The organism is Halobellus litoreus (assembly GCF_024464595.1).
GTDB lineage: Archaea > Halobacteriota > Halobacteria > Halobacteriales > Haloferacaceae > Haloquadratum > Haloquadratum litoreum.
In genome coordinates, this window is record NZ_JANHAW010000002.1 from 1,177,169 (window position 1) to 1,291,146 (window position 113,978).

105 protein-coding genes and 1 tRNA gene (1 of these 106 cut by a window edge) are annotated in these 113,978 nt (G+C 67.0%); 59 read left to right on the forward strand and 47 right to left on the reverse strand.

The genetic code is table 11. The annotated features are described in order from the left end of the window. Positions 1-309 carry the 5' end (the start) of an aldo/keto reductase gene (locus NO360_RS13450; RefSeq protein WP_256308538.1) on the reverse strand. Its footprint begins 666 nt before the window's first position, so the window shows 309 of its 975 coding nt (coding positions 1-309); it begins with the start codon at positions 307-309; its stop codon lies off the left edge, out of view. A 233-nt stretch (positions 310-542) separates the two neighbouring features. On the opposite strand from NO360_RS13450, the gene NO360_RS13455 reads away from it, so the two are divergent. Next, positions 543-1,487: an NAD-dependent epimerase/dehydratase family protein gene (locus NO360_RS13455; protein WP_256308315.1), complete on the forward strand. Its 945-nt coding sequence runs from the start codon at positions 543-545 to the stop codon at positions 1,485-1,487. Positions 1,488-1,567: 80 nt separating this feature from the next. Next, a complete protein-coding gene (locus NO360_RS13460; protein ID WP_256308316.1) occupies positions 1,568-1,996 on the forward strand; it encodes a CopG family ribbon-helix-helix protein in 429 nt (142 codons plus the stop codon). A gap of 12 nt (positions 1,997-2,008) precedes the next feature. On the opposite strand, the gene NO360_RS13465 is transcribed toward NO360_RS13460, so the two are convergent. Both NO360_RS13465 and NO360_RS13470 read right to left on the reverse strand, forming a co-directional pair. Continuing rightward, complete coding sequence (locus NO360_RS13465; protein ID WP_256308317.1) at positions 2,009-2,506, reverse strand: DUF7575 domain-containing protein; 498 nt, start codon at positions 2,504-2,506, stop codon at positions 2,009-2,011. Positions 2,507-2,974: 468 nt separating this feature from the next. Further along, a complete protein-coding gene (locus NO360_RS13470) occupies positions 2,975-3,598 on the reverse strand; it encodes a metal-dependent hydrolase (RefSeq protein WP_256308318.1) in 624 nt (207 codons plus the stop codon). Between the two features lie 170 nt (positions 3,599-3,768). Between NO360_RS13470 and NO360_RS13475 the strand changes: the two genes are divergently transcribed. The 5 genes from NO360_RS13475 to NO360_RS13495 all read left to right on the forward strand — a co-directional run bounded on the left by NO360_RS13475 (position 3,769) and on the right by NO360_RS13495 (position 9,234). Beyond that, positions 3,769-4,383, forward strand: a complete 615-nt coding sequence (locus NO360_RS13475) for a DUF2238 domain-containing protein (RefSeq protein WP_256308319.1) — start codon at positions 3,769-3,771, stop codon at positions 4,381-4,383. A gap of 176 nt (positions 4,384-4,559) precedes the next feature. Beyond that, positions 4,560-4,988 carry an NUDIX domain-containing protein gene (locus NO360_RS13480; protein WP_256308320.1) on the forward strand — a complete coding sequence of 143 codons (429 nt, stop codon included), beginning with the start codon at positions 4,560-4,562 and terminating at the stop codon, positions 4,986-4,988. Positions 4,989-5,062: 74 nt separating this feature from the next. Then, positions 5,063-7,447: a DNA mismatch repair endonuclease MutL gene (gene mutL / locus NO360_RS13485; RefSeq protein WP_256308539.1), complete on the forward strand. Its 2,385-nt coding sequence runs from the start codon at positions 5,063-5,065 to the stop codon at positions 7,445-7,447. A 124-nt stretch (positions 7,448-7,571) separates the two neighbouring features. Further along, a complete protein-coding gene (kdgK1, locus tag NO360_RS13490) occupies positions 7,572-8,531 on the forward strand; it encodes a bifunctional 2-dehydro-3-deoxygluconokinase/2-dehydro-3-deoxygalactonokinase (RefSeq protein ID WP_256308321.1) in 960 nt (319 codons plus the stop codon). A gap of 13 nt (positions 8,532-8,544) precedes the next feature. Continuing rightward, the gene (locus NO360_RS13495; protein WP_256308322.1) at positions 8,545-9,234 is read left to right on the forward strand and encodes a DUF6663 family protein; all 690 of its coding nucleotides are present in this window, start codon (positions 8,545-8,547) and stop codon (positions 9,232-9,234) included. Between the two features lie 138 nt (positions 9,235-9,372). Here the strand turns inward: NO360_RS13495 and NO360_RS13500 are convergent. Together NO360_RS13500 and NO360_RS13505 are read right to left on the reverse strand one after the other, a co-directional pair. Next, positions 9,373-9,444, reverse strand: a tRNA-Thr gene (locus NO360_RS13500). A 79-nt stretch (positions 9,445-9,523) separates the two neighbouring features. After that, positions 9,524-10,219, reverse strand: coding sequence for a DUF7114 family protein (locus NO360_RS13505; RefSeq protein WP_256308323.1), 696 nt, complete (start codon positions 10,217-10,219; stop codon positions 9,524-9,526). Between the two features lie 139 nt (positions 10,220-10,358). Here NO360_RS13505 and NO360_RS13510 point away from each other — a divergent pair, with 139 nt between their 5' ends. Next, positions 10,359-11,057, forward strand: a complete 699-nt coding sequence (locus NO360_RS13510) for a riboflavin synthase (RefSeq protein WP_256308324.1) — start codon at positions 10,359-10,361, stop codon at positions 11,055-11,057. 25 nt (positions 11,058-11,082) lie between these two features. Here the strand turns inward: NO360_RS13510 and NO360_RS13515 are convergent, their stop codons facing one another. Beyond that, positions 11,083-12,087, reverse strand: coding sequence for a PrsW family intramembrane metalloprotease (locus tag NO360_RS13515; protein WP_256308325.1), 1,005 nt, complete (start codon positions 12,085-12,087; stop codon positions 11,083-11,085). Between the two features lie 210 nt (positions 12,088-12,297). Here NO360_RS13515 and NO360_RS13520 point away from each other — a divergent pair, with 210 nt between their 5' ends. The 14 genes from NO360_RS13520 (at position 12,298) to NO360_RS13585 (ending at position 26,578) form a co-directional block, all read left to right on the forward strand. After that, complete coding sequence (locus tag NO360_RS13520) at positions 12,298-12,669, forward strand: DUF7532 family protein (protein ID WP_256308326.1); 372 nt, start codon at positions 12,298-12,300, stop codon at positions 12,667-12,669. Beyond that, positions 12,669-14,255: a ribonuclease FAU-1 family protein gene (locus NO360_RS13525; RefSeq protein WP_256308327.1), complete on the forward strand. Its 1,587-nt coding sequence runs from the start codon at positions 12,669-12,671 to the stop codon at positions 14,253-14,255. Before NO360_RS13520 ends, NO360_RS13525 begins: the two co-directional genes overlap by 1 nt. 199 nt (positions 14,256-14,454) lie before the next feature. Then, on the forward strand, positions 14,455-15,684 hold the full coding sequence (locus tag NO360_RS13530) for a translation initiation factor IF-2 subunit gamma (protein ID WP_256308328.1): 1,230 nt from the start codon (positions 14,455-14,457) through the stop codon (positions 15,682-15,684). Positions 15,685-15,781: 97 nt separating this feature from the next. Beyond that, positions 15,782-16,165, forward strand: coding sequence for a type II toxin-antitoxin system VapC family toxin (locus tag NO360_RS13535; RefSeq protein WP_256308329.1), 384 nt, complete (start codon positions 15,782-15,784; stop codon positions 16,163-16,165). 3 nt (positions 16,166-16,168) lie between these two features. After that, the gene (locus tag NO360_RS13540; protein ID WP_103992872.1) at positions 16,169-16,747 is read left to right on the forward strand and encodes a DNA-directed RNA polymerase; all 579 of its coding nucleotides are present in this window, start codon (positions 16,169-16,171) and stop codon (positions 16,745-16,747) included. Beyond that, positions 16,748-16,945: a transcription elongation factor subunit Spt4 gene (spt4, locus tag NO360_RS13545; protein ID WP_256308330.1), complete on the forward strand. Its 198-nt coding sequence runs from the start codon at positions 16,748-16,750 to the stop codon at positions 16,943-16,945. It abuts the gene before it with no gap. 5 nt (positions 16,946-16,950) lie between these two features. Further along, positions 16,951-17,499 (forward strand): GTP-dependent dephospho-CoA kinase family protein, encoded by a 549-nt coding sequence (locus NO360_RS13550; RefSeq protein ID WP_256308331.1) that lies wholly within the window; start codon positions 16,951-16,953, stop codon positions 17,497-17,499. Positions 17,500-17,585: 86 nt separating this feature from the next. After that, entirely contained in the window at positions 17,586-17,900 is a 315-nt protein-coding gene (locus NO360_RS13555) for a 30S ribosomal protein S24e (RefSeq protein WP_256308332.1), read from the forward strand. A 33-nt stretch (positions 17,901-17,933) separates the two neighbouring features. Next, complete coding sequence (locus NO360_RS13560; RefSeq protein ID WP_256308333.1) at positions 17,934-19,535, forward strand: bifunctional N(6)-L-threonylcarbamoyladenine synthase/serine/threonine protein kinase; 1,602 nt, start codon at positions 17,934-17,936, stop codon at positions 19,533-19,535. Positions 19,536-19,810: 275 nt separating this feature from the next. After that, positions 19,811-20,095 carry a DUF5808 domain-containing protein gene (locus tag NO360_RS13565; RefSeq protein ID WP_256308334.1) on the forward strand — a complete coding sequence of 95 codons (285 nt, stop codon included), beginning with the start codon at positions 19,811-19,813 and terminating at the stop codon, positions 20,093-20,095. A 141-nt stretch (positions 20,096-20,236) separates the two neighbouring features. Continuing rightward, a complete protein-coding gene (locus NO360_RS13570; RefSeq protein WP_256308335.1) occupies positions 20,237-20,884 on the forward strand; it encodes a non-canonical purine NTP pyrophosphatase in 648 nt (215 codons plus the stop codon). Between the two features lie 198 nt (positions 20,885-21,082). Beyond that, positions 21,083-22,780, forward strand: a complete 1,698-nt coding sequence (locus NO360_RS13575; RefSeq protein ID WP_256308336.1) for a methyl-accepting chemotaxis protein — start codon at positions 21,083-21,085, stop codon at positions 22,778-22,780. Positions 22,781-22,864: 84 nt separating this feature from the next. Continuing rightward, complete coding sequence (locus NO360_RS13580) at positions 22,865-24,724, forward strand: PINc/VapC family ATPase (protein ID WP_256308337.1); 1,860 nt, start codon at positions 22,865-22,867, stop codon at positions 24,722-24,724. Positions 24,725-24,880: 156 nt separating this feature from the next. Next, positions 24,881-26,578, forward strand: coding sequence for a PAS domain-containing protein (locus tag NO360_RS13585; protein ID WP_256308338.1), 1,698 nt, complete (start codon positions 24,881-24,883; stop codon positions 26,576-26,578). A 157-nt stretch (positions 26,579-26,735) separates the two neighbouring features. Here the strand turns inward: NO360_RS13585 and NO360_RS19095 are convergent, their stop codons facing one another. Beyond that, positions 26,736-27,218 (reverse strand): DUF7344 domain-containing protein, encoded by a 483-nt coding sequence (locus NO360_RS19095; protein ID WP_425601427.1) that lies wholly within the window; start codon positions 27,216-27,218, stop codon positions 26,736-26,738. Between the two features lie 220 nt (positions 27,219-27,438). On the opposite strand from NO360_RS19095, the gene hisE reads away from it, so the two are divergent. Further along, on the forward strand, positions 27,439-27,741 hold the full coding sequence (gene hisE, locus NO360_RS13595) for a phosphoribosyl-ATP diphosphatase (protein ID WP_256308340.1): 303 nt from the start codon (positions 27,439-27,441) through the stop codon (positions 27,739-27,741). A 144-nt stretch (positions 27,742-27,885) separates the two neighbouring features. Here hisE and NO360_RS13600 read toward each other — a convergent pair whose 3' ends face one another. From NO360_RS13600 to NO360_RS13625, 6 genes are all read right to left on the reverse strand, one after another. Next, positions 27,886-28,539, reverse strand: a complete 654-nt coding sequence (locus NO360_RS13600; RefSeq protein ID WP_256308341.1) for a potassium channel family protein — start codon at positions 28,537-28,539, stop codon at positions 27,886-27,888. 2 nt (positions 28,540-28,541) lie between these two features. Next, on the reverse strand, positions 28,542-29,990 hold the full coding sequence (locus NO360_RS13605; RefSeq protein WP_256308342.1) for an APC family permease: 1,449 nt from the start codon (positions 29,988-29,990) through the stop codon (positions 28,542-28,544). Positions 29,991-30,239: 249 nt separating this feature from the next. Beyond that, entirely contained in the window at positions 30,240-30,908 is a 669-nt protein-coding gene (gene npdG, locus NO360_RS13610) for an NADPH-dependent F420 reductase (RefSeq protein ID WP_256308343.1), read from the reverse strand. A gap of 97 nt (positions 30,909-31,005) precedes the next feature. Next, positions 31,006-31,218, reverse strand: coding sequence for a hypothetical protein (locus NO360_RS13615; RefSeq protein WP_256308344.1), 213 nt, complete (start codon positions 31,216-31,218; stop codon positions 31,006-31,008). A gap of 43 nt (positions 31,219-31,261) precedes the next feature. After that, positions 31,262-31,645: a hypothetical protein gene (locus NO360_RS13620; RefSeq protein ID WP_256308345.1), complete on the reverse strand. Its 384-nt coding sequence runs from the start codon at positions 31,643-31,645 to the stop codon at positions 31,262-31,264. 6 nt (positions 31,646-31,651) lie between these two features. Further along, positions 31,652-32,521: a TIGR01548 family HAD-type hydrolase gene (locus NO360_RS13625; protein WP_256308346.1), complete on the reverse strand. Its 870-nt coding sequence runs from the start codon at positions 32,519-32,521 to the stop codon at positions 31,652-31,654. Between the two features lie 151 nt (positions 32,522-32,672). Between NO360_RS13625 and leuS the strand changes: the two genes are divergently transcribed. Next, on the forward strand, positions 32,673-35,585 hold the full coding sequence (gene leuS, locus NO360_RS13630; RefSeq protein ID WP_256308347.1) for a leucine--tRNA ligase: 2,913 nt from the start codon (positions 32,673-32,675) through the stop codon (positions 35,583-35,585). Between the two features lie 48 nt (positions 35,586-35,633). On the opposite strand, the gene NO360_RS13635 is transcribed toward leuS, so the two are convergent. Beyond that, positions 35,634-36,047, reverse strand: a complete 414-nt coding sequence (locus tag NO360_RS13635) for a Rieske (2Fe-2S) protein (RefSeq protein WP_256308348.1) — start codon at positions 36,045-36,047, stop codon at positions 35,634-35,636. A gap of 145 nt (positions 36,048-36,192) precedes the next feature. Between NO360_RS13635 and NO360_RS13640 the strand changes: the two genes are divergently transcribed. Continuing rightward, positions 36,193-36,486: a MarR family transcriptional regulator gene (locus NO360_RS13640; protein ID WP_103992892.1), complete on the forward strand. Its 294-nt coding sequence runs from the start codon at positions 36,193-36,195 to the stop codon at positions 36,484-36,486. Between the two features lie 152 nt (positions 36,487-36,638). Then, entirely contained in the window at positions 36,639-37,451 is an 813-nt protein-coding gene (ubaA, locus tag NO360_RS13645) for an SAMP-activating enzyme E1 (protein WP_256308349.1), read from the forward strand. A 36-nt stretch (positions 37,452-37,487) separates the two neighbouring features. Here ubaA and NO360_RS13650 read toward each other — a convergent pair whose 3' ends face one another. After that, a complete protein-coding gene (locus tag NO360_RS13650; RefSeq protein WP_256308350.1) occupies positions 37,488-38,168 on the reverse strand; it encodes a helix-turn-helix domain-containing protein in 681 nt (226 codons plus the stop codon). An 86-nt stretch (positions 38,169-38,254) separates the two neighbouring features. Between NO360_RS13650 and NO360_RS13655 the strand changes: the two genes are divergently transcribed. The 3 genes from NO360_RS13655 to NO360_RS13665 all read left to right on the forward strand — a co-directional run bounded on the left by NO360_RS13655 (position 38,255) and on the right by NO360_RS13665 (position 43,938). After that, complete coding sequence (locus NO360_RS13655) at positions 38,255-39,928, forward strand: NADH-quinone oxidoreductase subunit D (protein ID WP_256308351.1); 1,674 nt, start codon at positions 38,255-38,257, stop codon at positions 39,926-39,928. 400 nt (positions 39,929-40,328) lie between these two features. Further along, positions 40,329-43,166, forward strand: a complete 2,838-nt coding sequence (gene mutS, locus NO360_RS13660) for a DNA mismatch repair protein MutS (RefSeq protein ID WP_256308352.1) — start codon at positions 40,329-40,331, stop codon at positions 43,164-43,166. 109 nt (positions 43,167-43,275) lie between these two features. Continuing rightward, a complete protein-coding gene (locus tag NO360_RS13665) occupies positions 43,276-43,938 on the forward strand; it encodes a potassium channel family protein (protein WP_256308353.1) in 663 nt (220 codons plus the stop codon). A 366-nt stretch (positions 43,939-44,304) separates the two neighbouring features. Here the strand turns inward: NO360_RS13665 and NO360_RS13670 are convergent, their stop codons facing one another. The 3 genes from NO360_RS13670 to NO360_RS13680 are packed head-to-tail and all read right to left on the reverse strand — an operon-like array spanning position 44,305 to position 46,514. After that, positions 44,305-44,727, reverse strand: a complete 423-nt coding sequence (locus NO360_RS13670) for a DUF6691 family protein (RefSeq protein WP_256308354.1) — start codon at positions 44,725-44,727, stop codon at positions 44,305-44,307. Beyond that, entirely contained in the window at positions 44,724-45,281 is a 558-nt protein-coding gene (locus NO360_RS13675; RefSeq protein WP_345780200.1) for a YeeE/YedE family protein, read from the reverse strand. The genes NO360_RS13670 and NO360_RS13675 overlap by 4 nt, the downstream gene beginning before the upstream one ends. Before the next feature lie 39 nt (positions 45,282-45,320). After that, the gene (locus NO360_RS13680; protein ID WP_256308355.1) at positions 45,321-46,514 is read right to left on the reverse strand and encodes an MBL fold metallo-hydrolase; all 1,194 of its coding nucleotides are present in this window, start codon (positions 46,512-46,514) and stop codon (positions 45,321-45,323) included. A gap of 290 nt (positions 46,515-46,804) precedes the next feature. Here NO360_RS13680 and NO360_RS13685 point away from each other — a divergent pair, with 290 nt between their 5' ends. The 5 genes from NO360_RS13685 to NO360_RS13705 all read left to right on the forward strand — a co-directional run bounded on the left by NO360_RS13685 (position 46,805) and on the right by NO360_RS13705 (position 49,288). Further along, the gene (locus tag NO360_RS13685; protein ID WP_256308356.1) at positions 46,805-47,050 is read left to right on the forward strand and encodes a sulfurtransferase TusA family protein; all 246 of its coding nucleotides are present in this window, start codon (positions 46,805-46,807) and stop codon (positions 47,048-47,050) included. A gap of 5 nt (positions 47,051-47,055) precedes the next feature. Further along, on the forward strand, positions 47,056-47,439 hold the full coding sequence (locus NO360_RS13690) for a DsrE family protein (RefSeq protein WP_256308357.1): 384 nt from the start codon (positions 47,056-47,058) through the stop codon (positions 47,437-47,439). A gap of 2 nt (positions 47,440-47,441) precedes the next feature. Then, entirely contained in the window at positions 47,442-48,038 is a 597-nt protein-coding gene (locus NO360_RS13695; protein ID WP_256308358.1) for a DsrE/DsrF/DrsH-like family protein, read from the forward strand. Positions 48,039-48,148: 110 nt separating this feature from the next. Beyond that, positions 48,149-48,814, forward strand: a complete 666-nt coding sequence (locus NO360_RS19100; protein ID WP_256308359.1) for a DUF7384 family protein — start codon at positions 48,149-48,151, stop codon at positions 48,812-48,814. A gap of 93 nt (positions 48,815-48,907) precedes the next feature. Continuing rightward, positions 48,908-49,288, forward strand: coding sequence for a rhodanese-like domain-containing protein (locus NO360_RS13705; protein WP_256308360.1), 381 nt, complete (start codon positions 48,908-48,910; stop codon positions 49,286-49,288). Between the two features lie 296 nt (positions 49,289-49,584). On the opposite strand, the gene NO360_RS13710 is transcribed toward NO360_RS13705, so the two are convergent. After that, positions 49,585-50,175, reverse strand: a complete 591-nt coding sequence (locus tag NO360_RS13710) for a 50S ribosomal protein L15e (RefSeq protein ID WP_256308361.1) — start codon at positions 50,173-50,175, stop codon at positions 49,585-49,587. A 252-nt stretch (positions 50,176-50,427) separates the two neighbouring features. Between NO360_RS13710 and NO360_RS13715 the strand changes: the two genes are divergently transcribed. Further along, the gene (locus NO360_RS13715; RefSeq protein WP_256308362.1) at positions 50,428-50,742 is read left to right on the forward strand and encodes an EMC6-like membrane protein; all 315 of its coding nucleotides are present in this window, start codon (positions 50,428-50,430) and stop codon (positions 50,740-50,742) included. A 3-nt stretch (positions 50,743-50,745) separates the two neighbouring features. Further along, positions 50,746-52,575, forward strand: coding sequence for a ribosome biogenesis/translation initiation ATPase RLI (locus tag NO360_RS13720; protein WP_256308363.1), 1,830 nt, complete (start codon positions 50,746-50,748; stop codon positions 52,573-52,575). A gap of 37 nt (positions 52,576-52,612) precedes the next feature. Here the strand turns inward: NO360_RS13720 and rtcA are convergent, their stop codons facing one another. The 6 genes from rtcA to aceB form a co-directional block, all read right to left on the reverse strand. Beyond that, positions 52,613-53,749: an RNA 3'-terminal phosphate cyclase gene (gene rtcA, locus NO360_RS13725; protein WP_345780201.1), complete on the reverse strand. Its 1,137-nt coding sequence runs from the start codon at positions 53,747-53,749 to the stop codon at positions 52,613-52,615. Then, positions 53,746-54,192, reverse strand: coding sequence for a universal stress protein (locus NO360_RS13730; RefSeq protein ID WP_256308364.1), 447 nt, complete (start codon positions 54,190-54,192; stop codon positions 53,746-53,748). The genes rtcA and NO360_RS13730 overlap by 4 nt, the downstream gene beginning before the upstream one ends. A gap of 403 nt (positions 54,193-54,595) precedes the next feature. Then, positions 54,596-56,143 carry a class I adenylate-forming enzyme family protein gene (locus tag NO360_RS13735; protein WP_256308365.1) on the reverse strand — a complete coding sequence of 516 codons (1,548 nt, stop codon included), beginning with the start codon at positions 56,141-56,143 and terminating at the stop codon, positions 54,596-54,598. Between the two features lies 1 nt (position 56,144). After that, on the reverse strand, positions 56,145-57,239 hold the full coding sequence (locus NO360_RS13740; RefSeq protein WP_256308366.1) for an amidohydrolase family protein: 1,095 nt from the start codon (positions 57,237-57,239) through the stop codon (positions 56,145-56,147). A 252-nt stretch (positions 57,240-57,491) separates the two neighbouring features. Further along, positions 57,492-59,084 (reverse strand): GMC family oxidoreductase, encoded by a 1,593-nt coding sequence (locus NO360_RS13745; protein ID WP_256308367.1) that lies wholly within the window; start codon positions 59,082-59,084, stop codon positions 57,492-57,494. A gap of 131 nt (positions 59,085-59,215) precedes the next feature. Further along, positions 59,216-60,523, reverse strand: coding sequence for a malate synthase AceB (aceB, locus tag NO360_RS13750; protein ID WP_256308368.1), 1,308 nt, complete (start codon positions 60,521-60,523; stop codon positions 59,216-59,218). Between the two features lie 326 nt (positions 60,524-60,849). Between aceB and NO360_RS13755 the strand changes: the two genes are divergently transcribed. Beyond that, the gene (locus NO360_RS13755) at positions 60,850-61,614 is read left to right on the forward strand and encodes an IclR family transcriptional regulator (protein ID WP_256308369.1); all 765 of its coding nucleotides are present in this window, start codon (positions 60,850-60,852) and stop codon (positions 61,612-61,614) included. 343 nt (positions 61,615-61,957) lie between these two features. Here the strand turns inward: NO360_RS13755 and NO360_RS13760 are convergent, their stop codons facing one another. Together NO360_RS13760 and NO360_RS13765 are read right to left on the reverse strand one after the other, a co-directional pair. Beyond that, the gene (locus NO360_RS13760; protein WP_256308370.1) at positions 61,958-64,951 is read right to left on the reverse strand and encodes an FAD-binding and (Fe-S)-binding domain-containing protein; all 2,994 of its coding nucleotides are present in this window, start codon (positions 64,949-64,951) and stop codon (positions 61,958-61,960) included. Between the two features lie 205 nt (positions 64,952-65,156). Further along, complete coding sequence (locus NO360_RS13765) at positions 65,157-66,065, reverse strand: DMT family transporter (RefSeq protein ID WP_256308371.1); 909 nt, start codon at positions 66,063-66,065, stop codon at positions 65,157-65,159. 115 nt (positions 66,066-66,180) lie between these two features. Here NO360_RS13765 and NO360_RS13770 point away from each other — a divergent pair, with 115 nt between their 5' ends. Further along, a complete protein-coding gene (locus NO360_RS13770) occupies positions 66,181-67,323 on the forward strand; it encodes a pyridoxal-phosphate-dependent aminotransferase family protein (RefSeq protein WP_256308372.1) in 1,143 nt (380 codons plus the stop codon). A gap of 67 nt (positions 67,324-67,390) precedes the next feature. Here the strand turns inward: NO360_RS13770 and NO360_RS13775 are convergent, their stop codons facing one another. Continuing rightward, positions 67,391-69,115: a thiamine pyrophosphate-requiring protein gene (locus NO360_RS13775; protein WP_256308373.1), complete on the reverse strand. Its 1,725-nt coding sequence runs from the start codon at positions 69,113-69,115 to the stop codon at positions 67,391-67,393. Positions 69,116-69,259: 144 nt separating this feature from the next. After that, positions 69,260-70,228 carry a lactate/malate family dehydrogenase gene (locus tag NO360_RS13780; protein ID WP_256308374.1) on the reverse strand — a complete coding sequence of 323 codons (969 nt, stop codon included), beginning with the start codon at positions 70,226-70,228 and terminating at the stop codon, positions 69,260-69,262. A gap of 398 nt (positions 70,229-70,626) precedes the next feature. Here NO360_RS13780 and NO360_RS13785 point away from each other — a divergent pair, with 398 nt between their 5' ends. The 5 genes from NO360_RS13785 (at position 70,627) to NO360_RS13805 (ending at position 77,422) form a co-directional block, all read left to right on the forward strand. After that, positions 70,627-71,727 (forward strand): amidohydrolase family protein, encoded by a 1,101-nt coding sequence (locus NO360_RS13785; protein ID WP_256308375.1) that lies wholly within the window; start codon positions 70,627-70,629, stop codon positions 71,725-71,727. 10 nt (positions 71,728-71,737) lie between these two features. Beyond that, entirely contained in the window at positions 71,738-73,306 is a 1,569-nt protein-coding gene (locus NO360_RS13790; protein WP_256308376.1) for a class I adenylate-forming enzyme family protein, read from the forward strand. A gap of 144 nt (positions 73,307-73,450) precedes the next feature. After that, complete coding sequence (locus NO360_RS13795; protein ID WP_256308377.1) at positions 73,451-74,575, forward strand: TAXI family TRAP transporter solute-binding subunit; 1,125 nt, start codon at positions 73,451-73,453, stop codon at positions 74,573-74,575. Positions 74,576-74,602: 27 nt separating this feature from the next. After that, positions 74,603-76,639, forward strand: a complete 2,037-nt coding sequence (locus NO360_RS13800) for a TRAP transporter permease (protein ID WP_256308378.1) — start codon at positions 74,603-74,605, stop codon at positions 76,637-76,639. A 69-nt stretch (positions 76,640-76,708) separates the two neighbouring features. Further along, positions 76,709-77,422 carry a fumarylacetoacetate hydrolase family protein gene (locus NO360_RS13805; RefSeq protein ID WP_256308379.1) on the forward strand — a complete coding sequence of 238 codons (714 nt, stop codon included), beginning with the start codon at positions 76,709-76,711 and terminating at the stop codon, positions 77,420-77,422. An 85-nt stretch (positions 77,423-77,507) separates the two neighbouring features. Here NO360_RS13805 and NO360_RS13810 read toward each other — a convergent pair whose 3' ends face one another. Together NO360_RS13810 and NO360_RS13815 are read right to left on the reverse strand one after the other, a co-directional pair. Further along, complete coding sequence (locus tag NO360_RS13810) at positions 77,508-78,113, reverse strand: helix-turn-helix domain-containing protein (protein ID WP_256308380.1); 606 nt, start codon at positions 78,111-78,113, stop codon at positions 77,508-77,510. Positions 78,114-78,275: 162 nt separating this feature from the next. Then, on the reverse strand, positions 78,276-79,370 hold the full coding sequence (locus NO360_RS13815; protein ID WP_256308381.1) for an alcohol dehydrogenase catalytic domain-containing protein: 1,095 nt from the start codon (positions 79,368-79,370) through the stop codon (positions 78,276-78,278). A 246-nt stretch (positions 79,371-79,616) separates the two neighbouring features. Here NO360_RS13815 and NO360_RS13820 point away from each other — a divergent pair, with 246 nt between their 5' ends. The 4 genes from NO360_RS13820 (at position 79,617) to NO360_RS13835 (ending at position 83,653) form a co-directional block, all read left to right on the forward strand. After that, positions 79,617-81,014, forward strand: a complete 1,398-nt coding sequence (locus NO360_RS13820) for an aromatic ring-hydroxylating oxygenase subunit alpha (protein WP_256308382.1) — start codon at positions 79,617-79,619, stop codon at positions 81,012-81,014. After that, the gene (locus NO360_RS13825; RefSeq protein ID WP_256308383.1) at positions 81,014-81,547 is read left to right on the forward strand and encodes an aromatic-ring-hydroxylating dioxygenase subunit beta; all 534 of its coding nucleotides are present in this window, start codon (positions 81,014-81,016) and stop codon (positions 81,545-81,547) included. The genes NO360_RS13820 and NO360_RS13825 overlap by 1 nt, the downstream gene beginning before the upstream one ends. Further along, on the forward strand, positions 81,544-82,020 hold the full coding sequence (locus tag NO360_RS13830) for a hypothetical protein (RefSeq protein WP_256308384.1): 477 nt from the start codon (positions 81,544-81,546) through the stop codon (positions 82,018-82,020). Before NO360_RS13825 ends, NO360_RS13830 begins: the two co-directional genes overlap by 4 nt. Positions 82,021-82,150: 130 nt before the next feature. Then, positions 82,151-83,653 carry an aldehyde dehydrogenase family protein gene (locus NO360_RS13835; RefSeq protein ID WP_256308385.1) on the forward strand — a complete coding sequence of 501 codons (1,503 nt, stop codon included), beginning with the start codon at positions 82,151-82,153 and terminating at the stop codon, positions 83,651-83,653. A gap of 92 nt (positions 83,654-83,745) precedes the next feature. On the opposite strand, the gene NO360_RS13840 is transcribed toward NO360_RS13835, so the two are convergent. Further along, positions 83,746-84,450 (reverse strand): metallophosphoesterase family protein, encoded by a 705-nt coding sequence (locus tag NO360_RS13840; RefSeq protein ID WP_256308386.1) that lies wholly within the window; start codon positions 84,448-84,450, stop codon positions 83,746-83,748. A 166-nt stretch (positions 84,451-84,616) separates the two neighbouring features. Here NO360_RS13840 and NO360_RS13845 point away from each other — a divergent pair, with 166 nt between their 5' ends. Both NO360_RS13845 and NO360_RS13850 read left to right on the forward strand, forming a co-directional pair. Further along, complete coding sequence (locus NO360_RS13845; protein WP_256308387.1) at positions 84,617-86,527, forward strand: PEP-utilizing enzyme; 1,911 nt, start codon at positions 84,617-84,619, stop codon at positions 86,525-86,527. 33 nt (positions 86,528-86,560) lie between these two features. After that, positions 86,561-87,628, forward strand: a complete 1,068-nt coding sequence (locus tag NO360_RS13850) for a PEP/pyruvate-binding domain-containing protein (RefSeq protein WP_256308388.1) — start codon at positions 86,561-86,563, stop codon at positions 87,626-87,628. Between the two features lie 75 nt (positions 87,629-87,703). On the opposite strand, the gene NO360_RS13855 is transcribed toward NO360_RS13850, so the two are convergent. Then, positions 87,704-88,399, reverse strand: a complete 696-nt coding sequence (locus NO360_RS13855; protein ID WP_256308389.1) for an HAD family hydrolase — start codon at positions 88,397-88,399, stop codon at positions 87,704-87,706. A gap of 149 nt (positions 88,400-88,548) precedes the next feature. Between NO360_RS13855 and NO360_RS13860 the strand changes: the two genes are divergently transcribed. Next, the gene (locus NO360_RS13860; RefSeq protein WP_256308390.1) at positions 88,549-89,874 is read left to right on the forward strand and encodes a CoA-binding protein; all 1,326 of its coding nucleotides are present in this window, start codon (positions 88,549-88,551) and stop codon (positions 89,872-89,874) included. Between the two features lie 93 nt (positions 89,875-89,967). On the opposite strand, the gene NO360_RS13865 is transcribed toward NO360_RS13860, so the two are convergent. Further along, complete coding sequence (locus NO360_RS13865; RefSeq protein WP_256308391.1) at positions 89,968-91,314, reverse strand: nickel pincer cofactor-dependent isomerase, group 22; 1,347 nt, start codon at positions 91,312-91,314, stop codon at positions 89,968-89,970. A gap of 297 nt (positions 91,315-91,611) precedes the next feature. Further along, on the reverse strand, positions 91,612-92,133 hold the full coding sequence (locus NO360_RS13870) for an archaemetzincin family Zn-dependent metalloprotease (protein ID WP_256308392.1): 522 nt from the start codon (positions 92,131-92,133) through the stop codon (positions 91,612-91,614). Between the two features lie 39 nt (positions 92,134-92,172). Between NO360_RS13870 and NO360_RS13875 the strand changes: the two genes are divergently transcribed. After that, positions 92,173-92,607, forward strand: a complete 435-nt coding sequence (locus tag NO360_RS13875) for a UPF0146 family protein (RefSeq protein ID WP_256308393.1) — start codon at positions 92,173-92,175, stop codon at positions 92,605-92,607. A gap of 220 nt (positions 92,608-92,827) precedes the next feature. Here the strand turns inward: NO360_RS13875 and hsp14 are convergent, their stop codons facing one another. The 6 genes from hsp14 to NO360_RS13905 form a co-directional block, all read right to left on the reverse strand. Further along, entirely contained in the window at positions 92,828-93,268 is a 441-nt protein-coding gene (hsp14, locus tag NO360_RS13880; RefSeq protein ID WP_256308394.1) for an archaeal heat shock protein Hsp14, read from the reverse strand. 106 nt (positions 93,269-93,374) lie between these two features. After that, a complete protein-coding gene (gene pheA, locus NO360_RS13885) occupies positions 93,375-94,181 on the reverse strand; it encodes a prephenate dehydratase (protein WP_256308395.1) in 807 nt (268 codons plus the stop codon). Between the two features lie 86 nt (positions 94,182-94,267). Beyond that, on the reverse strand, positions 94,268-94,930 hold the full coding sequence (gene hisH / locus NO360_RS13890; RefSeq protein ID WP_256308396.1) for an imidazole glycerol phosphate synthase subunit HisH: 663 nt from the start codon (positions 94,928-94,930) through the stop codon (positions 94,268-94,270). A gap of 89 nt (positions 94,931-95,019) precedes the next feature. Further along, positions 95,020-95,607, reverse strand: coding sequence for a uracil-DNA glycosylase (locus NO360_RS13895; protein WP_256308541.1), 588 nt, complete (start codon positions 95,605-95,607; stop codon positions 95,020-95,022). Between the two features lie 75 nt (positions 95,608-95,682). Next, complete coding sequence (locus NO360_RS13900) at positions 95,683-96,315, reverse strand: endonuclease dU (RefSeq protein ID WP_256308397.1); 633 nt, start codon at positions 96,313-96,315, stop codon at positions 95,683-95,685. 39 nt (positions 96,316-96,354) lie between these two features. Further along, positions 96,355-96,534, reverse strand: a complete 180-nt coding sequence (locus tag NO360_RS13905) for a DUF5786 family protein (RefSeq protein ID WP_256308398.1) — start codon at positions 96,532-96,534, stop codon at positions 96,355-96,357. Positions 96,535-96,966: 432 nt separating this feature from the next. On the opposite strand from NO360_RS13905, the gene NO360_RS13910 reads away from it, so the two are divergent. Beyond that, a complete protein-coding gene (locus tag NO360_RS13910; RefSeq protein WP_256308399.1) occupies positions 96,967-97,599 on the forward strand; it encodes an MBL fold metallo-hydrolase in 633 nt (210 codons plus the stop codon). An 8-nt stretch (positions 97,600-97,607) separates the two neighbouring features. Here the strand turns inward: NO360_RS13910 and NO360_RS13915 are convergent, their stop codons facing one another. Next, positions 97,608-97,757: a 50S ribosomal protein L40e gene (locus tag NO360_RS13915; protein WP_103993122.1), complete on the reverse strand. Its 150-nt coding sequence runs from the start codon at positions 97,755-97,757 to the stop codon at positions 97,608-97,610. Between the two features lie 156 nt (positions 97,758-97,913). Further along, on the reverse strand, positions 97,914-98,207 hold the full coding sequence (trxA, locus tag NO360_RS13920; RefSeq protein ID WP_345780202.1) for a thioredoxin: 294 nt from the start codon (positions 98,205-98,207) through the stop codon (positions 97,914-97,916). Positions 98,208-98,364: 157 nt separating this feature from the next. Between trxA and NO360_RS13925 the strand changes: the two genes are divergently transcribed. The 4 genes from NO360_RS13925 (at position 98,365) to NO360_RS13940 (ending at position 101,496) form a co-directional block, all read left to right on the forward strand. Then, positions 98,365-98,529 carry a preprotein translocase subunit Sec61beta gene (locus NO360_RS13925; protein ID WP_256308400.1) on the forward strand — a complete coding sequence of 55 codons (165 nt, stop codon included), beginning with the start codon at positions 98,365-98,367 and terminating at the stop codon, positions 98,527-98,529. Positions 98,530-98,633: 104 nt separating this feature from the next. Next, positions 98,634-99,230, forward strand: a complete 597-nt coding sequence (gene pdxT, locus NO360_RS13930; RefSeq protein WP_256308401.1) for a pyridoxal 5'-phosphate synthase glutaminase subunit PdxT — start codon at positions 98,634-98,636, stop codon at positions 99,228-99,230. A gap of 77 nt (positions 99,231-99,307) precedes the next feature. After that, positions 99,308-100,483 carry a M20 family metallopeptidase gene (locus NO360_RS13935; protein WP_256308402.1) on the forward strand — a complete coding sequence of 392 codons (1,176 nt, stop codon included), beginning with the start codon at positions 99,308-99,310 and terminating at the stop codon, positions 100,481-100,483. A 224-nt stretch (positions 100,484-100,707) separates the two neighbouring features. Beyond that, positions 100,708-101,496, forward strand: coding sequence for a DUF4231 domain-containing protein (locus NO360_RS13940; protein WP_256308403.1), 789 nt, complete (start codon positions 100,708-100,710; stop codon positions 101,494-101,496). 2 nt (positions 101,497-101,498) lie between these two features. Here the strand turns inward: NO360_RS13940 and NO360_RS13945 are convergent, their stop codons facing one another. The 4 genes from NO360_RS13945 to NO360_RS13960 all read right to left on the reverse strand — a co-directional run bounded on the left by NO360_RS13945 (position 101,499) and on the right by NO360_RS13960 (position 105,349). Then, positions 101,499-102,317, reverse strand: coding sequence for an SAM-dependent methyltransferase (locus NO360_RS13945; RefSeq protein WP_256308542.1), 819 nt, complete (start codon positions 102,315-102,317; stop codon positions 101,499-101,501). A 66-nt stretch (positions 102,318-102,383) separates the two neighbouring features. Next, positions 102,384-102,563 (reverse strand): hypothetical protein, encoded by a 180-nt coding sequence (locus NO360_RS13950; protein WP_256308405.1) that lies wholly within the window; start codon positions 102,561-102,563, stop codon positions 102,384-102,386. Positions 102,564-102,822: 259 nt separating this feature from the next. Further along, positions 102,823-104,604 carry a DUF7282 domain-containing protein gene (locus NO360_RS13955; RefSeq protein WP_256308406.1) on the reverse strand — a complete coding sequence of 594 codons (1,782 nt, stop codon included), beginning with the start codon at positions 104,602-104,604 and terminating at the stop codon, positions 102,823-102,825. A gap of 127 nt (positions 104,605-104,731) precedes the next feature. Further along, positions 104,732-105,349, reverse strand: coding sequence for a TetR/AcrR family transcriptional regulator (locus tag NO360_RS13960; RefSeq protein WP_256308407.1), 618 nt, complete (start codon positions 105,347-105,349; stop codon positions 104,732-104,734). A 305-nt stretch (positions 105,350-105,654) separates the two neighbouring features. Between NO360_RS13960 and NO360_RS13965 the strand changes: the two genes are divergently transcribed. From NO360_RS13965 to NO360_RS13975, 3 genes are all read left to right on the forward strand, one after another. Then, positions 105,655-107,250, forward strand: coding sequence for a COG1361 S-layer family protein (locus NO360_RS13965; protein ID WP_256308408.1), 1,596 nt, complete (start codon positions 105,655-105,657; stop codon positions 107,248-107,250). 3 nt (positions 107,251-107,253) lie between these two features. Then, positions 107,254-109,806, forward strand: coding sequence for an efflux RND transporter permease subunit (locus NO360_RS13970; protein WP_256308409.1), 2,553 nt, complete (start codon positions 107,254-107,256; stop codon positions 109,804-109,806). A 479-nt stretch (positions 109,807-110,285) separates the two neighbouring features. Beyond that, positions 110,286-113,117, forward strand: a complete 2,832-nt coding sequence (locus tag NO360_RS13975; RefSeq protein ID WP_256308410.1) for a BGTF surface domain-containing protein — start codon at positions 110,286-110,288, stop codon at positions 113,115-113,117. The last annotated feature ends 861 nt before the right edge of the window (positions 113,118-113,978 follow it).

Consider the following 113,978-nt stretch of genomic DNA (forward strand, 5'->3'; position numbering starts at 1 on the left):
GACGTGCTTCCGCGAGAGTCCCGCGCCGTTCGGCCCCTCGTGCATCCGGTGGTACACCTTCGTCGCCACGACCAACTCCGACCGGTCGTACGACTCGATCGCCCGCCCGACAATCTCCTCGCTCTCGCCCCGCGAGTAGACGTTGGCTGTGTCCAGGAAGTTGATTCCCAGATCCAGCGCGCGGTCGATGATCTCGCGGGACTCCGCCTCGTCGTCGATCATCCACGGCTCCCCCGATCCGAAGTTCATACAGCCGAGCGCGAGGCGGGAAACTTCCAGTCCCGTCTCGCCGAGCGTCGTGTACTCCATTTCAGTCATCGTCTTCGATACCGGAGCGAGCGGCAAAAAACCACGCTGAGCAGTAGTCACACGGATCCGAGTACACGTTCGGCACGTCTCGGTCGCCCCCGGTGTCGAGTCGGGCGGAAATCGGCGGCGTTCGCGATAGCGGGAGTTGGAGTGTGACGACGGGACAGCTCACGCCGTCTGTCGGCCGTTCTCGACATCGCAACCTCTTTTTCGGCACATCGAGGATACTCCGTATGGACCTGACGGATCAGCGCGTCGTCGTGACGGGTGGAGCCGGCCTCATCGGATCACATCTCGCCGAACGGCTCCGCACCGAGAACGACGTCGTCGTCGCCGACGACCTCTCGAAGGGGACCAGAGACCGCGTCCCCGACGGCGTCGAGTTCGTCGAGGCCGACCTGACCGATCCGACGGACGTCGAGCGGGTCGTCACCGCCGACGTCGACGTCGTCTTCCACCTCGCGGCGTACACGGACACGAACTACGACCGGCCGCGGCAGCTGTTCGAGGAGAACTCCGAGATGACGTACAACCTCCTCGAACGGATGGACGACGTCGGCGTCGACAACGTCGTCTTCACCTCCTCGTCGACGGTGTACGGCGAGGCCCCGCGGCCGACGCCAGAGGACTACGCGCCGCTCGAACCGATCTCGATCTACGGCGCGTCGAAGCTCACCGACGAGGCGCTGCTGTCGACCTACGCCCACTCCTACGGGATGACAGTCTGGTGCTTCCGCTTCGCGAACATCGTCGGGCCTCGGCAACGGGGCAACGTCATCCCGGACTTCATCGAGAAACTGCTCGCAGACCCCGAGACGCTCGAAATCCTCGGTGACGGTCGACAGGAGAAGTCCTATCTCCACGTCACCGAGTGCGTCGACGCCATCTGTCACGTCGTCGAGCACGCCGACGACGAACTGAACACCTACAACCTGGGGACGCGGACGACCACGTCGGTCAACCGCATCGCCGACATCGTCGCCGACGAACTGGGGCTCGATCCCGAGTACACCTACACCGGCGGCGATCGCGGGTGGACCGGCGACGTCCCGAAGATGCGGCTCTCCATCGAGAAGCTCTCCGCGCTCGGGTGGGAGCCCACGCAGTCCAGCGACGAAGCCGTTCGCCGTGCGACGGCGGAGCTCGTCGCGGAACTCCGGTCGGCGCACGGCGAGTGACGTCGGGCGCGTCGCCGGTCCGCTCCGACTCGCGGGCGGTGTTGCGAAGGATTAACATCGAGAGGCGGCTGAGTTAATATATGACCGTCGTCAGCGTCTCGATGCCCGAAGCGTTGGTCGAACGAATCGACGCCTTCGCCGAGGAACACGGTTACACCGGCCGGAGCGAGGTCGTCCGCGAGGCCTCGCGGAACCTCCTCGGGGAGTTCGAGGACAAGCGACTGGAGGAACGGGAGCTTATGGCCGTCGTGACCGTCGTCTTCGACTACGAGACGACGAACGTCGAAGAGCGGATGATGAAGCTCCGCCACGAGTACGAGTCGCTCGTCGCCTCGAACTTCCACAGTCACGTCGGCGAGCACCGCTGTATGGAACTGTTCGTGCTCGAAGGTCGTCTCGAAGACATCTCGACGTTCGTCGGGAAGATCCGCGCGACGAAGGACACCCTCAGCGTCGACTACTCGGTGATGCCGGTCGACGAGTTCAGCGGCTTCGAGATGGGCGAGTGAGCGGCGCGTCCGTCACTCGTCCCGGTCGTTCTCGCCGTCCAACCGCGCGGTACACCACGGGCAGAAGTCGAGTTCCGGGTCCAGTTCTTTCCCGCAGTTCGGACAGCTCTCCGCGTCGGACTCTCCCGGTGACGCGGTCCCCATCGTCGCCGTCGCGGTGACGCCCGTACCGTAGTCGTCCCCGTCCTGGTTCACCGCCGTGCCCGCGTCGCGTGACGCCGCCGCTTCCCGTCGCGCCCGCTGCTGGCGACGACGCGCCAGGACGTACGCGTCGGCGATGCTCGCGACGCCGACGACGAAGACGGGCGCCAGGTCCGCCGGGTCGCTTCCTTCCCCCGAAAGTAACGCCTGGGCGGCCTCCGGCGGCACAAACAGGTACGACGCGACGACCGCCGCCACGAACCACGCGAGTCCGCGCCGCCAGCGCCGCAGATAAAAGTGGCCCAGTCCGGTGGCGAGCGTCCCGAGGAGTGCCGCGAGCCACGGCCGCTTCCCCCGCTTCCGGTCCATACGCCCACCTTCGGACGCCGCCGATTAGGTCTTGCGGGTTCGGCTGTCGCTCGTTCCGCGCACCCGACTCCTCCGAGGGTCTCTCAACGACACCCGCGGCGAGGGCGACGTGCCGCGGCGGACGTCGCCCTCGCCGTTCGCGCCTCAACGGACCTCGCGCATCGCGACTGAGAGTTAACGCGGCCGCTCGCAATTCACACAGACAGTACTCTCGACGCTCTCCTTCGGTACGACCGCGCCACAGCGCCGGCACCGGAACCGACTGTGCGTGTACTGCGTGTGTGATTCGACGGAGGCATTTTCAATATTCCCTGGCATAAGGTTCTATACCACAAGCTAATTTAAAAAATTTCTGGATGAAATGGTGTTTATATCAGCAGGTATTGGACGGGTAGGCAGCCTTCAGAGCGGTATCTGGGCGAGCGTAAAAGCGGCCGAGAGGACCGGCCCGCGCCGCGATCGCCGGCACTACCGGAAATCCTCGACGAACCGGGCCGGCAGCCGGTCGACGAGATGTCGGGGGAGCGCGTCGACGAGTTTCTGGGTGACGATCACCATCGGTTTGCGCACGAGGACGTACAGCGCGGAGACGGCGAGGGCAGCGAGGACGGCTGTTTCCGCGACCCCGTCGAGGACGTACACCGCGGGGGCCGCGAACGCGAGAGCCACGAGGAGGTCCTCTGGCGCGCCGTCGTAGCGGACCCACCGTCGGGGGCGGATCCATCGGCCGTGATAGTGGCTGTAGACCGCCCGTTCGGACGTCCCGAGCCACGGCTTCAACTCCAGGCCGCCGCCGAGGGCGTCCATCGCGGAGTGCAACGCGGCCGCCGCGAGGAAGAGCGCGGCGGCGACGGTAAGCGCCGTCGGGGCGACGACGGCCACGACGGCGACGAGGACGGCGGCGACGCTGAAGTACACCGGAAAGTGCAACGTCCGACGGTGGCCGGCGTAGAGGTCGAAGTCCGGGAAGAGCCCGCCGAGCGCGGCGGCTGCGACGGGTAACACGGACGTTCCCGCGACGCCCTCCGGAAAGAGGACGCCGACGAGTACGGCGAGCACGACGCCGGCCAGCGCGTGCGTAGTTGCCATCATCACCCGGTCGTACGCGAATGGACGGTATGACAGTTTCGTGTGTCACGGTATCACGACTGTTGAACGTCTAGTCGCTGCGAAGCACGTCGCCGAGGGAGGCGAGCGGCGCGAGCACGGCCGTCGCGGGCGACACTGCGCATTTTTTCCTCGTCGCCGAACTATCGCCCGGTATGTGGCGACCGGCTCGGTCGGTGAGTGCGCGGTCGATCGCCAGCGCGATGCGGATGAGCATCGCGGTCGTCCTCGGTTTCGGAATCGCGACGCTGAACGTGAGCGTCGTCGTCAACGCGGTGCTCGCACTCGGAGTCACGTACCTGCCCGCGGTACTGCGTCGAGACTGGGACCTCCGCCTCTCGCCGGAGTTGACCCTCGTCGTGACGCTCGCGGTGCTCCTGCACACGATCGGAATGGTCGGCCTCTACGAGCGCCTCTGGTGGTACGACCACCTGACGCACACCCTCTCGGCGATGATCGTCGCCGCCGTGGGCTACGCCGTCACGCGGGCGCTCGATCGCTACTCGGACGGTGTCTCGTTCCCACCGCGGTTCCTCTCGGTCTTTATTCTACTTTTCACGCTCGCGCTCGGCGTCCTCTGGGAGGTGATCGAGTTCCTGGCCCGGATCGCGGCGTCGGCCGTCGGCGTCGAGGCCGTACTCGTGCAGTACGGGCTCGAAGACACCGTCCTGGACCTCGTCTTCGATACGGTCGGCGCGGTCCTCGTCGCCCTGTTCGGCACCGAACGGCTCTCCGAGTTGGTGGATGCGGTGCACGATCGGCTCTCGTGACCGCCGATCCGCTCACCGTTGATCCGACCGTTGCGACCGGTAACGATTAGACCCTGACCGCCCCAGTTACGCGCAGACGAAATGAACCGGAACGAGCGTGTGCTCTGCTCTCGGAACGTCGATTCGGGCCCGTCGAACCCCCGTACTCCGCGGCCGTCCGCGCACGGGGCAGGACGATGACCGACGAGCACCTCCAAGCGACGATCAGCCTCCGCGGCGTGGTGTTCGCGCCCTGCGGGGACGTGCTCGTCGTCCGACGCGCCAGCGACGACGGCTGGGAACTCCCCGGCGGTCGTCTCGGACCACACGAGGACGCACCCGAAGGCGTCCGCCGCGAAATCGTCGAAGAGACCGGTATCGACGCCCGGATCGGCCGCCCCATCCACGCGGTGTCGTGGCGGAACGAGGGCGATTTCGGTCGCTTCGCGGTCTACTACTGGTGTGAGGCCCCCGGCGGACTCGACGTCCGAGCCGGCGACGATCCGGTCGCGCTCAGCCACGAGCACACCGACCACGCGTGGCTTTCCCCCGCCGCTGCGACTGACCGACTGAGCGACGTGCAGGAGCGAGCGGTCGAAGTCGCGACGGAGGTGTACGGGCCGTGAGCGGGGACGAGCGGTCCGGCGACGACCCGGACGACGCGTCTGCGGGGACGGACCGGCCGACCGCCGCGCCGACGATCCGCGAACTCGACGATCGGACGGTCCGGCAGATCGCGGCCGGCGAGGTGGTCGAACGCCCCGCCTCGGTCGTCAAGGAACTCGTCGAGAACAGCCTCGACGCCGACGCCGGCCGGATCTCCGTCGCCGTCGACGCCGGCGGGACCGAGGGCGTCCGGGTCCGGGACGACGGCGTCGGGATGGACCGCGAGTCGGTCCGACGCGCGGTCGAAGAGCACACCACGAGCAAGATCGATGGCATCGACGATCTGGAGGCCGGCGTCGGCACGCTCGGGTTCCGCGGCGAGGCGCTGCACACCATCGGTGCGGTCGCTCGGCTCGCGATCCGGACGAAACCGCGAGCGCGGCCGACCGACGACGCGAGTGACCGCTCCTCCGGCGGCCGCGACGCGTCCGGAACCGAACTCCGCGTCGAGGGCGGCGAGGTGACGGGCGTCGATCCGGCGGGCTGTCCCGTGGGGACCGTCGTCGAGGTGGAGGACCTCTTCTTCAACACGCCGGCGCGCAAGAAGTTCCTGAAGACGACCGCGACCGAGTTCGACCACGTCAACACGGTCGTCACGCACTACGCCCTCGCGAACCCCGACGTCGCCATCTCGCTGGAACACGACGGCCGCGAGGTGTTCGCCACCGAGGGCAGAGGGAGCCTCCGGTCGGCGGTGCTCTCGGTGTACGGTCGCGAGGTGGCCGAATCGATGATCGACGTCGGGTACGAGCCGTCGGTCGACGGTTCGGACTCGGACGCCGCGAGCGACGGGGGACCGATCGACCGCGTTCGCGGACTGGTCAGCCATCCCGAGACGACCCGCAGCACCCGCGAGTACCTCTCGACGTTCGTCAACGGGCGGTACGTCACCGACGCCGTCCTCCGGGAGGCGGTCCTCGAAGCCTACGACGGGCAGTTGGCGGGGGACCGCTACCCATTCGCGGTGCTGTTCGTCGACGTCCCCGCCGACACCGTCGACGTGAACGTCCACCCGCGCAAGATGGAGATCAGATTCGACGACGAATCGGGGGTTCGAGCGGCCGTCGCCGACGCCGTGCGGACCGCGCTGCTCGACGAGGGCCTGGTCAGATCGACCGCGCCGCGGGGTCGCTCAGCGCCCGAAGAGACGGAGATACGACCGGAATCGCCGGACGCGACGGTCAGCGGCGGTGCGGGACACGGGCCGCAACCGGGAGCCGCCGACCCCGACGGCGATACCACCGCCGATTCCGACGGCGAGGTCGCCTCGGAAACCGTCGCCGACTTCCGGGCGGAAGGATCTGACGTCGGCTCCCAGACCGGAGGATCCGATGCCGACGCGGAGCCCGGAAGCCACGAGCGCGAAACCGCGGCCGGCGTCGATCCGACCGACGACGATGCCTGGACGGTCGACGGACTCGGCGGCGAGGGCAGCGACCGGACGGCAGAGTCGACGCCGGAAGGGGTCGACCGCTCCGGCTTCGGATCCGGTTCCGACTCCGATCTGTCCCCGGGACTGGACGCGGATCGATCCGTCGGGACGGGATCCGGGCCGGACGACGCGGAAGCGGCGTCGTCGTCGACCGCCCGCGACGAGTCAGGGTCGCGGTCGTCGACGGGGCGGCAACAGCCCCCGACGCAGGACTCGAACGCCGGCGAGACGTCGAGTCCCAGCGAGCCAGACGCGAACGGCACGAGCGATCGAGGGCGACCGGGAGCGACGGAGACACAGCCTCGGGCGTCGGGGCCGACGGGCTTCGTCGGGCCGACCGTCCAGCGCGACCTGCAGGGCGACGCGGCGACGCTGGAACCGCGGTTCGGCTCGCTGCCGTCGATGCGGATTCTCGGACAGCTACACGACACCTACGTCGTCGCCGAGGCCGACTCGGGGATGATCCTCGTCGACCAGCACGCGGCCGACGAGCGGGTGAACTACGAACGGCTGCAGTCGGAACTCGACGGCGACGTGGTGACGCAGGCGCTCGCCGAGCCGGTCGAGATCGAACTCACCGCCCGCGAGGCGGCGCTGTTCGACGAGTACGCGGAAGCGCTCTCGGACCTCGGGTTCCGCTCGGAACGGGTCGGCGACCGGACCGTCGCGGTCGAGACGGTTCCGGCGGTCTTCGCCGAGACGCTGGAGCCGGAACTGGTCCGAGACGTTCTCTCGGCGTTCGTCGCCGAGGGCGGCGACGGCGACGAGACGGTCGAGGCGGTCGCCGACGACCTGCTCGCGGATCTGGCGTGCTACCCGTCGGTCACCGGGAACACCTCGCTCACCGAGGGGTCGGTCGTGGAACTCCTCGAAGCGCTCGACGACTGCGAGAACCCCTACTCGTGCCCGCACGGCCGGCCGGTGCTCATCCACGTCGACGGCGACGAGATCGGCGACCGGTTCGAGCGGGACTACCCGGGGCACTGAGGGGAGTGTCGGGGACGACGGAGAGTGATCGCTCCCGCGTCGGCACCGACTCGGTGCGGCCCCCGGGCGCTTCGCGTACTGCGGGATAATCGCAATTATGTACTCCCTGGCGCAAGAGGGGAGTATGACCGACATCGTGACGTTTGGCGAGACGATGCTCAGGCTCTCGCCGCCCCGGGGCGAGCGACTCGAACGGACGTCCGAACTCGGCGTCCGGGCGGGCGGTGCCGAGAGCAACGTCGCCGTGGCGGCCGCCCGCCTCGGCTGTGAGTCGACCTGGATCTCGAAGCTGCCGGACTCGGCGCTCGGCCGGCGTATCGTCTCGGAACTGCGGAGCCACGGCGTCCGGACGGACGTCGCCTGGGACGACTCCGAGGCCGCGCGGTGTGGCACGTACTACCTCGAACACGGCGGCGAACCGCGCGGGACGAACGTGATCTACGACCGGACGGACGCGTCGGTGACGACCGCGACGCCCGAGGAACTCCCGGCCGGCGCGCTCGACGACGCGGAGGTGTTTTACACGAGCGGGATCACGCCGGCGCTCTCGGCGACGCTCGCGGAGACGACCGAGACCCTCCTCCGAGCGGCCCAGGAGACGGGGGCGACCACGGCGTTCGACCTGAACTACCGAGGGAAGCTGTGGCGACCCCCGGAGGCCGGGGAGCGCTACGAGTCGCTGTTCCCGTACGTCGACGTGCTCGTGGCGGCCGAGCGCGACGCGGCGACCTGTCTCGGTCGCGAGGGCGACCCGGTGGAGGTGGCGAACGGTCTGCTTCGCGACTTCGACTTCGAGACGGTCGTGCTCACGCGCGGCGAGAACGGCTCCGTCGCGGTCCGGGGCGGCGAGGTGTACGAACAGGAGGTCTACGACGCGGAGACGTTCGATCCCATCGGGACGGGCGACGCGTTCGTCGGCGGCTTCCTCGCGCGGCGACTCGACGGCGGCGACGTCCCCGACGCGCTCGCGTACGGCGCGGCAACGGCGTCGCTGAAGCGCACCATCGACGGCGACCTGGCCGTCCTCACGCCCGAGGAGGTCGAGGCCGTCGTCGATCGCGAGGCGGGGGGAATCTCGCGGTGAGTCCGAGCCGAGTATGATCCCGCAAACGACCGGCCGGTACCGCGTCCTCGGACGGCCGCGCGACCCCGACGAACTCCTGCTCGTGTCGCTCGCCGATGCCGACGATGGGTCGGGGTCGACAGACGCCGATCCGGCTCCGGAGCGAAGCGCCGCGGCCGGCGCGGAGTCGACCTTCGACCCGGCGTACGTCGAGACGACGGGCTACGAGGGTGAACTCGCCGACGCCGTCGCCGCGCTCGCTCCCGGGACGCTCGTCGACGCGACGCTCGCGTGGGTCGACGGCGACCCCCGGTTCGAGTCCGTCGACGTCGTCGCCGAGAGCTCCTTCGAGTTCTACGACGGCGTCACCGGCATCTTCGAGGCGGCGAAGGAGGCGTGGATGGTCGCCGAGGCGGACAACGCGGCGATGAACGGGCGCGTGACGAAGAACACCGACGGCGAGCCGAACGGTGCGCTGTACGTGTTCGCGAAGCAGTCGGGGGCCCGCGACCTCTTCGAGGAGTTCAGGACCGGCGTGACGCCGATCGATCCGCTCGTCCGCCGCGCAGACGAGGGCGAGTCGGTGCCGCCCGAGGCCGAGCAACCGCGCGCGGTGTTCGTGTTGCGACCGGTCGACGAGCCGTTTCTCGTCGTGTACGTGGTGTTCCGGCGCGACGGCGTGTTGGCGGAGACGATCCGATCGACGTACGTCGGACCGGAGTGAAGCCGCACGCGGTGGTGAGGCGCCCCGACCGACGATCCGTCGGCGGGATCGGGACCGCGTCGTCGCGTGTGCATCTCTTGTACCGTTCAATATTATAGTACGAACAAAATTGGGCCCGATAGCGTCGACAGCAGAAAGAGCCTAGGCCGGGATTTGAACCCGGGGTCTCGTCCTTACCAAGGACGCGCTTTACCGCTAAGCTACCCAGGCGCAGTTCTCCGTAGCGCGGATTCGTCTTTAGGCGTTTCGATTCAGCGGTGCCGTCGGGCGCTCCCGAGGCGGGCGCCGCTCACGGGTCCGTCGCCGACGACGGGACTCGATCGTCAGAGCCGCCGACGGCCGACAGCGACGCGATGCGCTCGACGGTCGCCTCCGAGAGCACCGTCTCGGCCGGGCGTAACTCGCCGTCGGCGTCGCAGTCGCGGCCCAGTTCGGCGGCATACTCCAGCAGGGCTGGCGAGGGCGTCGCGCCGGCGGCCGTCGTGCCGGCGACGACCGCGAGGGCGAAGACGTCCGACTCGAGGTTCCGATCGAGCGACTCGACGTCGGCCCCCTCGCCGCGCCTGAGCGTCTGATCCCGCCCGAAGGCGCGGACCACGTCGACCGCTCGGCCGGCGGCGTCGGTCCGGGCCAGCAGGTAGAACCCCCGGGAGACGAACACGTCGGCGGCGAGCACGTCGAGATCGGCGGCGATATCGCCGGAGACGTCGCCCTCCGCGACTCGCGTCCAGGGCTCCTCGTGGGCCAGCGATCGAGTGAGCCGAAGGCCTTCGTAGATCAACTGTACGCCGGCAGCGCGCTCTGCGAGGCCGTCGGCGTCGGTGTCAACTCCGGTTTCGGGTGCGCGAGCGCTCACAAGCGCCAACACGGCCGGCGTCATCGGCGCGTCGGAGAGGCGCTCGAACAGTACCTCCCGGAGCCGGTCGGGTTCGACGTCTTCGACCGCCTCGTGCGCGGCGTCGCGGACCCGCACGGCGTCGTCCATCGACCCTTCCTAGCGACGGGAGCGGCAAAGACCTTTGGAAACCCGGTCCGCCGGGATGCGGGGCTGAAATCGGGGTTCACAGCCCGACGCAGCCGCTCGGTTCCGAGACGTTTTTCAGAACTGGGACGAACCCGTAGGTATGTTCACCGGAATCGTCGAGACGACGGGTACCGTCGTCGAGGCGAACGACGACGAGGGCGGCCGACGGCTCAGAATCGAAGTCGGGGGCGGAGACGGTGAGGAGCGCATCTCCACCGGAAACCGGACAGCGGGCGAATCCGAGGACGGCGATTCCGGCGCGGGCGTCGCGTACGACGACCTCCACCACGGCCAATCGATCGCCGTCAACGGCGTCTGTCTGACCGTCGAGGCGTTCCGGACCACTCCAGTCCCGACGTTCGAGGTGTTTCTGGCCGCCGAGACCGTCGAGAAAACCTACCTCGGCGAGGTGGCGGCGGGCGATCGGGTAAACCTCGAACGCGCGCTCGCCGCCGACGGCCGGTTCGACGGCCACCTCGTGCAGGGGCACGTCGACACGACGGCCGAGGTGACGGGCGTCGAGCGCGTCGGCGACGACTGGTACTTCGAGTTCGCGCTGCCGCCGGACGTGAAGCAGTACGTCGTGCAGAAGGGATCGATCACGGTCGACGGGATCAGCCTCACCGTCGCCGACCGCGGCGACGACCGCTTCGCCGTCGCGATCATCCCCACGACGTACGACCTGACGACGCTCTCCGAGAAGGCCGTGGGCGATCCGGTGCACCTGGAAGTGGACGTCGTCGCGAAGTACGTCGAGCAGATGGTCGCGGGCTACCGGGACGCCATCGAGCAGGCGTAGCCGACGAAGCGACCGATCGGGCGGCTCACTCGAACTCGGTCAGTTCCGACTCGAAGTCCGATTCCGTCGCGGGCGGCGTGTGCGCCTGGCGGTAGCTGTCGCGGTACTTCTGGATCTTCCGGAGGAGGAAGAGCCCGAAGACGCCGTCGTAGAGCACGACGTAGATCAGGAACGGCGCGAGACCCGAGAGCCCGGTCACGGCGCCGATGATGCCGGATCCGATCCCGACGGTGGTGTTGTACGTCGCGTGGACGAACGCCGCCAGCAGGATGCCCTTCACGACGATCGGTCCCCGGTTGCCCGGGTTGAACTTCGCGAGGCCGAGGTAGTAGCCCGCGATGGCCGAGTAGATGACGTGTCCCGGCCCGGCGAGCGCCCTGATCGCGGTGATGCCGCCGCCGACGCCGATGAGGCCGAGACCCACGTCGAGTCCCTGGTCCGGGAGCTGTCGGGTGATGTAGAGCGCGTTTTCGATGACGGCGAAGCCGAGGCCGGCCATCGCGCCGTAGACTGTCCCGTCGAGGACGGCGTCGAACCGGTCGTCGGTGTAGGCGTACAGCCGAACGGCCAGCAGTTTCACTACCTCCTCGACCGGCCCGACGACGATGTAGAAGAACAGCGCCGTCCCGAGAAACCCGAGCACCTGGAAGTACGGCCGGAGAACGGTGTTGAGGACGGCCGCGAAGTTCGCCGTCAGGACGCCGAGGAGGAACGTCGCCACCAGGAGCGACAGCGGTTCGCTCGACGTCACGTCCGTCGAGTAGACGTACGCGGCCAGACCGATCGCCGGAACCGCCGAGAGGAGCGTGAGCAGGCCGATCTGCGGGTCGGTCAGCGCCGCGAGACCGCCGATACCGAGGAGCAGGAGAAACGCGAACCCGACCACGGCGAGCCGGGCCGATCCGGCGGCGATCCGCCAGATGAGCGCCGACGCCTTGTCCAGCGGGGTTCGCACGTCCCAGGTAGCCACGTCGTAGAGGTCCATCGAGTCCCCTGCAGCCTCTTCGATCGGATCCTTTCTGTCCCGCATCGCCGGCCGGTTCTCACGCGGCGACCTAAGGTCTTCGGCCGCGGGGGTCGAAACGGTGTCGACCGCGACCGTCATCGGCTGGCCGACGGCCGGCGCTAAGGGTGGATGACGGCCGAGGCTGTCGAGTCGCCGCCCGAGCGAAGTTAGGGAGTCGACGCCGACGGCGACTGACTGGATTCAAAAGTCAGCCGTCCGTATCCACGCGTACCGATGCACTTCGATCAACGCACCCAGGCCGCGCTCCGGGAGGTCGGCCTCTCCCGCGAGGAGGTCCGGGAAGCCTCCGACCTCGTCTCGGCGGCCGTCGACCGCGACGCCGATCGCCTCCGGGAGTTCTTCGACCGCGACGTCGTCTACTCGGATATGGAGATGGCGCACAGCGCCGGCGGAATCAACGAGCACGCCGTGCAGTTCGTCGATCTGTTCACCCACGGCAGCGACCTCCGCGGCTACCTCCGGTTCGACACGTGGGGGGTTCCGGTCGAGGGCGGCCGCGTCCTCTCGGAAGACGTCGTCGAACTCTCGCTCGGACCGACGGTCCACGACAGAGTGCGGTTCGCCCGCGACGAGGACGTGCTGTGATGGGCGGCGACGGCAGCAGCGGGAACGGCGAAGCCGCCGCAGGCGAGGAAGACGGAGCGAGCGACGAGTCCCCCGCGGGCGAGGCGCCCACGACACCCCGCGTCCGGGTCCGCGGCATCTACACGACGGCCGTGACGCGACACCTCCTCGACGCGGGCGCCGAGGTCGTACAGGCGTCCGAACCGATCCGGGAGCGCTTCGACGCCGACTTCGGCGACGGGGCGCACGACGTCACCGTCGCGACGACTGGCGACCGCCAGGGCGTCGGCGTCGACGGCGACCCCGACGCCGTCGCGGCCGTCGACGCGGAACTCCGGGGCATCGGCCGCGACACCTTCGCGTGGGACGATCCGACCCCGCCGGGCGCGGTGTTCGCGGCGACCGTGAGCGAGACGCTCGGCTCCGGCGCGGTCTGCGACCTCGGGGAGAGCGAGGGCTTTCTTCCCTACCGCGACGCCGAGGATCACCTCGAAGCGGGCGACGCAGTCCGGGTGCAGGTCAGAGAGAGCGCCCCGCCGTGGATCGACCGCCGGGCGCGGCTCGGGACCGAGATCCGGGCCGACGCCGGACTCGCGACCCTCGTCCGCGATCGCGACGGCGTCACGGTCGACACCCGAGACGACGCCGCCGGCCGCGAACTCGCCGGGATGACCGACCTGCTCTCGGTCGACGCGCCGGACGGGTGGGGCATCGAGTGGTCCCACGCCGCCACCCGAGCCGAGATGAGCGCGCTCGAAGCCGCGCTCGACCGGGCCGCCGGACGCGCGGAGGATCTCGCCGCGGCGGTGGACGGGACCGATGCCGACGAAACGGAGTCGCCGTCGGAGCGACCAACCGCGCTCGCGACCCCCGCGGCGGGACGTTGGCTGTGGTTCGGCCGCGAGTCCCGATTCGCGCTCGACGGGGCCCGACGGGCGGTGACGACGACGATGCCGGGCCACCACCGCACGAAGGCCGCCAGCGACTCGGCGAGTGCCGGAGTCGACCTCGCGGAGGCGCTCTGGGCGGCGGAGGGGGCCGCCGGACCGGCTGGCGGCGTCGCTGACGATGCCGCGGAGTCGGACGACGGGAGCGACGGTCCCGACTTCCCGTTCGACGTCGTGACCCGGCAGTTCGGCCCCGTCGCGGGCGACACCGTCGAGATCAGACACGGGAAGCCGGACGGCCGCGCGTTCTCGCTCGGCAGCGGCGAGGTGACCGACTGGGGCGCCGACGGCTCGCTCGACGTGACGCGGACGCTCTCGGGCAGCGGCACGTACGACGGACTGGGGACCCGCCGGGAGGCGGGCGACACCGCCCTCACGAAGTTCCGCGAGGGCCGCTGGTGGTACCCGACCGTCTACCGGAGTGCCGAGGGCGAGCACCGCGGAACGTACGTCAACGTCTGTACGCCCGTCGAGTGTTTCCCCGACGAGATCAGGTACGTCGACCTCCACGTCGACGTCGTGAAGCGTCCCGACGGCACCGTCGAGCGGGTCGACGACGACGAACTCGACGCCGCGGTCGAGGAGGGAAACGTCCCCGAGGCCGTCGCCGAAAAGGCGCGGGCGGTGGCCGCGAGCCTCGAACGCGCGCTCTCGGAGTGAGTGACGTCCAACCGTCGCCTGCGGCCGTTCTTAGAACCTCGGACGCGATCACGTCTATACCGCCGGCTACGACCGTCTCCGTCGGCCGGAGGCGAACAGCGTGGAAACCCGTCCCACACCGTCTGTCGGGTGGAGAACAGCAACTTTATCAGTCGCTCGTGGCGAATTGCACCCAAGATTACTCTCTAGGAGGTCAATAGTGACACAACAAACACAACAACCGGAGGTGAACATCGGACTCGTCGGGCACGTCGACCACGGGAAGACGACGCTCGTGCAGGCGCTGTCCGGATCGTGGACGGATCAGCACTCCGAGGAAATGAAGCGCGGCATCTCTATCCGACTCGGCTACGCTGACGCCACGTTCCGGAAGCTCCCCAACGTCGACCCGCCGGAGTGCTACACGGTCGAGGAGACCGGGCCGGACGGCGAGGAGACCGAGGTGCTGCGGACGGTCTCGTTCGTCGACGCCCCGGGCCACGAGACGCTGATGGCGACGATGCTGTCGGGCGCGGCCATCATGGACGGCGCGGTCCTCGTCGTGAGCGCGACCGAGGACGTCCCCCAGGCCCAGACCGAAGAGCACCTGATGGCGCTGGACATCATCGGCATCGACAACATCGTCATCGCGCAGAACAAGATCGACCTGGTCGACCGCGAGCGCGCGGTCGAATCCTACGAGCAGATCCAGGAGTTCGTCGAGGGCACCGTCGCCGAGGACGCGCCGATCGTCCCCGTCAGCGCCCAGCAGGAGGTCAACATCGACCTCCTGATCGACGCCATCGAGCGGGAGATTCCGACGCCCGAACGCGACGAAAGCGAATCGCCGCGGCTGTTCGCGGCCCGCTCGTTCGACATCAACCGCCCCGGGACCACCTGGGAAGACCTCAAGGGCGGCGTCGTCGGCGGGTCGGTCGTGCAGGGCAAACTCGCCACCGGCCAGGAACTCGAACTCCGCCCCGGCCGCGAGGTCGAGGAGGGCGGTTCCTCGGAGTGGGAGCCGATCACGACTGAGATCCGGTCGCTGCAGGCCGGCGGCCAGTCCGTCGAGGAAGTCCGGCCGGGCGGCCTCTGCGGGATCGGCACGGGACTCGACCCGAGCCTCACGAAGGGCGACGCGCTTGCCGGACAGGTCGCGGGCGAGCCCGGGACCCTCCCGCCGACGCGCGAGGAGTTCACGATGGACGTCGAACTCCTCGACCGGATCGTCGGCGAGGACGAGGGAAGCGTCGAGGAGATCTCGACCGGCGAACCGCTGATGCTCACTGTCGGGACCGCGACGACCGTCGGCGCGGTCACGAGCGCTCGGACGGGCGAGGCCGAGGTGTCGCTGAAGCGCCCCGTCTGCGCCGAGTCGGGCGCGAAGATCGCCATCAACCGCCGGGTCGGCGCGCGGTGGCGGCTCATCGGCATCGGGACGCTGCAGTGACGATCGGCCGAGACGGCGCGGGCCGTCGGCCGAGCTGAAGGCGGCGGCGACAGCGGGACGCGACCACACGACGGAGACGACAGGACGACACACGAGGATGACGACGGTGATACTGGACACGAACGCGCTGATGATGCCGGTCGAACTCGACGTGCGGGTCTTCGAGGAACTCGACCGCCTCGTCGGCGCGGACGCTGACCTCGTCGTCCCCCGCGCCGTCGTCGCCGAGCTGGAGAAGCTCGCCGAGGAGGGCAGCGGCGTCGAGGCGACAGCCGCGAACGTGGGCCGGGACCTCGTCTCGCGGTGTCGCGTCGTCGAGACCGGCGTCTCCTACGCCGACGACGCGGTGGTCGAACTCGCCGACACCGAGGGCGGATACGTCCTCACCAACGACAGGCCGCTCCGCGACCGGTTGCTCGAACGCGGCGTTCGCGTAATCGGTTTAAGGGGTCGAAACACATTGGAGATAACAGAACCATAACATATGTACAAACGGGTACGACTCAAAGACACAGTCGAGGTACCGCCGAAGCACCTCGCGGACGTGACGCCACAGCGGGTCAAGCGGCTCCTGCAGGACAAACTAGAAGGACGGATGGACGAGGACGTCGGCAGCGTCGTCAGCGTCGTCGACGTACACGACATCGGCGAGGGGACAGTGCTCCCCGGCCGCGCCGGCGTCTACTACGAGGCGGAGTTCGACGCGATCACGTTCGACCCCTCGATGCAGGAGGTCGTCGACGGCGAGGTCGTCGAAGTCGTGGAGTTCGGCGCCTTCGTCGGCATCGGCCCGGTCGACGGGCTGCTGCACGTCTCACAGATCTCCGACGAATACCTCGCCTACGACGGCGAGAATCAGCAGTTGGCGTCGACGGAGTCGAACCGGACGCTGAGCGTCGGCGACTCCGTCCGCGTGCGCGTCGTGACGAAGAGCATCGACGAGCGCAACCCGCGCGACTCGAAGATCGGCCTGACCGCCAAACAGCCGGGGCTCGGCAAGCACGGCTGGCTGGAAGCCGACCGCCAGGCGAACACCGCGACGACCGGAGCGGAGGGCGAGTAGATGGCCGAATCCCGTCTCGCCTGCCGGGAGTGTCACTACATCAATCACGGCGACGCGCAGGCGTGTGAGAACTGCGGCTCCAGCAGTCTCACCGAGGACTGGGCGGGCTACGTCGTCATCACGCACCCCGAGCGATCGGAGATCGCCGACGAGATGAACGTCAACGAGCCGGGCGGCTACGCGCTGAAGGTCCGCTGAGGCGGATGCTCACGCTCCCAGACGACTTGCGAGGCTCGTTCAAGGACCCCTTCGGTCCCGTCTACACCGACGCAGCGGCGCTGCTCGCCGACGCCGGCCGCCCCGTGATCGCCGTCGGCGACGTCGTCACGTATCACCTGCGGCAGGCGGGTCACGCGCCGTCGGTCGCGCTCGTCGACGGGAAGACGAAGCGCGAGGCGGTCGACGCGGAGATCCGCGAGGCGCTGTCGGATCCCGAGCACAGGCGCGACGTCGAGAGTCCACCCGGCGCGCTCTCGGAGTCGCTTCTGTCCGCGCTCGCCGAGGCCGTCGCCGCCGCTGATCCGATCACGATCGTCGTCGACGGCGAGGAGGACCTCGCCGCGTTGCCGGCGGTGCTCGCCGCCCCGCTGGGCGCGACGGTCGTCTACGGCCAGCCCGACGAGGGGATGGTCCGCGTCGACGTCACCGAGGACGCGAAGGCCGAGATGCGGTCGCTGCTGGAGGAGATGGACGGCGACGTCGCGAGCGCGCTGGCGATCCTCGGCGTCGACGCGACCGAGGAGTCCCGCTGAACGACGTCGGAGCGTCGACGACGGACCGCGTTCGCCTCTTCGAAATCCTTTTACTCCTTTCGGGAGGATGGTAGGACAACTGAACCATGGAAATCGACATTATCTCCGAGGACGAGAATCCGATGTTGCATCGGACCGACGTCCGGTTCGAGATCGTTCACGACGACGCGACGCCCTCGCGGCTCTCCGTTCGCGACAGCCTCGCCGCGAAACTGAACAAGGATTCGGCGGAAGTCGTCGTCCACGAACTCGACACGAAGTTCGGAATGCGAAAGACCGTCGGCTACGCGAAGGTCTACGAGTCGCCGGACTTCGCCCGCGACATCGAGCAGGACTACATGCTCGATCGGAACAAGATCGAGGCCGAGGAAGGCGGCGAAGCGGAAGCCGAAGAGGCCTGATTCGGCCGCACAGCGACCTAACACACCTTCTCGATGCGAATCGTCGGAATCGAAGGGACCGCCTGGGCCGCCAGCGCCGCGCTCTACGACACCGAAACCGACGAGGTCGTCATCGAATCCGATCCCTACGAACCCGAGAGCGGCGGCATTCACCCGCGTGAAGCGGCCGAGCATATGGGATCGGCGATCCCCGAAGTCGTCTCGGCGATTCTCGATCACGCGGCGACGACTCCCGGTGAGAGCGCGGACGGCCTCGGCGTCGACGCCGTCGCGTTCTCACGCGGTCCCGGGCTCGGCCCGTGCCTCCGTATCGTCGGCACCGCGGCGCGGGCGCTGGCGCAGACGCTGTCGGTGCCGCTCGTCGGTGTCAACCACATGGTGGCGCACCTGGAGATCGGTCGCCACCGATCGGGGTTCGAGTCGCCGGTCTGTCTGAACGCCTCGGGCGCGAACGCGCACCTGTTGGGCTATCACGACGGCCGCTACCGGATTCTGGGCGAGACGATGGACACCGGCGTTGGGAATGCAATAGACAAGTTCACGCGGCACCTCGGCTGGTCTCACCCCGGCGGCCCGAAGGTCGAAGCGCGAGCGAAGGCGGGCGAGTACCACGACCTTCCCTACGTCGTAAAGGGGATGGACTTCTCCTTCTCCGGGATTATGTCGGCGGCGAAGGACGCCGTCGACGACGGCGTGCCCGTCGAGGACGTCTGCGCCGGCCTCCAAGAGACGATCTTCGCGATGCTGACGGAGGTCTCCGAACGGGCGCTGTCGCTGACGGGGACCGACGAACTCGTCCTCGGCGGCGGCGTCGGCCAGAACGCGCGCCTCAGGGAGATGCTCGCGTCGATGTGCGAGCAGCGCGGCGCGGACTTTTACGCGCCGGAACCGCGGTTCCTCCGCGACAACGCCGGGATGATCGCGGTCCTGGGCGCGAAGATGTACGCCGTCGGCGACACGATCGACGTGCCGGACTCCGCGGTCGACCCGAACTTCCGACCCGACGAGGTCGCGGTGACCTGGCGCGGCGACGACGAGTCAGTCGTCCGCGATCCGACGGCCTCGGGAACGATTCGCGGTGCGGAGGCGACCGTGACGATCGAGGACGACCGCGTGATCAAGCGGCGCGTCCCGAAGGCGTACCGGCATCCGGCGCTCGACGACCGCCTGCGCGCCGAGCGCACGCGGGCGGAGGCGCGGCTCACGAGCGCCGCGCGTCGCGTCGGCGTCCCGACGCCCGTCGTCTACGACGTCGACCCGACGGAGGGGACGCTCGTCTTCCAGCGCGTCGGCGACGACGACCTCGCCGCGGCGCTCTCGGCGGACCGGTGCCGGGCGGTCGGACGACACCTCGCGACCGTCCACGGCGCCGGCTTCGTCCACGGCGATCCCACGACCCGGAACGTCCGCGTCGACGCCGAGCGGACGTACCTCATCGACTTCGGCCTCGGCTACCACACCGGCCACGTCGAGGACCACGCGATGGATCTCCACGTGTTCAAGCAGAGCGTCGCCGGAACCGCCGCCGACGCGGAGCCGTTGCTCGACGCCGTCGAGGCGGGGTACGCCGCCGTCGGCGACGAGACGGTCCGGACGCGACTCCGGGAGATCGAGGGACGCGGACGGTACCAGTGAAGCCGGGGCTGGAGCGGCGTTGGGGGCGAACAGTCGGCACCTGGCTGGGGGGCCGGCCAGTCCCTCGCCCGACTGGCGGCCGCTCCCCTGTCCCGCGCCGACGTGCCGAGCGATCGCGGCCCGACGCGGGGTGGCTGCTACGTCACGGGGACGATGGCCGCCCCCTCGTACATAAACGTCAGCGTCGGGGAGCGGTCGACTGTCCGCCGATCCCCGACAGACTGTCAGCGAGCCGATGCCAAAACGATTTATTACCGCCCGGCGTACCCTGTCGTATGGCAGACAAACCGAAGCAGGGAGAGATCCTCGGGATTCCGTACAACTTCGAGCGGCCGTCGATCGGTCGGATGCTCGCGTCGTACTGGAAGCCCGGCGAGGGAATGCTCGTGAAGAAGCCCTTCGGCATCGGCTACACGCTGAACCTCGCGAACTGGCGCTCCTGGGTCGCCCTCCTCGTGGTCGGCGGTCTCCTCTGGCAGGAGCAGAAGTCCCGGAGCGGCGAGGGCGACCTCGACGCCGACGAGGACGACGACGGGCCGGTCGAAGTTATCGTCGACTGAAGCGGCCTTCGGGGTCGACCGGGAGCCGCGGCGGTATGGAGGTGACCGGGGCGACGGCGCCCCGTCCCGTGTCGACTCCTCGTTGCGTCGGCGGCGCGGAACCGACGATACTTTCTCGCGACTCGACGCACGTTCCGGTAGATGCTTCGCTACGTCACGACGAACGCGGGGAAAGTGCGGGAGGCGCGGGAGTACCTCGACGGCGTCGAGCAGTTGGACTACGATTACACCGAGGTCCAGGCGTCGAATCTCGATCCGATCGCCGCGCGCGGCGCGCGAGAGGCGTACCGGCACGCGAACGAACCCGTCCTCGTCGACGACGCCGGCCTGTTCGTCGAGGGGTTCGACGGCTTCCCCGGCCCGTATTCGGCGTACGTCGAGGACACGCTGGGCGTCGAGGCGGTCCAGCGACTCGTCGAGCGCGAGACGGCGGAGCCGCACCGGGCGTCGTTCCGGTGCGTCCTGGCGTACTGCGACGGCGAGCCGTTCGAGGCGAGTCCGGATCCGATCGACCGCGACGACCGGAGCGCGGCGGCGGCCGCGGACGCGGCCGCCGAGGCGAGCGAGGACGACGGCGAGTCCGACGTGCTGCCGGTGAAACTGTTTCACGGGAGCGTTCCCGGCCGGATCGTCGAACCGCGCGGCGAGGGCGGGTTCGGCTACGATCCGATCTTCGAACACGACGGGACCACGTTCGCCGAGATGCGTCCCGAGGAGAAGAACGCCGTCTCCCACCGGGGACGGGCCTTCGCGAAGTTCGCGGAGTGGGCGCAAGAACGAACCCAGTAGCGGCGGACCTGTCCGTCGGCGACGCCGGATTCTCTCGAAGTCGAGGGAGAGAGCGCGGGCGAGGTGTCCGTCAACTGTGTATCGAAACTGATAGCGGGACGCGAACGTTGATACCGCTCCGTTCTCGCGGGGGGTCCCGTTATCAGTGAGTGAGAACGCGATAACAGACTTAAGCGTAAGCGTCCGGTGGGCCAGCGTATGAGCCTACTCGAATCGTACGAACGCCTCCTCTGGGGAACGATGGACGCGCTCGGAATCTCTCACTCCGTCGCCCGGAAAGTGCTCGCCGCGGTCGGGATCCAGTTCGGCATCTCGGTCGCCCAAGCGGGCCTCCCGTGGGTCACGAGCGGGCGAACGACGGCAGTGCTCTCGATACTGCTCCTGACCGGGGCGACCGTCGCGTTCCTCAACACCGTGCTGATCGTCCGCCGCGACGTCGTCGATCCGATCGATCAGCTCTCGGCGTCCGCGTCCGCCGTCGCCGCGGGCGACCTCTCGACGTCGCCCCCCACGACCGACGGTAACGACGAGATCGCGGAACTCGTCGAGGACTTCGGCGACATGCACGAGCATCTCCGACTCGTCTCGGCGCAGGCGACCGCGATGGCCGACAGGGAGTTCGACGACCCCGTGCTCGACGAGCGGCTGCCGGGGGAGTTCGGCGACTCGCTCGGCCGGATGGCGACCGACCTCACCACCCACACGCGGGCGCTCCAGCGGCTCGTCGACGCCTTCGGCGAGGCCACCGAACGCGCCCGCGAGGGCGACCTGACGGCGCTGATGCCGGCCGAGAAACTCGCCGAAGAGGACGAGCGCTACGGCGAGGTGGCGCGCTCGTACAACGAGTTCCTCCGGACGCTCTCGGCGACGATCGGCGAGGTCCAGACGTTCGCCGACAGGGTGGCGGAGATGAGCGACGAGGCGCGGACGCACGTCGAGCGCGCGACCGAGTCGAGCGAGGCAGTCGCGGCCGCCGTCGACGAGATCGAGGACGGGGCCGACGAGCAGACCGAGCACCTCCAGACCGTCGCCTCGGAGCTCTCGACGCTCTCGGCGACGGTCGAGGAGATCGCCGCCTCGGCCGACGAGGTCGCCGGGACGGCCGAGCGCGCCGCCGAGCGCGGGCGCGAGGGACGCGACGTCGCGACGACGGCGATGGAGGAACTCGACGCGGTCGAACGGCAGATCGACGAGGCGGCGACGGCGATGGAGGAACTCGCCACGCACATCGACGAGATCGAGGAGGTCGCGGCGTTCATCGACGAGATCGGCTCCCAGACCGACCTGCTCGCGATCAACGCCTCGATCGAGGCGGCGCACGCCGGCGACGCCGGCGACGGGTTCGGCGTCGTCGCCCGCGAGGTCAAGGCGCTGGCGGAGGAGACCCGCGAGTCCGCCGACGAGGTGTCCGGGCTCATCGCGGACGTGACAGAGCGCTCCGAGGAGACGCTCTCGATCGTCCACGAGACCGACGAGCAGGTCAAATCCAGCGTCGACACCGTCGAGACCGCCATCGACGAGTTCGAGTCGATCGTGAGCGAGGTCGAGGGGATCGACCGGAGCATCCGCGAGGTGAGCGACGCCACCGACCAGCAGGCCACGTCCGCGCAGGATGTCTCCGCGCGGGTCGACGAGGTCGCGAACATCTCCGAGGAGACGACCGCCCAGACGACCGCCGCGGTCGAGGACGCGACGAAGCAGTCGCAATCGCTCGGCGAACTCGAATCGCAGGCCGCCACGCTCACCGCGCAGGCGAGCGGCCTCGACGACCTGGTCGACTCCTTCGAGATTCTCGACGGCGACGGCGAACGGGCGGACGGACAGCGGGTCGGCGACGGCGCAGACCTCGGCGGGCCCGTCGAGTCCTCGGCGGCAAGCGCTCCCTCGGACGATTGAGAGCCCCTCGTTGCGGGCGGCCCCGACACCCGACGCGGACCCGCAGTCTATAGCCTTATCCGTCCGCCGGTCGAACCGGAGAATATGAAGATAGTGCCGGACACGAGCGCGGTCATCGACGGTCGCGTGTCCGAGCGGGTCGAGTCCGAGGACGACGCGGGGCCGATTTTGGTCCCGGAGGCGGTCGTCGGCGAACTCGAATCGCAGGCCAACGACGGCTTCGACACGGGATGGGAGGGGCTCGAAGAGCTCCAGCGACTCGCAGCGCTGGCTGACGAGGGCCGCGTCGACGTCCGATACGTCGGCCGGCGGACGAAGCCCAGCGAGGCCACCGGAGCCCACGAGGGCGACATCGACGCGCTGATCCGCGACGTCGCCGAGGAGGAGGGCGCGACGCTGCTCACGAGCGACGTCGTCCAGTCGGAGGTCGCGAAGGCGAAGGGCCTCGACGTCGAGTACGTCGAACCGCGCGTCCGCGGCTCCGGTGAACTCGTCATCGAGAAGTTCTTCGACGAGCAGACGATGTCGGTCCACCTGAAGACCGGAACGAAGCCGAAGGCCAAACGCGGGGACATCGGCGAGATGCATTATCAGACGATCGACGAGGCGGTGAGCGACGAGGCGACGATGAAGGAGTGGGCCGACGACATCGAGGAGACCGCCCGCAGCAGTTCGGAGGGCTTCCTCGAACTGTCGGAGCCCGGAATGAGCATCGTCCAGTTCCGCGATTACCGGATCGCGGTCGCTCGGCCCCCCTTCGCCGACGGCATCGAGATCACCGCCGTCCGGCCGATCGTCAAGACCGACCTCGAGGACTACGAGTTCGCCGAGGAACTCAAGGACCGGCTGAAAGAGCGCCAGCGCGGCGTCCTCATCTCCGGGTCGCCCGGGGCGGGGAAGTCGACGTTCGCGCAGGCGGTCGCGGAGTTCCTCACCGACTCGGACTACGCGGTGAAGACGATGGAGAAGCCCCGCGACCTCCAGGTCGGCGACGACATCACCCAGTACACCGCCCTCGGCGGCGATATGGAGAAGACGGCCGACTCCCTCCTCTTAGTCCGACCGGACTACACCATCTACGACGAGGTGCGGAAGACCAAGGACTTCGGCGTCTTCGCGGACATGCGACTGGCGGGCGTCGGGATGGTCGGCGTCGTCCACGCCACCCGCGCCATCGACGCCCTCCAGCGGCTCGTCGGCCGCGTCGAACTCGGGATGATCCCGCAGGTCGTCGATACGGTGGTGTACATCGAGGACGGCCGCGTCGACACCGTCTACGACGTGACGACGGAAGTGAAGGTGCCCGAGGGCCTCACCGCGGAGGACCTCGCCCGCCCGGTCATCCAGGTCGCGGACTTCGAGACCGGGAAACCGGAGTACGAGATCTACACGTTCAACCGCCAGGTCGTCACCGTTCCGATCGGCGACGGCGACGGGAGCGACGAGACCGGCGTCGGCCGACTCGCCCGCCAGGAGATCGAACGCGAGATCAGATCGATCGCCCGCGGGCACGTCGACGTCGAACTGAAGGGGCAGAACGACGCGGTCGTCTACGTCGAGGAGGACGACATCTCCTACGTCATCGGCAAGGGCGGCGGCCGGATCTCCGACGTCGAGGACCGACTCGGCATCGACATCGACGTGCGGACGCACGACGAGAAGCCCGGGGCGAGCGGCGGATCGGGCGGATCGTCCGGTTCCGGCGGGCGCGGGGACTCCGACGACGGCGTCGTCGTCACGCCCGAGGTGACCTCCCGGCACGTCGTCGTCCGGATGGACGAACACGTCGGCGAGACCGTCGAGATCCGGGCCGACGGCGAGTACCTCTTCACCGCGACGGTCGGCCGCGGCGGCGACATCCAGGTGTCGCGGGGGAGCGCCATCGCCGACGAACTCGAACAGGCGATCGACCGGAAACAGCGGATCACGGTCCACCCGGCCTGAGAGTCAGTCCTGGTTTTCGGGAAACGTTCACGATTCTCGATAGGTTTATCACCGCGGGCTTCGCTACACGGCGAGTGTAGCAATGGTCGGTCCCCTCCGCCGTCGCGCACTTCGGAGTCGGGGGCGACCGACCGTTCGTCCGGAGGGCCACCGTCCGTGCTCGTGACCACCCCGATCCTGCTGTCGCTCCTGCTCCGTACCCTCGGGGTCGGGCTCTCGGTGTATCTGTTGTACCGGGAGCGCGACCGCCGGTTCGTCTTTCTCGTCGTGCTGCTCTCCCTGATGGCGCTGCGGCAGGCACTCACGCTGTTCGACGTCGGACAGGCGGTGCGGGAAGCGCCCGCGTTCCTCGTCACCGTCCTCGTCGTGGGTCTCGTGTTCTATCTGGTGCAGTACGTTCGACAGGAGAACGAGACGAAGGCACAGTTGCGAGCGATGAACCGGGAACTGCAGGCGAGTCGGAACCGGCTCCGGGCGGCGATGAACGCGTCACCGGAGTACATCTTTCTCCTCGACGACTCGGCGCGCTACCGGGAGGTCCTCTCCGGAGAGGACCGGATCACTGTCCACCCCCCGGACGACATCGTCGACAGCGCGGTCGAGGAGGTCCTGCCCGAGGAGACCGCCGCGGCGGTCCGCGAAGCGGTCGAGCGGACCGCCGAGACCGGCGAGACCCAACGGACCGAGTACCCGATGGCGCGGGACGACGGAGTGGAGTGGTACGCGGCGCGGACGGCGTGCGTGCGGTACCCCGAACAGGAGGAACGACACGTGCTGCTCACCGCGCGCGACGTGACCGAGCGGAAGGAACGCGAACGGAAGCTACGCCGGTTCCGCCGCGCCATCGAGACCGCCGGGCACGCCATCTACATCACCGACGACAGCGGCACGATCACGTACGTCAACCCCGCGTTCGAGGAGATCACGGGCTACGCGAGCGAGGACGCCATCGGCCGGACGCCGGAGTTTCTCGACTCGGGACAGATGCCCGAGGACTACTTCGCGGAGTTGTGGGCGACCGTCCAGTCGGGGGAGGTGTGGGAGGATGAGATCCTCAACGAGCGTCGCGACGGGTCGCTGTATTACGCCCAACAGACCGTCGCGCCCGTTACCGACTCGGGGACGGTCCGGGAGTTCGTGGCGATCCAGACGGACATCACACCGCTGAAGGAGCGAGAGCGCCAGTTGAACGTACTCTCTCGGGTGTTGCGACACAACCTCAGAAACGAGATGAACGTGATCCTCGGGAAGGCGCAGGCCATCCAGGAGTCGGCCGACGGAGACCTCGCGGCCGACGCGGCACAGATCGAGCGGGTCGGCGGACGGCTGTTGAACCTCGCGGAGACGTACCGCGAGATCCTCGACCTCATCGAGACGTCGGGGGCGCGCCATCGGATTCAGCTCCTGGATCGGCTCCGCACGGAGGTTCGAGAGTTCCGCGAGGTCCATCCCGAGGCGGACCTCGACGTCGAGTTCGACTGTCCCGACGACGTCGCCGTCGTCGCGATTCCGGGCGTCGAACGCGCCGTCTGCGAACTGCTCGAGAACGCCGCGGTCCACTCCGACCGCGAGTCGCCGCGGGTCAGCCTCTCCGTCGAAGCGACGGGCACTCACGTGCGGATTCGGGTTGCGGACACCGGCCCGGGGATCCCGCCGACCGAGTGGAAGGTTCTGACGGGCGAACACGAGATCGACCCGCTCTCTCACGGGACGGGGCTGGGGCTGTGGCTGGTCCACTGGCTGATCACGAGCGCCGGCGGCCGCCTCTCGTTCGAGGAGAACGACCCGCGCGGCAGCGTCGTGACGATACAGTTGCAGCGCGCCTCGGACGCTGACGGCGGATCCGACGGGTAGACTGGGGGCCGTCCACACCGCTCGCGCTCGGAGCGATAGCGGCGTCGCCGACGGACTCGAACGGTCGATCGATCGGGAGCAGCGGATCACGGTCCATCCCGCCCGGAGAGTCGGTTGCGTCCTCGTCTCGACAGTCGCGTACGGCGGTCCCGACGGGTCAGACGGACGTTTCGACGGCGGGAGAGAGATATGCGTCGGCGACGGTGTCCATGATGGTTTCGACGGCCGGAGAGCCGTTCGTGAACACCACGTATTCGGTGGCGCGGTGATATTCGACCACGTTCAGCTCGTACAACCGCGGCAGGTGCGTGTGGAGCAGTGAGATGTACACGCGGGTAACGGTCTCATCGGAGACCTCGTCCGGGCATGATCCTTGCTCTGCAGCGGCGATCTCGGTCGCGAGATCGCGGATGGGCATCCGGCCCTCGGATTCCCGTAAACACAGAATCGCACGGAGACGCCGCTCGTGCCCCAGTAGTTCGAATGCGTTGCTGAGTGTATGCAGATCGGCCGCGTCTGTTGTCCTCATTAGCCGGTGGTGCGACAAACAGATAGGGCGATGATAAGTGTTTTTGACAAAATAAAGAATAAATCGAGTACAAATAATAATGATGAAATGATCTGCGCTCAATTTATGCATTTTTGGACAGTGTTAACACTCCCTCACTGCGGCGAGCGACGCGGGACGGGCAGATGTGGTTCCGGGGACGCTGGACGCGCGAGGTGCACGAGTGCCGGACCGCCGATGCGCCATCGGCGACCGTCCTCGCGGATCCGGGAGCGCACTGCCAAGAGGCCTCTCAGGGGTGCCGCCGTCGCCGAACCGGACGATTCTTTTCCCGACCGCGACACGCACGGGTATGGAACCCGATACGCCGCCGGAAGCGGTCCTCGACGAACTGTTCGCAACGATCGAGGACCGGAAGGAGACGCTTCCGGAAGAGTCGTACACGGCGTCGCTCTTCACCCACGAGAAGGGCGAAAACGCCGTCTTGGAGAAGCTCGGCGAGGAGACGACGGAGGCGATCCTGGCCGCGAAGGACGACGACGATGAAGAACTGCTGGCCGAGAGCGCGGACCTCGTGTATCACCTGCTCGTGCTGCTCGCGATGAAAGACGCGACGCTGGACGACCTCCGGATCGAACTCCGCGAGCGGTTCTGAAGCTGCCGGGTATCGCTCTCTCAGGAGCTTCACGGCTCCGGAGAGGAGGATCTGCCGCGGACTGACAGCCGGCAGTCCGATCGCCCGGCTGGTACGAGTCCGAACCCGGGCGAGTGAGCGTCCAACCGCGGTATATCGGCGGCGTTACCCCTGCAACAGGTTCATCACCTCGTCGACGACGTCGGGTTCGACGGCGATGACGTATCGGCCGCCGGCCGCGAGAGTCGTGTCGGAGCGCGCGATCCGCTGTCCGTTCTCGTCGGAGACGACCAGCGTCCCCGCCGGGAAGCGGACCTCGGAGAGCTGCTTGCCGGCCGCCGGAGCGCCTTCGGCGACCCGAACGAGCATAATGTCGAGCGTCCCCGTCACGTCCGCCAGCGTCTGGACGTCGCTGCCGCTGATCTCGTTCGCGGCCACCCGCGCGCCGGCGCGCTCGGGGAACAGCACCGCGTCGACGAAGCGGGTGTACGACTCGCGGGCCTTGCGGTCGATCCGGGCGACCGTTCGGATCTCCGGGGCCAGCTCCGAGGCGGCCAAACAGACCGCGAGGTTCAGCCCGCTCTCGCCCGTCAGCGCCGCGATCACGTCGGCTTTCCCGACATCGGCCTGTTCGATGATCGCCGGGTCGGTCGCGTCGCCGTGGATCACCGTCGCGACCCACTCGTCGGCGATGTCGGAGACCACGCGATCGTCGCGTTCGATGATCGTGACGTCGTGGCCGCGGTCTGCGAGCAGTTCTGCTGTCTGGAAGCCGACTCTACCGCCGCCGGCGATGATCACGTCGAGGGTTCCGGTCATAGTCAGTCGTCTACCTCTGGGGTCATTTCGATGTCAGTTCCGTCGTCTCGCTGCGGCTCCGTTCGCACTCGGTTCAGCACCACGTAGGCCACGCCGCCGAGCAGTATCCACCCGACGCTGAGTCCCAGCGCCAGCGGGTCGGTCCGGATCAGATACTCGACGAGTACCACCGTCAGAATCAGGTTGAGCGCGACGCCGATGAGCGGTGGGGCGGGATAGAACGGCATCTCGTAGGGGCGGTGCATGTCGGGACGCTCCCGCCGGAGTCTGATCACGGCGACGTTGACGATGATGAACGACAGCAGGAAGAACAGACTCGACATATTTCCGGCGCTCTGGGTCGGCAGCGCGACGGATCCGAGCATCACCACCGCGCTCGCGAGGATCGCGACGAACGGCGTCCCGTACCGGTGGTGGAGCTGCCCGAAGGAGGGCAGGAGTTGCCCCTCGCGACCCATCGAGAACGCGACGCGCGAGGAGGCGATCACGACCGCGTTCAGCGCGGTCAGCGTCGAGAACACCGCGCCGAAGACGATGAGCGCGCCGCCGTTCCGAATGACCGGGAGGCCGGTCGGCATGAACGACGTCGCCGCCGCCGCGATGCCCGCCTCGCCGGCGTCGGCGAGCCCCTGCGCACCGAGCGTTCCCACCGCGACGGTCACGACCGCCAGGTAGACGATCACCGTCGCGACGAGGCTCAGGAAGATGGCCTTCGGAATGTTCTTTCTGGGGTTCTCGACCTCCTCGGTGACGGTCGTGATGAGGTCGTAGCCCTCGAAGGCGATGAAGGTCAGGCCCATCGCGGGGAGGATCGCCGCCGCGCCGCCGCCCGCGGGGAACAGCGGTTGGAACTCGGCGCCGGAGAACATCGGCGAGGCGAGCCCGAAGCCGACGAAGATCACCAGGATGCTCACCTTGATGATCGTGAATATCGTCTCGGCGCTCCCGCTCGCGGCCGTCGACACGGCGTTGAGCGCGACCAGGCCGAGGACGGCGACGAACGCCAGGAGAAACGCCAGCGGCAGCGTCGCGTCGACGATCGGGAGGGCGATCGCCCCCACCTGATCGGGCGGAGCGACCACGCCGTAGACGTGCAGCAGTTCCAGGAAGTTCGGCGCGAAGCCCAGCGCGTACAACGCGCCGGCGATCATGTAGGCGAACCAGAGCATCCAGCCCATGATGAACGACGAGAGGTCGTCGAAGATCTCCCGCACGAAGGCGTAGCCGCCGCCGCTCTTCGGGATCGACGCAGCGAGCTCCGCGTAGGAGAGCCCCGTAAACGCGGTGACGACGCCGTTCAGGGCGAAGACGACGATCGCGGCCGGGCCCGCGATCTCCGCCGCCAGTCCCGTGAGCACGAAGATGCCGGCCCCGATCATCGCACCCATCCCGATCATCGTCGCGTCGAGCAGGCCGAGTTCGGCGTTCGGGGAACGACTCTGGCTACTCATTTCGGTTCGCTCGTGGGTCTCGCGTGGATATCGTACATTCGTGGAACCGATCCGCGTTCGAAAATTCGGTCGCGCTACTTTACCATTGTGGCGTTCGTCCGTCCTCGGGAATCACGCCGGCGATTTATCCGATTGCGGTCTGCCCGGGGACGATCGGTGACCGAAGGCGAGCTACCCGGAACGAACGTCGGGACACTCTTGCAACGAACGTTGGGGGCCCGCTTACCGGAGCGCGACGCCGAGGCGCTCCTATCGGAACGAGACGCCGAGGTCCGCCAGGTCGTCGTTCTCGCGCGAGAGGTTGATCAGGAGCGGCGTCAGAGACTCGACCTCCGCGGCGTTCGCGAGCCCGCCGGCGTCGAGCGCCCGGAGACCGTCGACGTCCGCTATCAGACCGGCGACGACGTCTTTCGCGCGCCCGTCGTCGCCGACGAGCAGCGCGTCGATACCGAGGTCGGCGTCGAGGTCGGCGAGGCGACCCGCCGAGAGGGAGTGGAACGCGCCGACGACGGGAACGCCCTCGGGGGCGGCGTCGGCGACGAGCGCCGTGACGCTGCCCGCCGTCGGCGGATGGGCGTGGAACCCCGCCTCGTCGCGCTGCATCCCCGCGGCGGGCGTGACGACGACGTCGTCGGATGCGAGACCGTCGGCGACGGATTCGACGGTATCGGCGACGTGGTACGGCGGGACCGCGAGGACGACGACGTCGGCGCGGGCGGCCGCCATTCCGTTCTCGAACCCGGTGATCTTGACGTCGCGGCCGCGTTCCGTGACGATATCGGCGTACTCGTCGGCCGCCGCGTGCGCGTCGTCGGGGTCGCGAGAGCCGATCACGACGTCGTGGTTCGTGTGAAACGCCCAGCGGAGCGCGAGTCCCTCGCCGAGGTCGCCGGTGCCGCCGAGCAGTGCGATGCGCATAGGAACGCCTGCGGAAGCGAGCGGGTAAAGGATTGTGAGAAGTGATCGGGGAGTTGCGCGGGGGGCGGAGACAGCGGACGACCCGGAACGGCGGTCCCTACGTGGATTCCGAGACGGCCGGCGCGTACACGACGAGGAACCCCAGCAGGGGCGCGACGAGGAGCGTCCCGAAGAGGATGGCCGTCCGGAGCGGCGTCCCCGGCGGGAGCAGGCTCCACAGTCCGAGGCCGAGCGCGTCGACGACGAGCACCACGGCGACGAACCGGAGGAGGTTCGATTTCACGTCGCCGAGTGAGGAGTCCTCAGTCATCGTCGGTCGGCCCCCTCGACACAGACTCGGTGCTCGGTTCCCCTCACGCCGCCGCCTCCCGGTTCCAGCGCCGCGGGTTCAGCCGCCGGGCCTTCGCCGCGGCGAGCCAACTGGCGGCGAAGACGAACAGGCTCGGGCCGGTGCCGTCGTAGCCGAGCGATCCGAGCGCGAGTCGCCCGACGAGGGCGACGGCGAAGAAGACGACGTACTGGACGGTCTGATCGCCCGGTTCGGCGTCCCAGGAGGCCGCCCCCTTCGAGAGGCGCGCGGCGATCGGCGCCACGAGGGCGAACGTGACCACCCCGACGACGAGCGGGGCGAGGCCGGTCGGATCAGGGACGAGCACGAGTGCGACCACGAGCGCAACGAGGGCGGCGAAGACGCCGGCCCAGAACAGCCGTTCGATCCGGAGCGCGGTCGTCTCCATCCGCGGTCACCCCTCGAAGAGCAGCGCCGGGAGGTCGTTCACGGAGTCGACGACCGCGGCCGCGCCGACGGACTCGAACGCCGCCCGACCCGACTCGCCGGTCAGTCCGCCGGTGAGAACGCCGATGCCGTGATACGTCCGGTCGGGGTCGGCCTCGGCGGCGTTGACGGCAGTCTTCACGTCGTCGAGGGTGTCGCCGGCGAAGGCGACGCTGTCGGCGTCGAACCGTTCCGCGAGCGTCGTCAGCGCGTTGGGATGCGGCTTGCCCTCCGCCCAGTCGTCCATCGTGAAGCGGTGCTCGTCCGGGAGGTCGAGACCGGCGCGTTCGAGCGCGATATCGGCCTCCGCGGCCGGTCGACCGGTGAGGACGCCCACCGCCGCGTTCGCTTCGAGCGCGTCGAGCGTCTCCGACTCGACCAGCACCGGTTCGTCGTGGATGTACCCGGCGGTCTCGAACGGCGGGTCGCCGCCTTCGAGGTCACGGTACAGCTCAGCGCCGAGATACAGCGCCTGGAACGCGTCGCGGAGCCCCTCGCGGTCCCACTCGGCGCGGACCGCGGCGAGGGAGTCGCCGCCGAGGTGATCGGCCGCGACCGACTCGGCGGCGTCCAGGCCGCCGCCCGCCGCCGCGATCCGCTCGGCGAACGTCGCGAGATCGATCGGGTCGCGCTCGTCCACGAGGACGTACAGCGCGGCCGCGTCCGTCACGTCCCAGTCGTTGTTGAACCCGCCGGCGTCCTTGAACAGCTGGACGTCGTCGCGGTCGATCGTCCGCCCGTACAGTCGCTCGACGGACTCCACGATCGCGCGCCGGTAGGAGTCGGCGACGTCGAGGAGGACGCCGTCGATGTCGAGGACGACCGCGTCTGCGTGCATACCGGGAGTCGGCCGGCCGGTGGCCTTAGCGTTGTCCCTTCCGCGCGGTCGGCAGCCGTAGCGTCGCCCCCTCGACGCGGCTTTCCTCCACCGGACGACGCCACCGTCCGAGTTAGGAGCTATTTTACCGTCCCGTTCAGTGAGGGTAGGTATGGACTACGACCCGCAGGAACTCGAAGCGCGCTGGCGCGAGCGGTGGGCCGAGGAGGGTCGCTACGAGGCCGATCCGGCCGAGGCCGAGGCGGCTGCCGCGGCCGACGCTGACCCCTCCGACGACGCCGACAGCGACGACCCCACGTTCATCACGGTCCCCTATCCGTACCCCAGCGGCGGGATGCACATCGGTCACGCCCGGACGTACACCGTTCCCGACGTCTACGCCCGCTACCGACGGCAGCAGGGCGACAACGTGCTCTTTCCGATCGCCTGGCACGTCACCGGTACGCCGATCATCGGCGCGGTCGAGCGGCTGAAGAAGGGCGAGGAGGACCAGCTCTCGGTCCTGCGCGACACCTACAACGTCGCCGAGGACACGCTCGAAGACCTGGAGACGCCGATGGGCTACGCCCGCCACTTCATCGAGGAGCACTACAAACGGGGGATGAAGAATCTCGGGCTCTCGATCGACTGGCGGCGGGAGTTCACCACCAACGACGACCGCTACTCGAAGTTCATCACCTGGCAGTACGAGACGCTTCGCGACCGGGGGCTCCTGGAGAAGGGCCTGCACCCCGTGAAGTACTGTACCAACGAGGAACAGCCGGTCACGACGCACGACCTGCTCGAAGGCGAGGAGGCGGAGTTCCAGGAGTACACCCTGATCCGCTTCGGCCACGGCGACACGGTCGTGCCGATGGCGACGCTCCGGCCCGAGACCGTCAGAGGGGTCACGAACGCGTACATCGACCCCGACGCCGACTACGTCGTCGCCGACGTCGACGGAGAGGAGTGGTTCGTCTCCGCCGCGGCGGTCGAGAAGCTCCAGCTACAGGGTCACGAGGTCGTCCCCGAGCGCACCGTCTCGGGCGAGCACCTCGTCGGCGAGCGCGTCACGAACCCGATCACCGGCGACGAGGTCCTCGTGCTCCCGGCGGACTTCGTCGACGCCGACAACGCCACCGGGGTCGTGATGTCGGTGCCGGCGCACTCGCCGGACGACTACGTCGCCCTCGAGGAGGCGAAGGCCGACGACGAGCGGATGGCCGAGTACGGCATCGACCCCGCCGAGGTCGAGGCGATCGAACCGATCCCGATCCTCTCGATCGAGGGCTACGGCGAGATCCCCGCGAAGACGGCGGTTGAGGAGGCCGGGATCGAATCCAGCACCGACCCCGCGCTCGAAGCAGCGACCAAGGAACTGTACAACAGCGAGTTCCACCGAGGCCGACTGAACGACGAGTACGGCGAGTTCGCCGGCGAGGTCGTCGAGGACGTCCGGGGGCGATTCAGAGACGCCTACCGCGACGAGGGCGCGTTCGGGACGATGCGGGAGTTCTCCGAGGAGGTCGTCTGCCGCTGCGGCGGCGACGTCGTCGTCGCCGAACAGGACACGTGGTTCCTCCGGTACAACGACGAGGCGTGGAAGCGGAAGGCCCACGACGTCGTCTCTCGGATGGAGGCGATCCCGGAGAACACCCGCGGCGAGTACGACCACACGATCGACTGGCTGAACGAGTGGCCCTGCATCCGGAACTACGGACTGGGAACCAGGCTCCCGTGGGACGACGAGTTCGTCATCGAGCCCCTGTCGGACTCGACGATCTATATGGCGTACTACACGATCGCCCACCGGCTCGACGAGATCCCCCCCGAGGACCTCGACCGGGCGTTCTTCGACGCGCTCTTCTACGGACCGGAGGCCGTCGACGACCCCGACGAGCGCGCGCTGGAACTCCGTTCGGAGTGGCTCTACTGGTATCCGGTCACGTACCGGTTCTCCGCGAACGACCTCATCTCGAACCACCTGACGTTCTATCTCTTCCACCACGCGGAGCTGTTCGACTCCTCGCAGTGGCCCGAGGGAATCGTCATTATGGGGATGGGCCTGCTCGAGGGCGAGAAGATGTCCTCCTCGAAGGGCCACGTCGTCCTCCCGGGCAAGGCCATCGAGGAGTACGGTGCCGACACGGTGCGCTTCTTCCTCCTGAACTCCGCGGAGCCGTGGCAGGACTACGACTGGCGCGCCGACCAGGTCGCCTCGGTGAAAAATCAGCTGGAACGCTTCTGGAACCGGGCGCAGGACGTCATCGACGATCCGGGTCCCGACAAACGTCCCGAACTCGCGACGGCGGACCGGTGGCTGCTCTCGCGCCTCCAGCGAACCGTCGAGACGGTCACCGAGGCGATGGAAGGCTCGGAGACGAGAACCGCGAGTCAGGCCGCCTTCTACGACTTCGAGGAGGACCTGCGGTGGTACCGCCGCCGGACGGATCTCTCGCGTCCCGCCGCGCGGTGGACGCTGCGCGAGGCCTTAGAGACCCGTCTGCGCCTGCTCGCGCCGTTCGTCCCGTTCCTCGCGAACGACCTCCACGAGCAGTTGACGGGCACGCCCGCGGAGGACGCCCCGTGGCCGGCTGTCGACGACAGCCTCCTCGACCGCGGGATCGAGGCCGCCGAGACGCAGGTCGAACGCCTCGTCGAGGACGTCCAGGGGATTCGGCAGTCGCTGCAGAACGCCGAGGAGGACGTTCCCGAGGCCGATCCCGACCGTATTCGGGTCACCGTCGCCGCCGACTGGAAGCACGACGTGTTCGCGACGGTCGCAGAGCTGGGTGCGGACCAGGGCGCGGTGATGGGCGAAGTGATGCAGGATCCCGACCTCCGCGAGCGCGGCAACGCCGTCAACGACCTCGTGGGCGAACTGATCGAGTTCGCCCGGGGGCGGGAGGACGCGGAGCTCGCGACGCTCGCCGAGATCGACGAGGCCGACGCCTACGAGCGCGCCGCGGCGTTCCTCGGCGAGGAGTTCGACGCGGAGATCGTCGTCCAGCGAGAGGGCGAGGACGTCGAGGCGCGCAAGCAGGCCGTGCCGTTCCGGCCGGCGATCGAACTCGAAGCCGAGTGAGGATCGATCGCCGGTCCCGTTCGGCGCCGGTTTGGGCCGGGGGCCCGATCACAGCGAGATGTGCGACGTCGATCCGTGACCGTCGTCGTCGATACCGCCGGCGTGTAGAAACGAGTAGTTGTCGTCGGTGAGGAACACCGAGCCCGACTCGACTTCGATCTCGACGTCGGGGAGTTCGGTCCCGGCGGCTGGCCCGTTGTCGCACGCGCCGCTGCAGACGTCGAACATCGAGCCGTGTCGCGGGCAGACGATCTCGCCGTCGCGGACCGCCGCGCCGTCGCCCCGGTCGAAGCGCTGGCGCTCGTGCGTGCAGGTGTTGGGCCACGCTTCGACTCCCGGTTCCTCGTCGCATCGCACCAGAACGATCTCGGTCTCGGTGGTGAACGCGTCCGCCGCCGTGAACAGGTACGACCCCGATTCGGGGACCTCGTCGACGTCGGCGACCTTCGTGCCATCGGCCATCGGATCGGGGTAGCGGGGACCGGCGCAAAAGCGTGACGTTCGAGGCGGTTACGCTCTTGTAACCCGCTATCACTGCGATATTCGCCCGGTAGCGCCGTCGCGACTCGCGAAGGTTTATGACCGTTCGACCGCTCGATACGTACTGATGGCAGAGGCAGAACAGGAGAGTCTCGACGACCTCCCGCCGAGCGCGAAACTGGTCTTCAAAGTGCTCGAGTACAACGGACCGCTGACACAGAAAGGAATCGTCCAGGAGTCGATGCTGTCGGCTCGGACGGTCCGATACGCGCTCGAACGGCTCGAAGGAATCGACGTCGTCGACGAGGACGTCTACTTCGCGGACGCGCGGCAGAACCTCTATCAACTCACCGACGACGCGCCGGAGACGCACCCCGCCGAGGGCGACGCCGACGAGGCCGAAGCCTGTTGCGCGGAGTAGCGTTCCGAGGGAGGTCGCACGTCCGATAGGGGATCGCGCGCCCGGCGGAGGGGTCACTCGGTCGCGGCAGTTCTCGAAGCGACCCGGGACCGACGGGACCGCTCGCCGCCCGTTCCACGAGAAGTTATCCCGCTCGCTCACCGAGTACGACTATGTCACTCTCACTCGACTCGACGCAGTTGGACAGGTACTCCAGACACATCATTATGGACGAGGTCGGTCCCGAGGGCCAGTCGAAACTGCTCGACTCGCGGGTCCTCGTCGTCGGCGCGGGCGGTCTCGGGGCACCGGTGATCCAATATCTCGCGGCCGCGGGCGTCGGTACGCTCGGCGTCGTCGACGACGACGTCGTCGAACGGAGCAACCTCCAACGGCAGGTCATCCACGGCGACGGCGACGTCGGCGAGCCGAAAGTCGACAGCGCCGCGGCGTTCGTCGAGAACCTGAACCCCGACGTCGACGTCGAGACCTACGAGACCCGGTTGACGAAATCGAACGTCGAAACGATCGTTCCGGGTCACGACGTCGTCGTCGACGCCTCCGACAACTTCCCGACGCGGTACCTGCTGAACGACTTCTGTCGCCTCCGGGAGATCCCGATCGCCCACGGCGCGATTTACAAGTTCGAGGGGCAGCTCACGACGCTCACCCCCGACGGGCCGTGTTACCGCTGCCTGTTCCCCGAAGCGCCCGAGCCGGGGACCGTCCCCGACTGCGCGACGACTGGCGTGCTCGGCGTTCTCCCCGGAACCGTGGGGTGCATTCAGGCGACGGAAGCGGTGAAGCTCCTGCTGGACGCCGGCGAGACGCTGACCGGCCGCCTCCTGTTCTACGACGCGATGGAGATGAGCTTCGAGACGGTCCCCTATCAGCAGAATCCCACGTGTCCGGTCTGCGGCGACGAGCCGATCGATTCGATCGACGACGTCGAGTACACCGAAGCGTGCACGATCGGTGCGGACTGAAGCGGAGGGTCGCCGCCGTGTCCGGCACTGGGAGCCTCACGCCCCGTGGCCGGGAACGTCGTCGACGACCCGCCGCAACACCGTCGCCTCCGCCTTGCGGAGGTGCTCGGCGGCGGTGCTCCTCGAACAGCCGAGTTCGTCGGCGACGGGTTCGAGCGTCGCCTCGCGGGTGCTGTTGTAGTACCCGTTTCGGACCGCGGCACGGAGCGCCTGCCGCTGTCGTGGCGTGAGCGCGGCCATCGGGTCCGCGCTCCGACCGTCGTACGAGCGGATCTGCTGGACGGTCACCTCGACGTCGGACGGGAGCCCCTCGAGTGCGGTCTCCACCTCGCCGGACGACCCGACGATCGAGAGGTCGATACACCGGTCGTCGCGGTAGACGATCGGCGGCACGACGACGACGCCCGTGTCCAGAAACGCCGCGGTCAATCGGGCGTCGGCGCCGCGCTGGTCCTCGGTGACGACGAGGTGGAAGCCGCGGCGGGACGATTCGGCGGCGATTTCGTACGCCAGGATGGACGGCTGTTCCTCCAGCGCCGCGGTGTACGCGTCCGGGTCGTCGCCGTCGACGAAGAACACCAGCGTGTTCCGCTGGCCGACGGCCGGGTTCCAGTGTCGCAGCCGCGTCGCTCGGAAGCCCGGCGTGTCCGCGACGAACGCGTGCATCGGATGGACGTACGGCGAAGGCAGATCGAGTCGGAGCTGTATCGACCGCATCGAGACGGACTGGTGAATAGAAACTTAAAAATCCACCCCGACAGTGAGGCAGTAATTCCAGGGGGGTCGTGGCCGAAGGCGTCCGTATGCAGACGCCGCCCGAACAGCCGTCGACGATCGCGGCGGTCGAAGACGACGAGTCCGCGACCGCCGCTGCCGCGATCGAGTCCCTCGAAACGCAGTTTCGAACGCGCCGGGAGTCCCACGAACACGCGCCGGCGGTCGTCGTCCGCCCCGACGAGGTGCGAGCGGTCCTCCAACACCTCAGAGACGAGGCGGGGTTCGACCACCTCTCGTGCGCCACCGCACAGCAGTATCCGGACCGCTACGAGACGATCTATCACCTGAAGCAGTACGCGGACCCGACGACGGAACTGGGCGTGGTCGTCCCGACGCCCGTTGACGACCCCGTCAGCGAGTCCGCGGCCCCCGTCTTTCCGACCGCCGGCTGGCACGAGCGCGAGGCCTACGACCTCGTCGGCATCGAGTACGAGGGCCACCCGGACCTCCGTCGGCTGCTCCTCCCGGAGACGTGGCAGGGGCACCCGCTGTCGCGGAACTACGACAAGGACCGGCCGCAGATCGTTCCCTACACGGAGAACGTCAATCCGATCGAGGACGACGAGCGCGCCGGCGACACCCTGCTTTTGAACATCGGACCGCACCACCCGGCGACCCACGGCGTCCTCCACCTGCAGGTCACGCTCGACGGCGAGCAGGTGATCGACGTCGATCCCGACATCGGCTACATCCACCGCTGCGAGGAGCAGATGTGCCAGTCGAAGACGTATCGGCACCAGATAATGCCGTACCCCGACCGCTGGGACTGGGGCGGCGCGGGGCTGCTCAACGAGTGGGCCTACGCGCGGACCGCCGAACGGCTCGCGGACCTCGACGTGCCCGAGTACGCACGGGTGATCCGGACGATGGCGGCGGAGCTCTCGCGGATGCTCTCGCACTTCCTGGCGGTCGGCGCGTACGCCCTGGACGTGATCGGCGACTTCACGGCCACGTTTATGTACGCGATCAAGGACCGAGAGCGCGTCCAGAGCGTGCTCGAAGACCTCACCGGCCAGCGGCTGATGTTCAACTACTTCCGGCTCGGCGGCGTCGCCTGGGACCTCCCCGAGCCCCGCGAGGCGTTCCTCGAGGAGATCTACGACCTCGTCGACGGGCTTCCGGACCGACTGGCCGAGTACCACGACCTCCTCACCGGCAACGAAGTCATCCAGATGCGGACCGTCGACACTGGTGTCCTGCCCGCGGAGACGGCGAAGGCCTACGGCTGCACGGGGCCGGTCGCGCGCGGCTCCGGCGTCGACTACGACCTCCGGCGCGACGATCCCTACGGCTACTACGAACACCTGGAGTGGGACGTCGTCACCGAACCCGACGGCGACAACTTCGCGCGGCTCCTCGTCCGGTTGCGGGAGATCGAACAGTCGGGCCGTATCGTGAGACAGTGTGCGGACCTGCTCTCGGACTGGCCCGACGCGGAGCGGACGGTCCAGTCGAACGTCCCGCGGACGATCAAGCCCGACCCCGACTCGGAGGTGTACCGCGCCGTCGAGGCCGCGAAGGGCGAACTCGGCATCTACGTCCGCGCCGACGGCACCGAGACGCCCGCGCGGTTCAAGATCCGGGGTCCCTCGTTCTCGCATCTGCAGGCGCTCCCGGAGATGGCCCGCGGGGAGTACATCCCGGACCTGGTCGCGACGCTCGGCAGCCTCGACACGATTATGGGCGAAGTAGACCGCTGAGGTCGGCGGCGTCGCTCTGCACTCGCCGAGGTCGTCGCCGGCATCGCTCTGCGCTCGCCGAGGTCGTCGCCGGTGTCGCTCTGCACTCGCCGAGGTCGTCGCAGACGGTCTTCGCCCCTCGGCAACTGAAGCCGTCGCTATCGTTGTCGCACCCGGCGGCGATTGGCGAACAGTCGGCACCCGCTCAGGGCGGCCGGCCGGTCCCTCGCCCGACTGGCGGCCGCTCCCTCTCCCGCGCCGACGTGCCGAGCAACCGCGGCCCGACGCGGGATCCCGCTTATATCACGGCGGTGCTGGCCGCTCGCTCGCATATAAACCTACGTCGCGTCGGAGTGGATTTCGGCGGGCGACCCACACCACAGACCGCAGCGTTTTATCAGCCAGACGCCCACGTGAGCGTATGACCTCGCAGGGGATCGTCGAGCAGTTTCTCTCTCTGAAGTCCGAGACTGACGCGGACGTGCTGACGATGCAGTGCGGCGACTTCTACGAGTTCTTCGCTGACGACGCGGAACTGGTCGCCGACGAGTTGGATCTGAAGGTCTCACAGAAGTCCTCGCACGGCTCGTCGTACCCGATGGCCGGCGTGCCGGTCGACGACCTCACGCCGTACCTGAAGGCGCTGGTCGAGCGCGGCTACCGGGTCGCCGTCGCCGACCAGTTCGAGGACGAGAGCGGCGACCACTACCGGGAGGTGACGCGCGTCGTCACGCCGGGGACGCTGCTGGAAACCGACGACGCCGACGCGCGCTACATCGCCGCCGTCGTGAGCGACGGGGGCAGCGCCGGCGATGCGGCCGGTTTGGGCGCTTCAGGCGCTGCAGGGGAGTCCGACGGGATCGGCCTGGCGTTCGCGGACGCGACGACCGGGCAGTTCCTCGTCACGGTCGCCGACGACGCCGACGACGCGCTCTCGGAGCTGTACCGCTTCTCGCCGGTCGAGGTCCTCCCGGGACCGGACGTCCGCGCCGACGACGAACTCACCCGTCGCCTCCGCGAGGAGACCGACGCGTCGGTGTCGCTGTTCGAGGCCGACGCGTTCGCTCCGGGGCGGGCGAAACACGCGCTCGACGAGCAGTTCGGGAGCGAGACGCTGTCGAGTGTCGGCCTCGACGACGACCCCGCGGTCCGGGCGGCGGGGGCGGTGCTCCGCTACGTCGAGGAGACCGGCGCGGGCGTGCTGCCGTCGATGACGCGGTTGCAGACCTTCGAGACGAGCGAGCACCTCGAACTCGACGCGACGACCCAGCGCAACCTGGAGCTCACCGAGACGATGCAGGGCGGGCGGGAGGGCACGCTCGTCGACACGATCGACCACACCGTGACGAGCCCCGGCGGGCGACTGCTCCGGGAGTGGGTGACCCGCCCGCGTCGCGACCGCGGGGAGTTGGATCGACGCCTCGACTGCGTGGACGCGCTCGCCTCGGCCGCGCTCGCCCGCGAACGCGTCCGCGACGCGCTCGACGGCGGCTACGACCTCGAACGCCTGGCCGCGCGCGCGACGTCCGGCAGCGCCGACGCCACGGATCTGCTGGCCGTGCGGGACACGCTCGCGATCCTCCCGGCCGTCGCCGACGCCATCGAGGGATCGCCGCTGGCCGACTCGCCGCTGTCGGCCGTCGTGGACCGTCCGGACCGAGACGCCGCCCGGGAACTCCGCGAGGAGCTCGACTCGGCGCTCGCCGACGAGCCGCCGAAGACGGTGACGCAGGGCGGGCTGTTCCGCCGCGGTTACGACGACGAACTCGACGACCTCCTGGACCGGCACGCCGAGGCGAGCGAGTGGATCGACACCCTCGCCGAGCGCGAGAAGCGACGGCACGGCCTGAGTCACGTCACGGTCGACCGCAACAAGACCGACGGGCACTACATCCAGGTCGGGAAGTCCGTCGCGGGCGAGGTGCCCGAGCACTACAGTGAAATCAAGACGCTGAAGAACTCGAAGCGCTTCGTCACCGACGAACTGGCCGAACGCGAGCGGGAGATCCTCCGGATCGAAGAGTCCCGCGGCGAGTTGGAGTACGAGCTGTTCTGTGACCTCAGAGAGCGGGTCGCCGAGCGCGCGGCGGTGCTGCAGGACGTCGGCCGCGCGCTCGCGGAGGTTGACGCCCTGGCGTCGCTGGCGGCCCACGCCGCGGCCAACGACTGGGTGCGTCCCGAACTGACCGAGGCCGGAGCGCTCGATATCGACGCCGGGCGACACCCGGTCGTCGAGCAGACGACCGACTTCGTCCCGAACGACCTGCGAATGAATCGCGACCGCGAGTTCCTGCTCGTCACCGGGCCGAACATGAGCGGCAAGTCGACGTATATGCGCCAGGTCGCGCTCGTCACGCTGCTCGCCCAGATCGGGAGTTTCGTGCCGGCGCGAGCCGCGACGATCGGCATCGTCGACGGCATCTACACGCGCGTCGGCGCGCTCGACGAACTCGCGCAGGGTCGGTCGACGTTCATGGTCGAGATGCAGGAGCTGTCGAACATCCTCCACTCCGCCACCGAGGACTCGCTCGTGATCCTCGACGAGGTGGGCAGGGGGACGGCGACCTACGACGGCATCTCGATCGCGTGGGCCGCCACGGAGTACCTGCACAACGAGGTGCGCGCGAAGACCCTGTTCGCGACGCACTATCACGAACTCACGTCGCTGGCGGAGCACCTCGAACGCGTGGTGAACGTCCACGTCGCGGTCGACGACGGGCAAACCCAGCCGTCTGCGAGCGGGACGTCGTCCCGCCCCGCCGACGACAGCGACGAGAGCGTGACGTTCCTCCGGACGGTCGAAGAGGGACCGACGGACCGCTCCTACGGCGTCCACGTCGCGGAGTTGGCGGGCGTCCCCGATCCGGTCGTCACCCGGGCCGACGAGGTGCTCGCCCGCCTCCGCGCCGACGAGGCGATCGAGGCCCGCGGGAGCGGCGCGCGGGGCGGTGACGAACCCACGCAGGCCGTCTTCGACCTCTCCGCGGGGGAGTTCGTCGACGGAGAACGGACGGACGGCGACGCTCCGGGCGGGACGGGTGCAAACCGGGAAGACACAGGGGCCGTCGGAAGCGACGGCGAGGGAGCGGGCGCCGTATCCAACGGGACACCGAGAGAAACGACTCACCCGCCGGAACTGGAGGCCATCGCCGCCGAGATCGACGAACTGGACCTGAACGAGACGTCGCCGATCGAACTGATGGCGACCGTCCAAGAGTGGCAGGAACAGCTCGACGAACAGTCCAAGCGCGACGAGTAACGGGAGCCGAGCCCCGAGAACCGGGAGCGCCGATCCGAGCGGCAGCCTCCCCGCCGCACCCGAATCGGCGGGTCCAGGCTTTTGTACTCGGAGTGTGTTACGTTGGCATATGACGTTCATCATCGTCGGGTACGGTCGGGTCGGTGCACGGACGGCCCGGATTCTCCACGAGGAGGGGTACCCGGTCGTGGTCGTCGACAACAACCCCGACAAGGCCGACCGCGCCCGCGAGGCCGGGTTCGAGGTCGTCGAGGGAGACGGGAGCAACGAGTCGGTACTGAAGCGCGCGGGCGTCGAGAACGCCGTCGCGCTCGGCGGCCTCACCGGCGATCCGAACGTGAACTTCGCCGCCTGTATGATCGGCAAAGATCACGGTTGTCGGGTGGCGATGCGGATCAGCGAGGACTACAGAGAGGAGATCTACGACCGCTACGAAGAGGACGTCGACGAGGTGATTTACCCCGAGCGCCTCGGCGCGGCGGGGGCGAAGACGGCCTTGCTCGGCGGGAGTTTCAACGCGATCGGCGAACTGACCGAACAGCTACGACTGACGACGGTGACGGTCCCCGAGGGCGCGCCGGTGGTGGGCCGGAAAGTCAACGACATCGACCTCGGCGACTTCGGCCGCATCTACGCCCACGGTCGAAAGCGCGAGGCGATGACGATTCCCCTGCCGGGCACCGTCGTCGAGGCCGGCGACCAGCTCGCGCTCGTGGTCGACGACGAGGACGACGGACTCGAACGGACGCGGGCGACGCTCCTCGGCGAATAGTCGCGAGAACTCTCTCTAACGGGGAGATTATCGGATGCGTCGTCGCGGGGGACGACGACGCCAACGAACCGGGGTGCAACGTCCGCGTGTCGGGCGCGCGGTGGGAGGATGGGAACTGAGGCCGTTGTAAGGCCCGCTGTCGTCCCTTACCGGCGACCGCGCCACGGGGGAGCGTCCGCCGGTAAACAGGCACAACGGAACCTATCAGCGGGACGGACTGACCGTCCCTGGGAATGCGCGCCCGCTCGTTTGCTCTTCCGTACCACACTTAAAACTGCGTCAGACGACCGGCAGACTGCGGCACCGTCGAGCCGTAACGCCGCGGCTCTACCGGGTCCCGGAGACCGCGATTCCAGCCTGGGGGGATCAACTCCGCCAGGCGCCCTGCAGGTACGCGCCGACGAACATCCCGGCGAGCGCCCACAGGATCGTGACGTTGCCGACGCCCAGGCTGGCGTAGGCCGCACCCGGACAGATGCCCGACAGCCCCCAGCCGACCCCGAATATCGCACCGCCGATCAGCACGTTCCTGTCGAACGGCTTCAGCCGCCGTTCGTACCGGTTCCCGGTCAGCGGCGCGCTGTCCCGGATCCGAGGGAGGACCGCGAAGGCGATTCCCGAAACGATCGCCGCACCGAACATCACGAACGGGAGTCCGAGGTCTTCGAACAGGAGGAAGTCGATCACGACCTCCGGCCGCGCCATATGGCTGAATCCGAGTCCGAAGCCGAATATCACGCCGCCGACGAGGATCAGCGGGATGAACAGCGGATGTCGTCCGTCGCTCATGGGCTCACCCCCAGCGCGGCGACGACCTGCGCGGTCACGATGGCGACGAGCAGGAAGGTCGCCACGCCGACGAGCGAGGTCTTCGACGCCGAGCCGACGCCGCAGACGCCGTGGCCCGACGTACAGCCCTTCCCGATCCGGGTTCCGATACCGACCAGGATGCCGCCGAAGAACAGCCGCCAGGGCTGGACGGCGGTCGTCCAGAACGTCACGCCGGCGAACTCGTACAGTTCGCCGGTCGTTCCCGGTTCGTACAGCGACGTCGTGATGACGCCGGACTGCACCGTCGCGGCGAACGCCGTCGCGCCGAGGATGATACCGAGCGTGAAGACGACGCGCCAGTTCCGCGAGGAGACGTACTTCTGGAAGCGCGACCGCTCGGAAACGTACGACAGCGTCGACTCGAGGAACGTGCTCGCGCCGGCCGGGATGCCGGTCCCGATGTAGATGACGGCCACCCCGAGTCCGACGAGGAGGCCCCCGACGGCGTAGCGACTGATCCCGTTGGGGAACAGTTCGGCGGCCAACTGCAGTGGAAGTGGATCTGTTACCATTCGTGTGTTGTTGGATCGTTTGCGGTAGAGTCGCTTGCGTTAGTCACCGGCGAGGGATTCCTGGCTGGCGGCGCAGTTGTTCGGGCCGAGTTCCAGGGTGAACGCTTCCTCGTCGTCGACGGCGTTCTGTCCGAGGTTCGTCGCGATGATCTGCTCGTAGTTTGCGGGCCGTGGCGGCATATCCGCGAGGATCACCTCGACGAAGTCGTCTTCGTCCATCGAGAGCGCATCCATCCGCTCTTTCAGGTCGCCGATCGGCGCCGTGTACGTGCCGTCTTCGGCGGGTTCCGCCGCGTCGCTGAAGTGCGCGCCGCCGACGAGCGTCTCGTCGGGTAGCGGTAGCACGCGTTCCTGCAGGGACTCGTAGAGCATCCGCGCGGCGTCGGGCGCGCCCTCGTCGCCCTCTTCGAGGTCCGGGCGAGCGACGCTCTCGATGAAGAGACCGTCGCCCGTCGCCAGGAGGCTCTCGTCCAACAGATACGAGGTCATTCCCGTCGTGTGTCCCGGAGTGTACACCGTCTCGACGGTGGCCTCACCAACCTGGAACGTGTCGCCGTCTTCGGCGGTCGTCAACTCGTCGGCGTAAGTGACGCCCCGGTCGACCGCCGCGGCGGGGATGACGCCTTCGACGCCGTCCGCGTCGAGGTCGCGCACGCCCGAGATGTGGTCGGCGTGGATGTGGGTGTCGAGCGCGTACGTGAGCTCGGCGTCTAACTCGGCAGCGTCGTCGAGGTAGCGGTCGGTGAACGCCCGGAGGGGGTCGACGATGGCGGCGTCGCCGCCGTCGACGAGGAGGTAGCCGAGACAGCCCGAAGAGGGGCGCTGGTACTGATACAGCGTGCCGCTGCCGTCGTAGTTGGTGACTTCGACGCGCTCGTAGATTTCCGCCCAGCCGTTCATGCCGTTTTCGAGGTGGTTGACGTCGTAGCCGCGGGCTTTGAGCGCGCCGGCGACGAACTCGCTGGCGCCGCCCTTCGCACAGAGGACCGTGAGTTCGCGGTCGTCGGGCACTTGTTCGAGGACGTCGTCGTCGATGTCGTCCTCCAGAAAGTGGAAGTACGGGAGGTTGATCGAAGTGACGTTGTCGTCGTCGATGTGCCACTCCTCGTAATCGGACTGCATTCGCGTGTCGAGAAGCGTGACGTCCTCGCCGGCGTCGATGCGGTCCTTCAGCGCGTCGGGGGAGACGGAGTCGACGTCCGCCTCCGGCGTCGGGAAGTCTTCGGGATTCATATCGCGTGTTCTCTCGTACTGGCTGGTCGCACAAAAATATTTGCATAGTAGTTCGGTAACTGTGCAATACAAGTTGGGAGAAATATTATCCAGGATGAGGCAGTGGAAACAGGAACCCCTGATTTAGCGCTACGTGAGCGGTACTGAAGTTGGTTTCCGCACTCGTGCGAGAATCGAGTGGGCGTCCGCTGGCTCCAGTTGTTTGCCGTCTCCACAAGGATCGACATTCTTTTAATCACCGAACCAATATTGTGCGTTAGCTCCAATACGAAGCACGGAGCAGATATCCCATGAGTGAAGAACTCGACATCACAGAGACGCTCGACGTGAAAGGCGCATCGTGCCCGATGCCGGTAGTCAAGACGAAGTCCGCCATCGACGACCTCGCTGAAGGAGCGGTCCTGGAGGTGCTGGCGACCGACCCCGGAAGTATGAGTGACCTCGACGGCTGGGCGGCCGGCACGGACGGGGTCGAGATGCTCGAACAGGTGGAAGGCGACGAGGTGTACAAACACTACGTCCGCAAGACGGAGTGACCACGATGGACAAGATCGGAATCATCGTCGACAGCGACAGTCCGAAGAGCCTCGCGATGGCGATGAACCTCGGACACACCGCCCTCGCCTCCGATACCGAGGTGCTCGTCTACTTCACGTTCGACGGACTGACGCACCTGCTGGAGGGCGAGAAGGACGTCTCCGAGATCCAGGAACTCCTCGACGAGGGGATGCCGAACCCCTACGACCTGCTCGACGCGTTCGTCGCCGACGGCGGCGACCTCGTCACGACGGTCGCCTGCACGACGACGCTCGATATGCTCGCGTGGGACCAGGAGGCCATCGACGACTCGCTCACCACGAAGTTCGCCGGCGCGGCGACCTTCCTCGAGGCCGTCGAGGACGCAGATCAGGTGTTCAGCTTCTGACGATGAGCACGGACACACCCGACTCGACGGCCGGCGACGCGCCCGACGGCGAGGCCGAGGAGGCACCGTCGCGCGCGGAACTCGCCGCGCGCGTCGAGGAACTCGAAACGCAGCTCTCGGAGGTCGCCGCCGACGAGGGAAGCAAGAAGATGTCCATCGTCGCGACGAAGGGGACCCTCGATATGGCGTATCCGCCGCTCATCCTCGCCAGCACGGCCGCCGCGTTCGGCTACGAGGTGACGGTGTTCCACACGTTCTGGGGACTGGACATCCTCCACGAGGAGCGCTCGAAGAACCTCAAGCTCAGTTCGGTCGGCAACCCCAATATGCCCGTCCCGAACGTCGTCGGCGCGCTCCCCGGGATGGACCGCGTGACGACTTCGATGATGGAAAAGCGGATCGACGACAACGACACCGCGACCATCGAGGAACTCATCGAAACCTCCCTCGATATGGGCGTCGAGTTCCAAGCCTGCCAGATGACGATCGAGCTGATGGACTACGACGAGGACAACTTCTACGACGGCGTCACCACCGGCGTCGGCGCCGCGACGGCCATCCAGGATATGGCCGACGCCGACATCCAGCTCCTCGTTTGAGTCGGATTCGATAGCGCGGAGGCACTTTTCGCTTCGACAGGCGCAGCGGACGACTACGTCGTCGCTGCCGAACCACCAGACTTCTTGCGCGTGGTGACGCACACTGCGGTATGCAGACGTGGAGGGCGCTCTTCGAGCGGGCGAGCGAGTACGACGTCGACGAGGACGCGATCCGAGAGACCCTCGACGCAGTCAGGACGGCCGTCGAGAGCGACGGCGACGAAGCGGGTTCGGCGGGTCGTTCGGAGGACGAGGCGGGTTGTTCGGAAGGAGAGGCGGGAGACACCGATGACGCCACGTCACCGCCGGCGGAGTCCAGCCCCGCGCGGGTCGTCGCCGACGCCGACGTGCTCGCGGCGGATCTGCTCGTCGACGGCGACGCGCGGCGCGCGCTCGATCACCTCCGCGGGCACTCCTGGACGACGCTGCTCGCGAGCGAGGCCCTCGTCGACGACGCCGAGGCCGTCGTCGTCGACCTGACGGACGCAGCGCTCGCGGGCGCGTGGCGCGAGCGCGTCTCGGCGTGGTGCGAGTTCGTCGCGCATCCGCCCGGCGACAACCCGGCGCTGGCGACCGCCTACCGCGGCGGCGCGATGCATCTCCTCTCGTACGACGACCGACTGCTCTCGGCGAAGGCCGGCGCGGAACTGGGCAGCCGACTCTCGGTGAGCGCTCGGCACCCGGGCGCGTTCGCGACGCTCTTCGACGCCGAGAGCCTGTACCGGGAGGTCGAGGGCGGCGAGTATCCGGGGCCGGATCGGGATCCGCGCGAGTAGACGGGGCTCCGGAACGGAGCCCCGAGAGCGGGACGCTGGACCGAGACGACCGCGGATCGAAGGGCGTTTCCACGACGCGACGAAGGGACGGCTATGGTGACCGAAACGACGCCGGAGAAGTTGGCGTCCCGCCTCGACGACGAGGACGTGGCGGTCGTCGACATCCGGGATCCCTCGTCGTACGCGGCCGGGCACATCGAGGGCGCGGTGAACGTCCCGCCGAACCGACTCTCGCCGGCGGCGCTCGATTCGCCCTGGGCCCGGGCCGAGGAAGTCGTCGTCTCCTGCTACGTCGGAAAGAGCTCGAAGCGAGTGGCGACGGTGCTCTCGGAGCACCTCGACGCCGAGGTGTCGAGTCTCCGGGGCGGATTCGACGCGTGGGACGGCCCCGTCGCCGACGGACACCGGAACAGCGGGTCCGGGGGGTCGGGCAACGGCGGGACCGCATCGGGCCGCACCGACGCCCCGTTCTGATCGGTCGTCGGGTCGGTTCTAGCCCTGCCACCGGAGCCCGCAGTTCTGGCACACGTTCGGGCCGTCCGGGTCGGACTCGATGTCTGTAGAGCGGCACTTCGGACACTCCGTTTCGGCTTCTGCTGCCATACGCAGCCAGTCGTGAATTAATCCTAAAAAAGCGTGAGGGTCGTTCTCGCGTTCTTGAATCGACGCGAACAGCCATAAGCACAGTCGAGCGATTTCTCCGGGGCGGTCGCTGCGGGGTGGAAAAAACGTGAGAACGTGATCCGCGGGGGTTCGTCGTGCCGTTCCGATTACTTGCCGCGACGCCGGTCCGAGGAGATGCTCGGACGGGTGTGCTCGGCGCCCTTCCCGCGGTTCTGGAGACCGCGGTTGGAGCGACCGGCGTTGGTCAGACCGCGGAAGGCGCGGCCCTTGTGGTCGTCGCTGCAGATCCAGTTGAGGTCGTCGTCGCTCTGGATCGCCCCGTGCTCGGGATCGACGAGGATCACTTCGTGCCACTTCTGGGAGCCGTCTTCGCCGACCCAGTACGAGGCCAGGGTGCGGAGGTTCGGGTACTTCCGCGCGGCGCGCTCCTCGGCGATGCGCTGGATGCTCTTGCGGCGGCCGATCCGGTTGACGCCCTGGCGCTTGCTGCGGCGACCCGCCTTGAAGCGCTGCTTCCGGGCGTTGCCCTTGCGGACGGCGACGCGCGCCACGACGATGCCCTGTTTGGCCTTGTAGCCGAGTTCGCGGGCCTTGTCGAGACGCGTCGGTCGGTCGACGCGGACGATGGCGCCCTGGTCGCGCCACTCCTGCTTTCGCTGCCACTGCAGCTCGGCGAGCTTGCCGTCGCCGGGCTGTTTCCACGCGTCCTTGATGTGAGAGTAGAAGCTTCGTGCCATTGGTTTCACCACGGGCGCTTGCGATTCGGGCGGCGTTCGACGCCGACCCACATTTCGTCCCGATCCCTCGGGTGCCCGCTGGCGTCCCGTTCGACCAGCGAGTTGCCCCTTCTTCCCTCGTGGCGTTCTTAACGACTTCGAATGTCGACTGCGACGACTCCCGGGAGAGTCGTCGGTGGAGCGCATCGGCGGGGAACTCCGAGTCGACGCGGGAACGAACGGCTTTTGACGGCGGGTATCGGAAGGCTACGTATGGCTACGGAAACGCAGAGCGGACTCTCCGATCACCTCCGGGGCGTCACGGTCACCACGCTCGCCTGTCTCGCCGGCGTCGTCGCCGCGCTGGTGTCGGCCAGGTTCGTCGGGACCAGCGTCGCCGCGGCGGCCAGCCAGCAGTCCCTGCTCTACGTCGCGGCGTTCGTCCTCGCCCAGTTCCCGATCCTGCGCGTCGTCGGGATCGACATCTCAGAGTTCGGCGTGAAGGACTACCTCTACGTGGCGTTTATGACGTTCACGCTGTGGTTCATCACGTTCGGCGTCCTGCTGACCGAAGGGGTCACGCTGTAAACGATGGCGGACGACAGCATCGCAGTCGTAGACTTAGACCGGTGTCAGCCCGACCGCTGCAGTTACGAGTGCGCGAACTACTGTCCGCCGAACCGAACCGGAAAGGAGTGCATCGTCACCCGCGGGGAGTACTACGACGAGGACGAGCCGTTCGACGGCGGTCCCGACCAGGTGCGGATCTCCGAGGAGGTCTGTCTCGGCGAGACCTGCGGTATCTGCGTCGAGAAGTGCCCCTTCGACGCGATCGAGATCATCAACCTCCCCACGGAACTGGAGGACGACCCGGTCCACCGCTACGGCGAGAACGCCTTCGCGCTCTACGGCCTCCCGGTTCCGGAGTCCGGGAAGGTAACGGGGATTCTCGGTCCCAACGGGATCGGGAAGACGACCGCCGTCCGCGCGCTGGCCGGCGAGATCACGCCGAACCTGGGCGCATACGGAGAAGAGCCCTCTTGGGAGGCCGTCCTCGACCGCTTCCGGGGGACCGAGTTACAGACGTACGTCGAGCGAGTGCAGGCCGGCGACGTCACCATCGCGCGCAAGCCCCAGTACGTCGATCAACTCCCCAAGCAGTTCGACGGCACGACGATCGAACTGCTGGAGTCGACCGACGAGCGCGGCGCGCTCGACGACTACATCGACCGGTTGGGCATCCGGCCGGTCGTCGACCAGCCGCTCGATACGCTCTCGGGCGGCGAACTCCAGCGGGTCGCGCTCGCGGCCACGCTCGCCCGCGACCGCGACTTCTACTTCCTCGACGAGATTTCCCCCTATCTGGACATCGGCCAGCGCGTCACGGCGGCGCGACTCGTCCGCGAACTCGCCGAGGAAGAGGACCGGGCGGTGCTCGCGGTCGAACACGACCTCGCGATCTTGGACCTCTTGGCCGACACGCTGCACGTCGCCTACGGTGAGCCCGGCGCGTTCGGTGTGATCACGGATCCGAAGTCGGTCAGAAACGGCATCAACGAGTATCTCACGGGCTATCTCTCCAACGAGAACATGCGGATCCGCCCCGACGAGATCGAGTTCCACGAGCACGCGCCGCGGGAGACCTCGAAGGCGACGCCGCTCGTCGAGTACCCCGCACTCTCGAAGTCCTACGGCGAGGGCGAGTTCTCCCTGAACGTCGAGAGCGGGACGATCTACGAGTCGGAGGTGTTGGGCGTCGTCGGCCCCAACGGGATCGGGAAGTCGACGCTCGCGAAACTGTTCACGGGCGCGCTCGAACCCGACGAGGGCGACCTCGACTTCCGGCTGGACATCTCGTACAAGCCGCAGTACATCGAGATCGACCAGCCGATGCGCGTCGATTCGTTCCTCTCCTCGATCACCGACGACTTCGGCACCTCCTACTGGAAGACCGAGGTGGCGAACCCCCTCCAGTTGGAGCGGATCATGGAGCGGAACCTCGACGACCTCTCCGGCGGCGAGCGCCAGCGCGTCGCCATCGCGGCGTGTCTCTCCGAGGACGCCGACCTCTACGTGATGGACGAGCCCTCGGCGCACCTCGACGTCGAACAGCGCGTGCAGGCGACGAGCGCGATCCGCAGATACGCGGAGAATCACGACGAGACGGTGCTGGTGATCGACCACGACATCTATATGATCGACCTACTGGCGGACCGCCTGATGGTGTTCGACGGCGAGCCCTCCGAGTACGGCCACGCCGCGACGCCGCAGGAGATGCGCGCTGGGATGAACGACTTCCTCTCGGATCTCGACATCACGTTCCGCCGCGACGAGCGGACCCGGCGACCCCGCATCAACAAGCCGGAGTCCCAACTCGACCGCAAGCAGAAGAAGCAGGGCGAGTACTACTACGCGCCCTGAGCGGCCGTTTTCTGGGTTTTGCGCGACGAAAACGGACTCAGGACGGCGGCGTCGATGCCACCAGCGTCGCTTCCGAACCGTCCGTCCCGCCCTCGATCGACACCTCGTAGCCGAAGGCTCGAACGAGGTCGACGTTCGTGCGGACGTGATCGGTGACGCGGGGGATCCGGACGGTCCCGCCGGCGAGCGCCAGCCACACGACGAGTTGGTCGCCGAGGTGGGCGTCGACCGGCGCATCCGTCTCAAACCACCGTTCCAGCGCGTCGACCGCGTCCGCCGCGACCTCCTCGGAGGGGAAGCCGCGCTCGCCGTAGGCGGAGAAGCCGGCTCGGGGACGCAGCGGCGGCCCGTCACCCGAGCGGGTCGGTTCCGTCCCCTCGTCGGCGGCGGGCTCCGCGACGATGGTGACGACCGCGCCCGGCGACGTCGACTCGACGTAGGCCGCCGTCGCGGCCGCGTCGCGGTCGATCTCTCGTTCTTTCAGTTCCTCGACCGCCGTCTCGGCGATCCGATCGGCGACGTCGGCGTCTTCGAGCGCCTCCGACGCGACGGCGTAGACGGTGCTCTGGGGGACGTCGACGGACTCCCCCGAGAGTTCGATCGGCGAGAGAGTCGACGGCCGGATCTCGACGGCGAGCTCGCCGCCACCGGCGGGGTAGAACCCGTGGCGCATCACGTCGACCGTCGCGTCGAGGCCGCAGGCGTCTAACAGCGGCAGTTTGACGTGCCGGAGGTAATCGGCCGGCGGCGACCACTTCACGTCGGTCCCGCCGACGAGGGTCGCGCGTACGGGTGTGTCAACCCTGACGGCCAACGGGAGCAGTGTGTCGGCGACGAGCGTGACGCTGCCGGCGGTCCCGACGTCGACCGCGAGGTCCGTCGGGTCGGGTGAGGTACCGTCGACCGACTCGGGCGAGGCGTCGTCGACCCCGTCGCCGGGGTCGAATTCGAGCGTTTCCGAGCCGACCTCCGCACCGGAGACGTCGGCGTCGACGAGAGCCGCGAGGAGGTCGACGCAGGCGAGGTGCTGCCGCTTCAGCCCGGGGTTCGGTCGGTCCCCGCGGACGTTCTCCATCCGAAACGAACGGCCGCCGAGCGCCGAGAGCGTGAGCGCCGTCCGGACGAGTTGTCCACCGCCGTCCGTGCCGTCGAGTTCGAGCATCCGGCCGGTCACTTGACGACCGTCACGGGCACGGTCGCGTGCCCGACGAGCCCCTTCGCGACGCTGCCGACCATCCCCTCGATCCGGTCGGAGAGCCCCCGGTGGCCGACGACGATCCCGTCGACGCCCTCGTCCTCGGCGTAGTCGGCGACGGTGTCGACGGGGTCGCCGTAGAGGAGCGTCGTCTCGACCGCGACGCCCGCCTCCTCGGCCCGACTGCGGGCGTCTTCGAGGACCTCCTCGCCGCGCTCCTCGGCGACCTCGATGTCCTCGGTGTAGATCCGCTGCCCGACCTCGGCGTTCGTCGGTGCCTCTTCACCGCCCTCGACGAGGACGCGCGGTTCGACGGCGTACGCGACGACGAGGGACCCACCGGCACGCGTCGCGAGGTCGAGCGCGTACTCGAGTGCCTCGGTGCTCGATTCCGAACCGTCGATAGCGACAAGGTACTTCATCTCCCCTCGAAGTACGTGCGGACGTTGCTTAGTTGTTTGTTCGACCCCAGCGTAGCGAGCCGATCGGAAGCGAATGTAATTCGATAATAGTAAATATTCCATATTAGTAAATTAGTATATATTTTCGATCGTTATTCTTGGATTACTGGTCGACGAGTGAGCTACGCCGATACCATTTTGGACGTCTTGTGCCGCAAAAATCGCCTCAAATACAGAATCGCGATTCAGGTTTGTGCGAGACAGGAGGACAGTATAAAAGATAAATTTCTATTTATTTCACGCTTAAGTATTCTATACTGGTAATAGATTCAGATGGGTAAATCGATCGGGACACTCCCCCAGTATCGCGTCGGACGGTCGGGAGTCGCTTGCGGGTGGGTCGCGACGGGAGGAGCGGCCCGATCTATCGGTCGAGTCCCAGTCTGTCCTTGGTCCCTTGACGGTCGAGTTTCCCGCTGGGCGTGCGGTCGATCGCCGTCACGAAGTGGTACTGGCGGGGACGCTCGTGACTGGCGACGCTCTCGCTGTCCTGCATCCACGCGTCGAGGATGTCTTCGGTCAGGTCGCCGCTCCCCTCGACGATAGCCGTCACTTTCTGGCCGTACTCCTCGTCGTCGACGCCGACGACGGCGGCGTTCGTGACGTCGGGGTGTCGTTCCAGTGCCTCCTCGATCGGTGCCGGCGTGATCTTCACCCCCTTCGATTTGATCTGGAAGTCGATGCGGCCCTCGATGTAGAGGAAGCCCTCCTCGTCGAGGTAGCCCTTGTCGCCGGAACGCCACCAGCCCTCCTCGAACGCGGCTTCGCCGCGCTCGTCCTCCCACATCCACGCGGGCGCCTGGTAGCTCTTGACGGCGATTTCGCCGCTCTCGTTCGGCGCGAGCGTGTCGTCGACCCTCCCGTCCGGATCGACGATTCGAACTTCGGTCCCCGACTGCGGCTTGCCGACGCTCTCGATCCGCTCCTCGGTCAGTTCGTTGTTGTAGAGGACCGTCGAGTGGATCTCCGTCGAGCCGTACGACTGCGTGATGTTCTCGCAGATGCGGTCGCGGAGGTCACTCAGCGTCGACGGACTCAGCTTCTCGCCGGTGGAGTTGATCGAACGCAGTGACGCCAAGTCGTACTCTTCCGGCCCGACATCGAGGATCTCGTTCCACATCGTCGGGACGAGCACCGCCCGCGTGATGTCGCGCTCGTCGACGATCTCCAGCCACCGCTCGGGGTCCCACTCGCGCATATAGTAGGTGCTCTCACAGCCGAGCAGCGAGCGGGTGAGAAAGCTCGTCCAGATGAGGAAAGACGGACGGTTGACGACCAGCTGTTTGTCCGAGCGGGTGAATCCCGAGCGCGTGCCGAGTTCCATCCCCTTGAGGAACATCGTCCGGTTCGTGTGACACCAGCCCTTGGGGTGGCCGGTGCTTCCGGAGGTCCACGCGACCGTCACGATGTCGTCCTCCTCGACGAGCACGTCCGGGGCGACCGGGTCCGCGTCGGCGAGTCGCGGCGAGAGCGCCGTCTCGTGCTCCCGTTCCGGTTCTCCGGTGCTGAAGACGGCGGTGAGTCGGCCCAGCTGTTCGCGCCCGACCATCTCCGCGAACGACTCGGCGATCTCGCTATCGACGACGGCGAGCGTCGGTTTCGTCTTGTCGAGGCACTGCCGGAACGAGGCCGGCGCGATGCGCTTGTGGAGGTTCGTCGTCACGGCACCGGCCTTGAGCGCCCCGTTGAACAGGATCGCGTGCTGGACCGAGGGCTTCGAGAAGAACGCGATCCGGTCGCCCTTGCTCACGTACTCGCCGAAGACGTTCGCGGCGCGGCGGCTTCGCTCTTCGAACTCCGCCCAGGTGACCGACTCGGTGGCGTCCTCGAACGCGATCGCCTCCCCGCTCTTGGCCGCGTTGTGCGCGGAGAGGTCCTTGAGCGCCGGGAGGTCGTTGTGGATCCGGTGCATCTTACTGCTCGATGAACTCGGGGAAGAGGCGCTTGTGCGGGGGCTCGATGTCGTAGAGGTCACAGAAGTTCCCGCCGAGAATCTTGTTGAGTTCGTCCTGCGGGACGTCGTGGTCCATCGCGTACTTGTTGAGCATCCGCAGCGAGGTGCCCCAGTAGTCGGGCTGGTGAGCGGGGACGCCGTCGCTGCTGAACTGCTCCCACCGGATCGACGGGAAGTCCATCGGGCTCTCAGAGTTGTTCGATTTCGCGATCATCGACGCGCCCCAGTCGGTCCCCCACAGGAGTTGATCGGGACCGATGTCGGGGTCGTTCATCGGCCGGTTGAGAATGTCGTCCCACCACAGGCCGACTTCGAGGTAGACGTTGTCGTGCTGCTGAGCGACCATACACGCGCGCTCGACGTTGTACCGCCAGTGCCCCTGGATGCCACCGTGCTCGAAGACGAGGTCGACGTCGGGGTACTCCGCGAGGATGTCGGTCGCGTTGAGCGGGTCCCGCCAGTCCGGGAGTTTGTCCTGCTCTCTGAGGCCGCCCGCCTGATACCCGGAGGCCGCGCCGGGGTGCCAGCGGATCGGCACGTCGTGCTTGGCCGCCACGTCGAAGAACGGTCGGATCCGCTCCTTGCGCTCGCGCCACGTCAGCCGCTCTTCGAGCATCGGGTCCGAGGGCATAAACTCGCCGATGCCGACCATCCCGTCCCAGGAGAGGACCTCGTCGAGTTCCTCGGCGGCGCGCTCGGGAGTCCACTCCTCCTCGCCGCGCATCGCGGCCTTCTTCGTCTGGACCGGGTACGCGCAGGCGACGAACTTCTCGGGGTGCTTGTCGATGATCTGTTTGTTGATCTCGTTGGTCATCCCGAAGGCGGGGAGGAGGAGACACATGTCGACCCCGTAGGAGTCCATATCGTAGACGAGACGGTCGGAGTTGTCGTAGACGATGACGGCGTCGTCGTCGTCGGCCTCGTCGGCCGGGGTGGCCGTGTGCATCAGTTCGCCGAGTCTGGAGTACTCGGCGTCCTCGTCGCTCTGGCTGAATCTGACCGCGTGTCGCTGCCCGTGAACGTGGGTGTCGACGACGAATCGTCCTAATTTCATAGCGTCTCATCGGAGTGATCGGACGATAATAATCATTCCGTTGGAACCGACATTCCGTTTCGTTTCGATCCGTTTCGTTTCGATCTGTTCCGTTTCGATCCGCACCCCGGAGCGAAACCCGTCTCCGTCGTCCCGGTCTGTCTCGGTCGTCCCGGTCTGTCTCCGTCGTCCCAGTCTGTCTCCGTCGTCCCAATCTGTTTCCGTCGTCCCGGTGGGTGACCTCGCGAGCGGTCCGTTCCGTCCGGGGTCCCGCTACTCGTCTTCGGCGATGAGGTCCGCCGCCTTCTCCGCGATCGCGAGCGTCGCCGCGTTCGTGTTGCCGCCGACGATCCGCGGCATCACCGAGGCGTCGACGACGCGGAGCCCCGAGACGCCGTGAACTCGGAGCCGGTCGTCCACGACGGCCGACTCGCCGTCGCCCATCTTGCACGTCCCGACGGGGTGATAGATCGTCTGCGCGTGCTCGCGGACCTGCTCGGCGATCGCCTCGTCGCTCTCGACGTCCTCACCGGGCCAGACCTCCTCGCCGCGGTACTCGTCGAAGGGCTCGGCCTGCGCCACCTCCCGGGCGCGTCGGACGCCCTCGACCATCGTGTCGACGTCCTCGCGCTCGGTGAGGTACCGCGGATCGATCGCCGGCTCGTCGAAGGGATCGTCGGATCGAAGTTCGATCCGACCGCGGCTCTCCGGTCGGACCTGCGTGGCCGCGACGTAGAATCCGTGTCCCTCGTCGGGGTTCTCGAAGCCGTGCCGCATAAAGTACCCCGGTCCGAAGTGGAACTGGACGTCCGGCCGGTCGAGCGACGGGTCCGAGCGGAGAAACCCGCCGGCCTCGCCGCCGTTGGAGGAGAGCCGCCCCGATCCCTGGGCGTGGTACTCGACGACGTCGTCGAGCGTTCCCGTGTCGTCGCGGGTGGTCGTTCCCGTACAGGAGTAGTTGACGGCGACGAGGAGGTGGTCCTGGAGGTTCCGCCCCACGCCCGGGAGGTCGACCGCGACGTCGACGTCGTGCGACCGGAGGTGCTCGGCGGGACCGATCCCCGACAGCAGCAGCAACTGCGGCGTGTTGATCGCGCCCGCCGACAGGACGACCTCCTCCTCGGCGTGGACGGTTTGCCGCCCGTCGCCGTCGTCGTACTCCACGCCGACGACTCTGTCCCCGTCGAACAGGAGCTCCGTGACCTGTGCGCCGGTGCGTGCGGTCAGGTTCGAGCGCTCCAGGAGCGCCGGTTTGAGATACGCGTCGGCCGCGCTGTGGCGCTCGCCGTCCTTCTGCGTGACCTGGTAGAGCCCGACGCCCGCCTGCTCGCGCCCGTTGAAGTCGTAGTTTCGGGAGTAGCCGGCGGCGATGCCGGCGTCGACGAACACCTGCGAGAGGTGGTACGGCGACTCCAGTTCGGTGACGTTCAGCGGGCCGCCGACGCCGTGGTACGTTGTCCTGTGTGTCTGGCTGTTCTCGCTGCGCTTGAAGTACGGGAGCAGTTCCTCGTAGCTCCAGCCGTCGTTGCCCAGCTCGGCCCACTCGTCGAAGTCGCCCGGGTGTCCGCGGATGTGGATCATCGCGTTGATCGAACTCGATCCGCCGAGGGTCTTCCCGCGCGGCCAGTAGAGTTCGCGGCCGTGCAGCTCTTCCTGCGGTTCGGTGTAGTACTCCCAGTCGACCGAACTCTTGAACAGGTTGCCGACCTCGGCCGGGACGTGGATCGAGCGGTCGTGGTCGGGTTCGCCGGCCTCTAACACGAGGACGCTTCTGTCGGGGTCCGCCGATAACCGCGTCGAGACGGCACAGCCCGCGGTTCCAGCACCTACGACGACGTAATCGTAGGAGTCCGTCTGTCCTGACATAGGTGAGAGTGAGTCCGGACCGTAATCAATCTACGGTCGCGCGTCAATCCGCGGAGATCGACCGACCCGAGGAAGGCTTCGGCGAAGCCCGTTACCCGAAGACGATTCCCGGGGCGCGGTCCCGCCCGCGCTCAGTTCCCGACCGCGGTCGCCCGTTCGACGACGTCAGCGCCGTACAGCTCCGCTAGCTCCTCGTGCTGGTCTGGGCGGTGCTCGTAGACGTCCTGGAACAGCGCGATCGGCGTCCCCGCCGCCTGGTACGTCGCTTCGTCCCACATCCGATCGTTGCTGACGTCGACGCCGACGCCGTCGATCACGATGGTCGTCGACCGCGTCATCGCGATTGCTCCCCGTCCGGCCTCCTTGGCCGCCTCGAACTCCTCCATCGAGTCGACGATGTCGTCCATACTCGGGACGTAGGCGGTCATATCCAGCAGTTCCTGTTGGAGTTCGTCCTCGTCCAGGACGCGTTCGTCGCCGCCGACGCGAAGCGCGTACTCGCCGTCGCCGACCACGTCGAGGCTCACCTCGTCGCCGTCGTACACCTGCTCGTCGCCGTCGGCGTCGAGCGCGACTTCCTCTCTGCCGACCTCCAGCAGCCAGCGGCCCTCTTCGGGCGGGAGCGGCGCCGTGTTCGCCTCGACGACCTGCCCGGGCGTGAGAGACCAGATGCCGGTCATTCCCTTCGCCCGGTTCTCCTCCATCCGCTCGCGGTAGCCCGCGACGTCGCGGATGTCGTCGTAGGGGCCGTCGACCGCGATCAGCCCCGCGGCGCTGGCTCCGCGGGAGGTGTTGTGCCGCAGTTCGGGCCACGGCGGCAACTCGCCGGTCGGCGTCATCGCTCGCATATCCTTGGTGTAGTCGACCTCGCCGTCGACGAGGAGGAAGAGCCGTTCGAGGTTGTTCGAGGGCCTGCCCATCTCCGCGCGGAGGTCCCCCATCGCCAGTTCGGCCTCGCCGGATTCGACGATCACGGACATCGAGAGGCTTCCTGCCTCGAGGCCGCACTCCTCCTCGACGATGGTGAAGAACTCGTCGGCCTTCTTCCAGTCGTCGACGTCGCCGACTTCGGGAATCACGAAGCCGTCGATGTGCTCGATCGCGCCCGTGTCCGAGCGGGCGACGCGCAGCATCTGTTGGAAGCCCTGGTAGCGAGTCGACGGGTCCTCGCGGTGCCAGACGACGCGCGGGTGGATTTCGCCGGGGAACTCCGCACCGTGTTCGGCGACGACGTCGATGATGTTCTCGATTCCCTCCTCGCGCATCGAGGGCGCGGTGGCGTCCTCGTTGTCCGGTACCCAGACGTCGGGTGCCTGCATTCCGCGGAGCTGCGCCGCGCTCCGGAGCATCTTCGCGGAGTCGTCTTCGCCCTGAACCGCTGTCGGCGAGGTGAAGAACGTCCGCACGAACTCGCGGGTGTAGTGTCGGTTTGTACTCATATTTACGTGTTCACTCGTCCGTCGGCGCGGTATTAAACCTACCGCGCGGGCGTGGAATCGCCTGTTCGGCTCGGAGGGGAATGCGACGCGGAAATCGTGGCGACCTCGATCAAACTAGTTTTATAATACAAAATGAAATGCTATGTCGACCACACCGGGCGAGCGGGGGCGGTGAGACGGAGCACAACCGCGCGTCTGGGTAGCACTGCCGCTCGTCCGAGCCGCACCGCGACGAACGGTGAGTCGGAGACGCGTCCCGGATCAGCGTCAGTGAAGCGTTATCTATTGCTAAACATTGATGTGGATCCACGGCATACGGCTGGACAATGACCGCCCCCGCCAACCACCCGATCAAGTCTCTGGAGAAGACGGTCGAGATCATCGACGTCCTCAAACGGCGTCGATCGGCACACCTCAGGGAGGTGGCCGAGGAACTGGATCTCAACAAGAGCACCGTCCACAACCACCTGAGCACGCTCCGAGAGCACGAGTACGTCGTCAAAGACGGCGAGGAGTACCGACTGAGCCTGCAGTTCCTCCACATCGGCGGCGTGATCCGAAACGAGATCGACCTGTACGAGGCCGCGAAACCCAAACTCGATCGGCTTGCCGAGGATACCGGAGAGCTCGTGACGCTCGCGACCAACGAGCGAGGGTTGGGAACCGTCCTCTACAGAGCGAAAGGCGAGGACGCCGTCGAGATCGACACGCACGTCGGCAGTCAGCTTTCGCTGCACAACTCGGCCCTCGGGAAGGCGATACTCGGCCACCTCCCCCGATCGCGCGTCGAGGAGATCGTCGCCGAGCGGGGGCTCCCGGCGACGACTGACAACACGATCACCGACGAAGACGTCCTCTACGACGAACTCGACGACATCGCGGAGCGAGGGTGGGCGTTCGACGACGAGGAGAACTGGCGCGGACTGCGTTGCGTCGGCGCGCCCATCCTCACCGACGATGGCGTCGTGAAGGGCGCGATCAGCCTCTCCGTACCGAAGAGTCAGCTCGCAACGGCGGAAGACCGCCAGCAGTACGTCGACGCGATCAAGAACACGGCGAACCTCATCGAGCTCCGAATCACCTACTCCTGACCGACCCGCGTCACGACGCTCTCGGACAGACGCTAGCAAAATAACAAACGTACGTATGTTATATTGAAGCAGTTCATCGCAGTTTCATCCGATATATGCGGAAGACCCGATCTCTCCGTGTACTCCGCGCAGTCCGCTAATCCACACTCTCGAACGGCGAGTAGAATCTACCGACGGCGGGTACGGCGTGACCTCGGAAAAATCGATGCACCGCTCGAGGCCCAAGTCGGCATCGCACGGCGTTCACGCCGGGACGTCACCGTGTCGGAGTCGTCGCGAGATACGTCCGTGTCGTCTCACTCCCGCAACGTCTCCGTTTGACAATGTGGAATCGAGTCCGCCGCTATCGGGAGTCGATGTCGAGCGCCCGGACGAGCAGTTCGACGGGATGCGGTGGGTGCTCGGAGACGAGCGCGCTGTCGCCGATCTGGCTCCGGCAGGAACCACCGGGGGCGACCACCTGCGTGGCCTCGCTGGCTCGGATCTTCTCGAACAGCAGTTCGGCGATCGACGTGGAGACGTCGTAGTGTTCGGCCTCGTATCCGAAACTGCCGGCCATCCCGCAGCAGCCGGAGTCGAGCGGATCGACGTCGTAGCCCGCCCGCCTGAGAACGCCGACGGCGTGGTGGTCCTTCCCCGCGGCGTGCTGGTGGCAGTGACCGTGGTAGGCGAGCGCGTCCGCTTCCAGTCCCTCTCGAACCGGCAACTCCTCGACGAGTCGATGGACATCGAGGTACTCGCAGACGCCGTAGGAGTGACCGGCGACCCGCTCGGCGGCGTCCGTGGCCAGGAGGTCCGTGTACTCGTCCTGGAAGACCACGGCGTCGCTCGGTTCGACCGCGACGACCTCCCACCCGTCGTCGAGGTAGTCGGTGAACGCGTCGACGTTCGTGCGGGCGCGGTCGGCCGCGCGGTCGAGCAGGCCGACCGAGTAGGCCGCCCGCCCGCTGGGAGCGAGGTCGTCGGGGACGTGAACGTGGACCCCGGCGGCTTCGAGGACGCGAACGGCCGCCTTCCCGGGTTCGGGGTAGCTGTAGTTCGTGTACGTGTCCGGGAACAAGAGGACCTTGCGGTCGGCCTCCGCCGCCGAGACGGCCGAGTCGCGTCGCCGGAACCACTCGACGAGCGACTCCTCGGCGAACGGCGGGAGCGAGCGCTCGGGGGCGATCCCGAAGACCCGTTCCATCACGACGTCCGACCCGGGAAGCTCCATCGCCCAGTTCGAGAGCGGCGCGAGCCGCGAGCCCCACTTCGAGGCCGCGTCGATGTTCCCGAACAGCTTCGAGCGCAGCCCCGATCCCTCCTCCTCGTGGTATTGGTGCTTGAGTTCGGCCTTGAGCTTCGCCATATCGACGCCGGTCGGACAGTCCGATTTGCAGCCCTTGCAGCCGACGCAGAGATCGAGGACGTCCTCCTGGAAGTCCGCTGACCGCAGGCGCTCTTCGGGAATCTCGCCGCTTATTGCTGCCCGGAGCATATTCGCGCGTCCCCGCGTCGTCGCCAGTTCGTCGTCGGTGGCGCGGTAGGTCGGACACATCACGTCGGTGTCCTGCTGGCGACACGTCCCGCAGCCGTTGCACAGTTCGACGAGGTGAGAGAAGCCGCCCTCCTCGGAGAAGTCGAGTTTCGTCTGCGGTTCGATCGAGGAGTACGCCGCCCCGTAGCGGAGGTGCTCTCGCATATCCGTCGGGTCGTCGTCGCGGTAGACGACCTTCCCCGGGTTCATCCGCCAGTCGGGGTCGAACGCCGTTTTGAGCTCTTGGAACGCCGTCCAGAGCTGTTCGCCGTACATCTTCGGGTTGAACTCGGTCCGCGCGAGCCCGTCGCCGTGCTCGCCGGAGAACGCGCCGTGGTGTTCGACGACGATGTCGGTGACGTCGTCGGTGATCGAGCGCATCGTCTGGACGCCCTCGTCTTCCTTCAGCGAGAGAATCGGCCGGATGTGCAGCGTGCCGCTCCCGGCGTGCGCGAAGTACGCCGCGGAGGTCCCGTGGTCGTCGAGGATGTCCATGAACTTCTGCGTGTACTCGGCGAGTTCCGCCGGCGGGACGGTCGCGTCCTCGATGAACGGGTACGGCTTCGGGTCGCCTTCGAGGCTCATCAGGAGCGGAATCGCCGCCTTCCGGAGCTTCCAGAGGTCCGCCTGCGACTCGTCGGTGTAGGCCTCGATGACGTCGAAGGCGTCGCCGCCGTCGACGAATCGGTCGGTGACCTCGGCGATCGCCGCCCCGAAGTCGTCGACGAGTTCGGAGTCGAACTCGATCATCAGCGCCGCGGCCGTGCCTTCCGGAATCGGTTCCTCGTAGCGGGCGTACTGCTCGGATTCCCTGGCGAGCCGGAACACCTCCGCGTCCATCAACTCGACGGCGCTCACGTCGTGTTCGAGGGCCCTGGGCACGGCCTCGAGCGCGTCGATCAGGTCGTCGAAGCAGTACAGCGCCAGCGCCGTCTCCTCTGGCTTCGTGACGAGCGACAGTTCGGCCTCGACGACGACGCCGAGCGTCGACTCGGCCCCGACGAAGAGCTTCGAGAGGTTGATGACCTCGTCGCCGGCGTCGTTCTCGTAGATCACCTTGTCGAGGTTGTACCCCGAGACGTTCCGCTTCAGGTCGGGGTAGCGGGCGTCGATCTCCGCGTCGTTCTCCTCGACCATCCGGCGGACCGTGCGATGCAGTTCGGCCTCGCGCGTGTCGCGGGCGAGGAGTTCCTTCCACTCCGGCCCGTCCAGGACGACCTCTCTCGTTTCGATCAGGCTGCCGTCGGCGAGGACGACCGTCAGCCGCTCGGTGTACGCGTCGGTGATCCCGTATCTGACCGAGTGCGCGCCCGTGGAGTTGTTGCCGATCCCGCCGCCGACCGTCGCCCGGTTCGACGACGCCGGGTCGGGCGCGAACTTCAGCCCGTCCTCGGCCAGGCGCGCGTCGAGGTGGTCCTGGACGACGCCCGGCTGGACCACCGCCCGCTGCTCCTCGGGCCGGACGTCGAGGATGTCGTCCATATGCGTCGAGACGTCGACGACCAGACAGCCGGGACCGACCGCCTGTCCGCCGAGCGACGAGCCGGTCCCGCGGGCGATGACCGGGACGTCGTGGTCGGCGGCGGTCGCGACTGCGGCCCGGACGTCGTCGACGTGTTTCGGCTCGACGACGCCCGCGGGGCGGGCCTGGTAGATGCTGCCGTCGGTCGCGTAAAGGACCTGTGCGTACTCGTCGAAGCGCACTGCGCCGTCGACTGCCGCCCGGAGGTCCGCAGCCAACGCCGCGTACTCCGCTCCCTCGTCCCTAGGTGACGGAGGCGCGGCTGCACCGTCGGTTTTCGGGACGGTCTTTTGTGACATACGTGAGCCGTTGCCGATGAAGCGATGTAAATCTGCGGGATGGGGCGACCGGCGCGCTCACACGGGGACGCTCGCCGGGGGTGACAGTCGCAGCGACGCCGTCGCACCGACGAGAGCAACGCCGTCGTACCGACGACACCGACGCCACCGCACCGACGAGGGAAACGCCGTCGCATCAACGACAACAACGCGCCGGCGACGCGGTTCAGCCGAAGGCAGTGATCAGAAGCACCCCGGAGACGACGACCGCGGCGGCGGCGAACAGCCCCCAGGTGACCCGCTCCAGTCGCTGCGGCATAACCAGCGCCGCGAGGACGACGACGAACAGCGTGTTGGTCACGACGATCGGGCTCACGACGTTCACCGGGGCGATCGAGAGCGCGACGTAGTAGCCGAGGAGAAACGCCGTGTTCAAGAGGCCCGCAAGCACGAACCACCGCGCGTTCGTCCCGCGGAGGACCGACCGCCCGGGGAGGTCGTCGTCCCACCAGAGGTACAGGCCGAACCCGAGGGCGGCGGCGACCGACTTCACGGCGAGGCCGACGAGCGGCGGCGTCCCCTCGTCGAAGCCGACGTTCGCGAAGATCGGTTCCCAGCCGACCGCGACCGCGGCACCGAAGGGGATGAGGATGCCGACGAGCAGTTCGCGCCGTGGGAGGTCCTCGGGGTTGTCGTTGCTCGTCAGCCACGCGATGACGGCGACGCCGCCGACGACGAGGAGGATCCCGACGCCGTGCACCGCCGACAGCGTCTCGTCGAGGAAGACGACCCCCAAGATGGTCGAGATGAGCGCCCACGAGGCGACGATCGGGGCCGTTCGGCTCGCGCCGATCTTTTCGATGCTGACGAAGTTCAGCGCCCGACCGATCAGCGTCCCCAGGATGCCGGCGACGGCGAAGGACGCCAGCGATACCCGCGTCAAACCGTACGTCGGATAGTATCGAATCGCCACGACCGGTAGCAGGACGACCACGTTGACGATCGAGACCACGAAGATGGCGTCCTCGGTCGTGCCGCTGTCGGTGCCTCGCCTGACGCAGAGGTTCGAAGACGCCGACGAGAGGGCGGCACCCAGCGCTAATCCGACAGCGAGCAGATGCGACGCCGCGACCATTGCCGAACACGTCTCGGCCAGGTATAAATACTCTTTCGTAACGCCGCCGGGTCAGTCCAGCGGCGACGAGCGGACATATATTGTTTTATTACCCCGCTGATCCGAATGCTCTCTTATGCAGCAACCACCGGATACCGACCCGCTCAATCCGCCGCAACGGACGCTGATGGGCCCCGGGCCGAGCGAAGTGCACCCGCGCGTGCTCCGAATTATGAGCGCGCCGCTCATCGGCCACCTCGACTCGGCGTTCATCGAGATTATGGACGAGGTCCAGGAACTCCTCCGCTACACGTTCCAGACGGAGAACCGCTGGACGATCCCGGTGAGCGGAACCGGATCGGCATCGATGGAGACCGCGTTCGGGAACCTCGTCGAACCGGGCGACACCGTCCTCGTGCCGACGAACGGGTACTTCGGCGGCCGGATGGAGTCGATGGCGGAGCGGGCGGGCGGCGACGTCGTCCACGTGGACGCGCCGTGGGGCGAACCGCTCGACCCCGACGACGTGGCCGCGGCGTTCGACGAACACGACCCCGACGTGTTCGGGTTCGTCCACGCGGAGACGAGCACCGGCGTCCTCCAGCCGCAGGTGCCGGAACTCACGAGCATCGCCCACGAGCACGACGCCTACGTCGTCGCCGACACCGTGACCTCGCTCGGCGGCGTCGAACTCCGCGTCGACGAGTGGGGCATCGACGTCGCCTACTCGGGCGGGCAGAAGTGCCTCTCCTGCCCGCCGGGCGCGAGTCCGCTCACGCTCAACGACCGGGCGATGGAGAAGGTGCTTGGCCGCGACACCGACGTCCGCTCGTGGTACCTCGACCTCTCGCTGCTCGAAGGCTACTGGGGCGAGGAGCGCTCGTATCACCACACGGCACCGATCACGAACGTCTACGCGTTGCGGGAGGCGCTCCAGTTGGTTGCCGAGGAGGGTCTCGAAGCGCGTTGGGAGCGCCACCGGGAGATGGCCACCGAACTCAAGGAAGGCCTCGAAGAGATGGGACTGGAGATGAACCCCGACGACGAGTTCTGGCTGCCGTCGCTAAACGCGGTGCGGGTGCCCGACGGCGTCGACGACGGAAAACTGCTCGCGGAACTGCAGGACGAACACGACCTCGAAATCGCGAGTGGTCTGGGCGACCTGGAGGGCGAGATCCTCCGGATCGGCTGTATGGGCTACTCGGCGCGGACGCCGAACATCCAGTTCGTGCTCTCCGCGCTCGAAGAGGCGCTGGCGAACCAGGGCTACGAGGCGTAGCTCGGTAGCGAAGCGAGACGACGAATTAAACCTCGGGAGGACAGAACGCGGGGGGACCGCGACGCGACTACGCCTGTTCGACCCGAACGTCCAGCACGGCCGGGTCACCGCGTTCGACCGCGTCGAGCCCCGCCCGGAGAGCGGATTCGAGGTCTTCGACCGACTCCACGACCGACGTGTGCGCGTCCACGACGTGTGCGGCGTGAGAGAGGTCCAGGATCGGGTCGAAGCGGCTCTCGGGGACGCTCGCCGCCGCGGCGCTCCCGTCGGGGTGCTGGTCGAGCGTCGAGGTCCGAACCGCGTTCCACCGCGAGTTGTTGTACACGACCGTCAGCGACGGCGCGTCGTGGGCGGCCGCCATCCACGCCGACGCCGTGGGGTTGCCGAAGACGTAGGAGCCGTCGCCGACGAGCGTGATCACGGTCTGTTCCGGCGCGGCCAGTTTGACGCCCGTCGCGGCGCCGGGTGCCCATCCGAGCCCGGAGCCGTACGGCGAGCGGTAGCTCCCGGGCCGTTCGAGGTCCAGATGTTCCAGGACCGTGCGCTTGCTCGTCGTCGTCTCGTTGAGCACGATCGTCGAGGCGTCGACGACCTCGTCGATCGCGTCCGTCAGCACCGCGGGCGTCAGCGCCCCGTCGTCGTACTGTGCGTCCAGCGAGTCGGCCCGCCCTCGCAGACGCGCGTCGTGTTCGCTCTGCCAGGGTTCCCGGTCGGGCTCGCCGCCCTCCGATTCGAGCCGGTCGGCGACGGCGGCGAGCGTCGCACCGGGGTCGGCCCGGACCGCGAGGTCGGTCTCGAAGTCCCAGAGCGGGTACTGGGGCTTCTCCGGATCGATGTCGAGGTGCACGATCGGAACGTCCGCGTCGACGGGGCGCTCCGACGGCGGTTCCCAGGGGACGTCGGCGTCGGCGAGGACGACGAGATCCGCGCGCTCCATCGCCGCTTTCGGGTCGAAACCGACGTGAAGCGCGTGCGTCCGGGGGAAGTTCAGCGCCGTCGGCCGCTGTTCGACGACGCCCGCCCCCGCGGCCTCGGCGAAGCGCCGGAGTCGGTCGACCGACTGGTCGGGGCGGTTCGCCCCGAGTTTGCTGGTGACGACGAGCGGCGCGGTGGCGTCGCGAACCATCGACGCCACTCGACCGACCGTCTCGGCGTCCGCGGCGATCGGTCTGGCGTCCGTGAGCGAACGGGATCCGGGCGTCGAGTCGACGGTCGTTTCGAGCGCCTCGCGGGTCGCCGCGAGATAAGTCGGTCCCCGCCGCGGCGTCGACGCGAGTTCCAGCGCCCGGGCGACGAACTCGTCGGGATCGGCGGGCGGGCGGTACTCGCCCGTCCACCGGCAGTACTGCTCGACGATCCCCTCCTGGTCGTAGACGTCCTGGATGTACTGGATGCCGCTGGAGCGCGCGCCCGGTTCGTCGCCGTGAGTGATCGGCGCCAAGCCCGCGAAGATGAGCACCGGAACGTCGCCGCGGTGGACGTTGTGGACCATCGCGCCGAGGTTCTGGGTCCCGACGTCGACGTGCACGAACACCGCCTGGGGTCGACCGGTCACCGCCGCGTAGCCGTCCGCCGCGCTCAGCGCCCCCGACTCGTGTGGGCAGGTCACGAACGCCGGAATCGCGTCCGGGTCCTCCTCGCGGAGTCGCGCCGCCGCCTCCAGGAGCGGCGTGTGATCGGTCCCGAAGTTGCCGAAGACGTACTCGACGCCGTACTCGCGCAGCGATCGGAGCATCACTTCGGCCGCGGTCGGTGCTGTCCCGTCCGTATCGTCCGCTCCTGGGTCGCCCATCTCGTGGGTCAGTTCAGGGCCGGAGTATAAATGAATTCGCTCCGGAACGGGACGAGACGGAACGGACGCGTTTCGCGCCGGGCGGTTCGGCACCGGGGACGATCGACCCGTCTGACCGGTCGGGCCGCTCGGACCGGCACCCGCTCACTGGTCGAATCGCCGCACGTCCGCTCGGACCGCGTCGTACGCCTCCCGGAGGCGGTCCGCCTCCGACACGTCGAGGTCCCACTCGATCGTCCGGTCGATCCCGCCGTCGGCCAGCGTCACGGGGACGCTCAGCGCGGCGTCGGTGAACCCGTACTCGCCGTCCAGCGGCACGGAGAGACAGAGCGGATCGGTGGGAGTCGACGCGGAGACCCCGCGGAGAACCCGGAGGAGTCCCGCAGCCGACACCCAGCGCGAGGAGTCCCCGATTCCGCGTTTCTCGGCGATTTCGAACGGGACCTCCAGGATTTCGTCGACGATTTCGCGCCGTTCCGCACGCGTGAAGGACGCCGGTGTTCCGTCGACCGTCGCCCGGGAGAACACCGGCACGACGCGCTCGCCGTGTTCGCCCATCGTCGGACACGAGACCCGCGTCGGGTGGACGTCGCGTCGGCGGGCGATGGCGTCCGCGACGCGGGCGGTCTCGGCCAGCGAGAACCCCAACACCGTCGAGCGGGGCCAGCCGAGCCGGTTCCAGAGTCGGTAGACGATGCGGTCGACGGGATTGGTCACGACGACCGTCGGCACCGGCTCCAGCGCGTCGAGGGCGTCCGCGATGTCGTCGATGAGCGGGAGGTTGGCGTCCAGTTCGCGGGCCCGGGCGCCGCGTGCGCCCCGCTGGGTGTCGTCATCGCTCGGCGGAACCCGGGCGGTGATAACGATAGCGTCGAGATCGAAGTCGCCGATCTCGTCGGTCGGGGCGTACCTCACCTCGCCGATCTCGTCGGTCTCCGACAGCGGGGGGTCGGCCAGATGATAGCTCGCGTGTGTCAGATCCGTCGCGTGGCCCCACGCGGCGTCCAACGCCTCTTCGAACAGCATGACCGAGTGACGCGGGTCGTCACAGACGAGGCTGTACGCAAGCGTCGACCCGATCGTGCTCGCGCCGCCGATAATTCCGACGTGCATACCACGACCGTCTCCGCTCGACGATATATTTTTGTAGGGTTTTCAGCGACCGATACCGGCGGCGGCTCGTTCGGATGAAACGAGGTGTCCCGGACTCGTCCGAGTGAAACGAGCGACCCCCACAGTACCGCCCAAGTGAAACGGACGGCGTTCTCTCAGCGCCGTCCAAATGAAACGGACGAGGCTGCCCCCAAAACCGACCGAACGGAACGGACAGCCAGGTCCCGGGATCGTCCGGGTGAAACAACCGTTTCTCGGGATGGTCGATGTGAAACGAGCGCCGCCGTCTCAGACCCGGAAGCGGCCGAAATCGAGGTCAGGGAGAGAGCCGCGCGACTCCTTCACACGGGACCGACCGACAAGGTAATATACGAAAGTGTTCAACCGGAGAAGTACCTATGCGAATGGGAAGATTCGTTATCGATACACACGTTCACGGCCAGCGGGTCGCCGTGAACTTCCAGGACAGGGACGAACGACCGGACTACGCCACGCTCAGTAAACTGATGTGGCAGGCCGAGGACGCCGACCTCGCGGACGATGACGACGAGATCGTCACCTATCGTAACACGGACCGGCTTCTGTACGACATGGATCTGTACGGCGTCGATATGGTCTGTCTCCAGCCCGGCTTCGGGTTCAGCGACCGCCTCCACGGGAAGATGGTCGAGGAGCATCCCGACAAGTTCGTCGCGTTCGCTCACCCGTACGAAACGAACCGCAAGGCGGTCGCCGGCGAGGAGGAGTGGGACATCGATCGGGCCTGTGAGGAACTCGACGAGCGACTCAGTCAGGACGGGTTCGTCGGCATCGGCGAGATGCTCCCGTTCGACCCGACGATCACCGAGCGGGCCGAGCGGATGCCGTGGGACGAGCGACACGACCAGCTCCGGAAGATCTACGACGTGGCCGCGAAACACGACGTCCCCGTGCGGTGGCACCCCGGTTCCGTGAACGGCGGTTACGAGCGGGACCCGGGCACGCTCCTGCCCGACCGCCGGAGCATCAAGTACGCCGTCGACCTCCACCTCGAGTACCCCGAAGTGCCGATCATCATCGACCACGGCGGCGTCCAGGGCAACTGGCGGAAGAACGTCGAGGAGTCCTGCAACGTGGCGGCGACGTACGACAACGTCTACATCGAGATCGGCAACTACTGGTCGGACCTGATCAAGCGCCCGATGAACGACCCGAACATCGGCCCCGAACAGCTGATCTGGGGGACCGACTGGGGCGCGTCCTGGATCGCGGCGAACAACCCGGCGAACCGGTCGACCGGCGAGTACGACTACCCGCCGCAACGGTGGACGCAGATCAAGAGCCGCGGCCTGCAGGCTCACCAGGCCGACGCGTGGGGCACTTCGATGCGGCAGATCGACAAGTACGCCCGCGAGGTCGACCTGCCCGCCGACGACCTCAACCTCATGATGGGCGGCAACGTCTGTCGACTGCTCGACATCGAGCCGCCGCACAAGCGACTCTTCCCCGAGTACATCTGACGCGGTCGCTATGCAGGTACCATCCAGAGTAGAGCTGCCCAGGGTCCGGGAGTTGTCCAGCATCGCCGCCGAAAACAACCCGGACCGAGTCGCGTACGGGAACGGTGCATCGGGTCGCGAAGTAACGTGGGCGGAGTTCGACGCCGAGAGCAACCGCGGGGCGAACGCCCTCAGAGAGCACGTGGGACAGGGCGATCGGATCGCCTATCTCACGGAGGCGAGCGTCGAGCAGACGATACTCTGGAACGCCGGGCTGAAAGCGGGCTGTATCGTCTCGAACCTCCACATCCGCGACTCGCCGGAGCGGGTCCGAAGCTGTCTCGACTCGCTGCGGCCCCGGGTGCTCGTCGTCGACGAGGAGCGCTCGGCGTTCGTCGAAGACCACCTCTACGACGAGGCCTCGACTGCGTTCGACGCGGTCGTCACGACCGGCGAAGCGCAGACGGAGTACGAGCAGCCGATGTCGTCGTTCACTGCGGGGTACCCGGCGACCGAGCCGGACGTGAAGGTCGACCCCGACGAAATCGCCGCAGTGATGTGGACCTCCGGCACGACGGGGGAGCCGAAGGGGTGGTCACACACCAACCGCGGGCTGGTCCACCGCGCGATGAAACTCGCCCACAAGAAGGACACCACGCGGCTGACCCGCGTGTCGAACTTCTTCACCCCCTCGTTCGCCGCGTGGTACTCGACGACGCTACCGACGTTACTCGCGAACGGGGCCTCCTACTACGTCAAACAGTGGAGCCCGGAGGCGTACGTCGAACTCGTCGAGGAGCGGTCGATCACCAGTTCGAACCTGGTGCCGACGATGTGGCGCGAGGTGCTCCGCCTCGACGACCTCGACGACTACGACCTGAGCAGCCTCGAGACGGTCGAATCGGGCGGGGAGACGCTGAACACGACGACCCTCGAAGGCCTGCAGGAGCACGTGTCGCCGTCGGTGTCGCAGTCGTACGCCGCGACCGAGGTGTGCGGGACGTACATCGACGCCGACGAGATGCGCGGCGAACGCATCGACAGCGTCGGCAAGCCGCTGCTCGGCGTGCAGGTCCGCGTCGTGGAGCGCGGCGGATCCCCAGACGACGTGAAGGACCCGGGCGAGGTGGGCGAGATCATCGTGAAATCGAGCGACGCCGCCGTGTGGGTCTGGGGAGACACCGAGAAGACGCGGCAGTCGTTCGAGGACGGCTGGTGGTACTCCGGCGACCTCGGGTACAAGGACGAAGCGGGGTATCTCTTCATCGAGGGTCGAGACGACGACATGATCCTCTCGAAGGGGATCAAGGTCTTCCCGGCCCCGGTCGAAGAACGGCTGAACGAGCACCCGGACGTCGTCGAATCGGCGGTCTTCGGCGTGAAAGACGACGAGTACGGCGAACGGGTGACCGCGGCCGTGCAGACGCCCGATGAAGCCCTCACCGCCGAGGACCTCGACGAGTGGTGCTTAGAGAGCGAGAAACTCTCCCGGTTCGAGCGCCCGCGGGAGTATCACTTCTACGCGGAGACGCTTCCGCGGACGGCCAGCGACAAACTGGACCGCGCGGCGATCAAGGAGCGTTCGATCGGGGGCCGTTAGGACTGTGTTACAACTGTTACGGAGAGCGTTTGCAGGATCGAGCCACCGCAGATCGGAGAGAAAACACCGTGTAGGCGGGTCTCCCGGTGTTTTTCGATCCGGGCACCAAAACACTTAAACTGTAATAATTATATTTGATCGAGTATGGCAAACGATACCAGAGGCAACGGTAGCGCTAGCAGTACACGTCGACGCGGCTTCCTGAAGAAGGCCGGACTCCTCGGGACGGTCGGTCTCGCAGGGTGTATGGGCGGCGGGGGCGGCGGATCGGGAGACGGTGACTCCGGGGGCGACAGCGGTGGCAGCGGCGGCGACTCTTCCGGGGGCGACAGCGGCGGCGAGGAGACGACCTCCGGTGGCGGGGGAAGCGGCGAGAAGACACTCGTTATGGGCACGGCCTCGGAGGTCAGCGCGAACTTCGCGATGATGTCCGGACTCGGCGGTGTCGTGAACGAGAACACCGACGAGGTGTATATGGACGTCCGTCCGAGCGCCTCGATGGCCGCGAACATCGGGCGGATGTCGAGAGACGAGATCGACATCGGGTTGATCGAGAGCACGACGGCACACGACGTCAACGTGGGGAACGAGCCCTTCGGGGAGATCGGCGTCGACCTGCGGCAGATCGTCCACGGCTCCACCTCGGACTGGTTCCTCTTCGCGGCGGACGACCAGTACTCGACGATCGACGACATCGGCCCGGACACGTACGTCGCGCCCGGTCCGTCCGGATCGCGCGTGACCGATATGGTCCGTCGGGTCCTCGAACTCGCCGGCGTCGAGTACCAGGAGCGGACGACCGGGTACGGCGATATGGGCGCTGCGGTCGCCGAGGGGCGCATCGACGTCGGTCTCGGCGCGTTCACGAACGTCCAGGTCGGAACCGTCACGCCGGGGTGGGTCCAGGAGATCAAGGGGACGGTCGACGCCCGACTGCTCGGTCTCCCCGCGGAGCTCCAGAGCGGGATAAACGAGGAGGGCTGGGGGAACTCCTTCGAGTTCGACGTCGACGCCGAGGGCTGGGCGCACGTCCCCGACACGCCCCGCTCGATGTCGCAGGTGACGTGGCTCTACGGGACCGCGGAGACGTCCACGGACGCCGTCTACAATACTCTCGAGACGATGTACGAGAACCGAGACTCGATGGGCGACTACCACGAGCTCCTCTCGTTCTACACGAACGACGACCACTGGACGAGAGAGCCGCATCCCGGCTTCTCGCTCCATCAGGGCACGCAGGACTTCCTCGAGGAGTACGGCCTGAATTAGAGCCGTATTCTTTCTCCGCACTATACAATGAGTACGTATTTCCGAAGGGAGCAGTTTCGACGGCTCGGCGACCGGAGCGTCTATCTCTTCGGGCTGGCCCTGGGCCTGCTGTTGCTGTACTACGCCGAGACGTTCTACGGGGCGAGGGTCCGTCACACGAACCTGGTCCTCGGGCTGTGCCTGGCCATCTTCTATCTGGGTCTCTTTCGAGACGCGTTGGGGCCGGTCGAGGAGAAGACGGGAACCTCCCTGCGGTACCTCTCGAACGGGCTCGATCGCGGCTACGTCCGGTTCGTCAGACCGGTGCTGTTCGTCGCGCTGGCGGCCGTCTCGCTCGTCGTGATGGTCTACATCGACGTGCACCACGTGCGGCTGATGGAGGACGGGCCGATCGTCGGGTACCGGACGGCGGACTACGTGATCGGGGCGATCATCGTGTACCTCTGTACCGACGTCACGGTCCGGTCCTTCGGGAAGCTGATGGCGTCGATCGTTCCCCTCGGGTTCCTGTACGGCTACCTCGGACCGTATCTGCCCGGGGCGCTCTACCACAGCGGGATGGGCACCGAGCAGTTGCTCCGACTGACGGTCCTCGGGATGCAGGGCGTCTACGGCTTCATCCTTCAGGTCGGCGCGACGTGGGTCGCGATATTCCTGCTGCTCGCCGGGCTGACCAAGGCGTACGGCATCCTCGATTACCTGATGGACGTGAGCAAGGAGGTGAGCAAACTGTTCAAGTCCGGTATCGTCCACGCGGCCGTGTTGGCCAGTCTGGCCTTCGGATCGATCACCGGCGCGTCGGCGGCGAACACGGCGACGACCGGGAGCTTCACCATCCCGCTGATGAAGAACCAGGGGGTCGACAAGGGGTACGCGGGCGGAATCGAAACGGTCGCCTCGATCGGCGGCCAGCTCGTGCCGCCGATTATGGGGATCGCGGCGTTCATTATGGCCGATCTCCTGGGCCTCTCGTACGTCAGAATCATCCAGGCGGGGCTCATTCCGGCGGTGCTGTTCTACTTCAGCGTCGTCGTCTCCGTGCAGCTCCTGATTTACAAGTTCGGCTGGCAGACCACCCGTGACGTCGGGGACGTCGAGTACGGCGTCTTCTTAGAGATCCTCTGGTACGTCGCGCCGTTCGTCGTGCTGATCTACTTCCTGGCGTACCAGCAATACACGCCGTTGACGTCGGGGTACTACGCGACGCTGACGCTGATCGGGTTCGTCGCGGTGAAGTACCTCATCGAGCAGCGCGCCGCCGGCGTCGCGAACGCGGTCAAGGACACGGCCAACGGGCTGAAGGTCGGCTCCGAGGAGATGGCACCGCTGCTCGTCATCCTCGGCGCGATCGGGATCATCATCGCGGTGTTCACCCAGACCGGGTTCGCCCAGCGGCTGAACACGCTGATGATCAGTCTCGCCGGCGGGAGCGTGCTGCTCCTGTTGCTCCTCGCGATGGCCGTGAGCCTCATCTTCGGTCTCGGAATGCCGGCACCGGCGGCGTACGTCCTCGTCGCGTCCCTGGCGGGAGCGGCGATGGTTCGGTTCGGTCTGCAGGAACTGGTCGCGCATATGTTTGTCTTCTACTTCGCGATGTACTCCTCGCTCACGCCGCCGGTCGGTCCGTCGACGATCGTCGCCGCGAAGATCGCGGACGCGGAGTACATCGACACGGCGATCAAGTCCTCGAAGCTCGCGCTCTCGGGGTTCGTGATCCCCTTCATCTTCGTCGCGAACGACGTCCTCATCTACTGGGCGTTCCCGTCGACGATCCTCGTGACGTTCGCGATCCTCTCAGGCATCGTCGCCTTCTCGATGACCATCTTCGCGTACGACGGGAGCAGCCGGCTCTCGGTCGTCGGCCGGTCAGTCTACGGAGGGCTGGCCGTGCTGGGATTCTTCGGGACGTACCTGGGGCTCTTCGGGCTTACCACACAGGTGGGCATCGGCGTCGCGATCATCGTGCTCGTCCTCGCCACGTCCGTGATGGAGGTCCCCGGCGTCTCGCGGATGTACGCGCAGTACCTCACGAAGCCGTCGCCGATGACCGACTCGGGTAACTGACGCCCGGGGCGGCGAACGCGGCGCCCGCCTTTCCGTCGGGTTTTTACAGGTCGGAAGGGTACCGCAGGTATGCGAATCGCACGGCTGCAGACCCCCGAGGGACCGATCACGGGCCGGTACGAGGACGGCACCGTCGTCGCCGACGACGGGAGCTACGTCGTCGGGCGCGACGGCACGCTCACGTACCCCTGTTCGCCCTCGGCGCTCTACTGCGTCGGCCGCAACTACGCCGAGACGCTCGATCAGATGGACTACGACCGCCCCGAGGAGCCCGATTTCTTCATCAAGCCGCCGAGCGCCCTGATCGGTCCGAACGAGCCGATCCGGTATCCCTCGTGGACGGACGAACTGACGTACGCGGGCGAACTCGCCGCCGTCGTCGACGAGCGCTGTCACGACGTCGACCCCGAGGACGTTCCGGACGTGATCAGGGGGTACACGGTGATGAACGACGTCGACGCGCTGGACCAACAGGGGCGGACCGCCCGGAAGGCCTTCGACACGTCCGGGCCGCTGGGGCCGTGGATCGAGACGGACGTCACCCCGTACGACCTCGATATCCGGACCGAGATCAACGGCGAGGTGCGGCAGGATTCGAACACGGAATTGATGCTGTTCGACCCCTACGAGGTCGTCTCGTTTCTCTCGCGGCGGTTCACGTTCCGCCCGGGCGACGTGATCGCCTTCGGCAGTCCGGCGAATCCGGGCACGATCGACCCCGGCGACGAGGTCGAGATCACCTACGAGGGCGTCGGGACGCTGAAAAACACCGTCGTCGGCTAATACTATCAACTGTACGTGTGTGAAGGACTTCGGGACGCCGGGGCCCCGCAGCGTGGAGCAGGTACGACCGACCGGGTGACTCGCGCTACTCCGCGTCGGCGGCGTCGGCTCCGGGAGTGGCGTCGGGGCCGGCTTCGGAATCGAGGTCGCCCCGTCGCTCCAGGTACTCGCGCCCCTCTTCGGTCTCGGAGATCAGGTCGTCGAAGATCGCCGCGTCAGTCTTGAACTTGTGGAGGTTGTGGACGGACGTCGTCTCGAACTCGTCGATGACGTCGCCGTGGTCCTCGAAGAAGGACGTCACCCACTCGTCCATCTGCTCGGTGCTCCGGAACTGGGTGATCAGCTGCCAGCGGTACTTGTGATCGGCGTTGAAGAACATCAGCACGTGGGGGTCTTCGACGAGCGCGTCGTAGCAGTCCTCCCAGTGGTCTCTGAAGTTCGGGTAGTGGAACGCGATCCGGAACACGTAGTGTTTGAACAGCGTCCGCCGGGGGACGACGGTCTTCCGAAAGAGCCCGTCGGTCTCCATCTCGCGCAGGAGCGTGTTCACGTGATTGTGGGACAGCGAGATGTCGTACTCCTCTTTGAGGATCTCGCTGAGTTCTCGACTCGACGCGGTCGGATTCGCGATGCGGGCCTGGAGGAGGATGAGATCCCGGGCGCCGATGTCGGCGAGTGTATCATCGGACATAGCGTTTCCTGAGCCTATTCGGGCAGCCCTCAAAAGGACTGCGAGAACAGACGCGTCGATCCCGGGGGCGCTCTCACTGGCTCGCAGCGGGGCTGTCGCCGTCTCGCATCGGTTGATCGCGGTCAGGGGGCGGTCACCGGGGGTCGGAGGCGACGGTTCTCACTATGCACCCTCGTCGAACCGGACGACGCTTCGGATCACCTCCCCGGCCGCGAGCGCGGCGAACGCCTCGTCGAGTTCGTCGAGTCCGTACCGGCGCGTGAGGATCGCGTCGAGGTCCAGATCGCCGTTCCGATACATCGCGGCGTACCGCGGGATGTCGACCCGGGGCTGCGTGAAGCCGACGATGTTGCCCACGACGGAGATGCCCGTCGTGAAGCGGCCGAGGTCGATCTCGGCCGGGGGCGTGCTGCTCGTCCCGGTGATCGCCGCCGTTCCGCCGGGGGCCAGCGACGCGATCGCCTGCTGGACCGTCTGCGGCGTGCCGATGCACTCGAAGGCGTAGTCGACCCCGTCGGTCAGCGCTTCGATCTCGGCGACGGGATCGGCGTCGCCGGCGTCGACAGTGTGTGTCGCGCCGATCTCGGCCATCGTTTCGAGCGTGTCCGAATCGAGGTCGACCGCGATAATCGTCCCCGCACTGACGGCGTCGGCGGCGAGGACGGCCCCCGCACCGACACCGCCGCAGCCGAACACCGCGACCGACTCGCCGCCGTCGACGTCGGCGATGTTCGAGACCGCTCCGAGCCCGGTCGTGACGCCGCAACCGAGGAGCGCCCCGATCTCGAAGGGAACTTCGTCGGGGACGGGAACCACCTGGCGCTCGGGGACGACGGCCATACTCGCGAACGACGACTGCGCGTAGAAGTGGTCGATCGGATCGCCGTCCCGGTGGAGGCGACGCGTCCCGTCCATCATCCGACCGCGCGTCTCGCGTCGGGCCTGGCAGAGGTACGGCCGGCCGCTCCGACAGTATTCGCAGTCGCCGCAGGAGGGCAGCACCCAGAGCACGACGCGGTCCCCCGGTTCGACGGTGGAGACGCCGTCACCGACGGCCTCGACGACGCCCGCTCCTTCGTGGCCGAGGACGAGCGGAAAGTCGGTGTCGTCGCTCGTGTAGGCGTGATAATCGGTGTGGCAGACGCCCGTCGCGCGCACGTCTACCAGTACCTCGCCCGATTGCGGATCGTCGAGCGTGACCGTCTCCACCGCGTGCTCCTCCGGTCCGTGGACGACGGCCGCGTCGATCTCACGCATCGCGATCACCGCGCAGGTGACCGCACGGCACAGCTACAGCGGTGGGCGCGGCTGCCGGGACCGATCCCGACGCCCCGCCGCCCGGATTGGATGTCGGCCGGTTCATTGCCAAACTATAGAGAACGTAGCGTAATATAATTTTGCCTTTTTGGAATACAATAATTTGGTAAGTTGCTTTTAGAAATTACAAACAACGCTATATTCGCAATATTTAAGTATCTATACACTGCATACTGATGCGTAAGTATGGCAGCAGGTGACAAACTCAGCGCGACGGAACGAGCGCTGCAGGACGCTCGCGACTCGCTCGACGAGGGGTTCTTTCCGCTCGAGTTCTTCCACGACGAGGACCTCCACGACCTGGAGATGGAGCGCATCATCGGACAGTCGTGGGTGTTCATCGGGCACGAATCGGAGATTCCGGAGCCGGGCGACTACGCCCGTCGGTACATCGGCGACGACACGTTCATTTTCGTACGCGACGAGCGCGGCGAGGTGAACCTGCTGTTCGATAGCTGTCGTCACCGCGGCGCGCAGGTCTGCCGCGCAGAGCAGGGCAACACGTCGCACTTCCGGTGCCCCTACCACGGCTGGACGTACAAGAACGACGGCGACGCCGCCGGCATCCCGCAGAAGTCGAAGGCCTTCAAGAACCTCGACCGCGAGGAGTACGGGCTGGCGCACGCGCCCCGCTTGGAGAGCTACGAGGGCCTCGTGTTCGCCTCCCTCGCCGAGGAGGGCCCGTCGCTCGACGAGTGGCTCGGCGACTTCAAGTGGTACTTCGACGTCCACATGAAGCTTCCCGAGGGCGGGATGGAAGTCATCGGCGAGCCGCATCGCTGGGTCATCGACGCGAACTGGAAGACGATCGCCGACAACTTCAACGGTGACAGTTACCACACCGCGTGGGCGCACGGCTCGGTGCTCGACCTCGAACTGGGGGGCGAGGAGACGGTCGGCCACGCGGGCACCGGCGACAGCCTCGACCGGCACATCCACTGCGACGGGCACACGACGAGTATGCGCGGCTTCGAGGACGAGGACGTCTTCCTCACGTATCCAGACGAGGTCGTCGAGGAACTGTTCACCAAAGAGGGCCTCTCGGATGCGCAGTGGACGCTCGCGAAACAGGCGCTGTCGTTCACCGGCGCGGTCTTCCCGAACTTCGGATTCCTCCACTTCGGCGACACCACCGACGATCCGAACAAGGACGTCGCGCCCTTCTTCACCATCCGGAAGTGGCGGCCGCTCGGCCCCGACCAGATGGAGCTGTGGAGTTGGGGGCTGGCACCGAAGAACGCCCCCGAGGAGTTCAAACAGCGGATGTACAAGATGTACACCTCGAACTTCGGGCCGACGGGGAACTTCGAGCAGGACGACGTGCCCATCTGGAAGGGCATCACCGACTCCGCCAGCGGGCAGTTCGCCAGCAGTCAGAACCTCCAGTTGAACTACCAGATGGGCCTCGAGTGGATGAGCGAGATGGAACTCGACGAGGAGTGGCTCGGCCCCGGCTTCGCCTACTCGGAGAACCTCGAGGAGGGCGGGATGCGCCTGTTCCACGAGCAGTGGTACGAGATGCTCGCGGGTAACGATCGAACCGACGCGACCGGCACGCCGATAAACATCCAGGAGGACCGGTGATGTTGGCCGAACGCGAATCGCAGTTGGAAGCCCTGCTCGTCGAACGCGAGGTCGAGCAGTTCCTCTACGAGGAGGCGGAACTGCTCGACAACCGCGAACTCCACGAGTGGTTCGACCACGTCGCCGACGACATCAACTACCGGATGCCGCGGCGGCTGATGCGCGAGAACACCAGCAGCGTGTTCAGCGAACAGGGGTACTACTTCAACGAGGACTACGGCTCGCTGAAGGCCCGCGTCGAGCGCTTCGACTCCGAGTACGCGTGGGCGGAGCGCCCTCCCACGCGAACGCGCCGCTACGTCACCAACGTGCGCGTCACCCGGGAGGCCGAGGACCTCGCGGAGGACGAACTCTCCGTGGAGAGCAACCTCCTCGTGTACCTCAGCCGCGGCGACAGCGACGAGCACACGTTCTACTCGGCGCGGCGCGAGGACGTCCTCCGACGGCGCGGGGACACCTTCGAGATCGCAGACCGAGAGATCCGACTGGATCAGACGGTCTTGAGCACCGACAACGTCTCCATATTCCTATGACGGAGGATACCGACGCGGAACACTACCTCGAAGTCGCCGAAGAGACCGAAATCTGCGGCGACGACGCGACAGTGACCGTTCGACGGATCAGAACCCCCAAGGGTGAGCGGCTGGAGGTCCGCGCCGGCGACGACGTGCTCCGAGCCGACGCGCTCGGCCTCGAGAGCCTCTCGTGGCAGGACCTCGACGTCTTCGGGGACTTCCTCGGACACGAGTACGACCTCGCGACCCGCTCGGAATCGGCCGCGGACGACGACGTCGACTGCGAGTTCACGCTGAGCAACGAGTACGCCGACATCGTCGTCCGTAGCGTGGAGTCGCCGGACGGCGATCGCCTCGTGATCGAAGCACCGAAGAAGCACTTCAGCGTCCGCGTCGACGCCGAGGGCCTCACCGGTCTCGCCGCACAGGACACGAGCATCTTCTCGGAGTTCCTCGAGACGCCGCACGGCCCCGGTGGGCACGCGCACTGACAGAGCGCTGCCGACGTGGACCGCCGGGCACTCGGGGTCGGCGCAGCACGGACAGCACCGCGAAGACGGACAGACAGACGATGGATATGCGGACGATCGACGCACGACCCGCGGACGAACCACCGACACAATGACACAACAGTCATCACGAACACCAGGGGTAGAGGCGAGCAACTTCTCGATGGACGCGGACTGGACCGGCCTGTACGTCGGCGGCGAGTGGCGGTCGGCTGACGGCGAGGAGACGATTCCCGTCGAGAACCCCGCCACTCGCGAAGTGGTGAGCGAAGTCCCTGCCGGTACCGTCGCCGACGTCGACGAGGCGTTCGAGGCGGCCGCGCGGGCGCAGGAAGAGTGGCGAGACGTCCTCCCGCAGGAGCGCGGCGAGATCATCCGCGACGTCCAGCACCTCATCGAGACCTACCACGAGGAACTGACGGAACTGCTGGCGATCGAGTCCGGAAGCGCCCGGCCGAAGGCGTCTCGGGAGTTCACCTCGACGGGGGAGATGATGCACGACGTCGCCACCTACCCCTTCCGGATGACGGGGAGCCACAGCCGATCGAAGATCGAGGGGAAGGAGAACATCGTCAAGCGCGAACCGGTCGGCGTCGTCAGCGTCATCTCGCCGTGGAACTTCCCGTTTCAGCTCTCGCTGCGTGCGGTCGCACCGGCGATCGCCCTCGGCAACAGCGTCGTGCTCAAACCTGCCACCGAGACGCCGATCAGCGGCGGCCTCCTCATCGCGCGGCTGTTCGAGGCCGCCGGCCTCCCCGAGGGCGTCCTGAACGTCGTCACCGGTCACGGCTCGGAGATCGGCGACCGGGTCGCCTCCCATCCAGAGATGTCGGCCGTGGCGTTCACCGGGTCCACGTCAGTGGGACGGCGCGTCGCCCGCAACGCGGCCGGCGCATTCGCGCTCCCGGCGATGGAACTCGGCGGCAACAACCCCCACGTCGTCCTCGACGACGCCGACGTCGAGCGCGCGGTCGACGCGGGGATCTTCGGCTCCTTCATGCATCAGGGGCAGATCTGCATCTCGATCAACCGCCACCTCGTCCACGAGGACGTCTACGACGAGTACGTCGAGCGGCTCGTCGAACGCGCGGCGGAACTGGCGGTCGGCGACCCCCTCGACGAGGAGACGATCGTCGGCCCGATTATCAACGAGGCCGAACGCGACGACATCCTCGCGTACATTGAGCAGTCCGTCGAACAGGGCGCGACGCTCGAACTCGGCGGCGACGCCGACGGCCTGCTGGTGGAGCCGACCGTGCTCTCAGATATGAGAAACGAGATGGCCGCCGCGTGCAACGAACACTTCGGTCCCGTCGCGCCGGTCGTTCCCTTCGGTGACGACGACGAGGCGGTCGAACTCGCGAACGACACCGAGTACGGGCTGGCCGCGTCGGTGCACTCCGAGCGGATCTCGCGTGCCCGCGACGTCGCCGACCGGATCGACGCCGGAATGGTCCACGTCAACGACCAACCGATCAACAACGAGCCCCACGTCCCGTTCGGCGGGACGAAGGCCTCCGGGATGGGTCGGTACAACGGCGAGTGGATCATCGACGAACTCACCGAGACGAAGTGGACGTCGATCCAGCACCAGCCGCGGGACTACCCGTTCTAATTCTCGCGTCACAGTGAGGGCAGCGCCGTCCGAGCGGGGACGGGAGACCGGAAGCGAGTCAGTCGCCCCGACGGGTCGTCCGACCGTACTGGCTACTCGACGGAGTCGGTGACGGAGCGCTTGGCCCGCCCGAACACCAGTTCGCCGTGTTCGAGGCCGTCGATCAGGGCCTCCGGGAGACCGTGTTCGTCGACTTTCGCCTGGGTCTCCGCCTTGGGATACTCGACCCGGCGGAGATCGACGGTGGCCGACTCGACGTCGAGCACGGCGTACCCGGCGCGCCAGTCTCCGTCGCGAGGCAGCCCGACGCTGCCCGGGTTGACGACGACGCCCGCGTCGAACGCGGACTTCGCCTGGACGTGCGTGTGACCGACGACGAGTACGGACTCCTCCCCGAGGAGGTCCGCGGAGAAGTCCTCCGGGTAGGTGTAGGTGTTCGGCTTGTCGGGCGCGCCGTGGACGACTTTGACTTTTCCCCCGTACAGGTCGCGCTCGACCGGCAGCGACTCGATGTACGCGAGTTCGTCGTCGGTCAGGCGGTCAGTCGTCCAGAGTGCAGCCGATTTCGGAATCTCGTGGAAGTTGTCGTGGAAGTCGCCTAAGACCCCGCGGTCGTGGTTCCCCTGGATCGAGACGACGTCGTTCTCGCGGAACAGCTCGATGACCGCACTCGGAAACGGCCCGTATCCGACCACGTCGCCGGCGTGCACGACCGCGTCGACGTCGGGCATATCTTCCAGGACGGCTTCGAGGGCGGGGCGATTGGCGTGTACGTCACTGATGAGTCCGACTCGCATAGCGATACGTAGTAATTATAGTGTAATCAATCTACTCCTTTCTGCAGCAGTATTATTTCTCTTGTCCCGAGTTAAGAATACAATAAAATCACTACTGGGGTAAATAGATTACAAATTAAACCCACCTTCGTTAATTATAAATAGTTGTGCCACGCTGTCTATTCTCATGGGATCAGATCAGGGTGCACCCGCGACGGCGGAAGAGGCTCCCAGTGACACAGTATCGTCCCGCGAGCGGTTTCCGTACGCCGGCGAGTTAGACCTGCCCGAAGAACTCGACGGGTGGGAGGAGATGTATCCGGAGTACTTCCAGTTCGAACTCACCGACGACCGGACCGACTACGAGCGCGGCCGGTTCTGGTTCTGGGACAAGAAGGACACCACCGAGCCGGTGATGCCGTGGGACATGACGATCAGCGCGCAGGCCTGGCAGATCGCGATGGCACAGAACACGAGCCGGGTGTTCGCGATCCCGCCGTCGATGTCGGTCGACATCCGCGTCGTCGCCGGCTACGCGTACTTCACCGGGATCAACGTCGAAGACGAGGAACTCCTGCAGGAACGCGCCCGGATCTTCGCCGAGCGCAGCGAGTACTACTACGAGAACTACGACGCGCTGTACAACGGCATCTGGCTCCCCGCCGTCAAGGAGATCGGCAACGAGATCGACTCCCTCGACGTGCCCGAAGAGCTCCCCGAATACGTCCCCGACGACGTCATCACCGAAGGGAAGGGACAGAGCCAGTCGACCCTCGACGTCATCAGGAACTACAACCGACTCACCGAACTCGCGCTCGAAGGCTGGCAGCGCCACTTCGAGTTCCTGTACCTCGCGTACCTGGCGTATATGCAGTTCACCGAGACGAGTCGCGAACTGTTCCCGGACATCTCCGACGACGCGATCGGCAAGATGGTCTCGGCCGTCGAAGCCGACGTCTTCCGGCCGGATCAGGAGCTGAACGAGTTAGCCGAACTCGCCGTCGACCTCGGCGACGACGTCACCGACGTGCTGACGTCCGAAGCCGCCCCCGAGACGAAGATGGAACGCCTCCGGGAGACCGAGGCCGGGCGCGAGTTTATGGATCGGTTCGACGCGGTCAAAGATCCGTGGTTCTATATGACCTACGGCGACGGGTTCCACAGCTACAAGGGCTCGTGGATCGAGGACCTCGAAGCGCCGTTCGACCACCTCGAATCCAAGATCGGCCGCCTGCAGGACGGCGAGGAGCTGGGTCGGGACTTCGAGGCCCTGCAGGAGGAGCGCGACGAGATCGTCGACGAGTACCGGCGATACCTCGACGCCGAGGAGCGCGAGGAGTTCGACCACGCCTACGAGACGTGTATGACGGTCTACGAGTACGCCGAGAACCACCAGTTCTGGATCGAGAATTGGCTGCACACGATCGTCTTCCGCAAGATGCGAGAGTTCGGCCGACTGCTCGTCAACCACGGGCTGCTGGAAGACGCCGAAGACGTCTTCCTCTTCAACCGCTTCGAGGTCGCGGAACTCCTCGAAGAGGCCTGCGAGACGTGGGCGCTCGGGAAGGGCGCGTTCGTCTCCGAGCGCTGGCAGGACCGCGCCGCGAAGCGCCGGCAGACGTTCGAGGCGGCCAAGGAGTGGGACCCCTCGCCCGCGCTCGGCGACCCGCCCGAGGAGGTCACCGACCCGCTGATGCAGATGCTGTGGGGCATCACCACCGAGAAGGTCAACGACTGGCTCGACATCGAGTCCGACACGGGCGACGAGTCGCACCTGGAGGGGTTCGGTGCGTCGTCGGGCCGGGTCGAGGGGCCGGCGCGCGTGATCAACGATTCCAGCGACATCGACAAACTCGAAGAGGGGGAGGTGCTCGTCGCGCCCCTGACGAATCCCGCGTGGGCACCGGTGTTCCCGCGGGCGGAGGGGGCCGTGACGGACGACGGCGGCATCACGAGCCACGCCGCGATCGTGTGCCGCGAGTACGGGCTGCCGGCCGTCACCGGCACCGGTCACGCCACGTCGTTCATCGAGACGGGCGACCTGATCCGTCTCGACGGCGAGACGGGCGAAGTCGATATCCTCGAGAAGGCGGAGTAATCATAAGTACCAATCCCCCGTTACCGAACCATAATGAACGATCCAACGTACACACTGCACTTCGGATCACCGGACTGTACCAAAGCGAACATCGGGCTCGTCGGCGGCAAGAACGCGTCGCTCGGCGAGTTGATGGAAGTCGGCGAGGGCGTTCAGGTCCCGCCCGGCTTCGCGGTCACGACCGACTTCTACGAGGCGTTCCTCGAGGAGCAATCGCTCGGCGAGTACATCGGAGAGCGACTGTCGACCGTCGAGATGGACGACGACAACGCCGTCGCCGCGGCGAGCGAGGACATCCGCGAGCACATCGAGAGCGCGTCGTTCCCGGACTTTCTCGCCGACGAACTCGAATCCTCGTGGGAGACGCTCCAGGCCGAGACGGAGACGGACGAGCTGCAGGTCGCCGTTCGGTCCTCGGCGACCGCCGAGGACCTCCCCGACGCCAGTTTCGCCGGTCAACAGGACACCTACCTCAACGTCACCGACTTCGAGTCGGTCGCCCAGCGCACCAAGGAGTGTATGGCCAGCCTGTTCACGGCGCGCGCGATCACGTACCGCGAGGAGAACGGCTTCGACCGCGACGAGGTCCTCATCAGCGTCGGCATCCAGAAGATGGTCGAGGCGCGGACCTCCGGCGTGATGTTCACGCTCAACCCCTCGAACGGGGACCAATCGAAAGTCCGTATCGAAGCGAACTGGGGACTCGGCGAGGCGGTCGTCAGCGGCGCGGTCACCCCGGACAGTTTCCTCGTCGACAAGCCCGTCTACAAGATCGTCGACCGCAACGTCCAGGAGAAGAGCGTGATGACGGTCCCGACCGACGCCGGGACCGAAGAGGTCGAAATCGACGACGACAAGCGGGACGTGCCCTCGATCACGGCCGACGAGATCGTCAAACTGACCGACCTCGCGAAGGCCATCGAACAGTACTACGACGAGCCGCAGGACATCGAGTGGGCGATCGAAGAGGCGGGCGACGACAAACGCTTCTACGTCCTCCAGAGCCGCCCCGAGACGACGTGGAACGAGGACGAGGAAACGACCGAGACCAGTACGACCTCGTCGCCGAGCACGGCAGAGCGGATTCTCGACCGACTGTAGGGCGCGCGCTGCGGTCCCGACGTTCGACGACCCCCTCCCCGGATTCCGACTGTGCTATCGCCACGGAGGTACCGTTCAATCGACGGTCAGATCGACCGACGGCTCCGCCTGGCTGCCCACGACCTCGGCGTCCAGTACACCCCGTTCTTCGAGGAGCGGGACGATCTCGAAGAAGTTCTGTTCGTCGGTGGCGACGTCGGGGACGTCGCGGACGGCGGGTTTCGGATCCATCGCGACCGAGAATCCGGCGCGCTCGAACAGGGGGATGTCGTGGGGGCCGTCCCCGACGGCGACGACCTGCTCGTGGTCGATGCCGAGCGCCGCGACCAGGTCGTCGAGGACGGGGCCCTTCCCCCGATCGACGATGTCGCCCCGGAGTTCGCCCGTGAGGACGCCGTCTTCGACGACCGGATCGTTCGCGCGCCGCCAGTCGAAGCCCAGTTCGTCTGCGATCCGGTCGGCCAGCGGCGTCAGCGCCGTGAAGATAGCGGTCTGGCAGGTGACGTTGCCGGCGACGGCCCGCGCGCCGGGCGCGAACGAAAGCGACTGCACGAGCCGGTCGAGTTCCGCCGCCGAGACCCCTTCGAAGAGCGGGAAGATCTGCTCGGAGAGCGCCTCCATCGCGTCGAGGTCGTGCTCCCAGACGTCGGTCTTTACCCGCTGGAACTCGTCTTCGACGCCGGCGTGGGCGGCGAGCGACTCGACGATGTCGCCGTCGATGAGCGTCTCGTCGCCGTCGAAGACGACGAGTTCGTACGTCCTGTCGTTCATCTCTCTCCGCGTACGCCGGGCGTCGATATAATACGCCGGTATCTCCGCTCGTTCCGGTCGACCGATCTCACTCACTCCGGCGTCCAGCGGCTAAAACAGATTACAATCGTTTCGGAATTTATATTTCGATCATCCACGCTCGTCTATGTATGGGAATCTCAGACTTGTTGGATCCGTCCGGCATCGCAGTGATCGGCGCGTCGGCGACGCCTGGCAAACTGGGGAACGACGCGATGGCGAACGCCAAGGAGTTCGACGGACCCGTCTACCCGGTCAATCCGAAGGGCGAGGGCGAGGTCTACGGCTACGAGTTCGTCGACTCCGTCGCGGACACCGACGCGGACCTCGCGCTCTGTTGTGTCCCGGCGCCCGCCACGCCCGGCGTCATCGAGGACTGCGGGGAGGCCGGCGTCGGTGCCGCCGTCGTCTTCGCGGGCGGGTTCGCCGAGGCCGGCGCGGACGGCGAAGAGCGCCAGGCGGAGATCCGCCGGACCGCCGAGGAGTACGACATCGCCGTGCTCGGCCCCAACACGGCGGGCCACATCATCCCGCACAAGAAGATCTTCAGTTCGTTCGTGCCCGGGTTCGACGAGATCGAGACGGGCGAGGTCGCGATCGTCGCCCAGAGCGGCGGGATCGGCGTGACGTCGACGTTCCAACTCGAACGCGAGGGCTACGGCATCTCGGGGATGTACGGCCTCGGCAACCGCGTGAACACGGACTTCGACGACGTCATCCCGATGCTCGACGACGACCCCCAGACGAAGGCGATCGGCCTCCACATCGAGGGGACCGCAGAGATCGACCAGTTCGAGGCCGTCGTCGAGGATGCCGACACGCCCATCGTCGCGCTCAAGTCGGGCAACCGGATGCACGAGTTCGTCAAGTCGCACACGGCCGCGCCGAACCAGGACTACGAGCGCTACGAGGAGATCCTCACGAACAACGGCGGCGTGATGGCCGACTCCGTCACGGAACTGCTCGACGCGAGCCGCGTCCTCGGGAAGTCGCCCGTCCCCGACGGCCCGAACGTCGGCCTCGTCACGGCGCAGGCCGGTCCCGGCATTATGATGGCGGACTACCTCGCAGACCGCGGTGCCAACTTCCCCGAACTGACCGACGAGACCCACGAGCGCCTCGACGACCTGCTCCTCGGGTTCACGTACGACGAGAACCCCGTCGACACGGGGCGTCCGATGCCCGAGTTCGGCCAGGTCATCGACGCCGTCGCCCGCGACGACAACGTCGACATCGTCCTGGTCTACGAGATCTTCGAGCACTCGCTGGGCTACCCGGTCGAGGAACTCGAACAGCTGTCGGCGGACCTCGACAAGCCGATCGTCTTCACGGTCGCCGGACCGTACGACCCGCTCGAACCGGACCGAAAGCGGATGGAGGAACTCGGGATCCCGACGTTCGACGCCCCCGAACGCGGCGCGTACGCCACGTCGGTGCTCGTCGACTCGATCCGATAGACGACCACGCGCGTTTTCGTCCCGGCCGGCGCGTGCGTTTTTCCGGACCGGTGCGCGCGTTTTTGCCCGGGCTGGCGGCGCGGTTTCAGCCGATCAGTCGTGATCCTCGCCGTAGCCGGCCGCGAACGCCCCGTCTTCGAACGCGATCGGCGACGGCTCAGCGACGACGCGGAGGTCCTCGCGCGAGCGGGCCTCCTCGACCAGCGCCGGCGACGCGTGCAGCCGGTGGAGACGCATCGTGTCCGGGGCGCGCAGGACGCGGACGGTGTCGGTGTCGACGACGCCGATCGTCGAGAGCGCGGCGACGAGGCCCGCGCGGTCGGTCTCGACGACCGGCGGGAGTCGGACGCCCCGGATGGTGCTCGCGGTGAGCGCGTTGATAAGGGTCGTCGGGGCGTCCAGTTCGGCGACGATGTCCTCGTGGATCACGTCTGCGGAGCCGACGCCCATCGCGTTCCCGTGGGTGGTCTCCGTGAGGCCGCGGACGTAGATCCGCTTGATCCGCGGGCTCTCGGGCTCGGGTTCGTTGATGGCGAACGGTCGCCGTCCGATGACGTTCGTGTCGAGGCCCTGGCCGCTGACGTCCTTGCCCTGTCGGTCGAAGACGGCGACGTCGACCTCCTCGAAGGGGATCTTCGGCATTATCTCGTAGGCGGTTTCGAGCAGTTCGGCCTCGCGGTCGAGAAAGCCGCTCGGGGGGACGCCCTCCAGAATCGACGTGTCGTCGTGCTGGTCTTCGACGATCGCGACGCCGCCGACGACGGGGAGTTCAGAGAGGAGCTGTTCGGTGATCTCCGGGATCATCTTCCGGAACGACCAGTCGACGGCCCACTCGTGGGCGATCTTCGCGCCGCGCTGTTTGCCCATCCCGATCACGAGCATCTTCGAGAGGCCGCTCTCGACGACGCCGTCGAAGTCAGTGTGGGGCTTGACGCGGTTGATCGGGACGATCCCGTCGGCCGCGGCCGCGTTGGCGTCGGCGACGACCGGCACGTCGCGCTCGGGCGTTCGACCGACCTCGACGACCTCCATACTCGAGCGGATCTCACAGCCGATCGCCTCCTCGGTCACGCCGAGCTCGTTGAGCATCTCCCGTTGTCCTTCACCGGTCGCGCCGCCGTGACTCCCCATCGCGGGGAAGACGAAGGGCTCGTAACCCGCTTCCGAGAGGGCGTCGACGACGCCGGCGACGATCTCCGGGAGGTTCGCGATGCCCCGACTTCCGACCCCGAGGGCGATTTCGCCGCCCTCGGGGACCGAATCGAGCGGCAGCGTTTCCGCGGCCCCCGCAGCCCGTTCGCGCACCTCGTCGCTCGGGATCGGGTCGGTGTCCCACACCTGTTCGATCACGCCCATCTCCGGAAGCGGCGGGTCGCCGCAGGCGTCCAGAATCGTGGCCTCGGGTACCGAAAGCGCCTCCACCGCGTCGTTGCCGTCCATACCCGCACGTCTCGTCGTTCGATATTAAACGTGGTCACCGGGACTGGCCGTCGGAAACCGACAATAAACATAACTTAGTTGTTATAGTATTATTTTAAATATATTTTTTATGTTTATTCCTTTTCATCCATCAATAACGGTCAAAAATTCTTATTTAATCAGATGACTGCACTTAAAATTTCATCTAAATTTTGATATGAATGTGGAATCGTAGTATAGCTGTTATATTTTCAGTCCTCGCACCTGACCGTCGTTTTCGTCAGAGTTCTCTTCCCCGCCGGGTCGACCGAAGGGGCGTCAGTACAGGAGTTGACTACAGGTCCCGCAGAGGTTCTCTTCCTTGACGTCGACCTCGCGGACCGTGGGAGAGAAAGACATCACGCACTTGCTGTTGTCGCAGTGTTCGAGTCCGAGCGTGTGGCCGATTTCGTGGACGACCTCTTTGCGAACGCGGTCGGCGAACACCTCCGACTGGGGTTTGGTGGTGATGCCGCCGTCGGAGGAGGTCTGCAGTCGGTGCGTCGAGATCACGGAGCCGTTGCCGTTCAGGTACGCCAGCCCGAACACGTAGTTGCGCCGCCGGTAGTAGAGGTCCTGCGAAGTGACGCCGATGTTCTTCTCGCCGGTGCCGACGCGACTCGCCAGTTCGATGAACTGCTCGGCTCGGTACTGGTTTCGGCTCCGATCGAACGCGCCGTCGGGGATCGACTGTTCCTCCTGAACCGTGACGTCGCAGTCGTAGACCCCTCTGAGCGCGGCCGACGCCTCGCGCTTTACTTGCGCGGAGAGGTCCCCGATCGGCACGATGTCGACGAGCATAGAAGGGCTTAAGCGGGGTGGATTGATAAATATCCCGCCGTGGAAACGCGCCGTAATACCGCCCTCGTCGCCCGTTTTTCGGCGTACGAGACGGCGGTGGAGATCGGGATCGGCCGCCGTCCCGGGGTCGCCGCCAGCCTCGCCGACGCCGGGGTCGCGGTCGCCGCCACGGACGTCGCCGACGGCGACGACGTCGAGGTGCCCGCGGCCGTCTCGTTCGTCCGCGACGACGTCGTCGAGGCCGCAGCGCGCGACGACCCGGGCGACCCCTACGACGCGGACCTCGTCTACGCGCTGAACCTCCCGCCGGAACTCCACCGGCCGGCGCTGGACGTGGCCGAGGCGGTCGACGCCGACTTCGCGTTCACGACGCTCGGCTACGACGCGCCCGCCGTGCCCTGCGGGACCGAGGCAATCCCCGGCGGGGAGACGCTGTACGTCGCCCGGGAGGAGGAGCGAAATTCTACGGCCTGAAAGGAAACGAGGGGCGCAGCGGTGACAGGAACGCGGAGTGAAAGGCGGTGGAAACAGGTTCTCCTCGGGACAGATTCGTCGCGCAGCCGGCTGAAAAACGGAGTTAGTCGAAAACCGCGAGTCGAAAACCGCGACTGACGAGAAACAAGACCCTTGAGAGCGGTCACAGAACCCGGGGAGCGGTCGAAACCGGAGCCGAGTGATATCGAGAGCGGAGCGGTTACTCGACGTCGATGTGGCGGGCGTCTTCGTCGTCGACGATCAGTTTGGGCAGCGTCACGGAGAGGACGCCGTTGTTGTACGTCGCCGAGGCGTCGTCAGCGTGGATCGCCGCGGGGAGTCGGATCGAGCGCCGGGCGGTGTCGGACCGTCGTTCGCGGTGGACGTAGTGGTCGTCGTCTGTCTCGACTGAGTCGGTCCGGGACGCCTCGATCGTCAGCACGTCCTCGGTGACGGTGAGGTCGATGTCCTCCTTCTCGAACCCGGGGAGGTCGACGACGGCGACGAGGGAGTCACCGTCCTCGCGGATGTCGATGGCCATTTCGCGGCCGAACGAGCGTGTGCTGTCGAACTGTCGGCTCATCTCCTCGAACTGCCGGGACATCCGGCCGAAGAGGTCGTCGAACTCGATGTCGTCGAAGCTGGGGGAACGTCTCATCATACTATTTCACCAACGTGGAGGGACGCGCCGTGAGATAATAAATTCGACAGGACGTGTGATCGCACTTCACACGCGAGACGGCCAGAAAGAGCCCGTTTATACTCGATTAGTAGAGAACGTGTCGCTTGTCGTAGGATCCGAGCCGCTTGACCCACCCGTTCTCGGCGATCTCCTCGACGTCTTCGAGCGCCTCCTGAGCGCGGTCCTCGTAGAAGCCGGCGTCGAAGTCGATGTGGAAGAGGTAGTCGCCGAGGCGGTTGCCGCTCGGACGCGATTCGATTCGCGAGAGGTTGATGTCGCGCTCGGCGAACGCCTCGAGCAGTTCGAGCAGGAGGCCGGGGTAGTTCGCGTTCGGGTAGACGACAATAGTGGACTTGCCGCCGCCGTCGGCGCGCTCATCGACCGGCGCGATGACCAGGAATCGCGTCGCGTTCGACGAGCGGTCCTGGATGTCCTCGGCGATGACCGTGAGGTCGTCGCCGGCGTTGTCCGGGTGGCCGATGCCGGCGACCGTGGCGTCCTCGCGAGCGTACTCGACGCCGCGGGCGGTGCTCGTGACCGGCTCCAGCTCGGCGTCGGGGTACTCGCGTTCGAGGTAGGAGCGACACTGCGCCAGCGCCTGCGAGTGCGAGGCGACGGTGTCGAAGTTCGGCGACTGCGCGAGGAGGGCGTGGCGGATCGGGGTGACGATCTCCTGGATGACGGCGATATCCGCGTTCGCGATGGCGTCGAGCGTCTCGGTGACGCTCCCCTCGATGCTGTTCTCGATCGGAACGACGCCGCGGTCGTACTCGCCGCTGTCGACGGCGTCGACGATGCCCGAGACGGACTCGCGGAAGACGACGTCCTCGTCGACGGCGCGGGCGGCGCGGTGGGAGTACGTTCCTTCGGGACCCAACGTGACTACCTGCATGGCGCGCCCTACTCCGCGGGATCCTAAAAGCCCGTCGGGGAGAACGCAGACGGTCCCGAACCGATCGACCGACGCGCCCCGGCGCCCTACCGCTCGGCGCAGTAGTCGACGAAGTTCCGAAGGATCCGCAGGCCGGTCTCGCCGGACTTCTCCGGGTGGAACTGGGTCCCGAAGACGGTGCCCGCCTCGTTGGCGATCACCGCCGGGAACGTCACCCCGTAGTCGGTGGTCGCGACGACGGCGTCGGGGTCGTCGGGCTCGGCGTAGTAGGAGTGGACGAAGTAGGCGTACTCGCCGTCGACGCCCTCGACGAGCGGGTGCTCGCGCTCGACGTGCAGTTCGTTCCAGCCCATGTGCGGCACCTTCTGCTCCCCCTCGAACCGGACGTTGGTTCCGGGGACGAAGTCGAGCCCTTCGACCTGTCCCTGGCCCGCGTGGTCGGCCTCCTCGCTGGTGGTGAGAAGCATCTGCATCCCGAGACAGATCCCGAAGATCGGCTGTCCGCGCTCGGCGGCCGCCGCGAGCGGTTCGCGGAACGGCCCGGCGTTCTCCATCCCCTCGCTGAACGCGCCCACGCCCGGCAGGACGATCCCGTCCGCGGCCTCGAAGTCGGCCGGGTCGTCGGTGATCGAGACCGACGCGCCGGCGCGTTCGAGCCCCCGCTGGGCGCTGCGGAGGTTGCCGAGGCCGTAGTCGACGAGGACGATCTCTGCCAACGCCTCCTCGGGGGCTCCCGTCGTCGTGCTCATACTCCGAATCGAGCGGGCGGAGCAAAGTCACTTTCTGTCGGTGCGAATCCCTCCGCCCGGTCGCCGCGCCGTTCGGTCGAGAGATGGTATTAGAAGTCGCCGAGATTCGCCTGTCCGCCGTCGCCGTCACCGACGCCGGCGACGTCGGCCGCGCGGGCGATGGTCTCGAAGAACGTCTCCCGCTGGCTGCCGTCGTACAGCGTCGCCGCCGGGTGGACCGAGATCACGGTACGGTAGGAGCGCTCGCCGAGGCGGACGTCGACGACGTCGCCGGCCTCCGTCGTGACGGCGACCGACCGCTCCAGCAGGTGCTCGGAGGGCACCTTCCCGAGCGTGACGACGAGTTCGGGGTCGACGAGCGCCAGTTCGCGTTCGAGGTAGCCGCGGCAGTTCGCGAGCTCCTCGCTGGTGGGGTCTCTGTTCTCCGGTGGCCGGCACCGAACGCAGTTCGTGATCCGAACGTCGGCGCGGCCGAGTCCGGCGTCGCGAAGCGCGTCGTCGAGGATGCTTCCCGAGCGTCCGACGAACGGTTCGCCCTGCTCGTCCTCGTTCGCGCCGGGTGCCTCCCCGAGGAAGAGGAGGTCGGCGTCCGCGGGACCGACGCCGTTGACGATCTGCGACCGCGAGTCGACGAGTTCGGGACAGCGCTCGCAGGCCCGGACGGCGAGTCCGTCCATCGAATCGGCGGCGGCGTCGGTCGTGGCCGTGTCGGTCTCCTCGCCAGTCATACCGGAGAACCGGCCGGCGACGACTTACTCGTGACGGTCCGGTTCGGTGCGCCGCGCCGCGCGCCACTGCCGCGCGGCGCGTGCGGCGAGCCGCGCGACGCGTACCGGCTCCGGCCGGCCGCCGGTCGGCGTGTACGCGCGGACGATCCGGGCGACCTCGTCGTCCGGGTGGTCGTCGGCGTCGACCGCCGAGGGTCCGGAATCGCCGTGTTCGAGGCCGACGCTCCGCACGAACAGCGTCTCGTCGTTCACGCGGAGCCGTCGCCGCGGCGGAAGCCGCTCGTAGGCGGCGAGGCGAGCGTCGAGCGCGTCGCCCGCGAACTGTTCGCGGAGCGCCGACTCCAGTCCCGGACTCTCCTCGTAGGACACCGAGAGTACCGGTCGCTCGGCGACGTCGGCGATCCGATCCAGATCGAGGACGTTGAACCACGCGGGCGCGACGCCCGAGACCAGTAGGTAGCGGACGTCCTCGCGGTCCAGTCGCTCGACGAGCGTGCAGACGGCGTCGGTGGCGTCGAGCCCGCCGACAGTCGCCGTCGCGTACGCGAAGCCGTCTGCGACGCGGTCGGCGCGGAGGACGGCGCCACAGAGGATACAGCGGTCGCTGGTCTCGTCCGTCGACTCCGCGATGCCGAGCGCCCGCGTGCCGGATTTCACCCGCGGTTCAGTCCTCCGAGCGCCGCGGTCGGCCTGGCGTCACTCCCCCTCTTTGATGTCCTTGAGCCGGTCCAGGAGTTCGTCGTTCGATGCCCCAATCTCGAACTCGACGTCGCCCCCGTGGTCGGCCTGGGAGGTCGCGACCCCGTCGTCGTCGTCGAGATCGGTGTCGAAGTCCTGATTCTCTTGTTCGGACTCGTCGTAGCTCCCAAATCCCATACAGAGAAATATAGGAAGTAGTCCGATAAAAAACACACGCAGGATTCGACGGGAGCGAGCGGAGAGCAGAGTCAGTCAAAGCACCGCTCTCAGTGATGCCGGTGCCGGTCAGAGAACCGCCCTCGACGACTCGCCTCGCCGAGGGCGAATCGGTCTGCGACCTCGTGCGAGTCGTGGGCGAACAGTCGGCACACCGCTCGCGACGACGCGGTCGGTGGCGTCACCGCTATCGATTCCCGCGTCGACGTGCCGAGCAACCGCGGCGCGACGCGAGACCGCTGTCAGATCACACCGGGCCTGGTCGCTCGATCGTATATGAATCTACGTCGGCACCGGAGATAGCGCACATCGGAGTTCGAGACGAGTTGTGGGGCGGCACGGTGCGTCGCACGCCGGCCGAGCCTTTTTCGTCGGCGCACCGGAACGGTGCGTATGGAGATCCACACGGTCACCGAGGGAGCGACTGACTTCACCTGCAACGCCTATCTGCTCGCCGGCGATGATCCCGTCCTCGTCGACGCCAGCACGATGCCTGGCGTCGACGACGTCATCGCGTCGCACGTCGACGACCTCGACGCGGTCTATCTCACCCACCAGCACCGCGATCACGTCGGCGAACTCGACGCCGTGCTCGACCGCTTCGACGCCGATCTGTACGCGTACGGCGACCATTCGCGGCGGACGGGAACGCTGGAAGACGGTGAGACGGTCGACCTGTGCGGGGAGTCCTACGAGGTGGTGTACACGCCCGGCCACGCCGACGATCACGTCTCGCTCGTCGGTGAGGAGCGGGTCTTCAGCGGCGACGTCGTCGTCTACAACGACGGCGCGTTCGACGACGGAAGCTTCGGGCGGACCGATATGCCGGGGCAGTCCCGCGAGCGGCTCATCGAGAGCCTCCAGACGCTGCTCGATCGGCTCCCGGAGACGGTCTCGGCGCTGTACGCCGGTCACGGCGACGTCTATCGCGCGGCTCCCGACGGCGGCGACGACTCCGTTCGCGAGGTGATAGCGCGGGCGCTCGAACGGGCCGAGCGAAGAGAACCGAAGTATCCCGAGGAGTAGCGATCGATCTAGGCCGCGCGGCGTTCCTTCGACTTGGGTCGAAGGTTCTTGTACCCGCACTTGCGGCAGGCGTCGGCGCGCTGGGGGTTGCGGGCGTTACAGCGCATACAGATCTGCTTCTCCAGCATCCGTTTCACCGCAGCTTCGTTCTTAGCCATACAGGCGGGTTCCGGACGCGGAAGTATAACGCTTGCGAGACGGGCGACTCCGGGAGCTGCTCTCGGGGAGGGACCGAACAACAGCGGCGTCGGGTCGACTCGGCGTCGGACGCCCGTGAACGCCGAGCCGAATCGGGGGAAGCGTTCCGTGACGGTTCAGGCTCCGGCCGGCTGGACGGCCCCTTTCAGCGCGGCCTCGATGTCCTCGCGCTGGGTGAAGCCGACGAAGCGATCGACGATCTCGCCCTCCCGTTCGATCACGATCGTCGGGAGCGAGCGCACCTGATACTGGTTCGCCACGTCCTGTTCCTCGTCGACGTCGATCTTCTGGAACTCGACGTCGCCGTAGTCGGCTTCGAGTTCCTCCAAGATCGGGTCCTGCTTCTTGCACGGGCCGCACCAGTCGGCGTAGAAATCGAGTACTCGGACGGTCATCGTGTGCGTCGCCACGTTGCGCGGGGCATCGCATAAGCGTTTCCACCGTCTCGAATCGACCCGGAGCCGTCCCGATCGAAGGCGGGAGAAGGCTTCCAGGCGGCAGATCGCACAGCGGGCGGGGTTCCGCCCGATCCGAAACGTTTAGGCGAGACAGCACCGAGAAGGAGGTATGAGCAGTGGTCAGAACAGCGGCGGCCTGATGTCGAGCGCGGGGCTCGTCCGCTACTTCGACGCCGAGGACCGAAACGCGATCCGCATCGATCCGAAGACCATCTTCGCGTTCGGACTCCTCTTCGGCGTCGGCGTCCTCGTGCTGAACGCCGTCGCGATCTGAGCGTTCGGAGCGCCCCCGCAACGGCGTCGGCCTCGCAGGTCGCGGCCGTCGACAGCGAACCGGACAACGGACGCTTTTTGTCGATTCGACCCTGAGTCGCTGGTATGTTACGAGCGGGCGTCGTCGCCGTCCAGGGCGACGTCACAGAGCACGCCGCGGCCATCCGTCGCGCGGGCGCGGCGCACGGCGAAGACGTCGAAGTCGTCGAGATCAGGCAGTCGGGGCGCGTGCCCGACTGCGACGTCCTGCTGCTCCCGGGCGGGGAGTCGACCGCCATCTCCCGGCTCCTGGCCCGCGAGGGCATCGACAGGGAGATTCGCGAGCACGTCGCCGCCGGGAAGCCGGTGCTGGCGACCTGTGCGGGGCTCATCGTCGCCTCTCGGGACGCCAACGACGAGCGGGTCGAGACGCTCGACCTGCTCGACGTGACCGTCGACCGCAACGCCTTCGGGCGGCAGGTCGACAGCTTCGAGGCGCCGCTCGACGTCGCCGGCTTCGACGAGCCGTTTCCGGCCGTCTTCATCCGCGCGCCCGCCATCGACGAGGTCGGCGACGGCGTCGAAGTCCTCGCGGAGTGGGACGGCCGGCCGGTCGCCGTCCGCGATGGCCCGGTCGTCGGCACCGCGTTCCACCCGGAGCTGACAGACGACAGCCGGATCCACGACCTCGCGTTCTTCGAAGACGTCGCCGTCGAGGCGTAGTCGGCGTCGAAGCGTGGTCGTCGGGCGCGCGGTCCGTTCCCCCGAGGCTTTTCTACGACTGCGACGCACCTCCGAGTGTGAGCGCGAACCGGAGCGAAGTGAGAGCACTGACGCGCCGCCTCGTCTCGATTCCGAGCCACGGGGACGAGACGGCCGCCGGCGACGCCGTCGAGTCGTGGCTCTGCGCGGAGACCGACGCCGACGTGACCCGCGACCGACACGGGAACGTCGTCGCGCGTCGTGGTGAGGGGCCGTCGCTGGCGCTCGTCGGCCATCACGACGTGGTCGACCCCGACGAGTCCCAGGTCGTCGATCCCGGCGGAAACGGGGCCGCGAACGAGGACGGACCCGAGGGGAAGGGCGTCCCCGACGGCGACGACGAGGACGACTCCGGCGGCGTCGCCCCCGAGTACCTCGTCGAGGAGCGCGACGGACGGCTCTACGGCCGGGGGACGGCCGATATGAAGGGATCGCTGGCGGCCGCGATGCTCGCCTTCCGCGACGCCGACCCCGCGGGCGAACTCGTCTTCGCGTCGTTCGTCGGCGAGGAACAGGGCGGCGTGGGCGCCCGCGCGGCCATCGACGACGGGTTCGCGCCGGACTACGCCGTCGTCGGCGAGGGGTCGACGAACTACGCGGGCGACGACCAGACGGACGTCGTCGTCGCCCACCACGGGCGGCGCGGATCGACGCTCACCGCGCACGGGACCGCGGCCCACGCGAGCGAACCCGAGGCGGGAGAGAACGCGGTGTATCGCGCCTGCGACGCGGTCGACGTCGTCCGGGACCTCGACGCCCCCGCGGCGACGGTGCTCGGGGAGCGAGTGGCGGGGAGCCTCGTCGTCACCGAGATCGACGGCGGAACGGCCTGGAACGTCGTCCCCGAGCGCTGCACCGTGACGGTCGACGAGCGCACGGTGCCCGGCGAGCGCGCGCCCCTCGAACGCGTCGAGGACGTCGACGGCGTGACGTGGACGGTCGACCAGGACCTCCCGCCGATGGCGTGCGACGACGAGCGGTTCGCCGACGCCGCGCTCGACGCGGCAGACGCGTCGCAACCGGCGACGCCCGAACTCGTGACGAAGCCGCACGCGACCGACGCGGGCTGGCTCGCCGCGGCGGGAACGACCTGCGTCGTCTGCGGGGCCGCCGAGCCGGGAGAGGCCCACACCGCGGACGAGAGCGTCTCGATCGACGTGTTGGAGCGCTGTTACGAGATCTATCGGACGCTCGCGACGACGTTCCGCCCGTAGGGGATCGGGCGTGCGTTTTTTACCGTGGACGAACGAGGTAGCGCAACGAGTGATCCGACGAGCGCGGAGGCGGAGACGGTGACGGCGGCACCTGCGGGGCCTGACCCATCTCGCGCCCGCGATCGCGTTGCAGAATCGGTTCCGGCCGTGAACGGACGGACTTCGATTCCGGTCGTGGACGGACGGGCGCGGACGACCCCGCGAGTCGCCGGGAGGGAACACGCGTGAACGACGGCGAGATCTCGGAGGCCGCGTCCGAGCTCGTCTCCGAGAGCCGCCGCGTGTTCAGTTATCAGCAGAGCGCACTCGGCGAGACGCGGACAGTCATCGACCACCAGATCGACATCGCGGAGGACGCCGACAACGAGTCGCTCCGCATCATGCGTCTCAACTTCATCGTCATCGGCGCGTTCGTTCCGATCTTCGTCTCGACGCCGGAGTTGCTGGCCCCGGCGCTGCCGTGGGCCGTCATCGCGCTGTTGTTCTCGACGATGTCCGTGTTCGCCTCCGCGTACATCTACCGCGGACTGACGCTGTACGGCGGCTTCGGGGACTCACCGGACCTGACGGTCGACGCGCTGATCGAGGAGTTCGGCACCACCGAAGACGGCGGCCCCGACGTCTCGCAGGCGGCGTTCCAGAACCGATTGCTCGAGGACCACCAGGCCGGAATCCTGCACAACAACGTCGAGATCAAGCACCGGAGCGAGATCCACCAGCAAACGACGCTGCTCCTGTTGTTCGCCATCGTGCTCCTGGTCCTCGGCATCCTGCAGAGCATCACGAGTCTCCCGGCGGCGTACCGGTACCTCATCTACCTCGGCTCCGTCCCGCCGGTCGTCTTCGGGGTGCACCGCTCCGTCCGGGCGGCCAGTTTCATCTGCCGGCTCGAACGGCGGGGGGAGGACGAGGAACGGCTCGACTTCGACTACTCGTTCGCCCGCGAGTACCCGTACATCTCGATGATGTGCTCCTGTCTGTTGTCCGTCTACGATCCGATGGACGAGGAGTGACCTTACTCGTCGCGATCGGTCGTGATCTCGTCGAGCCGGTCCCGCGAGTGGAGTGATTCGAGATACCCTTCGTTCACGGGCCCGTCCGAACGGGCGGGGGGAACGTAGAGGGTGTGGCTCGGATGGACCGCGTCGGCCATCGATTCGAACGCCGACAGCTCGAAGGACTCGATCGCTCCCGACTCGAAGGGGAGCGTCGCCGCACGGACCAGCGACACCTCGTGGTCCGACGGATAGAACCGCTCCAGATAGCGCCGCAGCCGGGTGAACCGCTCGGGGGCGTTCGGCCGCGCGGTGTAGAGGCGGGAGCCGACGGTGCCGACCTGGAAGAGGAACGCCGGAACCGACGGGTTCAGCGACAGTTCCCGGAGCAACAGATCGTTCACCTCGAACATCTGCAGTCCGGTCTCGAACGGGTTCAGCCCCAGATCGACGTACATCGCGTCCAGCGACGAGATCCCGGGACGCACGTCGACGTCGACGCCGGCTCCCTCCGCTCGCTGGACGATGTCGTTCGTCGGCGTCACGCCGACGGTCGGATGTCCGTACGTGGCCAGCGCGACCGGCGAGTCGGCGTCGACCGCGGCGTCGACCACCCGGTCGACGATGCGGTCGTAGGCCGCCGACCGCGGCTGACCCTCCTCGTACTCCGAACCCAGCCGTACCACGGTTCCGAACCGGTCCGAGAGCGCTTCGGCCACGATGTCGTGTGGGTGAAGCAGGTAGATCCGGTCCGAGCGGTCGAGCGCGACGGTGACCTCGTCGGTTAGTTGATTGCAACCGACCATTCCGAGTCCGACGACGTAGAGGCGAGTGGTGATAGTGACCCTCCGGGGTAAAAACGGGACGTCGCGTAGAAAGCCGCTGCGGTCGACCGCCGACCGCCGTCAGTTGTTAATGAGCCACGATCGCGGGTCGAAGTCCCCGTCCGGTTCCTCCGGGAGCCCGTCGACGTCGGAGAGTCCGTACTCCCGCAGGACGGCGTCGGGGTCGGCTCGGAACCGTTCGCGCACTTCCGCGTCCGAAACGATCGCTTTTCTGAGCGAGTGGATGTCGTCACCGGGCATACGAGACGCACGACGTATGATGATCATAAAAGTGTTTGGCCCAGACGGGTGCGAGATATTCGCCCGACAGCACGAGTGAAGACGACCTAACGCGACGACGCCGACGGGCGAACGCGGCGATGCCAACGGGCGAACGCGACGACGCCGACGCCAGTGTGGCTCACCCGACTGGCCTCCGCCGCTGCGCCGGCGCGGACGGTCCCGAGCGTTCGAGGGCTGCCGCCCGTCAGCGGGATCGAGCGTGAGGGGCGGTTCGCGTTCACCGCCGACGGGCGAGCAGGGCTCCCGCCCCGAGCACGGCGACGACGGCGATCGCGGGCGACAGCGGGAGGCTCGACTGGGACGCGCCGCTCGGCGGCAGTGCGGTCCGGGTGACGACCGGGTACGGCGTCGCCGTCGGGGTCGGGGTCTCGGTCGCCGTCGGACTGCTCGTCTCCGTCGGTGCCTCCGCGAAGTCGACGACTGCGGTGTCGTTGACGACGGTGTCGTTCTGTCGGTACAGATAGGCCTCGGCGTCGGGGGCGTAGGACTGCTCTTCGCCGGCTTTGCGGAGCTCGACGCGGACCCGTTGGGTTTCGAAAAGCGGCGTGGCTAATTCCGCGGAGACATCGGTGTACCGCCCCGGTTCGAGGTAGTCGCTGCGTCCGATAGGCTCGCCCTCCGCGTTCTCGAGGTGGACGAACCCGCCCGCCGGAATCTCGACGCGCTCGACGGTGACCGTCGTCCCGTTCGCCGTCTGGTTCGCGAGTTCCACTTGCGGGTCCGGTGCGACGAGCCGGATCTGTTGGGACGTCTGGTCGGAGTGGTTGTAGACCCACAGCGTCGCGTTCGTGCCGAGGGGGACGGAAGTCAGGTCGATCGACGATTCGAAGGTCCCGTTCGAATCGACCGTCGCGTCGCCCAATTCGAGGAACGAGTTCTCTTCGAACCCGCGAAGGCGAACTTCGAGCGGGGTGTTGGGTGCCCGGTTCGTCCGCCCCTCCACGGCGAGCGTGTCGGCGTCCCACGGGTGGTGGACGGAGTCGTTGACCGGCGACAGCGACACTGATGCCTCTCGGAGGTCGAACTCGGTCGTCGCGAGCGTCGTCTCCTCGTCGACGAAGCCGCTCTCGGCCGTCAGGATGATCTTCGCGTGGTATCGGTTGCGGTCCGGCCGGGAGGCGAGTTCGACGCCGGTCGTGTCCCAGAGGACGTAGATTTCGTCCTCGGCGAAGTTCGGTAAGACGGTCACTCTGGGACTCTCGGTCGCGACGTACTCCAGGGCGTAGTCGTTCGCGTGCGGCGCTTCCTGTTCGACGCTGATCTCGAGTCCGTTCGCCGCGGCGCTTCCCGTGAGGTTGTCCGGGTTCAGCGCGGTCTCGAGCCCGCTCTCCTCGAACCGGGCGACGGCGTAATCGCGGCGCGTCACGTTCGGCCCCGCGGTCAGTACGTCGCGCAGCGGGCCGACGTCGGCGTCCCCGTCGTCGCCGTCGCCGAGGTATTCAGTGGGCTCGAACGAGCTGGGCGCGCGGTAGGCCTCACCGCTCATCTCCTCGCGCGGTTGGACGTCGAGTATCGTCACGTCCCGCTCGACGCCGTCGATGTCCACGCTGAGCGGATACCGAGCCGGTTTCATCGGTTCGTCGAGCGGCTTGGAGTGGAGCGTCGCCGAGCCGCCGTCGACGAACGCACCCGCGTTCGACGCCGTTGTTCTGCGGGTGTCGAGCACGACTTCGCTCGTGCCGCTGCCACCGAGTTCGACGGTCACGTTGAAGCCGTAGTCATCGCCGCCGATCGTCAGCGTCGCCGCGTCCGAATGCGAGACCGCGATCGTGACTTCGTCGCCCCGGGTGACGGTGAGGTCGTCTTCGCTGATGGACGCGGACGCGTCCTGGACGTCCGGGAACGGCCGACCGTCCCCGAGCGCAGCGACCGTGTCGGTAGCGTCCGCACCCGTCGCTTCGCCGGCTGGCTCGACGCGGTCTCCCGCGACCGACGTCGCGCCGCCGGTAAGAGACGAGAGAACGACGATGAGGGCGAGGAGATACCGTGTGCGGGACATTAGTGGGCGTTTGGGTGTCGGGGAGTACCGACCACCGCGTATAAAATACTGCGTCGAAAGAATCAGGCCTGATACTCACGGGGCGGCGAGGAGGATCGATAGCGCAGCGAGGCGGAATTCCACGGCGCTAGCCGGGGGCAGGCTCCGACGCAGCGTCGGGGAACAGTCTGTGTTCGAGATACGCCGTGATCTCCGCCGTCGCCCGTGACGTCTTCTCCTCGTCGTCGTTCGTCGACCGGCGGAGAACGATACCGTTGAAGAACATCACGAGCGCCGCGGCGACCGCGTCGGGATCGACGTCCCGGAATTCGCCGGACTCGACGCCCGCCGCGATCACGTCCGACAGATAGTTCTCGAAGATTCGATCACTGCGGTTGAAGTGTCGGCGATACCGCTCGTCGTGGATCGCACGCGCCCGCAGTTCGAGCAGCGTTTCGAGGTGCCGCTGTTCCTCCGAGGAGCTACGCATCTGCTCGACAAACGTTTCGAGGTGCTCTCTCGGTTCCGTGATGTCGTTCGCCGTGAACTGCGCCTCGAAGCTATCCAGCAGAAATTCCAGCGTCTCGAGCACGAGTTCGTCCTTGTTCTCGTAGTGGTAGTACAGCAGGCTCGTGCTCTTGTCGAACTGGTCACCGATCCGCTGGATCGTGAGGTCCGAGTAGCCGTACTCGTGGAGCGCCTGGTACGTGGCTGCGAGGATCTCCTCGCGTGACCCCTCCGGATCGTCGAAGATATCGTCGTTCACGGTTGCGGGGGGCCCGTTCGGGTGGCTGTGTTCGCGGGAGACCAACTGACGACGCGAGTCCGGTCACGGACCCCCGCAGACCGCTGGGACTGGACGGAATTCACTGTTATCGCTCACTTAGCGTGGAGCCTCTTAACCGGTTTGACTGAACGACCAATCAAAAAGAGTATAACCGCTGGGTAGAAGTACCCAACAATGAGCCCGAAGTCCCCGCGTCGTGTCCGTCCCGCTCCGGGGCGGACCCTCCAGCGTCGGTCGATGACGAGCGAGCAGACTGCGTTTGCCGTCGACACTCGGTGGCTCCAATGAAGTACGGCCGACGGGCCCTGATCGGCGGGATCGTGCTGTTGCTGATCGTGGGGTCGACCGGCGCACCGATGATCGTCGGCGCGCAAGAGAGCAGCGGCGTGACGAGCGGAGAACCCGATCTCGAGGTGTATCTCCCGGACAACGAACTGTTCCCCGGGACCGAGACGACCGTCGCCTTCCAGATCGCGAACGAGGGTGAGGTAGACTACGGATCGGCGGTCGAACAGGTCACGACGGCCCGCGGCGTGAGCCTCGAAATCGAGGACAGCGGCCCCTTCGAGGTGAAGACGGGCGAGACGCCGATCGGCCCGATCCAGGACGGCCGGGTCGGTGAGGCCACACAGCGAATCGTCGTTCCGGAGGACGTCGAGCCGGGCTCGTACGACATCGACGTGCGGGTTCGATACGACTACACGAACCGCGTGACGTCGAGCGGCACCCAGCGGCTCTCCGCCAGCGACAGACAGACGATCACGATCGAGGTCCCCGAAGAGCCCGAGTTCGACGTCTCGAACGTCGAGACGGACGTCGGACCGGGAGCGAGCGGTGACGCGACGCTCGAAATCGAGAACATCGGAACGGAGACGGCCTACGGCACGGAGGCGACGATCACCGGCAGCGGCGGCGTCGTCATCGACGGGGATGCCGCCGAGGAAGTGCTCGGCGACCTCGAACCGGGCGAGTCGGTGAACGTGACGGTGAAGGCCGCGATCGACGAAGCGATCGGCGACGACGGCGCGAAGCCGCTGGACGTGGCGTTCACCTACGACGACGAGAACGGCATCGAACAGGACGGCGAGTCGGTGACCGCGAGCCTCGCGCCCGCGGCCGAACAGACGTTCGCCGTCTCCGGCGTGCAGAGTTCGCTCAGAGTCGGCGAGACCAACACGCTCTCGGGAACGATCACGAACACCGGACCGAACGTCGCCGACAACGCCGTCGTGACCTTCGAGGATCCGGGGCCGACCGTCACGCCCATCGAGACCGAGGTCGCCGTCGGCTCTCTGGACCCCGGCGAGTCCGCCGAGTTCGAGTTCGACGTGGAGATAACGACCAGTTCCACCGCGGGCCCGCGTCAGTTCGAACTCGGCGTCACGTACTGGGACCAGGAGAACACGGCGCAGCAATCCGACGCGCTCCCCACCCGCGCCGACGTCGGGCCGCAGTCGCCGGAGTTCGACGTCGAACCCGTCAACGGCACGTTCGGCGCGGGCTCCGGCGGGGAGTTCAGAGTCACTATCACGAACACGCGCGAGTACGCCGTCTCGGACGTGTCCGCGAAGATCTACACCGACTCGCCGCTGTCGACCTCCGACGACGAGGCGTTCGTCGACAGCCTCGAACCCGGCGAGTCCAAAGAGGTCGTCTTCCAGCTCAGCGCCGGCAGCGACGCGACCGCGAAGGTGTATCCGGTGAAGATGGACTTCCAGTACGACGACGAAGACGGTGACACGATCATCTCCGACACGTATCAGGTCCCCGTCGACGTCACGGCGTCAACCGACGGGGGCGGGCTTCCGGTCCTCCCGATCGCCGTCGGACTGGTGGTCCTCGCCGCCGGCGGCTTCCTCTACTACCGTCGCCAGGGCTGACCGATGGACCTCGACTACCAGCGCTTCGTCGACTGGGCGGACGACAAGATCGTCAACCATCCGAAACGGGTGATGGTGACGTTCCTGCTCGTGACGCTGCTGTTCTCGGCCGGGCTGGGAAACGTCTCCACCGAGGCGGGCACCCAGCAGTTCGCCGAGGACATCCCGGCCGCGGACGCGCTCGAACGCATCGAAAACGAGTTCGAACCGCCGTTCAGTCCCGACCCCGGGAGCACCCAACTCGTCCAGCGCGATCGGAACGTCCTCTCGAAGCAATCGATGCTCGCGATGCTGCGGGCCCAACAGGCGCTCGAAGAGCGCGACGATATGTACGTCTCCAGCACCTCCTCGGCGGCGGGTGTGGTGGCGCAGACCATCGACCCGGAGGCGACCACGCTCGAACGGCAGATCACGGCCCTCGAACGCGCGACGGGGGCGGACGTCAGAGAGGCCGTTCGGGAGAACGCCGACAACCCCGGGTTCACCGGAACGGTGAGCAACGACTTCAACGCGAGAGCCGCGTCGGCGTCGGCGACGATCGGCGTCGTCCAGCACGACCTGCCCGGCGGGGCCGGCGGCGGCACGGCGGGGCAGTCCGGCGACAGCCCGCTGACGCCGATCCAGAACGACGCCCAGCGGATCATCGACGCGGAACTCGACACCGACATCACCGTCTTCGGCAGCGGGATCATCGCCGACGAGTTCGGCACCGTCATCACGGACTCGCTGCTCATCGTGACGCCCGCGGCCGTCCTCCTGATCGTGGGCTTCCTCGTCGTCGCCTACCGGGACTTGCTCGACCTCCTGCTCGGCGTCACCGCGCTGGCGATGGCCGTAATCTGGACCTTCGGGTTCCTCGGACTGGCGGGCATCCCGTTCAACCAGATCATGATCTCGGTGCCGCCGCTGCTCTTGGCGGTCGGGATCGACTTCGGCATTCACGCGATCAACCGCTACCGCGAGGACCGCGCGACCGGCCTCGACATCGAGTCGGCGATGCAGCGGGCGACCGACCAGCTGCTCGTCGCCTTCTTCATCGTCACCGGAACGACCGTCATCGGCTTCCTCTCGAATCTCGCCTCCGACCTGCCGCCGATCCGGGACTTCGGCATCGTCGCGGGCGTCGGCATCATCTTCACGTTCTTCATCTTCGGCATCTTCCTCCCGGCGGCGAAGGTCTGGCTGGACCGAAATCGGGACGGCTGGCCGATCCCGACGTTCAGCCAGCGCCCGCTCGGCGAGGAGGGGTCGGCACTCGGCGAGGTGCTCTCGGTCGGGGTCACGCTCGCGCGGACGATTCCGGTCGTCGTCCTGGTCGTGATGCTGCTTTTCAGCGCGGGCGCGGCGGGCTACGCCACCGGCGTCGACACCTCCTTCTCCCAGGAGGACTTCCTCCCGCCCGAAGAGGTCTCGCCGCTTCTGAAGGCGCTTCCCGAGCCGTTCGCGCCGAGCGACTACGGCGTCGTCGGGACGCTGAACTTCCTCGAAGACAAGTTCACGAGCACGCAGGGGGGGTCAGTCACCATATATCTCGAGGGCCGGATGGAGAACGACGCGGCCCTCGAACGGATCCACCGCGCGGGCGAGGACCCGCCCTCGGAGTTCGTCACCGACGGCAACCGCCGCGCGGAGTCGACGAGCATCGTGACGATCATCCAGGATCGCGCCGAGCGGGATCCGGAGTTCGAGGCGCTCGTCGAGCGCAACGACCGCAACGACAACGGCGTGCCCGACGACAACCTCGATACGATCTACAGCGAACTGGCGTCCTCGCCGGCGGGCGACCGCGCCTCGCAGTACCTGGCCGACGACCGCCGCAGCGCGCGCATCGTCTACACGGTGTCGGCGGACGTCTCCGATCAGGAGGCCGTGGCCGCGGCCAATGAGGTCTCGGAACGCTTCCGCGAGGACACGACGCCGACCGGAAACACGGTCGTCTTCCAGCAGGTCTCCGATCTCATCTTCGAGTCCGCGATCACGAGCCTGTCGCTCGCGCTCAGTCTGACGGTGGTGTTCCTGGTAATCGTCTACTGGGTCCTGGAGGGACTGCCCTCGCTCGGGATCGCGAACTTGGTGCCCATCGTCGTCGCCGTCGCGTCGGTCGCCGGGACGATGCGCCTGCTCGGGATCTCCTTCAACGCCTTCACCGCCACGATCCTCTCGCTGACCATCGGGCTGGGCATCGACTACTCGGTCCACGTCGTCCACCGCTTCGTCGACGAGCGTCGCGAGCGGGCGCTGATCCCCGCGCTCCGGCGGACGGTCATCGGCACCGGCGGGGCGCTTCTCGGCAGCATGGCGACGACGGCGTTCGGGATCGGCGTGCTCGTCCTCGCGGTCCTCTCGGTGCTCGGGCAGTTCGGCGTGCTGACGGCGATCTCGATCGTCTACTCCTTCCTCGCGTCGCTTCTCGTCCTCCCGTCGGCGCTCGTCGTCTGGGACCGCCTCGTCAACGGCGATCCCGACGTGCCGATGGGGTATCCCGACGAGGACGGGAGCGGGGCGGAGATGGCGGCCGACGGCGGGGTCGTCGTCGAGTCGCCGTCGGAGCCCTAGTAGTCGCCTACCCCTCGCGGTCCGAAGACTATTTTCCGACAGTGTTGCTGTCGCGCACGAGCGCCGCGTGGACGGAGCGCGACGCCGTGCCGGACGGTCGACGGTCCAGCCGTCGGCGACCCGCGGGCGACGCTCGGGAGTCGCAGGGACGTCTGCGGGAAGTGGAATTTTGATAAGAAGCCAGATATTTTCGACGAATATGGACTCACAGACGGATATCTGGATACCATATTTTAGACTTTCAAGCCAGTTAGGGACTGCTTAACGGTCTCGGGAGCCCGTTAGGCGTTTATTTAAGACAGAAGACATTTACCGGGGTCTCGCCATCGTCTATCCGCCCCTACCCCAAGCCAGCTTCAGTACGGAGTATCCAGTCGCCCCGGTTCCGCCGGCGCGGATGCGGTCCGCGCGGGTGCCGGGCGGTGGCTGTCGAAACTGCTGAATCTGCACGCGGTTGCGAATACAAACAAGAGCAAACTATGACAAACGGAAACTATCGACTCAAGGCACGCGCTGTGTTCCTCGCAGCGTTGATGGTCTTCAGCGTCTTCGCTGGGACTGTCGCGTTCGCGGGCACGGCCGCCGCTAATGCTAGTGACATTAGCGAAGTGAGTGCCGAAGACGTTCCAGTTGAACAGGACGAAGTAACACAAAAGATTGAACTCGATATCACGGTAACTGACGGCAACGACGATACGGTCAATATCGATACTGCTGATGTTCCCGCTGGTGTCTCCGTTGACAATATCGACGTAATATCGACCAACACCAGTGCTGTCTCCGTCAGCAGTATTAGCAGTAGTTCCTTCGACGTTGCTGACGAGAGTCCAAGTGGAGAAGACGGGACGGCAACGGTACTCGTCTACTTCGAACACAACACCGAAGGCCTCTCACCCCAGACAGGTGCCAACATCGACTTCAACGCCAGCAGCGGTGATGGCTCGGCGGAAGTCGCGTTCGACCTCGTCGCCGGTAACGACGCCCAGCTGAATTCAGGCTCGACGTACTGGCAGGGTCAGGAGACTGCCGTTTACGTTGATGGTAGTTTTTCCTCTGGTGGAGTAACCATTGAAGGAGACGACCAGCTCCAGATCCGGGAGTACGACACGAGCGGCGACGACCCCCAGATCGGGACGCTGCAGGACGAATTCAGTCTCGAAGGTGGCTATGCTGACGTCAGCACTGACGACCTTGACGGCGAATACGTCGTCACGCCGGCATCTGATAGCTCGGTCGCGCTCGTCATCGATGACGGCGAGATCACTTCCGTCGTCGAGGAGAGTAACCTCGCTGCTAACACGGTCGCGTGGGAAGTTACTACGCAAGACCTGAGCATCGACTTCGACGAGGAGTCGGTGACCAACAGTGGCGAGGACAGCGCCAACGAACTCGAAATCGAGACGAACCGCGGCAGCTCCGACATCGAAGTGAGCGCCGACGGTGACCTCGAACAGCAGGAACTCCTCGACATCTTCTCGGACTCGGCCTTCAACGCACAGCCGCTTCCGGACTACGACGACGATTCCGAGGACACGATCGTCCTCGGGAGCATCGGTGACGTGACGGAAGACACCGACTTCGAAGACATCGACGAGGGCGAGTACGAGTTCACCTTCGAGGTCTCGGACTCGACCGCCGAGGATTCGGGCACGGTCGAAGTCACTGAATCCGACGTCGACGCCGGCTTCAGTCAGGGGACCTTCTCCCAGACCGCCGGCGACGTGGTCAATATGACCATTCAGCTGGAAGACACCGACAGCGCGTGGGTCCAGCTCGGTGACGAGGACTCCGGCTTCGTCGACATCCTCTACATCGAGGACGACGACGACGACGACGAAGTGACCTTCTGGGTCAACACGCGTACGGTCGGGACGAGTGCGGCCTTCGACCAGACCTACTACAGTGAGGACGACATCGTCGAGAGCCAGATTCACGGTGGCATCGACGAGCCCGACAGCGGTCCCACCTTCGAGGACGAGGACGGGAACGACATCGGTACCTTCAGCGACTACCTCACTGAACTCGATCTGATCGACAGCGACGAGGACCCGACCGATCAGCTCATCCGTCCGCTCCAGCCGACCACCTACGACGTCTCGGTTGGCGGAGACGAGGTCTTCATCGTCAACGACGACGACGAGTCCGAACTCAACGACGAGATCGGACTCGCCACGCTCGACCTGACCGAACCTGGCGTCGACAACCTCCAGACGTGGACCGCCCCGTCCGACAACGCCGACGCTGACGAGGAGCTCCAGGAGGTCCTCGATATCGTGACCCAGCAGACCGAGATCGCTGAGGACGACCGCCTCGTCATCCAGGCCGAGGCCAGCGGTATCTACGGCCACATGGTCGCGATCGACGAGAACGGCTTCGACGCGTTCGAAGACGGCTTCAGCGCGAGCACGCTCTACGAACTCGACGAGCGGGACGGCGAAGGTGTCGACTTCACCGTCGAGGCCGACGATGCGACTGGTAACCAAGAGGCCACCTCGCTGGACCTCGAGAACGTCGACAACCAGGACATCTTCATCCTCGTCGACAACCAGGCGGGCCAGATGTTCATTATCGTGGACACGAGTTCGGACGACGCCTTCTCTGGCGGTGACATCGATACGCCTGAGGAATTCACGGCCGACCTCACGTACGAGACCGACTCGAGCGACCGGTTCGAGTTCGACGGATCGGGCCCACTCGGTGGTGCGGACGGCGACACCGATGAAGCCGCCTACCCGTACTTCGACACGGGCGACGACCAGTCTCAGAGCGCTGAGTTCACGATCGCGGAGGGCAGCGCCACGTTCGACAACCAACAGGACGGCGTCGTCCAGATCGCCAACACCGGCGAGGCGACTGTCAGCGGTGAGACGAACATCGCGCCCGGTTCGGACGCCAGCGTCCGCGTCCGCTCCGACCAAGGCGTCTCGCCCTCGTTCGTGAAGACCGTCAGCACCGAAATCGGTGACGACGGCGTGTTCGAGGCGACGTTCGACTTCTCCGAACAGAGCGTTGGCGACACCGGTACGGTGTCGCTGCGCGTCGGTGGCAGTGCCTACGGCCAGACTGATGCGGAAATCGTCGAGGACGTCGGCACGGCGACGCCTGAGCCGGACACGGCAACGCCCGAACCGGACACGGCAACGCCCGAACCGGACACGGCGACACCTGAGCCGGACACCGCGACGCCCGAACCCGAGCCGGACACCGACACCCCCACCGAGACGGACACCGGAACGCCCGGCTTCGGTGTGGTTGTCGCCCTGACCGCGCTCATCGCCGCGGCCCTACTCGCGATTCGCCGCGAAAGCTAACGCTTTCGCGAGCCCTCGCCTTCGGCGAGGACGCCGTGAGAACTAAGGCGCTAAACCACCGGATCTAATCCGGCCCCTTCGACACTTCCTTTTTTTCGATGCGACGCCCGGTAGTACGACAGCTTCTCGCGTAGTCCTGCCGCGGAGGAGATGTCAGGCTCGTACGCACGCAACGTCTCTGCCCTCGTAGCGTCTGCACGCGAGTGTCGACCGTCACCCGGATGAAGACGTATAATCAACGCGCCCGCGGCATCAAGCGGATCGCTCCGGGCAGCGAGGAGTGCGTTGGCGTGATGCGGCCGCGGGACCTCTCACACCCAGAGCTTTCGCCGGTGAGGTCGCCTTCGGCGGCGAGCAGCTTCGCCTGTACGGCACTGTACGAGCGTGAAAATCTTGACTCAATCGCCAGCACCGTCGACGATCGGGCGCTCGCGCTCACGAATCAACGAAATGGGATCGGAGATGATCACGACGTACTCCCTATTGGTCTCGATGCGGGTCGAAGATGCTGAAGGAACGACCACGTCGGTGTCGATGTCGTCGAGACCGCCAGCTTGTGGGGCGGTTTTCGTGTGATATTCCGAGAGTGCGCACGAGGATTCCGGCGGGGTGACCATCGGGTCGGCTTTCGGGCGTCGTTCAGCGGGTACGATAGCTAGCGGACGAAGACACCAACAGGAACGGTGTCACAGGTGAGTAGCGGAGTGTCACAGGCACGACGACGGTGAGTGACACGCACGGGCGGGGCCGCGATCACTGGGGCCGACGGAGCGGCGTCAGTCGCGATCTCGCGAATCGATTCCCGGCCTTTTTCGACCTCGCAGAGCGCCGACGACTACTCCAGCCGAGTGTCACCCGGTG

What these genes read in the sequence shown, in the direction of transcription:
- NO360_RS13455 (WP_256308315.1), top strand. Translation starts at nt 543, where the DNA reads ATGGACCTGACGGATCAGCGCGTCGTCGTGACGGGTGGAGCCGGCCTC.
- NO360_RS13460 (WP_256308316.1), top strand. Translation starts at nt 1,568, where the DNA reads ATGACCGTCGTCAGCGTCTCGATGCCCGAAGCGTTGGTCGAACGAATC.
- NO360_RS13465 (WP_256308317.1), bottom strand. Translation starts at nt 2,506, where the DNA reads ATGGACCGGAAGCGGGGGAAGCGGCCGTGGCTCGCGGCACTCCTCGGG.
- NO360_RS13470 (WP_256308318.1), bottom strand. Translation starts at nt 3,598, where the DNA reads ATGATGGCAACTACGCACGCGCTGGCCGGCGTCGTGCTCGCCGTACTC.
- NO360_RS13475 (WP_256308319.1), top strand. Translation starts at nt 3,769, where the DNA reads ATGTGGCGACCGGCTCGGTCGGTGAGTGCGCGGTCGATCGCCAGCGCG.
- NO360_RS13480 (WP_256308320.1), top strand. Translation starts at nt 4,560, where the DNA reads ATGACCGACGAGCACCTCCAAGCGACGATCAGCCTCCGCGGCGTGGTG.
- kdgK1 (WP_256308321.1), top strand. Translation starts at nt 7,572, where the DNA reads ATGACCGACATCGTGACGTTTGGCGAGACGATGCTCAGGCTCTCGCCG.
- NO360_RS13495 (WP_256308322.1), top strand. Translation starts at nt 8,545, where the DNA reads ATGATCCCGCAAACGACCGGCCGGTACCGCGTCCTCGGACGGCCGCGC.
- NO360_RS13505 (WP_256308323.1), bottom strand. Translation starts at nt 10,219, where the DNA reads ATGGACGACGCCGTGCGGGTCCGCGACGCCGCGCACGAGGCGGTCGAA.
- NO360_RS13510 (WP_256308324.1), top strand. Translation starts at nt 10,359, where the DNA reads ATGTTCACCGGAATCGTCGAGACGACGGGTACCGTCGTCGAGGCGAAC.
- NO360_RS13515 (WP_256308325.1), bottom strand. Translation starts at nt 12,087, where the DNA reads ATGCGGGACAGAAAGGATCCGATCGAAGAGGCTGCAGGGGACTCGATG.
- NO360_RS13520 (WP_256308326.1), top strand. Translation starts at nt 12,298, where the DNA reads ATGCACTTCGATCAACGCACCCAGGCCGCGCTCCGGGAGGTCGGCCTC.
- NO360_RS13525 (WP_256308327.1), top strand. Translation starts at nt 12,669, where the DNA reads ATGGGCGGCGACGGCAGCAGCGGGAACGGCGAAGCCGCCGCAGGCGAG.
- NO360_RS13535 (WP_256308329.1), top strand. Translation starts at nt 15,782, where the DNA reads ATGACGACGGTGATACTGGACACGAACGCGCTGATGATGCCGGTCGAA.
- NO360_RS13540 (WP_103992872.1), top strand. Translation starts at nt 16,169, where the DNA reads ATGTACAAACGGGTACGACTCAAAGACACAGTCGAGGTACCGCCGAAG.
- spt4 (WP_256308330.1), top strand. Translation starts at nt 16,748, where the DNA reads ATGGCCGAATCCCGTCTCGCCTGCCGGGAGTGTCACTACATCAATCAC.
- NO360_RS13550 (WP_256308331.1), top strand. Translation starts at nt 16,951, where the DNA reads ATGCTCACGCTCCCAGACGACTTGCGAGGCTCGTTCAAGGACCCCTTC.
- NO360_RS13555 (WP_256308332.1), top strand. Translation starts at nt 17,586, where the DNA reads ATGGAAATCGACATTATCTCCGAGGACGAGAATCCGATGTTGCATCGG.
- NO360_RS13560 (WP_256308333.1), top strand. Translation starts at nt 17,934, where the DNA reads ATGCGAATCGTCGGAATCGAAGGGACCGCCTGGGCCGCCAGCGCCGCG.
- NO360_RS13565 (WP_256308334.1), top strand. Translation starts at nt 19,811, where the DNA reads ATGGCAGACAAACCGAAGCAGGGAGAGATCCTCGGGATTCCGTACAAC.
- NO360_RS13570 (WP_256308335.1), top strand. Translation starts at nt 20,237, where the DNA reads ATGCTTCGCTACGTCACGACGAACGCGGGGAAAGTGCGGGAGGCGCGG.
- NO360_RS13575 (WP_256308336.1), top strand. Translation starts at nt 21,083, where the DNA reads ATGAGCCTACTCGAATCGTACGAACGCCTCCTCTGGGGAACGATGGAC.
- NO360_RS13580 (WP_256308337.1), top strand. Translation starts at nt 22,865, where the DNA reads ATGAAGATAGTGCCGGACACGAGCGCGGTCATCGACGGTCGCGTGTCC.
- NO360_RS19095 (WP_425601427.1), bottom strand. Translation starts at nt 27,218, where the DNA reads ATGCATAAATTGAGCGCAGATCATTTCATCATTATTATTTGTACTCGA.
- hisE (WP_256308340.1), top strand. Translation starts at nt 27,439, where the DNA reads ATGGAACCCGATACGCCGCCGGAAGCGGTCCTCGACGAACTGTTCGCA.
- NO360_RS13600 (WP_256308341.1), bottom strand. Translation starts at nt 28,539, where the DNA reads ATGACCGGAACCCTCGACGTGATCATCGCCGGCGGCGGTAGAGTCGGC.
- NO360_RS13605 (WP_256308342.1), bottom strand. Translation starts at nt 29,990, where the DNA reads ATGAGTAGCCAGAGTCGTTCCCCGAACGCCGAACTCGGCCTGCTCGAC.
- npdG (WP_256308343.1), bottom strand. Translation starts at nt 30,908, where the DNA reads ATGCGCATCGCACTGCTCGGCGGCACCGGCGACCTCGGCGAGGGACTC.
- NO360_RS13615 (WP_256308344.1), bottom strand. Translation starts at nt 31,218, where the DNA reads ATGACTGAGGACTCCTCACTCGGCGACGTGAAATCGAACCTCCTCCGG.
- NO360_RS13620 (WP_256308345.1), bottom strand. Translation starts at nt 31,645, where the DNA reads ATGGAGACGACCGCGCTCCGGATCGAACGGCTGTTCTGGGCCGGCGTC.
- NO360_RS13625 (WP_256308346.1), bottom strand. Translation starts at nt 32,521, where the DNA reads ATGCACGCAGACGCGGTCGTCCTCGACATCGACGGCGTCCTCCTCGAC.
- leuS (WP_256308347.1), top strand. Translation starts at nt 32,673, where the DNA reads ATGGACTACGACCCGCAGGAACTCGAAGCGCGCTGGCGCGAGCGGTGG.
- NO360_RS13635 (WP_256308348.1), bottom strand. Translation starts at nt 36,047, where the DNA reads ATGGCCGATGGCACGAAGGTCGCCGACGTCGACGAGGTCCCCGAATCG.
- NO360_RS13640 (WP_103992892.1), top strand. Translation starts at nt 36,193, where the DNA reads ATGGCAGAGGCAGAACAGGAGAGTCTCGACGACCTCCCGCCGAGCGCG.
- ubaA (WP_256308349.1), top strand. Translation starts at nt 36,639, where the DNA reads ATGTCACTCTCACTCGACTCGACGCAGTTGGACAGGTACTCCAGACAC.
- NO360_RS13650 (WP_256308350.1), bottom strand. Translation starts at nt 38,168, where the DNA reads ATGCGGTCGATACAGCTCCGACTCGATCTGCCTTCGCCGTACGTCCAT.
- NO360_RS13655 (WP_256308351.1), top strand. Translation starts at nt 38,255, where the DNA reads ATGCAGACGCCGCCCGAACAGCCGTCGACGATCGCGGCGGTCGAAGAC.
- mutS (WP_256308352.1), top strand. Translation starts at nt 40,329, where the DNA reads ATGACCTCGCAGGGGATCGTCGAGCAGTTTCTCTCTCTGAAGTCCGAG.
- NO360_RS13665 (WP_256308353.1), top strand. Translation starts at nt 43,276, where the DNA reads ATGACGTTCATCATCGTCGGGTACGGTCGGGTCGGTGCACGGACGGCC.
- NO360_RS13670 (WP_256308354.1), bottom strand. Translation starts at nt 44,727, where the DNA reads ATGAGCGACGGACGACATCCGCTGTTCATCCCGCTGATCCTCGTCGGC.
- NO360_RS13675 (WP_345780200.1), bottom strand. Translation starts at nt 45,281, where the DNA reads ATGGTAACAGATCCACTTCCACTGCAGTTGGCCGCCGAACTGTTCCCC.
- NO360_RS13680 (WP_256308355.1), bottom strand. Translation starts at nt 46,514, where the DNA reads ATGAATCCCGAAGACTTCCCGACGCCGGAGGCGGACGTCGACTCCGTC.
- NO360_RS13685 (WP_256308356.1), top strand. Translation starts at nt 46,805, where the DNA reads ATGAGTGAAGAACTCGACATCACAGAGACGCTCGACGTGAAAGGCGCA.
- NO360_RS13690 (WP_256308357.1), top strand. Translation starts at nt 47,056, where the DNA reads ATGGACAAGATCGGAATCATCGTCGACAGCGACAGTCCGAAGAGCCTC.
- NO360_RS13695 (WP_256308358.1), top strand. Translation starts at nt 47,442, where the DNA reads ATGAGCACGGACACACCCGACTCGACGGCCGGCGACGCGCCCGACGGC.
- NO360_RS19100 (WP_256308359.1), top strand. Translation starts at nt 48,149, where the DNA reads ATGCAGACGTGGAGGGCGCTCTTCGAGCGGGCGAGCGAGTACGACGTC.
- NO360_RS13705 (WP_256308360.1), top strand. Translation starts at nt 48,908, where the DNA reads ATGGTGACCGAAACGACGCCGGAGAAGTTGGCGTCCCGCCTCGACGAC.
- NO360_RS13710 (WP_256308361.1), bottom strand. Translation starts at nt 50,175, where the DNA reads ATGGCACGAAGCTTCTACTCTCACATCAAGGACGCGTGGAAACAGCCC.
- NO360_RS13715 (WP_256308362.1), top strand. Translation starts at nt 50,428, where the DNA reads ATGGCTACGGAAACGCAGAGCGGACTCTCCGATCACCTCCGGGGCGTC.
- NO360_RS13720 (WP_256308363.1), top strand. Translation starts at nt 50,746, where the DNA reads ATGGCGGACGACAGCATCGCAGTCGTAGACTTAGACCGGTGTCAGCCC.
- NO360_RS13730 (WP_256308364.1), bottom strand. Translation starts at nt 54,192, where the DNA reads ATGAAGTACCTTGTCGCTATCGACGGTTCGGAATCGAGCACCGAGGCA.
- NO360_RS13735 (WP_256308365.1), bottom strand. Translation starts at nt 56,143, where the DNA reads ATGCACCGGATCCACAACGACCTCCCGGCGCTCAAGGACCTCTCCGCG.
- NO360_RS13740 (WP_256308366.1), bottom strand. Translation starts at nt 57,239, where the DNA reads ATGAAATTAGGACGATTCGTCGTCGACACCCACGTTCACGGGCAGCGA.
- NO360_RS13745 (WP_256308367.1), bottom strand. Translation starts at nt 59,084, where the DNA reads ATGTCAGGACAGACGGACTCCTACGATTACGTCGTCGTAGGTGCTGGA.
- aceB (WP_256308368.1), bottom strand. Translation starts at nt 60,523, where the DNA reads ATGAGTACAAACCGACACTACACCCGCGAGTTCGTGCGGACGTTCTTC.
- NO360_RS13755 (WP_256308369.1), top strand. Translation starts at nt 60,850, where the DNA reads ATGACCGCCCCCGCCAACCACCCGATCAAGTCTCTGGAGAAGACGGTC.
- NO360_RS13760 (WP_256308370.1), bottom strand. Translation starts at nt 64,951, where the DNA reads ATGTCACAAAAGACCGTCCCGAAAACCGACGGTGCAGCCGCGCCTCCG.
- NO360_RS13765 (WP_256308371.1), bottom strand. Translation starts at nt 66,065, where the DNA reads ATGGTCGCGGCGTCGCATCTGCTCGCTGTCGGATTAGCGCTGGGTGCC.
- NO360_RS13770 (WP_256308372.1), top strand. Translation starts at nt 66,181, where the DNA reads ATGCAGCAACCACCGGATACCGACCCGCTCAATCCGCCGCAACGGACG.
- NO360_RS13775 (WP_256308373.1), bottom strand. Translation starts at nt 69,115, where the DNA reads ATGGGCGACCCAGGAGCGGACGATACGGACGGGACAGCACCGACCGCG.
- NO360_RS13780 (WP_256308374.1), bottom strand. Translation starts at nt 70,228, where the DNA reads ATGCACGTCGGAATTATCGGCGGCGCGAGCACGATCGGGTCGACGCTT.
- NO360_RS13785 (WP_256308375.1), top strand. Translation starts at nt 70,627, where the DNA reads ATGCGAATGGGAAGATTCGTTATCGATACACACGTTCACGGCCAGCGG.
- NO360_RS13790 (WP_256308376.1), top strand. Translation starts at nt 71,738, where the DNA reads ATGCAGGTACCATCCAGAGTAGAGCTGCCCAGGGTCCGGGAGTTGTCC.
- NO360_RS13795 (WP_256308377.1), top strand. Translation starts at nt 73,451, where the DNA reads ATGGCAAACGATACCAGAGGCAACGGTAGCGCTAGCAGTACACGTCGA.
- NO360_RS13800 (WP_256308378.1), top strand. Translation starts at nt 74,603, where the DNA reads ATGAGTACGTATTTCCGAAGGGAGCAGTTTCGACGGCTCGGCGACCGG.
- NO360_RS13805 (WP_256308379.1), top strand. Translation starts at nt 76,709, where the DNA reads ATGCGAATCGCACGGCTGCAGACCCCCGAGGGACCGATCACGGGCCGG.
- NO360_RS13810 (WP_256308380.1), bottom strand. Translation starts at nt 78,113, where the DNA reads ATGTCCGATGATACACTCGCCGACATCGGCGCCCGGGATCTCATCCTC.
- NO360_RS13815 (WP_256308381.1), bottom strand. Translation starts at nt 79,370, where the DNA reads ATGCGTGAGATCGACGCGGCCGTCGTCCACGGACCGGAGGAGCACGCG.
- NO360_RS13820 (WP_256308382.1), top strand. Translation starts at nt 79,617, where the DNA reads ATGGCAGCAGGTGACAAACTCAGCGCGACGGAACGAGCGCTGCAGGAC.
- NO360_RS13825 (WP_256308383.1), top strand. Translation starts at nt 81,014, where the DNA reads ATGTTGGCCGAACGCGAATCGCAGTTGGAAGCCCTGCTCGTCGAACGC.
- NO360_RS13830 (WP_256308384.1), top strand. Translation starts at nt 81,544, where the DNA reads ATGACGGAGGATACCGACGCGGAACACTACCTCGAAGTCGCCGAAGAG.
- NO360_RS13835 (WP_256308385.1), top strand. Translation starts at nt 82,151, where the DNA reads ATGACACAACAGTCATCACGAACACCAGGGGTAGAGGCGAGCAACTTC.
- NO360_RS13840 (WP_256308386.1), bottom strand. Translation starts at nt 84,450, where the DNA reads ATGCGAGTCGGACTCATCAGTGACGTACACGCCAATCGCCCCGCCCTC.
- NO360_RS13845 (WP_256308387.1), top strand. Translation starts at nt 84,617, where the DNA reads ATGGGATCAGATCAGGGTGCACCCGCGACGGCGGAAGAGGCTCCCAGT.
- NO360_RS13850 (WP_256308388.1), top strand. Translation starts at nt 86,561, where the DNA reads ATGAACGATCCAACGTACACACTGCACTTCGGATCACCGGACTGTACC.
- NO360_RS13855 (WP_256308389.1), bottom strand. Translation starts at nt 88,399, where the DNA reads ATGAACGACAGGACGTACGAACTCGTCGTCTTCGACGGCGACGAGACG.
- NO360_RS13860 (WP_256308390.1), top strand. Translation starts at nt 88,549, where the DNA reads ATGGGAATCTCAGACTTGTTGGATCCGTCCGGCATCGCAGTGATCGGC.
- NO360_RS13865 (WP_256308391.1), bottom strand. Translation starts at nt 91,314, where the DNA reads ATGGACGGCAACGACGCGGTGGAGGCGCTTTCGGTACCCGAGGCCACG.
- NO360_RS13870 (WP_256308392.1), bottom strand. Translation starts at nt 92,133, where the DNA reads ATGCTCGTCGACATCGTGCCGATCGGGGACCTCTCCGCGCAAGTAAAG.
- hsp14 (WP_256308394.1), bottom strand. Translation starts at nt 93,268, where the DNA reads ATGATGAGACGTTCCCCCAGCTTCGACGACATCGAGTTCGACGACCTC.
- pheA (WP_256308395.1), bottom strand. Translation starts at nt 94,181, where the DNA reads ATGCAGGTAGTCACGTTGGGTCCCGAAGGAACGTACTCCCACCGCGCC.
- hisH (WP_256308396.1), bottom strand. Translation starts at nt 94,930, where the DNA reads ATGAGCACGACGACGGGAGCCCCCGAGGAGGCGTTGGCAGAGATCGTC.
- NO360_RS13895 (WP_256308541.1), bottom strand. Translation starts at nt 95,607, where the DNA reads ATGGACGGACTCGCCGTCCGGGCCTGCGAGCGCTGTCCCGAACTCGTC.
- NO360_RS13905 (WP_256308398.1), bottom strand. Translation starts at nt 96,534, where the DNA reads ATGGGATTTGGGAGCTACGACGAGTCCGAACAAGAGAATCAGGACTTC.
- NO360_RS13910 (WP_256308399.1), top strand. Translation starts at nt 96,967, where the DNA reads ATGGAGATCCACACGGTCACCGAGGGAGCGACTGACTTCACCTGCAAC.
- NO360_RS13915 (WP_103993122.1), bottom strand. Translation starts at nt 97,757, where the DNA reads ATGGCTAAGAACGAAGCTGCGGTGAAACGGATGCTGGAGAAGCAGATC.
- NO360_RS13925 (WP_256308400.1), top strand. Translation starts at nt 98,365, where the DNA reads ATGAGCAGTGGTCAGAACAGCGGCGGCCTGATGTCGAGCGCGGGGCTC.
- pdxT (WP_256308401.1), top strand. Translation starts at nt 98,634, where the DNA reads ATGTTACGAGCGGGCGTCGTCGCCGTCCAGGGCGACGTCACAGAGCAC.
- NO360_RS13950 (WP_256308405.1), bottom strand. Translation starts at nt 102,563, where the DNA reads ATGCCCGGTGACGACATCCACTCGCTCAGAAAAGCGATCGTTTCGGAC.
- NO360_RS13955 (WP_256308406.1), bottom strand. Translation starts at nt 104,604, where the DNA reads ATGTCCCGCACACGGTATCTCCTCGCCCTCATCGTCGTTCTCTCGTCT.
- NO360_RS13965 (WP_256308408.1), top strand. Translation starts at nt 105,655, where the DNA reads ATGAAGTACGGCCGACGGGCCCTGATCGGCGGGATCGTGCTGTTGCTG.
- NO360_RS13970 (WP_256308409.1), top strand. Translation starts at nt 107,254, where the DNA reads ATGGACCTCGACTACCAGCGCTTCGTCGACTGGGCGGACGACAAGATC.
- NO360_RS13975 (WP_256308410.1), top strand. Translation starts at nt 110,286, where the DNA reads ATGACAAACGGAAACTATCGACTCAAGGCACGCGCTGTGTTCCTCGCA.